Origin of the sequence: Pararhodonellum marinum, assembly GCF_015354735.1 — a bacterium.
Lineage (GTDB): Bacteria > Bacteroidota > Bacteroidia > Cytophagales > Cyclobacteriaceae > Pararhodonellum > Pararhodonellum marinum.
In genome coordinates this window covers 57,672-173,014 of sequence record NZ_JACEFJ010000004.1, presented here as the reverse complement: position 1 = coordinate 173,014, position 115,343 = coordinate 57,672, and the positions used below count along the sequence as shown (strand labels likewise).

Annotated in this window: 109 protein-coding genes and 1 tRNA gene (2 of these 110 cut by a window edge); 50 read left to right on the top strand and 60 right to left on the bottom strand. The window is 41.4% G+C overall.

Annotated features, from left to right (window positions below):
• Positions 1–74, top strand: partial view of a glucuronyl esterase domain-containing protein gene (locus H1A14_RS10085; RefSeq protein WP_194776131.1) — the 3' portion only. The gene continues 1,279 nt to the left of window position 1, outside the view; the window shows 74 of its 1,353 coding nt (coding positions 1,280–1,353); its start codon lies off the left edge, out of view; it ends in the stop codon at positions 72–74.
• Positions 75–131: 57 nt separating this feature from the next.
• Here the strand turns inward: H1A14_RS10085 and H1A14_RS10080 are convergent, their stop codons facing one another.
• Positions 132–1,094 carry a calcium/sodium antiporter gene (locus H1A14_RS10080; RefSeq protein WP_194776130.1) on the bottom strand — a complete coding sequence of 321 codons (963 nt, stop codon included), beginning with the start codon at positions 1,092–1,094 and terminating at the stop codon, positions 132–134.
• Positions 1,095–1,583: 489 nt separating this feature from the next.
• On the opposite strand from H1A14_RS10080, the gene H1A14_RS10075 reads away from it, so the two are divergent.
• The 4 genes from H1A14_RS10075 to H1A14_RS10060 all read left to right on the top strand — a co-directional run bounded on the left by H1A14_RS10075 (position 1,584) and on the right by H1A14_RS10060 (position 6,496).
• Positions 1,584–2,411 carry a glycosyltransferase family 2 protein gene (locus H1A14_RS10075; RefSeq protein ID WP_194776129.1) on the top strand — a complete coding sequence of 276 codons (828 nt, stop codon included), beginning with the start codon at positions 1,584–1,586 and terminating at the stop codon, positions 2,409–2,411.
• A 94-nt stretch (positions 2,412–2,505) separates the two neighbouring features.
• Positions 2,506–3,513: a glycosyltransferase family 2 protein gene (locus tag H1A14_RS10070; RefSeq protein ID WP_194776128.1), complete on the top strand. Its 1,008-nt coding sequence runs from the start codon at positions 2,506–2,508 to the stop codon at positions 3,511–3,513.
• 4 nt (positions 3,514–3,517) lie between these two features.
• Positions 3,518–5,335 carry an ABC transporter ATP-binding protein gene (locus H1A14_RS10065; RefSeq protein WP_194776127.1) on the top strand — a complete coding sequence of 606 codons (1,818 nt, stop codon included), beginning with the start codon at positions 3,518–3,520 and terminating at the stop codon, positions 5,333–5,335.
• Between the two features lie 60 nt (positions 5,336–5,395).
• Positions 5,396–6,496 carry a glycosyltransferase WbsX family protein gene (locus H1A14_RS10060; RefSeq protein WP_194776126.1) on the top strand — a complete coding sequence of 367 codons (1,101 nt, stop codon included), beginning with the start codon at positions 5,396–5,398 and terminating at the stop codon, positions 6,494–6,496.
• Positions 6,497–6,573: 77 nt separating this feature from the next.
• Here H1A14_RS10060 and H1A14_RS10055 read toward each other — a convergent pair whose 3' ends face one another.
• Both H1A14_RS10055 and H1A14_RS10050 read right to left on the bottom strand, forming a co-directional pair.
• Positions 6,574–7,458, bottom strand: coding sequence for a glycosyltransferase (locus H1A14_RS10055; protein ID WP_194776125.1), 885 nt, complete (start codon positions 7,456–7,458; stop codon positions 6,574–6,576).
• 72 nt (positions 7,459–7,530) lie between these two features.
• On the bottom strand, positions 7,531–8,334 hold the full coding sequence (locus H1A14_RS10050; RefSeq protein ID WP_194776124.1) for an FkbM family methyltransferase: 804 nt from the start codon (positions 8,332–8,334) through the stop codon (positions 7,531–7,533).
• Between the two features lie 176 nt (positions 8,335–8,510).
• Here H1A14_RS10050 and H1A14_RS10045 point away from each other — a divergent pair, with 176 nt between their 5' ends.
• From H1A14_RS10045 to H1A14_RS10030, 4 genes are all read left to right on the top strand, one after another.
• Positions 8,511–9,611 carry a glycosyltransferase WbsX family protein gene (locus tag H1A14_RS10045; protein WP_194776123.1) on the top strand — a complete coding sequence of 367 codons (1,101 nt, stop codon included), beginning with the start codon at positions 8,511–8,513 and terminating at the stop codon, positions 9,609–9,611.
• A 330-nt stretch (positions 9,612–9,941) separates the two neighbouring features.
• On the top strand, positions 9,942–10,607 hold the full coding sequence (locus H1A14_RS10040; protein WP_194776122.1) for a hypothetical protein: 666 nt from the start codon (positions 9,942–9,944) through the stop codon (positions 10,605–10,607).
• A 180-nt stretch (positions 10,608–10,787) separates the two neighbouring features.
• Positions 10,788–11,150 (top strand): hypothetical protein, encoded by a 363-nt coding sequence (locus H1A14_RS10035; protein WP_194776121.1) that lies wholly within the window; start codon positions 10,788–10,790, stop codon positions 11,148–11,150.
• 124 nt (positions 11,151–11,274) lie between these two features.
• Positions 11,275–11,781 (top strand): hypothetical protein, encoded by a 507-nt coding sequence (locus H1A14_RS10030; protein WP_194776120.1) that lies wholly within the window; start codon positions 11,275–11,277, stop codon positions 11,779–11,781.
• A gap of 411 nt (positions 11,782–12,192) precedes the next feature.
• Here H1A14_RS10030 and H1A14_RS10025 read toward each other — a convergent pair whose 3' ends face one another.
• Together H1A14_RS10025 and H1A14_RS10020 are read right to left on the bottom strand one after the other, a co-directional pair.
• Positions 12,193–12,657, bottom strand: a complete 465-nt coding sequence (locus H1A14_RS10025) for a cytochrome C (RefSeq protein ID WP_194776119.1) — start codon at positions 12,655–12,657, stop codon at positions 12,193–12,195.
• Positions 12,657–13,880, bottom strand: coding sequence for a sulfite oxidase (locus H1A14_RS10020; RefSeq protein WP_194776118.1), 1,224 nt, complete (start codon positions 13,878–13,880; stop codon positions 12,657–12,659). The genes H1A14_RS10025 and H1A14_RS10020 overlap by 1 nt, the downstream gene beginning before the upstream one ends.
• Before the next feature lie 297 nt (positions 13,881–14,177).
• Here H1A14_RS10020 and H1A14_RS10015 point away from each other — a divergent pair, with 297 nt between their 5' ends.
• On the top strand, positions 14,178–14,378 hold the full coding sequence (locus tag H1A14_RS10015) for a hypothetical protein (RefSeq protein ID WP_194776117.1): 201 nt from the start codon (positions 14,178–14,180) through the stop codon (positions 14,376–14,378).
• 2 nt (positions 14,379–14,380) lie between these two features.
• On the top strand, positions 14,381–14,671 hold the full coding sequence (locus tag H1A14_RS10010; RefSeq protein WP_194776116.1) for a hypothetical protein: 291 nt from the start codon (positions 14,381–14,383) through the stop codon (positions 14,669–14,671).
• On the opposite strand, the gene H1A14_RS10005 is transcribed toward H1A14_RS10010, so the two are convergent.
• Entirely contained in the window at positions 14,668–15,363 is a 696-nt protein-coding gene (locus H1A14_RS10005) for an ABC transporter ATP-binding protein (protein WP_194776115.1), read from the bottom strand. The genes H1A14_RS10010 and H1A14_RS10005 overlap by 4 nt on opposite strands.
• Positions 15,360–16,856: a DUF5687 family protein gene (locus H1A14_RS10000; protein WP_194776114.1), complete on the bottom strand. Its 1,497-nt coding sequence runs from the start codon at positions 16,854–16,856 to the stop codon at positions 15,360–15,362. Before H1A14_RS10000 ends, H1A14_RS10005 begins: the two co-directional genes overlap by 4 nt.
• 93 nt (positions 16,857–16,949) lie before the next feature.
• On the opposite strand from H1A14_RS10000, the gene H1A14_RS09995 reads away from it, so the two are divergent.
• Positions 16,950–17,675, top strand: a complete 726-nt coding sequence (locus H1A14_RS09995) for a nitroreductase family protein (protein ID WP_194776113.1) — start codon at positions 16,950–16,952, stop codon at positions 17,673–17,675.
• Positions 17,676–17,775: 100 nt separating this feature from the next.
• Here H1A14_RS09995 and H1A14_RS09990 read toward each other — a convergent pair whose 3' ends face one another.
• Positions 17,776–18,285 carry a SixA phosphatase family protein gene (locus H1A14_RS09990; RefSeq protein ID WP_194776112.1) on the bottom strand — a complete coding sequence of 170 codons (510 nt, stop codon included), beginning with the start codon at positions 18,283–18,285 and terminating at the stop codon, positions 17,776–17,778.
• Positions 18,286–18,369: 84 nt separating this feature from the next.
• A complete protein-coding gene (locus H1A14_RS09985; protein WP_194776111.1) occupies positions 18,370–19,104 on the bottom strand; it encodes an RluA family pseudouridine synthase in 735 nt (244 codons plus the stop codon).
• A gap of 307 nt (positions 19,105–19,411) precedes the next feature.
• Between H1A14_RS09985 and H1A14_RS09980 the strand changes: the two genes are divergently transcribed.
• Positions 19,412–20,317 carry a YihY/virulence factor BrkB family protein gene (locus H1A14_RS09980; RefSeq protein ID WP_194776110.1) on the top strand — a complete coding sequence of 302 codons (906 nt, stop codon included), beginning with the start codon at positions 19,412–19,414 and terminating at the stop codon, positions 20,315–20,317.
• Between the two features lie 27 nt (positions 20,318–20,344).
• Here the strand turns inward: H1A14_RS09980 and H1A14_RS09975 are convergent, their stop codons facing one another.
• Positions 20,345–21,925 carry a peptide chain release factor 3 gene (locus H1A14_RS09975; RefSeq protein ID WP_194776109.1) on the bottom strand — a complete coding sequence of 527 codons (1,581 nt, stop codon included), beginning with the start codon at positions 21,923–21,925 and terminating at the stop codon, positions 20,345–20,347.
• A 144-nt stretch (positions 21,926–22,069) separates the two neighbouring features.
• Positions 22,070–23,305: a sensor histidine kinase gene (locus H1A14_RS09970; protein WP_194776302.1), complete on the bottom strand. Its 1,236-nt coding sequence runs from the start codon at positions 23,303–23,305 to the stop codon at positions 22,070–22,072.
• Between the two features lie 158 nt (positions 23,306–23,463).
• Here H1A14_RS09970 and H1A14_RS09965 point away from each other — a divergent pair, with 158 nt between their 5' ends.
• Positions 23,464–23,934 carry a Dps family protein gene (locus H1A14_RS09965; RefSeq protein WP_194776108.1) on the top strand — a complete coding sequence of 157 codons (471 nt, stop codon included), beginning with the start codon at positions 23,464–23,466 and terminating at the stop codon, positions 23,932–23,934.
• A gap of 63 nt (positions 23,935–23,997) precedes the next feature.
• On the opposite strand, the gene H1A14_RS09960 is transcribed toward H1A14_RS09965, so the two are convergent.
• The 9 genes from H1A14_RS09960 to H1A14_RS09920 all read right to left on the bottom strand — a co-directional run bounded on the left by H1A14_RS09960 (position 23,998) and on the right by H1A14_RS09920 (position 32,198).
• Positions 23,998–25,305 carry an ABC transporter permease gene (locus tag H1A14_RS09960; RefSeq protein ID WP_194776107.1) on the bottom strand — a complete coding sequence of 436 codons (1,308 nt, stop codon included), beginning with the start codon at positions 25,303–25,305 and terminating at the stop codon, positions 23,998–24,000.
• A complete protein-coding gene (locus tag H1A14_RS09955; RefSeq protein WP_194776106.1) occupies positions 25,298–26,200 on the bottom strand; it encodes an ABC transporter ATP-binding protein in 903 nt (300 codons plus the stop codon). Before H1A14_RS09955 ends, H1A14_RS09960 begins: the two co-directional genes overlap by 8 nt.
• Positions 26,201–26,252: 52 nt before the next feature.
• On the bottom strand, positions 26,253–27,140 hold the full coding sequence (locus tag H1A14_RS09950) for a hypothetical protein (RefSeq protein WP_194776105.1): 888 nt from the start codon (positions 27,138–27,140) through the stop codon (positions 26,253–26,255).
• Positions 27,141–27,224: 84 nt separating this feature from the next.
• Positions 27,225–28,331, bottom strand: a complete 1,107-nt coding sequence (gene dnaJ / locus H1A14_RS09945; protein ID WP_194776104.1) for a molecular chaperone DnaJ — start codon at positions 28,329–28,331, stop codon at positions 27,225–27,227.
• A 4-nt stretch (positions 28,332–28,335) separates the two neighbouring features.
• The gene (locus H1A14_RS09940; RefSeq protein WP_228527714.1) at positions 28,336–28,899 is read right to left on the bottom strand and encodes a nucleotide exchange factor GrpE; all 564 of its coding nucleotides are present in this window, start codon (positions 28,897–28,899) and stop codon (positions 28,336–28,338) included.
• 61 nt (positions 28,900–28,960) lie between these two features.
• The gene (gene obgE, locus H1A14_RS09935; protein ID WP_194776103.1) at positions 28,961–29,953 is read right to left on the bottom strand and encodes a GTPase ObgE; all 993 of its coding nucleotides are present in this window, start codon (positions 29,951–29,953) and stop codon (positions 28,961–28,963) included.
• Positions 29,954–30,038: 85 nt separating this feature from the next.
• A complete protein-coding gene (locus tag H1A14_RS09930) occupies positions 30,039–30,614 on the bottom strand; it encodes an adenylate kinase (protein ID WP_194776102.1) in 576 nt (191 codons plus the stop codon).
• A gap of 61 nt (positions 30,615–30,675) precedes the next feature.
• Positions 30,676–31,203, bottom strand: coding sequence for a hypoxanthine phosphoribosyltransferase (gene hpt / locus H1A14_RS09925; protein WP_194776101.1), 528 nt, complete (start codon positions 31,201–31,203; stop codon positions 30,676–30,678).
• Between the two features lie 86 nt (positions 31,204–31,289).
• Positions 31,290–32,198 carry a M20/M25/M40 family metallo-hydrolase gene (locus H1A14_RS09920; RefSeq protein WP_194776100.1) on the bottom strand — a complete coding sequence of 303 codons (909 nt, stop codon included), beginning with the start codon at positions 32,196–32,198 and terminating at the stop codon, positions 31,290–31,292.
• Between the two features lie 186 nt (positions 32,199–32,384).
• On the opposite strand from H1A14_RS09920, the gene H1A14_RS09915 reads away from it, so the two are divergent.
• The 4 genes from H1A14_RS09915 to H1A14_RS09900 all read left to right on the top strand — a co-directional run bounded on the left by H1A14_RS09915 (position 32,385) and on the right by H1A14_RS09900 (position 35,781).
• Positions 32,385–33,668, top strand: coding sequence for an OmpA family protein (locus H1A14_RS09915; protein WP_194776099.1), 1,284 nt, complete (start codon positions 32,385–32,387; stop codon positions 33,666–33,668).
• A gap of 72 nt (positions 33,669–33,740) precedes the next feature.
• Positions 33,741–34,391, top strand: a complete 651-nt coding sequence (gene upp / locus H1A14_RS09910; RefSeq protein WP_194776098.1) for a uracil phosphoribosyltransferase — start codon at positions 33,741–33,743, stop codon at positions 34,389–34,391.
• Positions 34,392–34,396: 5 nt separating this feature from the next.
• Complete coding sequence (locus H1A14_RS09905; RefSeq protein WP_194776097.1) at positions 34,397–35,326, top strand: calcium/sodium antiporter; 930 nt, start codon at positions 34,397–34,399, stop codon at positions 35,324–35,326.
• Positions 35,326–35,781 (top strand): hypothetical protein, encoded by a 456-nt coding sequence (locus tag H1A14_RS09900; protein WP_194776096.1) that lies wholly within the window; start codon positions 35,326–35,328, stop codon positions 35,779–35,781. Before H1A14_RS09905 ends, H1A14_RS09900 begins: the two co-directional genes overlap by 1 nt.
• Here the strand turns inward: H1A14_RS09900 and sdaAA are convergent.
• Entirely contained in the window at positions 35,770–36,678 is a 909-nt protein-coding gene (gene sdaAA, locus H1A14_RS09895) for an L-serine ammonia-lyase, iron-sulfur-dependent, subunit alpha (RefSeq protein ID WP_194776095.1), read from the bottom strand. The two genes, H1A14_RS09900 and sdaAA, sit on opposite strands and share 12 nt — an antisense overlap.
• A 214-nt stretch (positions 36,679–36,892) precedes the next feature.
• Here sdaAA and lysM point away from each other — a divergent pair, with 214 nt between their 5' ends.
• Complete coding sequence (gene lysM, locus H1A14_RS09890) at positions 36,893–37,384, top strand: peptidoglycan-binding protein LysM (protein ID WP_194776094.1); 492 nt, start codon at positions 36,893–36,895, stop codon at positions 37,382–37,384.
• A gap of 55 nt (positions 37,385–37,439) precedes the next feature.
• On the opposite strand, the gene H1A14_RS09885 is transcribed toward lysM, so the two are convergent.
• The 4 genes from H1A14_RS09885 to H1A14_RS09870 form a co-directional block, all read right to left on the bottom strand.
• Positions 37,440–38,339: an FKBP-type peptidyl-prolyl cis-trans isomerase gene (locus H1A14_RS09885; RefSeq protein ID WP_194776093.1), complete on the bottom strand. Its 900-nt coding sequence runs from the start codon at positions 38,337–38,339 to the stop codon at positions 37,440–37,442.
• A gap of 80 nt (positions 38,340–38,419) precedes the next feature.
• On the bottom strand, positions 38,420–39,826 hold the full coding sequence (locus H1A14_RS09880) for an outer membrane beta-barrel protein (protein WP_194776092.1): 1,407 nt from the start codon (positions 39,824–39,826) through the stop codon (positions 38,420–38,422).
• Positions 39,807–40,355: an RNA polymerase sigma factor gene (locus H1A14_RS09875; RefSeq protein ID WP_194776091.1), complete on the bottom strand. Its 549-nt coding sequence runs from the start codon at positions 40,353–40,355 to the stop codon at positions 39,807–39,809. Before H1A14_RS09875 ends, H1A14_RS09880 begins: the two co-directional genes overlap by 20 nt.
• Before the next feature lie 98 nt (positions 40,356–40,453).
• A complete protein-coding gene (locus tag H1A14_RS09870; protein WP_194776090.1) occupies positions 40,454–40,858 on the bottom strand; it encodes an OsmC family protein in 405 nt (134 codons plus the stop codon).
• Between the two features lie 67 nt (positions 40,859–40,925).
• On the opposite strand from H1A14_RS09870, the gene H1A14_RS09865 reads away from it, so the two are divergent.
• The 4 genes from H1A14_RS09865 to H1A14_RS09850 all read left to right on the top strand — a co-directional run bounded on the left by H1A14_RS09865 (position 40,926) and on the right by H1A14_RS09850 (position 45,916).
• Entirely contained in the window at positions 40,926–41,657 is a 732-nt protein-coding gene (locus H1A14_RS09865; RefSeq protein ID WP_194776089.1) for a hypothetical protein, read from the top strand.
• Between the two features lie 62 nt (positions 41,658–41,719).
• Positions 41,720–42,598, top strand: a complete 879-nt coding sequence (gene lipA, locus H1A14_RS09860) for a lipoyl synthase (protein ID WP_194776088.1) — start codon at positions 41,720–41,722, stop codon at positions 42,596–42,598.
• A 321-nt stretch (positions 42,599–42,919) separates the two neighbouring features.
• Entirely contained in the window at positions 42,920–44,227 is a 1,308-nt protein-coding gene (locus tag H1A14_RS09855) for a DUF2254 domain-containing protein (RefSeq protein WP_194776087.1), read from the top strand.
• 252 nt (positions 44,228–44,479) lie between these two features.
• A complete protein-coding gene (locus tag H1A14_RS09850) occupies positions 44,480–45,916 on the top strand; it encodes a M20/M25/M40 family metallo-hydrolase (protein WP_228527713.1) in 1,437 nt (478 codons plus the stop codon).
• A gap of 110 nt (positions 45,917–46,026) precedes the next feature.
• Here the strand turns inward: H1A14_RS09850 and gcvP are convergent, their stop codons facing one another.
• Positions 46,027–48,924, bottom strand: a complete 2,898-nt coding sequence (gcvP, locus tag H1A14_RS09845) for an aminomethyl-transferring glycine dehydrogenase (protein WP_194776085.1) — start codon at positions 48,922–48,924, stop codon at positions 46,027–46,029.
• Between the two features lie 200 nt (positions 48,925–49,124).
• On the opposite strand from gcvP, the gene H1A14_RS09840 reads away from it, so the two are divergent.
• The gene (locus H1A14_RS09840) at positions 49,125–50,621 is read left to right on the top strand and encodes a M28 family peptidase (protein ID WP_194776084.1); all 1,497 of its coding nucleotides are present in this window, start codon (positions 49,125–49,127) and stop codon (positions 50,619–50,621) included.
• A 148-nt stretch (positions 50,622–50,769) separates the two neighbouring features.
• On the opposite strand, the gene H1A14_RS09835 is transcribed toward H1A14_RS09840, so the two are convergent.
• Positions 50,770–52,128, bottom strand: coding sequence for a DEAD/DEAH box helicase (locus H1A14_RS09835; RefSeq protein WP_194776083.1), 1,359 nt, complete (start codon positions 52,126–52,128; stop codon positions 50,770–50,772).
• Positions 52,129–52,181: 53 nt separating this feature from the next.
• Between H1A14_RS09835 and H1A14_RS09830 the strand changes: the two genes are divergently transcribed.
• The 6 genes from H1A14_RS09830 (at position 52,182) to H1A14_RS09805 (ending at position 59,034) form a co-directional block, all read left to right on the top strand.
• Positions 52,182–53,552 (top strand): dihydroorotase, encoded by a 1,371-nt coding sequence (locus H1A14_RS09830; protein WP_194776082.1) that lies wholly within the window; start codon positions 52,182–52,184, stop codon positions 53,550–53,552.
• A 51-nt stretch (positions 53,553–53,603) separates the two neighbouring features.
• Positions 53,604–53,679, top strand: a tRNA-His gene (locus H1A14_RS09825).
• Positions 53,680–54,028: 349 nt separating this feature from the next.
• A complete protein-coding gene (locus H1A14_RS09820; protein ID WP_194776081.1) occupies positions 54,029–55,945 on the top strand; it encodes an amylo-alpha-1,6-glucosidase in 1,917 nt (638 codons plus the stop codon).
• Positions 55,946–55,955: 10 nt separating this feature from the next.
• Positions 55,956–57,236 carry a glycosyltransferase family 4 protein gene (locus tag H1A14_RS09815; protein ID WP_194776080.1) on the top strand — a complete coding sequence of 427 codons (1,281 nt, stop codon included), beginning with the start codon at positions 55,956–55,958 and terminating at the stop codon, positions 57,234–57,236.
• Positions 57,237–57,238: 2 nt separating this feature from the next.
• Positions 57,239–58,450: a glycoside hydrolase family 57 protein gene (locus tag H1A14_RS09810; protein ID WP_194776079.1), complete on the top strand. Its 1,212-nt coding sequence runs from the start codon at positions 57,239–57,241 to the stop codon at positions 58,448–58,450.
• Between the two features lie 68 nt (positions 58,451–58,518).
• Complete coding sequence (locus H1A14_RS09805; protein WP_194776078.1) at positions 58,519–59,034, top strand: RidA family protein; 516 nt, start codon at positions 58,519–58,521, stop codon at positions 59,032–59,034.
• Positions 59,035–59,042: 8 nt separating this feature from the next.
• Here H1A14_RS09805 and H1A14_RS09800 read toward each other — a convergent pair whose 3' ends face one another.
• The 3 genes from H1A14_RS09800 to lpdA form a co-directional block, all read right to left on the bottom strand.
• Complete coding sequence (locus H1A14_RS09800; RefSeq protein ID WP_194776077.1) at positions 59,043–59,858, bottom strand: anti-sigma factor; 816 nt, start codon at positions 59,856–59,858, stop codon at positions 59,043–59,045.
• The gene (locus H1A14_RS09795; RefSeq protein WP_194776076.1) at positions 59,858–60,391 is read right to left on the bottom strand and encodes an RNA polymerase sigma factor; all 534 of its coding nucleotides are present in this window, start codon (positions 60,389–60,391) and stop codon (positions 59,858–59,860) included. The genes H1A14_RS09800 and H1A14_RS09795 overlap by 1 nt, the downstream gene beginning before the upstream one ends.
• A gap of 84 nt (positions 60,392–60,475) precedes the next feature.
• The gene (gene lpdA / locus H1A14_RS09790; RefSeq protein ID WP_194776075.1) at positions 60,476–61,873 is read right to left on the bottom strand and encodes a dihydrolipoyl dehydrogenase; all 1,398 of its coding nucleotides are present in this window, start codon (positions 61,871–61,873) and stop codon (positions 60,476–60,478) included.
• Positions 61,874–62,285: 412 nt separating this feature from the next.
• On the opposite strand from lpdA, the gene fabG reads away from it, so the two are divergent.
• From fabG to H1A14_RS09765, 5 genes are all read left to right on the top strand, one after another.
• A complete protein-coding gene (gene fabG / locus H1A14_RS09785) occupies positions 62,286–63,032 on the top strand; it encodes a 3-oxoacyl-[acyl-carrier-protein] reductase (protein ID WP_194776074.1) in 747 nt (248 codons plus the stop codon).
• A gap of 247 nt (positions 63,033–63,279) precedes the next feature.
• On the top strand, positions 63,280–64,128 hold the full coding sequence (locus H1A14_RS09780) for an SPFH domain-containing protein (protein WP_194776073.1): 849 nt from the start codon (positions 63,280–63,282) through the stop codon (positions 64,126–64,128).
• A gap of 126 nt (positions 64,129–64,254) precedes the next feature.
• Positions 64,255–64,740: a hypothetical protein gene (locus H1A14_RS09775; RefSeq protein WP_194776072.1), complete on the top strand. Its 486-nt coding sequence runs from the start codon at positions 64,255–64,257 to the stop codon at positions 64,738–64,740.
• A gap of 2 nt (positions 64,741–64,742) precedes the next feature.
• On the top strand, positions 64,743–64,907 hold the full coding sequence (locus H1A14_RS09770) for an Arc family DNA-binding protein (protein ID WP_194776071.1): 165 nt from the start codon (positions 64,743–64,745) through the stop codon (positions 64,905–64,907).
• 297 nt (positions 64,908–65,204) lie between these two features.
• Positions 65,205–65,570: a hypothetical protein gene (locus H1A14_RS09765; RefSeq protein ID WP_194776070.1), complete on the top strand. Its 366-nt coding sequence runs from the start codon at positions 65,205–65,207 to the stop codon at positions 65,568–65,570.
• Between the two features lie 9 nt (positions 65,571–65,579).
• On the opposite strand, the gene H1A14_RS09760 is transcribed toward H1A14_RS09765, so the two are convergent.
• The 3 genes from H1A14_RS09760 to H1A14_RS09750 are packed head-to-tail and all read right to left on the bottom strand — an operon-like array spanning position 65,580 to position 69,751.
• Entirely contained in the window at positions 65,580–67,064 is a 1,485-nt protein-coding gene (locus tag H1A14_RS09760; protein WP_194776069.1) for a TolC family protein, read from the bottom strand.
• Entirely contained in the window at positions 67,057–68,376 is a 1,320-nt protein-coding gene (locus H1A14_RS09755; RefSeq protein WP_194776068.1) for an ABC transporter permease, read from the bottom strand. Before H1A14_RS09755 ends, H1A14_RS09760 begins: the two co-directional genes overlap by 8 nt.
• Before the next feature lie 43 nt (positions 68,377–68,419).
• Complete coding sequence (locus tag H1A14_RS09750; protein ID WP_194776067.1) at positions 68,420–69,751, bottom strand: efflux RND transporter periplasmic adaptor subunit; 1,332 nt, start codon at positions 69,749–69,751, stop codon at positions 68,420–68,422.
• Positions 69,752–69,954: 203 nt separating this feature from the next.
• Here H1A14_RS09750 and H1A14_RS09745 point away from each other — a divergent pair, with 203 nt between their 5' ends.
• Positions 69,955–70,722: a class I SAM-dependent methyltransferase gene (locus H1A14_RS09745; RefSeq protein WP_194776066.1), complete on the top strand. Its 768-nt coding sequence runs from the start codon at positions 69,955–69,957 to the stop codon at positions 70,720–70,722.
• Between the two features lie 3 nt (positions 70,723–70,725).
• Here H1A14_RS09745 and H1A14_RS09740 read toward each other — a convergent pair whose 3' ends face one another.
• The 6 genes from H1A14_RS09740 to H1A14_RS09715 form a co-directional block, all read right to left on the bottom strand.
• Positions 70,726–71,688 carry a glycosyltransferase gene (locus H1A14_RS09740; protein WP_194776065.1) on the bottom strand — a complete coding sequence of 321 codons (963 nt, stop codon included), beginning with the start codon at positions 71,686–71,688 and terminating at the stop codon, positions 70,726–70,728.
• Positions 71,688–72,650 (bottom strand): glycosyltransferase family 2 protein, encoded by a 963-nt coding sequence (locus H1A14_RS09735; RefSeq protein ID WP_194776064.1) that lies wholly within the window; start codon positions 72,648–72,650, stop codon positions 71,688–71,690. Before H1A14_RS09735 ends, H1A14_RS09740 begins: the two co-directional genes overlap by 1 nt.
• 7 nt (positions 72,651–72,657) lie before the next feature.
• A complete protein-coding gene (locus H1A14_RS09730) occupies positions 72,658–73,182 on the bottom strand; it encodes a DUF4199 domain-containing protein (RefSeq protein WP_194776063.1) in 525 nt (174 codons plus the stop codon).
• A gap of 6 nt (positions 73,183–73,188) precedes the next feature.
• On the bottom strand, positions 73,189–73,701 hold the full coding sequence (locus H1A14_RS09725; protein WP_194776062.1) for a DUF4199 domain-containing protein: 513 nt from the start codon (positions 73,699–73,701) through the stop codon (positions 73,189–73,191).
• On the bottom strand, positions 73,694–74,935 hold the full coding sequence (locus H1A14_RS09720) for a dihydroorotase (protein WP_194776061.1): 1,242 nt from the start codon (positions 74,933–74,935) through the stop codon (positions 73,694–73,696). The genes H1A14_RS09725 and H1A14_RS09720 overlap by 8 nt, the downstream gene beginning before the upstream one ends.
• Before the next feature lie 140 nt (positions 74,936–75,075).
• Positions 75,076–75,918: a purine-nucleoside phosphorylase gene (locus H1A14_RS09715; protein WP_194776060.1), complete on the bottom strand. Its 843-nt coding sequence runs from the start codon at positions 75,916–75,918 to the stop codon at positions 75,076–75,078.
• Positions 75,919–76,105: 187 nt separating this feature from the next.
• Between H1A14_RS09715 and H1A14_RS09710 the strand changes: the two genes are divergently transcribed.
• The gene (locus H1A14_RS09710) at positions 76,106–77,305 is read left to right on the top strand and encodes a Gfo/Idh/MocA family protein (protein WP_194776059.1); all 1,200 of its coding nucleotides are present in this window, start codon (positions 76,106–76,108) and stop codon (positions 77,303–77,305) included.
• Positions 77,306–77,394: 89 nt separating this feature from the next.
• Here H1A14_RS09710 and H1A14_RS09705 read toward each other — a convergent pair whose 3' ends face one another.
• The 6 genes from H1A14_RS09705 to H1A14_RS09680 all read right to left on the bottom strand — a co-directional run bounded on the left by H1A14_RS09705 (position 77,395) and on the right by H1A14_RS09680 (position 84,725).
• On the bottom strand, positions 77,395–78,354 hold the full coding sequence (locus H1A14_RS09705; protein WP_228527712.1) for a fasciclin domain-containing protein: 960 nt from the start codon (positions 78,352–78,354) through the stop codon (positions 77,395–77,397).
• Between the two features lie 289 nt (positions 78,355–78,643).
• Positions 78,644–80,878, bottom strand: a complete 2,235-nt coding sequence (locus H1A14_RS09700; protein WP_194776058.1) for an NADP-dependent isocitrate dehydrogenase — start codon at positions 80,876–80,878, stop codon at positions 78,644–78,646.
• A gap of 234 nt (positions 80,879–81,112) precedes the next feature.
• The gene (gene panB / locus H1A14_RS09695) at positions 81,113–81,934 is read right to left on the bottom strand and encodes a 3-methyl-2-oxobutanoate hydroxymethyltransferase (RefSeq protein WP_194776057.1); all 822 of its coding nucleotides are present in this window, start codon (positions 81,932–81,934) and stop codon (positions 81,113–81,115) included.
• A 7-nt stretch (positions 81,935–81,941) separates the two neighbouring features.
• The gene (locus H1A14_RS09690; RefSeq protein ID WP_194776056.1) at positions 81,942–82,445 is read right to left on the bottom strand and encodes a phosphoribosyltransferase family protein; all 504 of its coding nucleotides are present in this window, start codon (positions 82,443–82,445) and stop codon (positions 81,942–81,944) included.
• 110 nt (positions 82,446–82,555) lie between these two features.
• On the bottom strand, positions 82,556–83,476 hold the full coding sequence (gene rsgA / locus H1A14_RS09685) for a ribosome small subunit-dependent GTPase A (protein ID WP_194776055.1): 921 nt from the start codon (positions 83,474–83,476) through the stop codon (positions 82,556–82,558).
• Entirely contained in the window at positions 83,466–84,725 is a 1,260-nt protein-coding gene (locus H1A14_RS09680; protein ID WP_194776054.1) for a 3-deoxy-D-manno-octulosonic acid transferase, read from the bottom strand. The genes rsgA and H1A14_RS09680 overlap by 11 nt, the downstream gene beginning before the upstream one ends.
• 273 nt (positions 84,726–84,998) lie before the next feature.
• Here H1A14_RS09680 and H1A14_RS09675 point away from each other — a divergent pair, with 273 nt between their 5' ends.
• Entirely contained in the window at positions 84,999–86,000 is a 1,002-nt protein-coding gene (locus tag H1A14_RS09675; protein WP_194776053.1) for an acyl-ACP desaturase, read from the top strand.
• Positions 86,001–86,152: 152 nt separating this feature from the next.
• Here the strand turns inward: H1A14_RS09675 and H1A14_RS09670 are convergent, their stop codons facing one another.
• The 8 genes from H1A14_RS09670 to H1A14_RS09635 form a co-directional block, all read right to left on the bottom strand.
• Positions 86,153–86,809: a hypothetical protein gene (locus tag H1A14_RS09670; RefSeq protein ID WP_194776052.1), complete on the bottom strand. Its 657-nt coding sequence runs from the start codon at positions 86,807–86,809 to the stop codon at positions 86,153–86,155.
• A 120-nt stretch (positions 86,810–86,929) separates the two neighbouring features.
• Positions 86,930–87,799 carry a dimethylarginine dimethylaminohydrolase family protein gene (locus tag H1A14_RS09665; protein ID WP_194776051.1) on the bottom strand — a complete coding sequence of 290 codons (870 nt, stop codon included), beginning with the start codon at positions 87,797–87,799 and terminating at the stop codon, positions 86,930–86,932.
• A 23-nt stretch (positions 87,800–87,822) separates the two neighbouring features.
• Positions 87,823–89,013, bottom strand: coding sequence for a bactofilin family protein (locus H1A14_RS09660; RefSeq protein ID WP_194776050.1), 1,191 nt, complete (start codon positions 89,011–89,013; stop codon positions 87,823–87,825).
• Positions 89,014–89,676: 663 nt separating this feature from the next.
• Complete coding sequence (murA, locus tag H1A14_RS09655; RefSeq protein ID WP_194776049.1) at positions 89,677–90,984, bottom strand: UDP-N-acetylglucosamine 1-carboxyvinyltransferase; 1,308 nt, start codon at positions 90,982–90,984, stop codon at positions 89,677–89,679.
• Positions 90,984–91,655 carry a DUF4290 domain-containing protein gene (locus tag H1A14_RS09650; protein WP_194776048.1) on the bottom strand — a complete coding sequence of 224 codons (672 nt, stop codon included), beginning with the start codon at positions 91,653–91,655 and terminating at the stop codon, positions 90,984–90,986. Before H1A14_RS09650 ends, murA begins: the two co-directional genes overlap by 1 nt.
• A gap of 75 nt (positions 91,656–91,730) precedes the next feature.
• Positions 91,731–93,986, bottom strand: coding sequence for an ATP-dependent helicase (locus tag H1A14_RS09645; protein WP_194776299.1), 2,256 nt, complete (start codon positions 93,984–93,986; stop codon positions 91,731–91,733).
• Between the two features lie 106 nt (positions 93,987–94,092).
• Positions 94,093–94,878, bottom strand: coding sequence for a hypothetical protein (locus H1A14_RS09640; RefSeq protein WP_194776047.1), 786 nt, complete (start codon positions 94,876–94,878; stop codon positions 94,093–94,095).
• A 569-nt stretch (positions 94,879–95,447) separates the two neighbouring features.
• Positions 95,448–96,284, bottom strand: a complete 837-nt coding sequence (locus H1A14_RS09635; RefSeq protein ID WP_194776046.1) for a lysophospholipid acyltransferase family protein — start codon at positions 96,282–96,284, stop codon at positions 95,448–95,450.
• A 133-nt stretch (positions 96,285–96,417) separates the two neighbouring features.
• Between H1A14_RS09635 and H1A14_RS09630 the strand changes: the two genes are divergently transcribed.
• The 4 genes from H1A14_RS09630 (at position 96,418) to nadD (ending at position 98,466) form a co-directional block, all read left to right on the top strand.
• Positions 96,418–97,011: a sigma-70 family RNA polymerase sigma factor gene (locus H1A14_RS09630; RefSeq protein WP_194776045.1), complete on the top strand. Its 594-nt coding sequence runs from the start codon at positions 96,418–96,420 to the stop codon at positions 97,009–97,011.
• A gap of 80 nt (positions 97,012–97,091) precedes the next feature.
• The gene (locus tag H1A14_RS09625; protein ID WP_228527711.1) at positions 97,092–97,313 is read left to right on the top strand and encodes an anti-sigma factor; all 222 of its coding nucleotides are present in this window, start codon (positions 97,092–97,094) and stop codon (positions 97,311–97,313) included.
• A 10-nt stretch (positions 97,314–97,323) separates the two neighbouring features.
• A complete protein-coding gene (gene gmk, locus H1A14_RS09620; RefSeq protein WP_194776043.1) occupies positions 97,324–97,896 on the top strand; it encodes a guanylate kinase in 573 nt (190 codons plus the stop codon).
• A 3-nt stretch (positions 97,897–97,899) separates the two neighbouring features.
• Positions 97,900–98,466, top strand: coding sequence for a nicotinate (nicotinamide) nucleotide adenylyltransferase (nadD, locus tag H1A14_RS09615; RefSeq protein ID WP_194776042.1), 567 nt, complete (start codon positions 97,900–97,902; stop codon positions 98,464–98,466).
• Positions 98,467–98,477: 11 nt separating this feature from the next.
• On the opposite strand, the gene H1A14_RS09610 is transcribed toward nadD, so the two are convergent.
• Genes H1A14_RS09610 through H1A14_RS09600 form a run of 3 tightly spaced genes read right to left on the bottom strand, consistent with a single transcriptional unit; the run spans position 98,478 to position 101,911 of the window.
• The gene (locus H1A14_RS09610) at positions 98,478–99,476 is read right to left on the bottom strand and encodes a 4-hydroxyproline epimerase (RefSeq protein ID WP_194776041.1); all 999 of its coding nucleotides are present in this window, start codon (positions 99,474–99,476) and stop codon (positions 98,478–98,480) included.
• A gap of 24 nt (positions 99,477–99,500) precedes the next feature.
• Positions 99,501–100,952, bottom strand: a complete 1,452-nt coding sequence (locus tag H1A14_RS09605; protein ID WP_228527710.1) for an aldehyde dehydrogenase (NADP(+)) — start codon at positions 100,950–100,952, stop codon at positions 99,501–99,503.
• 35 nt (positions 100,953–100,987) lie between these two features.
• Positions 100,988–101,911, bottom strand: a complete 924-nt coding sequence (locus tag H1A14_RS09600) for a dihydrodipicolinate synthase family protein (protein ID WP_194776297.1) — start codon at positions 101,909–101,911, stop codon at positions 100,988–100,990.
• A gap of 173 nt (positions 101,912–102,084) precedes the next feature.
• Between H1A14_RS09600 and H1A14_RS09595 the strand changes: the two genes are divergently transcribed.
• The 6 genes from H1A14_RS09595 to H1A14_RS09570 all read left to right on the top strand — a co-directional run bounded on the left by H1A14_RS09595 (position 102,085) and on the right by H1A14_RS09570 (position 108,987).
• The gene (locus tag H1A14_RS09595; protein ID WP_194776040.1) at positions 102,085–103,773 is read left to right on the top strand and encodes a DUF885 family protein; all 1,689 of its coding nucleotides are present in this window, start codon (positions 102,085–102,087) and stop codon (positions 103,771–103,773) included.
• Positions 103,774–103,928: 155 nt separating this feature from the next.
• Positions 103,929–104,369, top strand: coding sequence for a UPF0158 family protein (locus H1A14_RS09590; RefSeq protein ID WP_194776039.1), 441 nt, complete (start codon positions 103,929–103,931; stop codon positions 104,367–104,369).
• 53 nt (positions 104,370–104,422) lie between these two features.
• Positions 104,423–104,947, top strand: coding sequence for a GNAT family N-acetyltransferase (locus tag H1A14_RS09585; RefSeq protein ID WP_194776038.1), 525 nt, complete (start codon positions 104,423–104,425; stop codon positions 104,945–104,947).
• Positions 104,898–105,770, top strand: a complete 873-nt coding sequence (locus H1A14_RS09580; protein WP_194776037.1) for a glycerophosphodiester phosphodiesterase family protein — start codon at positions 104,898–104,900, stop codon at positions 105,768–105,770. Before H1A14_RS09585 ends, H1A14_RS09580 begins: the two co-directional genes overlap by 50 nt.
• A gap of 289 nt (positions 105,771–106,059) precedes the next feature.
• A complete protein-coding gene (locus H1A14_RS09575) occupies positions 106,060–107,640 on the top strand; it encodes a M1 family metallopeptidase (protein ID WP_194776036.1) in 1,581 nt (526 codons plus the stop codon).
• Positions 107,641–107,646: 6 nt separating this feature from the next.
• Positions 107,647–108,987, top strand: coding sequence for a GntP family permease (locus tag H1A14_RS09570; protein ID WP_194776035.1), 1,341 nt, complete (start codon positions 107,647–107,649; stop codon positions 108,985–108,987).
• Positions 108,988–109,509: 522 nt separating this feature from the next.
• Here H1A14_RS09570 and H1A14_RS09565 read toward each other — a convergent pair.
• Together H1A14_RS09565 and H1A14_RS09560 are read right to left on the bottom strand one after the other, a co-directional pair.
• The gene (locus tag H1A14_RS09565) at positions 109,510–110,457 is read right to left on the bottom strand and encodes a DUF4097 family beta strand repeat-containing protein (RefSeq protein WP_194776034.1); all 948 of its coding nucleotides are present in this window, start codon (positions 110,455–110,457) and stop codon (positions 109,510–109,512) included.
• Positions 110,458–110,796: 339 nt separating this feature from the next.
• A complete protein-coding gene (locus H1A14_RS09560; protein WP_194776033.1) occupies positions 110,797–110,940 on the bottom strand; it encodes a hypothetical protein in 144 nt (47 codons plus the stop codon).
• 35 nt (positions 110,941–110,975) lie between these two features.
• On the opposite strand from H1A14_RS09560, the gene H1A14_RS09555 reads away from it, so the two are divergent.
• Positions 110,976–112,037, top strand: coding sequence for a cyanophycinase (locus tag H1A14_RS09555; RefSeq protein WP_194776032.1), 1,062 nt, complete (start codon positions 110,976–110,978; stop codon positions 112,035–112,037).
• Positions 112,038–112,097: 60 nt separating this feature from the next.
• Here the strand turns inward: H1A14_RS09555 and H1A14_RS09550 are convergent, their stop codons facing one another.
• Positions 112,098–113,339 (bottom strand): dipeptidase, encoded by a 1,242-nt coding sequence (locus H1A14_RS09550; RefSeq protein ID WP_194776031.1) that lies wholly within the window; start codon positions 113,337–113,339, stop codon positions 112,098–112,100.
• A 268-nt stretch (positions 113,340–113,607) separates the two neighbouring features.
• On the opposite strand from H1A14_RS09550, the gene H1A14_RS09545 reads away from it, so the two are divergent.
• A complete protein-coding gene (locus tag H1A14_RS09545) occupies positions 113,608–114,477 on the top strand; it encodes an NHL repeat-containing protein (protein ID WP_194776030.1) in 870 nt (289 codons plus the stop codon).
• A gap of 228 nt (positions 114,478–114,705) precedes the next feature.
• Here H1A14_RS09545 and purH read toward each other — a convergent pair whose 3' ends face one another.
• Positions 114,706–115,343 carry the 3' portion of a bifunctional phosphoribosylaminoimidazolecarboxamide formyltransferase/IMP cyclohydrolase gene (gene purH, locus H1A14_RS09540; RefSeq protein ID WP_194776029.1) on the bottom strand. 889 nt of this gene lie beyond the right edge of the window, so only the last 638 of its 1,527 coding nucleotides appear in the window; its start codon lies off the right edge, out of view; the stop codon is at positions 114,706–114,708.

Here is a 115,343-nt window from a genome sequence, read left to right as displayed (position 1 = left end):
AGCATGCCGGAGGCCATACCACCGGTCCCAATTGGAGTACATGGATCGCATGGGCCAGTAAATATTGGGATTAAATCCCAATTTTACCTTAGAATTGAAGGTTAGGATCTAAAATCCAATTCAGATTTCAATCAGGAGTAAAAAAGCAAGTACACCAGGTATACCACATAAAGCGAAAAAAATATCCCTGCTTCCCAACGATCCAGTTTCCTTCCTTTTCCTGAAAAAAGGAATACAAAAAGGAACAAACCGGCCAGCACATTGACCCAGATATCCAAGAAATTTGAATCGGCAACCTGAACGGGAAGGATGGTGGAAGAGAGACCTAGGATAAAAAAGATGTTGAAGATGTTCGACCCAACTACGTTCCCAATGGCAATGTCCACTTTTTTTTGCCTTACTGCCACCAGCGAGGTGGCCAATTCCGGGAGAGAAGTGCCAATCGAAACGATGGTCAGTCCTATGACCCTTTCCGAAAGGCCAAATTGCCTGGCCAATCCCACGGCATTGTCTACAATCAGCTTTCCACCTAAAACCAAGCCAGCCAAACCAAGTAACATCCAAAACAAAGCCATCTTATTGGTGTAGGTTTTTCCACCTGCTATAACCTCTTCGTTCGAGGAATTTTTAGAAACCATGATGTTGTAAACCAGAAAAACTCCGAAAAACAGCAAAAGCACCAATCCATCTCCTTTGGAAATGATGTTGGCCGTTCCTTCATTGAGTAGCAGGTCAGCAGCCAAGACCCACACCAGAACAGCTGCGAGTAGACTCAAAGGGATTTCGATCCAAGTGGTGTTGCTTTTGACGGTAAGTGGATAAACCAAAGCACAGATGCCCAAAATACCCAAAACATTAAAAATATTGCTGCCCAATACATTGGCCAATACCATTTCGGAGGCACCACCTAAAGAAGCAAATACATTGACTGTCAATTCGGGAGCAGAGGTCCCAAAGGCGACCACCGTCAAGCCAATCACCAAGGGAGGAATTCCAAAATTTCCGGCCAAAGCGGAGGCTGCACCTACCAATTTATCAGCCCCTGCCACCAGCAGTACAAACCCTAAAAGCAACAGCAAAACGGACCAGACCATAGACATTTATAGCGCATCAAAAGTACATTGAATTAAGGATAATTTAGGGTTTGGTACTTAAAAATTTTTCAATCAAAAAAAAAATCCTTTGGTTACATCAAAACCTATTCAGAAAAAAGTAGGCTCAAATGCCACTTTAAAAGCATTATTATTAGAATAGTGGAGTGATTTTGATTTCCTCAAATCCTAATCAAGGACAAAATTTTTCAGTATGGTTTTAGTGTGTACAACTGACTGCTCTTTCAAAGTTTTATTAATCAACCATTTTTCAAATTTTTAGCCTGACTGGCTTTGCACGGTCAAGTATGGTTGTCTGAAAAAATATTTAACATGGGTTGTCGCGATCCGTGAGTTGCATGCGTCTAGTAATAAATCCCGACAACTAATATTTATATGCTATAAATATTTAAATAAATATATTTATATTTTTAATCTTTTTATGAATATATTTGTATATTGTTGGTCCAAAAAACTAAAACCAACTTCAGTATGTCACATTTAACGCTTTCCGAAAATCACATATCAACGCCTGATTATCATAGCGATATAGGGCAAAAATTAGTGAGTGTGGTAATTCCTTGTTACAATCAGGGTAAATTCTTACAAGAAACTGTTCCCTCAGTATTAAATTCCACCTACAAGCCACTAGAAATTATCATCGTAAATGATGGCAGCACCGATGATTCACTGGAAATCATCAAAGAGATTGCTAAAAAAAATACTGGTGTGTATTATATCAACCAATCCAACAAAGGACCATCAGAAGCAAGAAATGTAGGGATTGAATTTGCAAATGGTGAATATATACTTCCACTGGATGGGGATGACAAAATCCATCCGGAATATATAAGTCGAGCCGTAGAAGTCATATCTTCAGATGCAAATATCAAAGTAGTTTATTGTCAAGCTGAGAAGTTTGGAAGAAAATCCGGTAAATGGAATTTACAGAATTTCAGTCATCAAGCATTGGCAACCGAGAACATGATTTTCGTATCCGCATTATTTCACAAATCTGATTGGGAAGCTGTTGGAGGTTTTGATGTAGCCATGGAAGAAGGATGGGAAGATTGGGAATTTTGGATCTCTATGCTGAAAGACGGCGGAAAAGCTGTACAATTGCCGATCACAGGTTTTTACTATAGAATCCACTCGGCATCAAGAAGAAAATCCTTCTGTAGCGAAGCAAAAAAGCAAGCGATAACCTATTTGAACAAAAAACACGGGGATTTTTTCTGGAAGTACATTAATGGACCTTTGAGAGTAAAAAGAAGTGTCTCAAAATATTATAATAGGATGGCGCATCTATTTTTTCTGTAAACCCTCAATTTCCAAATTTCAACGTTGGGAGAATTCAAATATTTATCCTGAATGACTCCAGAGCTTATTAACCTTATTGAAGCCAACTATTCCAATGCCAAATATAAAAGAAAGGTCCCTTTCCATCATCATACCCAATTACAACGGGGAAAAGCTGCTACAGGAGTATTTGCCATACACCTTCAGGGCCGTTCAAGTTCAGAATATACCTTACGAAATCATTGTTGTAGATGATGCATCTACAGATAACTCTGCGGCTATATTGAAAAAGTGTTTCCCTTCGGTGAAAATTATTGAAAGCACCCTCAATGAAGGATTTTCAAAAGCCTGTAACAAAGGGATTGCCGCAGCCACCATGTCTTACTCATTTCTCTTGAATTCGGATATTCAGTTGACTGAGCGGTATTTTGACGCGCTCTGGAAGTATGTAGAAATGGAAAATAGCTTTGGTGTGATGGGCACTATCCTTCAACCTGATGGTTCGGTTGAGATTTCAGAAAAATCTATGTTTTTGAAAGGATTGACCCTAAAAATCAAGAATAAAAAATCCCATTCTAAAAAACCTTTGCTAACAACTTTTCTATCCGGTGCGAATGCACTTGTCCATACAGACAAAATTAAGCACCTGAACGGTTTTGATCCTATTTTCTCACCTTTTTACTCAGAGGATGTAGACTTATCTCTACGAGCTTGGCGAATGGGATGGGAGTGCTATTTGGAACCAAAATCCATCTGCTACCACTTGGGTTCAAGCTCAATAGGTAACCATTTCGAGCGTTCCTACATCAAAGAAATATATTTCAGGAATCGAATGATTCTAAATGCAATTCATACCACTGACCTTACAAGATATCAAAACAGCCTTCTTGTTTCAGACATATTGCCGAAGTTGCTAATCGGAAAAGCTTGGATATGGAAAAGTTACAAAGGTTTTAGAAAGCAAAACCAAGCGATTTTAAAATCAAGAGGGAATCTAAAAAAAATACTGAAAAAAAATCCCCAATCAAATAGTTTGGAGGAAATCATTCAAAAACTAAGCAAACAACAGGAAATCAACTTCAAAAATGAAGTTTCTCTAGGTACAAGCGCTTCGTTAACATAAACAAATGAAAACTTATTTTAGGCTACTTTCCTTCGCCAAACCGATTGAAAAATACGCCATACCCTATATCATACTCACGCTACTTGCGGTCATATTCAACACCTTGAATCTGGCACTTTTGGCTCCCCTTCTCTCTACTTTATTCGAAGAAAGTTCTGGAGAAGTATTTCCTAAACCCGAGAATTGGTATGACATCATGGCGCAGTTCAAGTACATGACGCAATCCATACAATCGACTTATGGTGCTTTTGATGCTTTAAAATGGATTTGTATTGTTCTAGTACTCTCTGTATTTTTTGGCAATGTTTTTCGCTATCTGAGTCAAAGGGTGATGGAAAATCTCCGAATACACACCCTGCTCAAACTCCGCAAAGCGGTCTTTGAAAATGTAATGGATCTACATGTTGAATATTTTAACGAACAGCGAAAAGGAAACATCATTTCCAAGATTGCCTCAGATGTTCACGTAGTACAGTTTTCCGTCACCAGTACCCTTCAGGTTCTGTTCAAAGAACCGCTTCAGCTGATGGCATATATATTCATTCTATTTGCCATATCCATTAAATTGACCATGTTTGCCCTTTTGGTCATTCCCATATCGGCTTTTGCCATTTCAAGAATCGTAAAAAAGTTGAAGGCACAGGCCACTGAAGCACAGGAGCGCTATGGGCAGATGATCAGTTTGCTGGATGAAGCCTTATCAGGAATCAAAATCATCAAGGCTTTCAACGCATCCAACAGAACCAAGGACAAGTTTCATCAGGAGAATGTGGCTTATTCGGATTTGGGGAGAAAGATGGCTTACAGGCAACAATTGGGATCGCCGGTATCCGAATTTTTAGGTGTTTTGATGGTCGCAATCATAGTACTTTACGGGGGGTCGCTGGTGATGACAAACCAATCGGAATTGTCAGCCGCGGAATTTATCACCTACATAGCCATTTTTTCTCAGGTCATGCGTCCTGCTAAAGCCATTACAGAGTCCTTTTCTACCATCCATGCAGGACTTGCTGCCGGTGAGCGGGTTTTAGAGCTCATTGATGAAAGACCATTGATTATCGATGAGGACAAGCCTTTTGTGATGAAAGGTCTTGAAAAAGGTCTTCAATTTGAACATATCAATTTCTCTTATGGCTTACCTGTTTTGAAAAACATCAATTTAAATATCCCTAAAGGGAAGACAGTGGCCTTGGTGGGGCCATCAGGGGCTGGAAAAACCACTCTGATGGATTTGATACCTAGATTTATAGAAGCCAAAGCGGGGAGAATAATGATTGATGGCATTGACATTCGTTCCATCAGTGCAGAATCCCTACGCAGACATATAGGCATTGTCAACCAAGAATCCATTTTGTTCAATGACAGCATACGCAACAACATTGCTTTCGGCAAACCTGAGGCTACCTTGGAAGAAATCATAGAAGCAGCTAAAATTGCCAATGCCAGCGAATTTATAGAAAAAACGGTGAATGGATATGATACGAATATCGGTGACCGGGGAACCAAGCTTTCCGGTGGACAAAAACAACGGGTGTGCATTGCACGGGCTGTGTTAAATAATCCACCCATTTTATTGCTGGATGAGGCAACTTCTGCACTGGACACCGAATCGGAGAAACTGGTACAGGATGCTTTGGAAAAACTGATGCATAACCGTACGACTTTGGTGATTGCACATAGATTGTCTACTATCCAGAAAGCTGATTTGATTGTGGTGCTTGACAATGGTAGGATTGTGGAACAAGGCAACCACCATGAATTGCTTTACAAAGAAGGCCTATACAGCAGGTTAATAGAAATGCAGCAATTTTCAAATGCTTGATGATTTGATGTATGCAATTTGGCTTATTCTAAAAACGCTTTAGGTTATAAAAGAAAAACAATGAGTAACCCCAATTCGGAAATGAAACCCATTGCACTCTATCTACCCCAATTCCATGAAATTCCTGAGAACAATGAATGGTGGGGAAAAGGATTTACGGAATGGACCAATGTGAAAAAATCAAAACCTGTTTTCCCCGGACATTATCAGCCTCATGTTCCCCTCGATGGGGACTACTACGATCTCACCAATCTTGAAACCATGCGAAGGCAAGCAGATCTGGCCAAATCCTACGGTATTTATGGATTTTGCTTTTACCATTATTGGTTTAGCGGCAAATTGCTTTTGGAAAAACCGGTGGAAGAATGGCTGGCCTCAAATATCGATTTCAATTATTGCCTCAGCTGGGCAAACGAAAACTGGACCAGGCGATGGGATGGTAAAGAACAGGAAGTATTGATGCAGCAAAATTACTCCAAGGAGGATGAGCTGGCCCATATCAGGTATTTAATGAAGTTTTTTAATGACCCTAGATACATCAAAGTCGGAAACAAACCTGTACTCCTGATGTATAGGACCGAACTCCATCCTTTCATCAAAGAGGCTACGGATATCTGGCGTCAAGAAGCAAAAAAAGCGGGTTTCGAAGACCTTTATTTGATCAGGATGGAAAACTTTGTCAGAAATCAAGCGCCTTCCCTAAGTGGTTTTGATGCCGGAATGGAGTTTGCCCCAGACGGGACTTGTCAAGGATTGAAAGTCCTGAAAAAAAACCTGCTCAGGTACCGTCTGAGTAAGGTTCTCCATTACACTAAGGTCCGACGAAGCGGCTATTTTACAAATTATGTATATGACTACTCGGATCTTAAATCCAATATGGAAGAACGGGTAACGCCAAATTATACTTATTTCAGATGTGCATGTCCATCTTGGGACAATTCTCCAAGAAGAAGTCAAGATGCGCAGATTTATGTCAATATAAGTCCCAAAGCCTTTGGAGAATGGATAAAGACCCTAAAAGCATACACCGAAAAACGCCTAAGTACAGACAAGCAATTTTTATTTATCAATGCATGGAATGAATGGGGGGAAGGATGCCACCTAGAACCGGATTCTAAATATGGGCATCAATTTTTAGAAGCATTAAGGGACAACATTTGAAGGGACAACATTTGATTTTGGGAAGTTCCTTAGAACAGTTCAGCGTGATGATATCAAAAATTTACATGAGCTTGACATCAGCTCTTTTCCTGTTTACTTAGGTAGGCCTTAGCCAAGGAAAAATACATTTTCAGATAGGTGGCATAATCCAACTGCTTCAGGGCACTTATCTTCAGCACACCGTACATCCTTCCTATGGGGACATGCTGGCTGAAGAACTTCAGAATAGTGCGAAAGGTATGTTTTTCACAGATGGCCATTTCTCTTTTTATCAGATTAAGAGGGTTGAGAGGCAATTGATCTGCCCATTTCTGATTGATATAAAATGTACTTTCTATCCATTCAGAATTCAATGTGCCTTCAGAAAAATGTTCTACTAGCACCTCAAAGGTGACATACACTTCGTATTTTTGATTGACTGCAATCGCAAAATCAATGTCGTACCCATGAAAGCCTTTTAAGCTTTCATCAAACGGAAATTCTTCAACCACCTTTTTTTTGGTGGCTAAAAATACCCCATCTACACAGGCCACTCTGGCAAGCTTTTCTTCTCCTATTCTTTGGAAAGCATGCAAACTTTCTTTCTTCTCATATTTGTAGTGTTGTATGAGATTAATTTTGATCAGTCTATACTCCAGACCATGAGAAATCCATCCAGTAGGAAACCTTGTTTTGTAAGCACATCCGGCAATCCCTACCAAACCGACATTTTTTTGACTTAGGTTGTCTACCAGTAATTTACCCCAATCCTGCGTGTTGAATTTGACATCTTCGTGGACAAACAATAGATTTTCGAAGGTTGCTTCTTTTGCCCCTTGGTTGTAAACACTGGTTATTCCCCTGGGATCAATGGAATTGTCAATGGCAATGATTTCATAAGGCACGCCAACGGTGAGCCTTATGTTTTCCTTTAAAGTCCTCAATCGTTCCACATCAATTGAGCAAATCACTATACTTAGCATAATAACATTTTTTTATCTTAGCTTTCGAAGTAGGTTTTAATTCTATTGATTCGAATTGATCAATACATGTGCTTAATCTTTTTTTGAACAAAAAACTGTAATAGCCATGTCATAGCGTTCACAAATCAAGTCTTTGTCTATGAATGGTTTCATTCTTGCACTTGACTCCTTAAGATGATAAGTAAAACCTTCCTCTACCACCATCTGCAATAGTTCATGCAACGTCTGAACTTTAAAAACATCATTATGGTATTCAAAAAATAAATGTTTCACTTTGGAAAGTTCATTCTTGCAATCCTTTAATACCTCATACTCAGCCCCTTCAATATCAATTTTCAAAAAATCAACCTTTTCATTCAATAATTTTTTCAATTCAATGGTCTTTACCTTGGTCACCTCAGCAGGTGAATTTTTATAGATGGTATGTATCCTTCCTCCCATTCCTCCATCTGAATGAAAAACAAGTTCGCTTTCCTCAATCCAAACCGCCTTTTTATATAAAGTCACATTCTTAAGGTCGAATGCCATTACATTTCCTTTCAAGACCTCAAAAATTTCAGCTTCCGGCTCAAAGGCCAGGATTTTATGATCCGGATAATTCAGTGCAAAATACAAGACACTTAAGCCCATGTTGGCTCCACAATCCAATATTAATCCACCAGAAGTAACCAGAGGATCAAATTTGTAAATCTCATCCTGAAAGATCTCCTTATAGGTATTGACAAAACTGGCAGCATGGTGAAATTGAAAAGGCTTGTCAAATATCCCCACCGCAACCCCAGATTCTTCAAAGGCCATTGACCTTATTCGATTCAATTCGTCCTCTTTTGCATTGGGAATTGGTTTTTGCTTGGCTTTAAAACTGAAAAAAGACATTGTGTTTTTTTAACGAAGGTTAGTTCTTACTTTTTAGACGACTATTAAGTGCTGATGCCCAATTGGTAAAGTGGTAATTTCATTATCTTTTTGGAAAAGTTTCCAAAACTCTTTTTATCATTGGAAAAGTATTAAATTTATATTTTTTATTTGACATTTTATATTTAAACCACTTAATGGACACAAATAATTCCCCTATCAAACCTATTGCACTCTATTTACCTCAATTCCATGCAATTCCTGAAAACGACTCATGGTGGGGAAAGGGCTTTACAGAGTGGACCAATGTTCGAAAGACAAAACCGGTTTTTGAAGGCCATTATCAGCCGCATGTTCCCGCTGATGGAGACTATTATGATTTGAATGATGTAGAGGTCATGAGAAAACAAGCCGATCTGGCAAAAGCCTATGGGATTTATGGATTCTGCTTTTATCACTACTGGTTCAATGGCAAATTGCTTTTGGAAAAACCTTTAGAACAATGGCTTACCTCCGACATCGATTTTAATTATTGCTTAAGTTGGGCAAATGAAAGCTGGACAAGGCGATGGGATGGAAAGGACAAAGAAATTCTCCAAGTGCAAAGTTATTCATTGGAGGATGATTTGGCGCACATCAAATATTTGATGAAGTTTTTTCGAGATCCACGGTACATAAAAATAGGTAATAAACCCGTTTTATTGGTATACAGATCAGAGATTCACCCATTCATCGAAGAGGCTACTATGATATGGAGAAAGGAGGCAAAGAAAGCCGGATTTGATGATTTGTACCTTATCAGAATGGAAAATTTTTCAAGGGACGACGACCCGGTCAAAAGCGGATTTGATGCCGGAATGGAGTTTGCGCCGGATGTCTCATGCCAAGGTTTGAAAATCCATAAAAGAAAAAAATTTCAATACCTCTTCAATAAATTATTGCACACTACCGGAATTCGAAAAAACGGCATTTATGAGAATGGCGTGTACGATTACATCACCATGAAAAACAATATGGAAAACAGGCAGATTCCAGCTTATCCCTATTTTCGATGCGCCTGTCCTTCATGGGATAATTCTCCCCGTAAAAGGAAACATGCGAGAATATTTGTAAACTCCAGTCCGGAACTTTTTGGAGCATGGGTGAAAAAACTAGCAGACTACACCAAAAATAACCTGCCTAAGGACAGGCAGTTTTTATTTATCAATGCCTGGAATGAATGGGCTGAAGGCTGTCACCTGGAGCCCGACCAAAAATATGGGGAGGATTTTCTCAAGAGTTTAAAAGACAATATTTAATTTTCATCATTTCGATCTGATTGCAGTTTTCAAACCAAGAAAAAAACACCTAAAAACCGGTGGTCTTTTTTACCTTCCATTTAGGCTATAAAATCTTTTCCCTTTTATTTACAAGCTCTTTGTACAGTCAACAATATATTATGATCTAGAAAAAACAGCATCTGCTAGATTACCAAGCCTTTAAGGATTCTCAAAATCAAAAGGGAGGTTTATGCAAAAATGAAATGGGATATCAGTCAATGTAAATTTTAGGTTAAGTTTTTCAAAACATAATACAACAAAAGTAAAAAGCACTATTTTTCCATCGTTTTTAACTAAATTTTCAATAACGTGAAAAGTCCAATCATTTATTTAATTGTTTTATTGTTTTTTCAAACGCAATCCTTTGCCCAGTCTGACGAGTGGCATATTGCAGGTTTTACCCCGGTGGAAAACATCAAAATCCTGGATGAACTTGCGGAGGGTAAGGACATGCTAAAGGGAGATCAGATTTTTGCAAAGGCCAGAGGATTTTTTTCATTTTCTCCCATAAACTCCATCAATAACAGGGCTCTGACAAAACTCCGGACTGAAGCTTCCATGAAAGGAGCAAGCCATATTTACATCAGCTACAGGTCCATTGAAAATTCCTGGTTTTCCAAAACCTCTATGTACACGGCGCGGATTTTTAAGGAAAGCCCAGTTACTTTTCAAGAAGTAAGTCAGGCAGTGAAAGGGAAGAAGATGGTTTTGAAAGTAGAGACAAAATACTCGAGAGATCAATGGAGGGCAACAACAAAAGAGGTCAACGAAACTTCAAATATCAATCTCAATGCTCCCTTAGAGGAAAAGGACGGCAAGGTCTTGATAAAACTGAGAACCAAAGACTTCAAATCCGGGAAATACTCTGAAGGGGAATTTTACGAGGTGATCGCTTTAGAAGGCAACAGGATGATTGTCACCAAAGAAATTGAAAAGGAGACCGGCTTCCTGATGTATGGAGTGGAAATACAATAAACTGTTAGAATAACCTGATCCTCGGGTCTGAATTGGTGAAAAACAGGCCAAACTAAGGAGACCTAAAGAGTCGGATCATTTTAGGAATTATTCCCAAAATTATTTATTTCCAATTCAATAAAAATGGTGTGGATTTTGACCTAAATTGTCGATCTGATTTTCTCAATCCGATCACTGTCCATGAACAAAAAAACCAACTTTCAGCAATCACTTTTGGCCATTGGGATGGCCTTTCTGATCTTGGGTATGTCATGGTCATTTCCTCAGGTAAAAGGGGAAGACAAGGCTACTGACAATAGTGCCACCATTGACAATCTCTTAGTTTTTAATGAAGGGGGCGGTCAATTTTTTATGGGCACATCCGGAAAGCTGCTTGTGGTCAATGATTCAGGTGGTTCAGAAAAAGCCTCTTTTTTGGAATTGCCGTATTTTGGGGAGTACTTGCTTTGCAAAGCGCTCAAAGTCAAATTGCATGTATTGGCCCACAAAAGGCCCATTTTTCAGGCCATCACTTTCCTATACCCCTTTCATTATTTCTGGTAGATAAGGTATTCTATTAAGCCAAGGATTCACTTGCGTCGAATCCTTCTGCTTTCTAGACTGTGTGAGATCAGATTTGTTCTCTACAGTCACCTATACCCTTATCTCAACATTTTAATCAGAAACCATGATTGACATTGAACCGGTCAGCCTAGGGATATCCCTGCTTGCCCTCTTGGCCTTTGTTGCGCCATTTTACTTTCATCATAGAAAACAATCCAAAAGAAAGACACAGCAACGTGAAATCATGGAGAGTTTGGCCAAAACCCACCAACTTAACTTGAACGAGGTGGATTATTGGAGAAACCTATACGGCATAGGCATTGATCTTTCGAAGAAAAAATTGCTTTATGCCAAATTCGATGCGAATCCATTGACCCACCTTGTAAATCTGGATCAATGCTGTGAACTTTCAGAAATAAAAAAAACACATCAAACCGGCCAGGGAAAGAACAAAAATGTGGTATTGGATTACCTGGCCTTGAAACTTGACGGAGAAAAAGAGGTGGTTTTGGAGTTTTATGACAGTGATATTTTCTCAGATAATGATGGAGAACATCCACTCATGCAAAAATGGCAGATTATCATTCAATCCTGCCTGACCAAATTGGAGAAAGTACCTGAACTCAACTAATTTACCTTCGAGATTTCACCCCTTTATAGTCCAAACTATAATGGGGTGATTTTTCTCCTTGTGATTCGGTTCAATTTAATTTTTGATAATTCAATAATCAGGATATCAGAGAACAGAGGAAAAGCTCAAAGGTGTAAGTAGAGAAAACCTAACAGATGTCGGAAATAGTAAGAGGTTGTAGTTGGGATGTAATTGGTAAAAGTTGTAAGTAGTAAATATTGTAGGCTTGAGGGTTGAAGCTTGAGGCTGAAAGATTCGTATCTCGTAACTCTCCTTCATCATTCATCTTTATAATTCAAAACCCGTGTCACGTAAATCGTAAATCGTAATTTGATTTATATCCCATATCAATGAATATCAAATATTAAAATATCTTAACCTAGGTAAAAAGTAAAATCTGTTTTCACAATATTACTCCAATTCATACCATTCATCCACCTTCAATTGCTTTCTTCTTCCCAGCTCCTCGGGAGCATAATATTTTGCTAAATAAGCTACGATCAATTCCTCATTGGTCCCCAGGTCCCATAAATCCTGGGTTTCCTGCATCCACCGGATCACCCTGATCCAACCTTCTGCGGTAAATCGGTTTTGGGTCACGAGTTTGGCAGAGTGGCAATTGGTGCAATTGGCAATGACTGCAGTCAGGCCCTCCCCTGCTATCAATCCTGTTTCCACATGGATTCCCTCCTCAATTGGACCTATGATTGGCCCACTTTCTTCTATAAGATGTTCTTCCCCAATACCCGCTACAAAAATATCTGGCTGGAAACGTAGTGTAAAAACAAAAGCCAATACAACGACCATCAATCCCAGCAAAAGCAAACTCAACAGCCCCAATGAGTCGAGCAACTTTTTTAAATCTCTTTTTTCCATCACCTTACTTTTACTGCAATTCGGTGACAGGCATTATTGAGGTAGCCTTTGGGATTCCAGCCCGGAACCACCATCGGTTGTGAAATGCCTTTTTCGTCGGTGGCTTTGGCCCAAATCTCATAATAGCCCTTTTTGGGGAAATCTATTTTTGCAGAAAAATGCTGCCAAGCAAACCGATTTCTTGGCTTATCAAGCACACATTTATTCCAAGTACTGCCAAAATCGAAGGAATAAGCAACTTGATCTACTTGTAATTCCCCTGCCCAAGCATGGCCCCTTATTTCCAGTGAGCGACCCAGATTAAGGATGGCTCCTGTTTTAGGATAGGTCAATACGGATCTTACAGGCATAGACTCTATGATACACATGTCTTCAGGAGAAACCTCGACACCCGCGGCCACTGGTTCACAGGGTACTCTATAGGATGGAGATTCCATTTTGGCACCGTCATGTATCCTGTCACGGATGGAAAGCCCAGTCAGCCACTTACCTGATACAGAAGCCGGATATCCGCCAGCCACCAAGCGTAAAGGATGCCCATGGATCAAAGGAATGTCTTTTCCGTTCATGCCAAAGGCGATTAAAGTCTCTTCCTGCATGGCTTTGGCAATGGGTATGCCTCTTGAAATGGCTTCCTTTTTAGGATCACCACTGAGATGTCCATCGTTGCCATGATAGCCTACATATACCGCATTTTTTTTAACCCCTACCTCCTGCAAAAGGTCCTTTAGCCGAATTCCAGTCCACTCGGCAGAGGATACCGCCCCGACACCCCATTGGTTACCTTCAGTAGGGGGATAGAATTCACCTCGTCCGTTGCCACCACACTCCAGGGTAATCTGATACGTATGGTGAACAAATCCATTCTTTATTTCAGCCAGAGAATAAGTCTTTTCCTGATTGACGGATTCCCCGCCGATTTTTAGCATCCAAGTCCTCAAGTCGCTGATTTCAGGAACGAGTCCATTGTTTCGGACAAACATTTTTTCAGCAGGGGTGATTTTGTCATCCAGTAGATGGGAGGGGGTTTCTATATTCCAGGGTTTGTCATTCAGCACAATCAACTCCTCCATTTTCCCGAATTCCTTCAGCGTTTCAGGATCAGAAAGAGCTAAAGGAAGATAACCTTTGGGCAATTTTGAAGCAAACACAATTTCAGCCCCCACCAACATGGACAAAGTGGCAAGTCCTGAATTTTTTAAAAAACGCCTTCTATCTTTCATTATTTTATGGTCACTGCAAGGTATCCTCAGCTCCACCACCAAGTTAATCCATTCCGCTAAAAATAAAAAAACAGGGCATCAATTATGCATTTTAACTTCAGACAATACTCCACCCTTTAATAAGTAAGTTCAAATCATAAACTCCCGAATATTGGCATTTAGCAAAATTTTCCCCGTATGTCAAGATCAATTAATTCTTTGTTCAAAATTGAGAACATTTCAATTGAATCGTTTTTATTTCAAACAATGAAACTACAAACCTGTTATCTCAATGAACTTTAACCAATTATTTATATCATGTCACAAGAAAATAAAAACATCCAGTCATGGCCGGATCTGGCCATAGGTCTCTATGAAAAACTAACAGGAAAAGGTGCAGTAATTTCCTATGATTTTGAGGATTTTTCAGTAGGAGTTCCCAAAGAAGTCGGTTCAAGCGAATATACTTTCTGGAAGCTGAACGGCAAGCTTAACATTTCAACCACTGAAAAAAAATAGCCATGTATCCCATTCAATTGATCAGCGACTTGAGTCTGGAATCGGATGAGATCAGAATCACCATCTTGAGTAATGAAAAAGAAATTGCCATAGCGATAACTGGTGAAGCTATTCCAAAAATCGATGTTCCATTCAGAAAGTTATATGGCATGTACAAAAACTTTCCATTGCATACGGATCAATTGATAACAGTGGTTTACAACCAAAAAGAGATTTATCGATCAGATAAATCTCTTCTTTCCAAAGCCAATTGGATCTTTGTGATCAGAACATTTTTTAAAAACCTATTTTAGGTCCCAAAATAGGTGTTTAGTTCCTCTACCATCAATTCCTTTTCTCTGAGATCTTTGATGATTTTCCCCTTCTCCAAAAGCACGATCCTTTCACAGATGTCAGTGACATGGTTAAGGTCGTGGGAGGAAATAAGGAAAGTGGTCTGACTAACTTCTTTTTCTTGTAAAATGAGCTTTTTAAGTCTAATCTGTGAACTTGGGTCCAAGTTCTCGAAAGGTTCGTCAAGCATTACAATTTCCGGATTCCCCAACATAGCCGCCGCAATGCCCACCTTTTTCAAGTTCCCTTTTGACAGATCTCGGATGTATTTCTTCTTCCCCATGATTTCATCGTTGAAAAGCTCCCTGAATTTTTCCAGATGAAGATCTATATCGGCCTCAGATAAGCCATAGATTTTCCTTAGGGTTTCAAAATATTCATCAGGTGTCAGGTAGGAAAGCAACATGTGTTCATCCAAGTATGCGCCTACTTTAGACTTCCATCCCTCATCCTTACTGACATCAGCCCCGTCTATGAAAACCACTCCAGAGGTGGACCGCACCAAATCCAAAATAATCCGAAAGAGTGTGGTCTTTCCTGCCCCATTGTTTCCTACCAATCCAAAACATTCTGTTTTTGGAATATGGAGGCCCTCCACATCGAGGACCACTACATCTTTGTATTGTTTCTTTAAAGCTTCTATTTTAATCATAATTCTTGTCTGAATGATGCTGATATCTGATACCGGTTTTTCAATACTTTTTGAATGGCAATTCTGGATAGGACAGGGAAAGCTAGGATACCAATTATCCCTGTAATTGCCAATGCCGCCAATCCTGCATAGTCACTTACAAAATAAGCAAAGGGAAGGTAAACTGCATAAGGGGCCACCATCATGGGAATAATCATCAAAAACTGGGCGATGCCCACTCCCTCATAGTTGAACATGGCCCCTTTGTTTAAATCCATAGGTTTAGGTTTCCATAAGGCCAGATATATTACCAAATGGATAATTACCCCGATGTTGAATAAAAATGTAGCTAGGTGAATCAAGAGAAATTGCCAGCCAAAATAAACATAGGGTACTGATAAAAGAAAACAAAGGCAGGATATTGCTATAAAGAGCAAGTATTTGCCCTTGACCAAAGCCTCAGCTCCAGCCTTTTTACTCAGGAAAAAATCAAAATTCGCCGAATTCCAGCTTAAGAAGAGTTGTCCATATTGCAACATAAATATTCCTGTGATAAAAGCACCTACAAAAATGAAGATGGCGGAAATCCCTCCATCTGAAGTCTGATAAACTGGATTGGAATAAAAGATCAAACCATATAGTAGGAAGAAGGCACTCAGCATCAAATAAGTCCGGCTTTTTTTGTGCCTTAAAATGAGTTTCCATTCCACAGTGGCCATTTCCCCAGCCAATCCGAACCTAGACAAAAAACCGAAAGACTGTTGGGCAAAGCCTCCTGATGCTACTTCCTCCTGCACCAAATCCTCTAAATAGGCATTTTGCCTGTAATATTTATAGGCAAGAAAATAGGTGATGCAAAATAGTCCAAACAATACCAATACCGGTAAAGAGGAGCTTAGGGCAAGATCAAAAACAGGTTTCATGATTTCGCCCAGGTTATACCACCCGAAATAGTTGGAGCCAGCACCCAACAAAAGAACAGCAAAAACTACAATCAAGCCAATGAAGCTGTCCTCAAATTTTTGCTTGAACCACAGCATAACCCAATGTAAAGTCCAACTTGTCAACAGGATGGACAAAAGCCAAGTCCAAGCGGAGGTGGTACCAAAGACTACCGCCACCTCCCTGAATGCAAAAGGCGCAAAAAGAAGCAAAGCCATAAGGCTCAGCGGAGATATAAATGATCTGATCAACAAGAAATGGATGAGGTGGGATTTTTTGATGGGAAGATGCAGCAAGCTTCCTAGATCGAGAACAGGAAGCTTCTGTATAAAATACCGATACATGAACTCAAACAAAAAGAAATAAATCAGTACACTATTAAGGTAATCTGTTGCTTGTGGCTTTTTCAGAAAATCAGTAATGATTTCTTTGAGCACTACTCCCAATACCAAGACATATCCCAATAACAGGAGCGCAATAAATACCAGAAATATCCCCACCAAAAGACTTCTTGCAAAAGAAGTCGACCGCATGGTCTTCAGAACTTCCAGTCGGATCAATTGAAAAATCATAATCTCGCTTAAATTAAATCTTCCTAAATTAGCAACATATCTTTATACAAAGCAATGATAGGTTATTAAAAATTACCTTTAAATTCCTTTCACATGCGCACTCATTACAACCAAAATTTCTTTGATCTCCTTCAGGAAAGAAGGTCTGTGAGGATTTTTGATCAGGAGCGTTTTTTTGATCATGAGACCGTAAGGGCATGTTTGGAGATGGCCACCCTGGCACCTAACAGCTCCAATTTGCAGCTCTGGGAATTTTATCGGATCAAGGAAGGAGACCTAAAGAATAAAATGGTACCCCTCTGTATGCGCCAAAAAGCAGCACTCACTGCCAGGGAACTTGTGGTAGTGGTAACAAGGAGAGACAAATGGAAGAAAAGATCAGAAGCAAACCATGCCTATATCAAAGAGTTGTATCAAGCGGCAGACGAAAAAAAACGCAGGCAAGCCTTAAACTATTATGGTAAACTTGTGCCTAAGCTATACACTAATTTTTTTGGTTGGTCTTGGATCAAGCAAGTGATCGCATGGTATTTAGGCTTGAAAAAACCCATGGTGAGAGAAGTCTCAGAAACGGATATCAGGATCAGTGTACACAAAAGTGCCGCTTTGGCAGCCATGACATTTATGTATGCCATGAAAGCTGAAGGTTATGATACTTGCCCCATGGAGGGTTTTGATTCCAAAAGGGTGAAAAATCTGCTCGATCTGCCAAAAGCCTCAGAAATCTCCATGATCATTGCCTGCGGTGAAGCTAAACCAGAAGGGATTTATGGCAAACGATTCAGAATTCCATCGGATGAGGTCATTTTTGACCTTTAAATCTAAAAATTCGGATAACATGATAACCTGACAACTTCTAGGGATTAAAGTTCGAACTGCTTAATTTCCTAAGACTAGGAAGAAAATAAAAGTAAGGCAATCAATAATCCCTATACTTCCTTTTGATCAATTCGCTCTTCCCGTCTTCTTTCAGTTCTACGATAAATATATTTTCGTAATCGATTTCTTCTATTGGTGGGATTTTTGGTTCTTGCCCAATAAAATAATTGGCCAGGTGATGGATAGAATTGGAATGCCCCACTACCAAGACATTCCCTTTGATTTCCCGTAATTCTTTGACCAAAGCATCTTGGTCTTGGGCGGAATAATAGCCCATAGCAATACCGGTTTTTTCGGCCAGGGGTGTGGCTGTCAGGCGTGTTCTAAGGGTATTCGTGATAAATATGTGTTCAATATCCCTGTTTTCAAGGATCTGTGCAAGCTTTTTGGAACGGACCGTTCCTGCCACACTCAATGGAGGATCCTCTTTTTCAAGCTGCTTTTCAGCATGCCTGACGATGTATATGGTTTTGGGTTCTTGCTTGGTGCCACAGGAAAAAATGGCCCCTGCAATGGTTGTCATTAAGAGAATAGCTAGTAATTTTTTCATCGTTCGAATTTAACTACTTCAAGATGCCCAACATAATCCTTGGGTGATGATGTAGATACAAATGGAATTGACCAGAATGAAGATTCAACCGCTAAAGGTATTGTCGAGGTGTTGGTCTTTGGCTTTGATGATTTCAAATTCCAAATATTGTTCCCAAAAAGGCTCTTCCGGGAGGGCGGCACGTAGATAAAGTTTTACCTTTTTGATGGGGTGTACAAAAACCAAATGAAAAGCATGGAGATTGATGCTGGCGTCCGGATTAGGCTTGGAAAATCCGTATTTCAGATCCCCACGGATAGGACAACCCATGCTGGCCAATTGTACCCTGATTTGGTGTGGTCTGCCTGACACCGGCCTCACTTCAAGCAACCAGTGGTCATTGAGCTTACCCAAGGTTTTGTAGTTCAATTCTGCTTTTTGGGACCCTGGCACTTCACGGTCATGGGCTGTTACCACATTTTTCTGCTCGTCCTTGACAAGGTAATGGTTGAGTTTACCCATTTCTTCTTTGGGCTTTCTTTTACAAATGGCCCAATATACTTTATGGATTTCCCGTTTTCTAAAAATCTCCATCATCCTTTCAAGCCCTTTGGAAGTCCTCGCAAAAACCACCAGACCACTTACTGGCCGATCCAACCGATGCACAGGATGTAAGAATACCGCCCCAGGTTTTTCATACTTTGCTGCGATGTATTCTTTGGCATAATCAATCAAGGTCTTATCCCCCGTGATATCTCCCTGTACCAAAATACCGGCGGCTTTATTCACCACCAAAAGGTGATTGTCTTCATAAACTACGGTAAAAGGTTTCTTTCTCATGTCTGGCAAAATTTCCTCTGCAAAGGTAGCAAAAGTATTGGGAAGGGGCTAAGGAGAAATATGCAACCCAAAAATAAGTAAAACTATGCATTTCATTGAATCCGATTTATTAAGCCTATTCGTGTAACTCCACTACCGAAAATAAAAATACATGATTCCCTTTTCATAACACCTTGCAGCAATAAGTCGGAATGTAGGGAACCATATAAATGAAACGTTCCTTAATAAGGAATAATCATCAAACCTAAACTGAGTAATTGATGAAATCAGCCCCCATCCGGGGTTTAACTCGAAAATCCTGAATACCATGATTTCACATTTTTTCAAAACCACCTGGGAAGTCATCAAAAAATCCCTCAGCAGCCTGAGAGAACAAGAACCAGTGGTGTATTGTGCAGCAATAGCTTTTTTTACAATTTTCTCTTTACCTGCCATCCTGTTGGTAGTTATTTTGGTAGGCCGGCTTTTCTTTGACGGAGAAACCGTAAAGGAAGAAATTGTGATAAAATTCAGGGAATATGTGGACGCTGAAGCTGGTGAACAAGTGGGCAAGGTAATCGATAACATCATTGAGCTGCCCACCGGCTTTATTTATATGTTTTTGCTCGCTCTGATCGTGATAAAAAGTGCAACCATGATTTTTTTTATCATGCAAAAAGCCCTGAATTCCATTTGGAAAGTGTCTGTCAAAAAAAAGGTTAATTTCTTTAAACTTTTGAAATACCGGTCTGCTACGTTGATTCTTGTCGTTGGTATGGGATTTATACTTGTACTAAGTCTGCTCCTGGATCTAACAATAGGCTATGTGCGAGGTCATCTGGATATTTTGCCTAACTTTCTGGAAGGCACCCTTATCACAGGAGTCAGTTTGCTTTTCAATGTTTTGGTTGTGTTTGTTTTTTTTACTTTTATACATAAGTACCTTCCTGATGTCCTCATCACTTGGAGGGATGCTATTGCAGGAGGTATGATCACTACCCTTTTGTTTGTTATTGGAAAAGAAGTGATTGCTATCATTCTCAACAATGCCAAGATCGAAGGTTATTATGCTGCGGCAGGGTCTTTGGTGATACTGCTACTTTGGATATTTTACAGTTCAATCATTTTCTTCATTGGAGGTGTTTTCACCAGATCTTACAGCAGGCACCGAGGACATGTAGCGGAACCAAAGCCGATTGCCTACCTGTATGAAAAGGAAGAAAGAGGAAACTAGATTTATGGTGGGGGGATTTTACCCCTGTCAAAATTCCGAAGTGAAATGAAATTCTATCTCTGGATAGTTGTCTTGAACCATCTGAAGCCAAGACTTGGTTTCTGCCATAAAGACTAATTTGCCGTCTTTGTCCCTTGCAATGTGCCTGTTCTTGGAACGAACGAATTCATCCAGTTGCTTTTTATCCTTGCTTTGGATCCAGCAGGCCTTATAGAGATTCATCGGTGCAAATTCAACTGTGGCATTGTACTCATTTTTCAGCCTGAACTGAATTACTTCAAACTGTAGCTGTCCCACGGTACCTACCACACGTCTTGACCCCATGTCAAAAGTGAACAATTGGGCCACCCCCTCCTCCATCAATTGCTTTAGCCCTTTTTCCATTTGTTTGGTTTTCATGGCATCTTTGTTGATCACTTCCCGAAAAATCTCAGGAGAAAAGCTGGGTATGCCTTTGAAGGTCATCTCTTCCCCATCGGTGATTGTGTCTCCTATTTTTAGATTCCCCGTATCATACAAACCCACAATGTCACCAGGAAAGGCCTCATCGATGATTTCTTTATCTTGAGCCATAAATGAGGTAACATTCGAAAACCGCAAAGGCTTTGGGCCTCTTACGTGGTTATAGGGTTTGTTTCTTTCAAATCTGCCTGAGCAAATCCTGAGGAAGGCAATCCTATTTCTGTGATTGGGATCCATGTTGGCATGAATTTTAAAAATAAATCCAGAAAAGTTTTTCTCCTCCGGAGTCACCTCCCGGGATTCCGTAAGCCTGCTTTTGGGCGCCGGTGCAATGCGGATAAAGGTGTCCAACATCTCATTGACTCCAAAATTATTGACCGCTGACCCAAAAAATACGGGAGCAACTTTTCCTTCCAGGTAATCTTTGGTATCAAAATCAGGGTATACTCCTTCAATCAGTTCAACATCTTCCCTCAATTGATCCGCATAGCTATTTCCCAATATGCTGTCCAACCGTTCATCGGTGAGGTCTTCAAATTCTTCTCGTTCATCACTGAGCTTTCTTTGGCTTGGGGTAAACAGATTCAGTTTTTTTTCATAAAGGTTGTAAACCCCCTTAAAGCTTTTGCCCATACCAATAGGCCATGAAAGTGGCCTTACCTGTATGTTGAGCTTTTCCTCCACCTCATCCAAAAGATCATACGGATCTCTTCCTTCCCTATCCAGTTTGTTGATGAAACAAATCACAGGTGTATTGCGCATCCGACAGACTTCCATCAGCTTTTCGGTCTGAATTTCTACCCCTTTCACACAATCAATGACCATAATGACCGAATCAACCGCAGTTAAGGTCCTGTAGGTATCCTCAGCAAAATCCTGGTGACCTGGAGTATCCAAGAGATTGATCTTGATATCTTTGTATTCAAACCCCATCACAGAAGTAGCCACAGAGATCCCCCGTTGTTTTTCTATTTCCATCCAGTCAGACTTGGTTGCTACATCAATTTTATTGGATTTCACGGCACCTGCTGTCTGGATGGCTCCTCCGAATAGCAGGAGTTTTTCTGTCAAGGTGGTTTTTCCTGCATCCGGGTGAGCAATAATGGCAAAAGTGCGCCTTTTTTGTATTTCTTGGGTGAAACTCATGGTGAATCCGCTAGTGTTTTGGAGGGGCAAAGGTAAGCCTAAATTCAGTAGTTTGGAAAAATTACTTTTACAAATGATCCATTTCCAAATCTAGATTTTGTTGGAGGCAAGGGCAATGCATGCGATGCAATCCACCTAAAAAAATTATCCCAAAAAGCCTTCTGACCTAGCCTCGTAAGCTTGCTCATTGACACCATTAAGGACAATTCTGAAAGTGGTGCCTTTTCCCACTTCTGAGGACTTGACAAAAATCTTTCCGCTATGGTAGCCTTCAATGATTCTTTTAGCCAAGGTGAGTCCAAGACCCCAGCCCCGCTGCCGTGTGGTAAATCCTGGATGGAACACTTTTTTATACATTTTCTTTTCCATTCCTCTACCCGTGTCTGTTATGTCTACAAAAACATACCTTTCGCTTTCTTTGACGATATCGATGGAGATGGAACCCTGACCTTTCATGGCATCTACCGCATTTTTACAGATATTTTCTATGACCCATTCAAATAAGGATCGATTGATTTTGGCTTCAATGTCTTCGGCATATTTATTCAACTGTATATCCACCTTGCTGGAAATCCGGGGTCTCAGATAAGTGATGGCTTCATCAATCACCTGATAGACATTTTCATCTTGTATAGAAGGCTTGCTTCCAATTGAACTGAATCGCTCTGTGACCATCCTCAACTTGACCACATCCTTATCCATTTCCGATATCACCTCTTGGTTTTCCTCCCATACGGGTGAGTTTTTGAGGTAATCTATCCAAGCCATCAATGAAGCAATGGGAGTACCCAGCTGATGGGCCGTTTCTTTGGTCAGCCCCGCCCAAACACGGTTTTGTTCTGCAATTTTGGATTGGTTAAAAACTGCATAGGCTAAAATGCCAAACACCAGAATGACCGAAAGTTGCACATAGGGATAATACTTCAATCGGGTCAAGAGCTCAGAATTTCTGTAAAAAATCAGGAGATCCTCAGTCATTTGGATGGGATCATATTCTGCTTGCATCAGTTTAATTTCACGCTCTAGGGTTTCCAGTTTTTCCTCCTCTGTGCTGTTTGGTTTGAACTTGATGTTTCTGGATTCTCCGGTCGGATTGCCCTCTATGTCCGCTATGATGGCCGGAATGTTGTTGTTTTGCATGATGATCTCCTGGTTGATGAAGTTCAGGTTGTCATCCATGTTGCTAGCCGCATACTCCAACGCGGATGCATAAAGGTCAATTTGCTTTCTTTCCCTTTCTTTCAGCTCTTCTACGAGTGTATTTGTATAATAAATAGACCCAATACTAATGATCAAAGAAAACAGGAATATCAACCATTTTACGCTCCCTCTGTTGGAATAAAGGTCAATAGCGGCTAAATCCTGAAATTTATTTTTTATCATGGGCACGCGCTGAGTCAGCAAATTTTTTGGTTTTGATTATAACTCCTGTTTCGGATAGATATTATCTATTCCAAATAGGAAATATTCATTAGAAAGGCTGGAGATAAAGTTGTAAATTGGAGTAATATTTTTAAAAAAACAAAACTTACCAATTTATGAAAACCAACGATATCGGCTTGAGAATAAAAGAAAGTCAGGCATTGAGTGAAAAGCTCAACCTCCTTTTAGCCAATTACGAAATATACTACCAAAACCTGAGAAATTTTCATTGGAACGTTTCGGGACCGAATTTCTTCGAACTCCATGCCAAATTTGAAGAGTTGTACAACGAAGCCAATCTGGCCATAGATGAGACTGCCGAACGTATCCTTACCTTGGGTGAGCGTCCCTATTCATCCTTTCAGGAATACATTGATAATGCCGAGATCAAAGAGGCCAAAAAAGTGGATGACCACAAACAGATGGTGGAAATTATCAGAGAAAACCTAACCACCCTGCTAAACCTCGAGAGGATGGTTCTAGAAGCGGCTTCAGAAAAGGGAGATGAAGGTACCGTCACTTTGATGAGCGATTACATCACATCCAAAGAAAAAGTGATTTGGATGCTTTCGGCATATCTAAAATAATTAATAATAAACATCCTATAGGCGCACACAGCCGTTCCTTATTGAGGAGTGGCTGTTTTTGTTTTAATCTGCCTTTATCCATCTCCATAAAGTTCTGTAATTGACTTTGGTACCATGGACTAAAATACCAATTCGGTAAATTTTTCCGGCCAACCAAGTGGTAAAAAGAAATCCTAGGATCAACAGACCCATAGACAGGGCCAAATCAAAAAACGGCACCCCATAACTTGCTCTGCCCATCATGGCAATGGGAGAGGTAAACGGAATGATGGACAACCAAAAAGAGACTTGACTGTTGGGGTCTTCTAATACAAAGACAAAAAGCCCCATATAAGCAATGATAAGGGGTATGGTAACCGGAAACATAAATTGTTGTGCATCTGATGGACTATCTACCGCGGCACCGATAGCTGCAAAAAACGCCCCATAAAGAAGGTACCCACCTATAAAATAAAACACAAAAGTCAATGCCAATTTTATGAAATTAATACCATAGATCACCTCTAAAATCTGTGCCATTTCAGCAGAATCTCCCATAGCCGAAATCGCAGCCGGATTGGCCATTTCCATGGCCTGTTGCTGAGGCATCTGCATGCCAAAATACCCCACCACCACAGAGGTCACCGCAAAAATCAAAACAATCCAAATCAAAAACTGTGTCAAACCCACAGCACCAATGCCGATGATTTTTCCCAACATCAACTGAAAAGGCCTAATGGAAGAGACCAAGATTTCTATGATCCGGCTGGATTTTTCCTCTATTACTCCCTGCATGATCTGATTGCCATATATCAGGATAAAGACATAAATCAAGATCCCTGTCATGAATCCAATCACGAAATTGACCGTGGCATTGGATATTTTTTCCTCCCCAGCATTGTCAAGGGTGATGGATTGAATGCTGACATTGGTCCTAAGGGAATTGATCAATTTGGGATCTATACCAGATTGAAAAAGCCTAAGTTCTTCAATTTTCCGTTTCAGGGAAGATTCAAGGGTGTTGACCAAAGCGAAGCTGGGGGTCTTATTGGTATAATAAACTATCCCTGAAGGATTTGTTAAATCGATTTTTGGAATGTACAAGAAGCCATAACGATCACCGTTCTGTACCAAGGTTTTGGCCTCTTCCCTGCTTAGATTTGAAAAAGTGAAAACATACTGATCCGCACTTTCCAGAAAAAATTCGTTACTTTCATCAACTACTTCTATGATTCTCAGAGCATCCTCCCCTGTATCTTTCATGGCGATCCATAGAAAAACGGCCATGATAGTGGGGAAAATCAATGGCGTGAGTAAGGTAACCAGTAAGAAGGATTTCTTCTTAACTCTGGACAGATACTCCCTTCTGATGACCAGTAGAATTTTATTCATGGGTATCTTCTTTCACTTTTTCCATAAAAATCTCCTCAATGGAGGGGATGATCTCCTCGAATCCCAAAATTTCCCCATATTCCATGGCTTGGCCTAGAATCTGATTGGGAGATTGGCCATTTAAAGGAATGAGAAAACTGGCATAATCCTCAGTTTCTACCCCATATTGCCAATTAGCTGGCAGGGGTTTCCCGTTTTTCTTGATTTTGGCCAGAAACTCATGGGGTTTTGAAGCTAGCTTTACTTCCTTTACAGGTCCATCAAGCACTTTGAAGGAGCGATGGATCATGGCAATGTGATCGCAGAGTAGCTCTACGGACTCCATTCGGTGGGTAGAAAGGATCACAGTCGTGCCCAAAGATTTCAGTTCGAGTATCTCATTTTTTATCAGTTCGGCATTGACAGGATCAAAACCACTGAAGGGTTCATCCAAAATCAGGATTTCAGGACTATGTATCACAGTGGAAATAAACTGGATCTTCTGTGCCATACCTTTGGAAAGGTCTTCTATCTTTTTCTCCTTCCAAGAATGTATGTCCAAACGTCTCAACCATTCTTCTACCTTTTGTCTGGCTTCCCCTGTCGGCATGCCTTTCAGTTGGGCAAAATATAGCAGCTGTTCGCCCACTTTCATTTTCTTGTACAAACCCCTTTCTTCCGGAAGGTATCCAATTCTGCTTATGTGCTTAGGTTGTAATCGCTCTCCCTGAATCAAAATATCACCTGAATCTCCCTCGATGATTTGGTTGATGATTCTAATCAGGGTGGTTTTACCTGCGCCATTAGGGCCCAATAGTCCAAAAATAGATCCTTGAGGTATTTCCAGATTTATATCTGTAAGGGCGGGAGTTTTCCCGTATTTTTTACTCAATTGGATCACTTCCAGGGTTTTCAACACAGTACAGGTTTGAGGAATTAATATTAGTAAAAAAATGCGAGTCTAAAAATCATTTTAATGTAACAGAACCTACAGAAACATCGATTCTCATGGTCATCAAATTTTCCGCATCTTCCTTAAATGCCTTACTGACATAGGTTTTGTTCCCGATGTTTTTGAGGTACTTAGGAACCGAAGTCCTGCACATAGGGGTGGATTTGATGATGACTTTGTAGGGTTGGTTCTCTGAAGGCAATACCACATTGACAGATCCGGCTCCCACAATGGCAGAGATGTCACAGGCTTTGGCCATCCCCTCTTCAAATCCAAGGTTGACTTTGCCGTAATTTATTTCAAACATCATGGTCTCTGCATTAGCATAATTGATATTATTGGCTTCCAAAGTGCCCATATTGATTTTTACCATCATGGTATCCATTAAGGTGGCATTGATTTCCTTTTTGGTATAATAGAGGTTAACATCCGCGCTGGCAGTGTTAATTTTACACCGCGAAACCAACAGATCTGAAAAATCCAGATTTGCCATCCCGATTCCAAAATTTAAATTCAGATTATAAAGGTATGTACTTCCCAATCCAATTTCCCAGATATGGTCAAAATCTCCTTCATTACTGCCAAACAATCTATAAGAAAGACTTTTCCCTAGATTTTCCGATTCCACATTGCTATGAGAAAGAGAGGTGAAAAGTACCGCATCATCTCTGTGATGTGAAAAGGAGGGCAGGATGTTGACTTTAGATAAATGGGCATGAACCATTAACGGAAATCCTGTAGGATCTCTTTTTATTTTGGAGACTCCCTTATAGGAGGAAAAATCAAAATTTACGGCATTTAAACCAATCCCTTGCTCCACCTTGAACTCCTTGACAATCTGTGCCTCGGAAGTTACAAACAAGGTAAGGCTTCCCACGATCAACAAGCATAGTACTCTCCACATACGCATAAATTACGACTCAAGAGTTAAAAGGTTTGGTTTGGACAAAAAAAAGCCAGAAACTTTTCTGGCTTAATATGCTTATTTTTAAAAGAACTCTTTCATTTTGTCAAAGAAACTTTTTTCTCCGCTTCCGGGGTCGGGATTAAAATTGGCAGAATCCCGGAGTTTTTCCAATGTTATTCTTTCCTCTTTGCTGAGTTGCTTTGGTGTCCACACATTTACATGGATGAGTTGATCTCCTCTGTTGTAGCCATTGATGTCTTTGATTCCTTTGCCTTTCAAACGGAGAATTTTACCACTTTGTGTACCTGGTTCCAGTTTGATTTTCACCTTACTTTCTATGGTAGGTACTTCAATCTGAGCTCCTAGGGCGGCATCTACAAAATTGACATACAAGTCATAGACCACATTGTTTCCATCACGCTGAAGGATGTCGTCCTGCACCTCCTCAATGACTATTAAAAGATCGCCAGGAATACCACCTGGTGTCTCATTGCCTTTGCCAGACATGCTGAGTTGCATGCCATCAGCCACCCCTCCCGGGATATTGATGGATAAAATCTCTTCTCTTACGATCAGGCCTTGAGGATCAGCATCGGCTGGCTTTTTATCAACCATTTGACCGCTACCACCACAGGCAGGGCAGGTGCTGGCGGAAACCATCTGTCCAAGCATGGTATTGACCACTTTTCTCACCTGACCAGCCCCATTGCAGGTGGTACAGGTTTTGAAAGAAACTCCTGGTGCGACTACGTGGCGTTTTACTTTGATCTTTTTTTCAACCCCATTGGCTACTTCCTGAAGGTTCATTTTCAACTTAACCCTCAGATTAGTTCCCTTTTTGGTCCTTCGACCTCCTCGGGAACCGCCTCCAAAGAATCCATCAAAACCTCCTCCGAATATATCTCCGAACTGGGAAAAAATGTCCTCCATGTTCATTCCACCACCGCTGAAGCCACCGTTGCCCCCTAAGCCTTGATGGCCGAATTGGTCATAACGTTGCCTTTTTTCAGGATTGCTCAGAACCTCGTAGGCTTCCGCAGCTTCTTTGAATTTATCTTCAGCTTCGGGGTTTCCTGGATTTTTGTCAGGGTGATATTTAATGGCCATCTTTCGATAGGCCTTTTTTATTTCTTCTTGTTGGGCACTTTTACTGACCCCCAATACCTCGTAATAATCTCTCTTTGCCATAATTTTATGCTCCTATTACCACTTTGGCATACCGGACTACCTTATCGCCCAATGTATATCCTTTTTCTACCACATCCACCACTTTGCCTTTCAGGTCTTCTGTTGGGGCCGGGATCTGCGTTATGGCTTCTTGGGTTTCTGCATCAAAGGGTTTCCCATGCAGGTCGTTCATCGGTTTCAATCCTTTCGACTCCATAATTTTGACCAGCTTCTGGTAAATTAGTCTGTTACCTTCTTGATCATTGGCTTCATGGCCTTTGCTTTCTTCAGCTTTGAAAGCCCGCTCAAAATCGTCAACCACAGTAATCAAGTCTTTCAACACATCTTCAGAAGCAGTTTTAATAAGTTCCAGACGCTCTTTTGCTGTTCTCCTTCTGTAATTATCAAATTCAGAATAGAGCCGTAGGTACTTTTCTTTCAACTCCTGATTCTCTTTCACCAGCTTCTGATCATCTGTCTCTTGATCTTGTTCCATACTGGCTTGCTCCACATGCTCTGTTGCGGTAGTTTGGTCTTTCAGAATTTCTTCCTTTTCTAAATTGTCTTTTTCCGCCATTTGATCTTTCATCTTTTAACCTTTTCCTAATCATCAATTCTTTTGCCATAAAGCACTTGCTGACAAAGTGGCACTATTCTATCAGGGCCTGCCAGATCATGTCCTTCAACTTATCGAGTTTATATTGGCTGACAGAGGAAATAAATATGTGTGGGATTTCTTTAGGGACTTCCTTTGCCATTTCCCTTATCAATTCTTCATCCAACATGTCTGACTTCGAAATGGCCAGTAAGCGGTGCTTATCCAATAACTCAGGATTGTATTTCTTGAGTTCATTCAGCAATATGTTGTACTGATCAGCAATGCTTTCAGCATCAGCAGGTATCAAAAACAATAGGATCGAATTCCGCTCGATGTGTCTCAGGAACCGGATACCTAAACCCTTGCCTTCCGAAGCCCCTTCTATGATTCCGGGAATATCAGCCATTACAAATGATTTATCATCCCGATAGGCAACCACCCCCAGATTTGGTACCAATGTGGTAAAGGGGTAATCTCCAATTTCCGGTTTTGCTGCTGACAAGGTGGATAAAAGGGTAGATTTGCCTGCATTGGGAAACCCTACCAATCCGACATCCGCCAAAAGCTTAAGCTCAAGTATAATCCATTCCTCTATGCCTGGTTCTCCAGGCTGAGCAAAATGTGGAGCCTGGTTGGTGGCTGTTTTGAAATGGTCATTTCCCAAGCCACCTCGACCTCCAGAAGTCAGAATTACCTCCTGGCCTTCTTCTGTAATTTCAAATCTCACTTCTCCTGTTTCAGCATCTTTTGCAACAGTACCCAGTGGAACTTCCAAGACAATATCGGTACCGTCAGCCCCTTTTCTTCTTCCACCTTCTCCATTGGCTCCAGCTTTTGCAATCACATGCTTTTTGTATTTCAAATGAAGCAATGTCCAGAGCTGTTTGTTCCCTACTAGGATAACATGTCCTCCCCGGCCCCCATCACCTCCGTCAGGCCCGCCTTTAGGTACATGTTTTTCCCTTCGGAAATGAACCGAACCTGCACCTCCTGCACCTGACCGGGAACAGAACTTAACATAATCTATGAAATTGGAATCAGCCACTATTAGCTTTTGGTTTTGGTGTAAATAAAATTGGCTAAGCATCGCATACTTAGCCAATTGAACACGCAAAGGTAAGAAATATTTTTTATATGCTTTCGTCTACCACCTTGGTGATTTTTTGGAAGATTTCGTCTATTCCTCCTACACCATGCACTTTGGTGAGTTTGTTTTGTGCTTGGTAATATCCCGCCACAGGTAGTGTTTCTTCCAAATAAACCCGGATCCTGGTGTTGATCTTTTGTTCATTCTGATCGTCTACTCTCCCTGAAGTTTTTCCTCTTTCTTTAATCCTCTCTTTCAAAACCTCTTCCGGCACATCCAAAGCAATCATGCAGGAAATCTTCATGTTGTTTTCTTCTAACAAGGCATCTAGGGCTTCCGCCTGAGCCACTGTCCGAGGAAAACCATCAAATATAAATCCATTGGCATCTTTGGTGCTTTTGATTTTATCATCGACCATTCCGATGACAACTTCATCTGGAACCAGGTTGCCTTCATCCATGTATTTTTTGGCTAGATTTCCTAATTCTGTTCCTTCACCCAAGTGTTTTCTGAACAGGTCACCCGTAGATATATGAATCAAGTTGTATTTTAGGATAAGTTTCTCGCTTTGCGTTCCTTTTCCAGCGCCTGGAGGTCCAAATAAAACGATGTTATGCATCTTTCTTTTTGAATTTAGTTGAGTTTATTGCCTATTTAAAATAAATGTTATGCTTTTTAAGCTATTTCAATTGATAGATCTCTTTGAGATTTCTCCCTAAGCCATCATAATCCAAGCCATACCCTACCACAAATTTATTGGGAATTTCAAAACCCAAATATTTGATTTCCACGGGAATTCTCAATGCTTCAGGTTTCAGCAAAAGACTTGCAATGGCTATAGACTTGGGTTTTTTTTCTTTCACCACTTTCAACATGTGCTGCATGGTAAGCCCGGTGTCAATGATATCCTCTATCAGGATAATGTCCTCACCGATAATTGGGTATTCCAATCCAATCAAGTCCTTGACTGTTCCACTGGAAGCTGTAGATTGATAAGATGAAAATTTAACGAAGGAAATTATGGTATTCAAATCAATTTCCTTTACAAGGTCAGAACAAAACATGAATGACCCGTTCAGGATTCCGATCAAAATTGGGCGTCTCCCCTTATAATCCTCAGAAATTTGCTTCCCGAGCTGCTTGATCCTCTTATCGAGGGCTTTGGCAGAAAGGTAAGGGACGAATTGTTTGTCTTTTATGATGATCATTCAAAGGAAATAAAAAAGCCCTAATCAAAGGGCCGTACAAATATAAGAAATTAAGTTATCAATACAGCAATACCTGCTCATTTGCCTTACAAATGAGCCATCAAATACCGGTACATGGACATCATACTTTCCAAATCCTCCCAATACACCTTTTCGTCAGGACTGTGCACATGGTCTTCCGGTGCCCCTATAAAACACCAATCCATTGGGTAAGGTGACATTTGAATCTCCCGGCCGTCACTACCTCCGTGTCCTTCTACTTCCAATTGATAGGGTATTCCACTTGATTTTGCCAATTTCAGTATTTTTTCTAGAAAAGCTTTTCTTGGAATATAGCGGTCTCGCATGGAAATGGCAACTCCTTTTTGGTGCTCTACTCCTTCTGTTATCCAAGTAATGTCAGAAATCAGCGCCTGCTTGATTTTCCATTGTTCATAGATAAATTTACAAAGAAACGGGACGCTTCCTCCACCATGTTCTTCATAGGTAGAAAAAACAATTACCCCATCCTTTAGAACTTCACATAGTTTCAAAGCATTGTAAATACCAAGCCTGTTGTCAAGATAGGCCGCTTGAATGTAATCATTTTCAATTCGGATTTTTTGCCTGAAAGACAAATTGGTGCCTCTTTGGATAGCACGGGGGAAATTGTGAAAAATCTGGTCATTTTCAACCTTCAATTCACATGAAATTGGGCCTAACTCATCTTGACCAACCAGGAAAAAGCCACTTTCAGTTTCAGGACCACCAATGGGAAGCAGTTGATTTGCATACCTTGCCGTAAATCCCACGGTGTCCATATGAGCAAATACTGCCGTTCTAGGTTGCCCAAATTTCAACACAATGGCATCTTGAAAATTTTCACCAAAATAAAGCTCAGGCAAAACATTCCATTCACTTTTTCGTTTTTGAACAAAATCAAGTATAAATTTTGACATTCTATGTTCATCTCCGGAAACACTTTGAATTTCTAGCAAGCATTTAAGTAGTTTCATCTGTTTAGGAATGGCATGATTTGTGAGTACGAAATTAAATTAGTAGATTTTGTGAAATCGCAAAACATTTTAAATTATGTTTATATTTCTAAATAAAAAACATACATTTGCATAACGCAAGTAGTATTCAAAACTAGGAATCTATCAATTAATCAACTTAAATCTTTGGCAAAAAATTTTTTACACATGAAAAAATTATTACTATCAACGTTATTAGTTGGTGCATTGGCATTTCTATCCAATGCCCAGGACGACTTCAACAAGTGGTCCATCGATGTAAATGGAGGCTTTAATAAGCCCATGGCTCCCATGACGCCCGGGTTTTTCTCTCCTAGTCTCAGACTTGGTCATGCTGACTTAGGTGTCAGATACATGCTCAACGAAAAATTTGGTTTAAAACTGGATTATGGTTTTGGAACTTTTAGAAGTTCTAATGATGCTGCTCAAGCAGCTCAATTTGAAACCAGTTACAATCGCCTGAACATTCAGGGTGTTGCCAATTTGGGCAGGATCATGAGTTGGGAAACCTTCACCAGGACCTTCAATGTATTGGGTCATTTTGGTGCGGGTTGGGGCAGTATCACTCCGCAAAGAAATCAGTTTCAGGAAAGAGACGACAATTACAATTTCATCACTGGTTTAACGCTACAAGTTAAACTTGGAAACAGAGTTGCCCTTGTAGGTGACGTCAGTACAATTATCAACGGTCGTCAAGATGTTGCCTTCGATGGTGCATCTGAGATTACTCCTGCAACAGATAACGGCTACTACGGTGCCAACGGTGTTTGGTGGACTGGTACACTAGGTTTGAATTTCTACCTAGGAAGTAAAGTTACTCATGCCGACTGGTATTTAAGAGAGTCTAAGTATGCTACCAAGGATGAACTTGCTCAGCAGATCGGTGAGATCAAGGACATGTTGAAAGATTCTGACGGTGATGGTATCCCTGATTATTTGGATCAAGAGCCCAACACACCTGCAGGCGCTAGAGTAGATGCTAGAGGTAGAACGTTGGATTCTGATGGAGATGGAATTCCTGATCACCTTGACAAATGTCCTTTCTTGCCTGGTCCAGCTGCCAACGATGGCTGTCCTTACGAAGAAGAAGTTAAAGAGATCGACTACTTCAAACAAGCTATCAATGACGGATATGTAAATGTTTACTACGCATTTGATTCTGCCAAACCACTTGGATACTCTGCCTCTGCTGCAAACTATGTGGCCAATTTCTTAAAAAGAAATCCAGGAGTCAATGTAGAAGTAAAAGGTTATGCTGACGAAATCGGACCTGAAGACTACAACATGAAGTTATCTGAGAGAAGAGCTAAAGCAGTATATGATCTTTTGATCGCTTCAGGAATAGATGCTTCCAGAATCTCTTATAAAGGGTATGGAGAAGATACCAGTGTAGATAAAAAATCTGCTGACGCAAGACAACTTGCCAGAAGAGCCAGTTTCGAAGTACAATAATTCAAACAAAATAATATTTAAAAGCCCGGTCTCCCCAGATCGGGCTTTTTTTAGTCCAAAAACTTTGATCCCATGTTCATCCTCAACCAACATGATTCTATAGCCAACGAATTTCTTGCAGATATCCGTGACATATCTGTCCAAAGTGACAGGCTAAGGTTTAGAAAAAACCTAGAAAGGTTGGGACAGATCCTTGCCTATGAAGCCTCCAAATCCATGGATTTTCAGCCTGTTAGCATTGAAACTCCATTAGAAGGAATGAACATTGGCAAGCTTCAGCACCAACCTGTTATCATTTCGGTTTTAAGAGCTGCCATGCCTTTTTTTAGTGGCGTATTGGACTTTTTTGACAAAGCAGATGCCGGTTTCATTGGCGCGTTTCGAAAGACCCATCAGGATGACAACCCTGAAGTTGAAATTGCACTAAATTACCTGGCCGCTCCTTCCATTGAGGGTAGAGAGTTGATCTTGGTGGATCCGATGTTGGCTACAGGAAAATCCTTTATGAAAAGCATTGATCAATTGATTACTCATGGAAGGCCCAAAAAGATCCACATCATGGCAATCATTGCAGCGCCTGAAGGCATTAAATTCATCAAAGACAACCTAGATTTACCTCATGAATTTTGGATCGGGGCGCTTGATACAGGCCTCAACCAAAAAGCCTATATAGTACCTGGTTTGGGGGATGCCGGAGACTTGGCCTTTGGTCCTAAACTTTAATCAATATGGTATATTTTTATCTGTTTTTAGGTTTGGCATTACTGCTTGTATCAGCCAAATTCCTAGTGGATGGGGCTTCGAGCATTGCAGCTAAACTGGGCTTGAGCGCAGGTTTGATTGGTTTAACTGTAGTTGCTTTTGGTACTTCCGCCCCAGAGCTTTTGGTCAGCGTAACTGCTGCACTTAAGGGAACAAGTGATATTGCCATTGGAAATGTCATTGGTTCCAACATTTCGAATATCACTTTGGTATTAGGTATCAGTGCTTTACTCTTCCCGATAGTATTTCCCAAAACCGTCATAAAACTGGATTACACCTTTACTTTACTAACTACTTTGCTGTTTTATGGCCTTGCCTACAATGGAATCATCTCTTTGATTGAAGGAATTGTTTTAGTCATTTTATTCGTCTTGGTTAATCTATATTTCTTCAAAAAAATAAAAAATACCGATCCTGAATTGTCCCCTGAGGATGCAGAAAAACTAAAAAAAGCACCCTTGGCCAAAGCAATAATTCTTGTTCTCATCGGTATAGTAGGCTTGTATTTTGGTTCGGATTTAGCTGTTGAAAGTGCTGTGGAAATTGCCCAAATTTATGGTATTAGCGAAAGGGTTATCGGTGTGACTATTATAGCCATAGGTACTAGCCTTCCTGAGTTGGCCACATCTGTATTGGCAGCATTAAAGAAAGAAACAGATTTAGCCTTGGGAAATATTCTCGGAAGCAATTTGATGAATGTACTATCGATTATCGGAATCACGGCCATAGTAAAGCCGATTGAGGTATCTGACCTGTTTCTTCAAACAGATTTTTTATGGATGATTGGATTCACCATCATCTTATTTCCAATCATGCTGACAGGGTTGAAGATCAGCAGATTGGAAGGGGGATTACTTTTGGTTGGATATGGATTGTACCTATATTTTCTACTGTAATGGAATACCTGATCAAATTTCTAGGAATTTACTTTGCCTGTTTGTTTAAATTCATTGCCGGACCGGTACTTGGATCGGCATTAGGCTATAGTATTTGGGAAATTGTCTTGGTCACCGTGAGCGGAATGATGAGCAGCGTTTTGATATTTACTTATCTAGGAGATTGGATAAGGAGCGAATGGAACATCCGGGTCACTAAAAAAAGAAAGACTTTTAGTCCAAAAACCAGGAGAATCATCAGGATATGGCAAAAATTTGGAGCAGGTGGCGTGGCCGTGCTTACACCACTCTTACTCACTCCTATTGGAGGGACGATCGTATTGACCAGTTTTGGGGTAAAAAAAACCAAAATATTCAGCTACATGTTTGCGAGTGGGTTATTTTGGTCAATGGTATTGGGACTAAGCATCACTGAGATTTTAAAAATACCGTTTTTCAATTACTTACTGCGGTAGTTCTTCATCAGGTAGGATTTCTATGTCTTGAATCAAGACCTTTTTAGATATCTGTTGACCCGTGAGTGTAGCCGCAAGACCTCCCATTGCTGTTTCCTTGTATTTACTTTCCATACTGGAGCCAATTTCTCCCATGGCTTCTATGCATTCATCCACAGGTATCACCGCGCTGACATCAGCCAAAGCAATTTGGGCTGATGAATTGGCAATGGCAGCTGCACTGGCGTTTCTTACCACACACGGAATTTCCACCAACCCCGCAACTGGGTCACAGATAAGCCCAAGCATGCATTGAATGGTTATGGCCACTGCATTGAAAATCTGATCAGTGCTTCCTTCCAGGCAATAAACGATTGCTCCGGCAGCCATGGCAGCCGCAGAACCAGTTTCAGCTTGACAACCTCCCACAGCCCCTGCCAAACTGGCCTTTTGTTCTATGATCAAGGCAATCCCCGCTCCGATTAGCAAGCCCTCCAAAATTTTCTGATCGGGTAAATCATGGATTTCCTGAAGGGTGTACAAAGTGCCTGGAAGGATGCCTGATGCTCCGGCTGTAGGTGCCGCTACTACCCTTCCCATGCAAGAATTGACTTCTTTTGCTGCCAAAGCCCTGGATATCAACTTTTGAAATTCGGGTGAAAGCACAGCCAAAGGGTGTTGAAATACCTTTTTCGCTCCATTGTTGATCATGCCTGATTTAGAAACCATATCTTCTCTCAGACCGGTATCCACAGCTTCTTTCATGACTTGGTAAGCTTTGCCAAGTCCCTCCCAAATTTCTGGTTCTTGTCTTCCTTTTTGATTTAGTTCATATTCCAAAACCGAGGCTATCAATGTCATCTCGTGTTTTTTACAGTAAGCTTTCCATCCTTCAAAGGATTCAAATAAAAAACTCATATTACATTTGGGTTTGTGTATCAATAAAGTTCTAAATAGAAATCGACAATAAAAACTTTTGGTGAAAATACATTCTGGATCAAAAAAAATGATAGGTATAGATAGTTGTTTTCTAAACATTAAAATTTGGTTAATTTTAAGTCTTAACTAGTATTTTTATGCATTTTTATGTATTTTAATTACATTATTTAATGTAAATTTTAAAATCAATACTATGGGTCTATTTAGTTTTCTAAAGGGCAAAGGCAAAAAACCTACCCCAGCACAGCTTGAAGCGGAAAAAGCTTTAGCTGCTGCTAAAAATGAAGCAGATATTATCGCAGCCAATGGAAGAATTGCCGCTGAAATCTCGAGGGATGTTATGGCCTTGGGTCTTAAAGTGGATAATTTTAACTTGAAAGTAAAAGATGGTACAGCTACCATTTCCGGTACTGTTCCTGATCAATCCACTAAGGAAAAAGTTGTTTTAGCAGTAGGAAATAATGTAGGAATTGCCACCGTTGATGATCATTTATATGTGGCTGTGCAGGAACCCGAAGCTGAATTTTACACTGTTGAGAGCGGCGATACCTTAGGCAAAATTGCCAAAAAATATTATGGAGATGCCATGAAGTATCCAGTGATCTTCGAAGCCAATAAACCCATGCTGGCCGACCCTGACAAAATCTATGTGGGGCAAACTTTAAGAATTCCGCCTCAAGCTTGACATTAAATTTAAAAAAAAACACCTCCAAGTAGAATCAATCTTGGAGGTGTTTTTTTTATTTCACTTCAGTTATATGGGCTTTCATCAATATTGGCTCCATCGGTCTAGCCATGCTGTTTATATATCCCTTGGCATACAGGTCTTCCCGGATCGAAAAAGGAATAACTTGGGTGGTATTTCCAAAACTAAGATGAGAGGGAGAGATCAACTCTACCTTGGCACCTTTTTTTAGACCCTTGAACCCCTTGTTCATGAACTCAAGATTCCCAGTGGCCCCAATGACAATTCTAGCTGGACTAGAACCGGTTTTTATCTCTGCAAATGGTTTTGCCTCATTAAAATGATAAATGGAAAAAGTGAAATCTACCAAAGACTCATTTTTGGAGACCTCAGAAGCCGCATTTCCTTCTTCAACTATTTTGAGATAAATACCATCTGATAGCTTTTCAAACCCCTCGAGTTCATTTTCAGATATGTAGGCTTGAATCATGTCATCCTCTTTGATTTTGCACTCTTCCTCGGATAAAACCTCTGCTACTTTAAGTTTAATGATAAGATTGCTGTAAGGTAAAATCAGTTGTTGATATCCATAGTTAAAGTAGCCCAGATGAGAAGGTGCATATACGGTAATACTTTCACCTTCCTTAGCCAGTCCAACCGCAAAGTTGATAACCCTAGGTACCATTCCAGGCTCCCCGTGAAGAAAAAAAACGGGATCCTTGGACTCATCCATATGACTGTCAATTAATTTCCCATCGAGGGTTTTGATTTCATAATAGATCCCTACCCTGGAATTGTTGATGATAGGGTCGGCGTCTGGAAAAGTTTCATCTTTGGTATAATAATACCCTGCTTCCGTTATTTGAGGAGAAAGGTTATTGCTTTCCAAGTATTCCTTCAAACGCTGGTTTTCTCTTTCTACGATTTGGTTGTTCTCATTATCCATACTATTCATACAGGAAAATGAACATACTGCTAACACTAGGGCAAATATTGCCCCCTTATTCATTGGATTCATAGTAAATTTATTGTGGTTTATTTTTTGAGTTGGAAATTCATCCGTAGGTTAAGCCCTCCAATAGAAAACTGTTGTTCTGCAAAAGTCATGTTGCCCATGGGTAATTTATAAAAAGGTTCGATTGAAAGGAATGTCCCGTTTTTTAAACTGTATTCGTAGCCAATAGATAAATTAAGCATCCTGCCCAGATCAACGCTGCTCTCGTTCCCTACTGGACTGAATTCAGCAGAGAACTGTTGAACTTGGGTAAATCCAGAAGAGGCTTCCTGGGAAGAAAGGGCAAACGCATTGGTGTTGAAGGTACCCGTGGTAGATTGGTTCAGGTAAATCATACTGGAAAGACCTGTCATCACAAACAAGCCTGAGTTTGCTTTATCTACTACTTTGTATTTAAGGTTCACAGGAATATCAAGGTTGGCAAAAGACAATTCATAGTCCGCTCTAATCAGGTTATTGGTAAGAGAGTTAGCTCTATAAACAGAAGAACCCATGGCAGAAACATTGGCATCAGCAATAGGTACCATTTGATCTTGAGGAAGATTGACGGAAAGGTTTCTTCCGGTAGTAGTAAACTCATTGGCTACCAGATTCTGTCTCGCATAGGCAAGTCCCACATCCAGTTTCAATCTTCTACTGAAGGAAAATTCAGACATAATTCCAGCACCGAAATTCATTCCCGACACGGCAGTGGAGGCTGCCTGTGGTGAAACCATTACTCCCAACCTCATGGGATTACTGTTGTTTTTATCTAAAGATTGATTTTCAGACAAAACATCCTCACTTTTCCACTTATTGATCCAATCTTGGGCATCGGTTTCATCCTGAGCCAAAATACTGGCCCCAAGGTTCAAAATAGGGACTTCCAATACTACGTCTGGATACGGAAGTTCTAATCCCAAACCTTGGATTTCCATGGTTTGCTCTAAATTGGAAGCAGGCACATTCGTGTCAATTTTAGAAGAACCGATTTGGTTGTGAATAGATTTACTTTCTCCAGCGAATAGGTCTCCCCGTTTAGAAGGCCCATCAGGCAATGTAGCGATCCATGGGAAATCGGTTTCGGAAATCTGTTCACCTCTTTCAAGAGTCGACAATGCTTCAGACAATTTATCTCCCTTGGCGCTGCTGGCATCGTCAGAAGGTCTCAAGACTTCAAATTTGCTACTGTCTAAAGAAAGGGTATCCGCCAAGGAATAGACTTTCTCCTCCAATTGGTCCGAAACCGGCCACAACACAAATAATAGTAATAAACTGGCCGCAATGCCAGAAACCCAAACAGGCCAGTATACCCAGATTGGTTTCCTTTTGGGTTTAAAATAAGCCTTGGAAAATTTATCCCACTCTCGAGGGTTATAAGGCTCCTGATGTTGTTCAAAGGAGGCCTTTATCTTTTCTACCAGCTTTTTATCGAATTGCTCCTTCATTTTTTTCTTGATTCATCGCTGTTATTCTTTGCCTTAACTTTTGCTTAGCCCTGGCCAGATAGGTCCTTGAGGTACTGGAAGGAATTCCCAGTTCCATGCCTATTTCGTTGTGGTTATACCCTTCAATTTCGTACATGTTGAACACCATCCTCAGTATCTCAGGCAATTCCCTCAGAATTCTCATGATCTCTTCTTTGGTAAGTTCATCTATGACATTGGCATCACAAAGCTCTTTTTCGGCTTTATCAATATCCATGACAGCATAGTACCGGACATTTTTCCGATAATAATCAATGGAGGTATTGACCAAAATACGCCTAAACCAACCTTTAAAGGACTGCTCATCTATCACTTGATTAAGTTTTTCAAAAACTTTCATAAAGCTGTCATTGACGATTTCGCAGGCCTCCTCGCGGGAATTGGAGTACCTCAATGCAATGCTCATGGCATAGCCATAGAAGTGCTTGTAAAGCCTTTCAAGGGACTTTGGGTCCCCTTTTTTTGCTTCCTTAATGAGGTGATGCTCCAATCTTTGCAGATTTATTTGATCGATCTATTATTATGACGTGAGTCAAGTACAAAATGCTACATTTCAGAAAAAAAAAGTTGAGCGATGATGGCTTAGGCTTAAAAATGAAAATGAACGGTTTGCTGAATACCCGGATCAAGGCTTAAGGCTACCGGGCAAGTTAAGGCTGCCTTTTTCAACTTTTGAAGCAGATTTAGATCTTCAAAAGGCTGATCCCAGTAAAATTCAACCACAATTTCTTTGATTTTTCTTGGGTTTTCCTGCATGATTTTCACGATTTCCCATTTCAACCCAGTTAAATCCTTTCCCTCACGGTTCGCCAAAATTCCCATGATGGTAGCCATACAGCTTCCAAGTGATGCTGCTACTAAATCCGTCGGGGAAAAAGCCTGCCCCTTTCCATTGTTGTCTACAGGGGCATCAGAAATCAAAGTTGTTCCAGAAGCCAAGTGCTCGGCAACTGTCCTTAGGTTTCCTGAATAAGAACTTTTTATAGTGGGCATAATCGTTTAAATTTATTCTAAGTTTGATAACTTAGTGCCAAAATTAGCGTTTAATTCCTAGCTGAGCATGAAAAAAGGAACAAAATATATCTGCCTATTATTGCTTTTAGGACTTTCCCACCTTGGATTTGGACAGAGAAGTGATGCGGGGGATTATGATTATGATAGGGAGGTACTTTTTGGAGTCAATAAAAACACCAATGGGGGACTGATCGGTGCATTTAATTTTAAGATAGGATCTAGATTAGATGATACCAACTTTCAGTTTTTTGGTCTTGAATTGGCCAATGTCAAAAATCCCAAAGAGGTGCGGTACAACACCGTCTTGGGGAATAGCTATATTTTTGGCAAATCCAATTACCTCTATTCCATAAGGCCTCACTACGGCAGGGAGGTTATCCTGTTTAAAAAGGCGCCACAACAAGGAGTTCAAATTTCATTACTTTCTGCCATAGGTCCGACCCTGGGAATCATTGCGCCTTATTACATCGAATATGCCATAAGCCGGGTAGAAACAGTCAGAGAACAGTATGATCCAGAAAGACACCAAAGTAGGTTCAATGTTCTGGGACCTGGGAGAATTTTTGAGGGACTTTCCAGATCTGAGATTGCTTTTGGAGGCCATGCCAAAGCAGCAATCAATTTTGAATTTGGTATTTTCAAATCCAACGTGACAGGTTTGGAACTAGGTTACCTGTTGGAGGGTTTTACTAAAGAAATTCCATTGATGCCTACCGTAGAAAACAGACAGGTGTTCCAATCTGTTTATTTCACTTTCTTCTACGGTTTCAGGAAGTAAGGTCCTTGTTGGGTTTTGATAGTGGAATCAATTAATTTTGAGAGCTGAAAGGAACTGATAGCATGATAGAATTACCGGTAATATCCGAGGAAAGTACCAAAAGAAAAAAACCCAATTGGTTAAGGGTTAAACTTCCCGTAGGAAAAGAATATGCCAAGGTCCGCAAACTTGTGGATGAACATAAACTGCACACCATCTGTGAGAGTGGCAATTGTCCCAATATGGGCGAGTGTTGGGGAGCTGGCACTGCCACATTCATGATATTAGGCAATGTTTGCACTAGATCTTGTTCTTTCTGTGCAGTTGCAACAGGCCGACCTCCTGAGTACGATACCGATGAACCAAGGAGAGTGGCCGAAGCCATCCAATTGATGGGAGTGAAACATGCTGTGATCACTTCAGTAAATAGGGATGAACTCAAGGACCGCGGTGCGGAAATCTGGTATCAAACCGTGGTTCAAACAAAATTACTTTCTCCACAGACTACCATAGAAACTTTAATTCCTGATACCAAAGGGAACTGGGATGCACTCTATCGAATGATCAGTGCAGGACAAGAAGTGGTTTCACACAACATGGAGACAGTTGAAAGCCTCTACAGGCGAGTCAGGCCCCAAGCCAAATACTCTCGGTCTCTAGAGCAGATTAAATTGACGAAAGCATTTGGCAAAAGAACAAAAACAGGCATTATGCTAGGTCTTGGGGAAACAAAAGATCAGGTGCTTAAAGCCATGGATGATTTGGTAGAACACGGATGTGATATCCTTACGCTAGGTCAGTATTTGCAGCCAACCAAAATGCACATCGAAGTGGCTGAATTCATACATCCCGAAATTTTTGACATGTACAGAGAAGAGGGATTGAATAAAGGGCTAAAATATGTAGAATCAGGCCCGTTGGTAAGGTCATCTTATCATGCTGAGCGGCATGTAAACGTATAAGTTTTACAAAAAGAAATAAAAATCAAAAAGGAAAGCTCTTAGGACCTTTCCTTTTTTTGTTTCTTTGGACCTCAACAATAAAGAAGGTTCAAATTGGTAGCTTAGATTCCATTTCCAACTAATATTAAGTCTGAGTGAGGGAGGTTTTTAGTAATCCAGCTAAATTTTGTTGAAGAATTTTACACCTCCTTGACTGAATCTTGAAAGTATAAAAACCACAATTCAAATATCAGGTTTCTTTGCCCCTTAATTTTTGGAATTGGTTTATAAATTAGGTAACATTAAGTAGAGGAGTTGGTTTCCAGAACCCAACCAAGCCATATGAAAAAAATCTTGTTTTTTTGGGAGGAGTTGAAGGCCACTTTTTGGTTTTTCCCGGTTCTTATTATTTTGATCGGAATAATGATGGCTTCAGGTTTTATTTATTTAGATACAGAATTTGAAAAACCTGACAAATGGAACCAAGTTATACTCGTCAAAAGTGCAGACTCCGCACGAACCATACTCTCCACCATTGCCGCAGCCATGATTACTGTAGCTGGTACAGTATTTTCCATCACCTTAGTAGCCTTGACGATCGCATCTAATCAGTTTGGTTCGAGACTGGTCAAAAGATTCATGTATGATAGGATCAATCAGGTTGTATTAGGCACCTATGTGGCTACTTTTCTATACGCATTGCTTGTGTTGAGTGTGATCAGAGATAATGACAACATTTTGTTTATCCCTGCCTTCTCGGTCTTATTCTCTCTTGTTATTTCCGTTGGAAACATCCTACTTTTGATCATTTTTATTCACCATGTTTCGGTAAGCATTCAGGTGGATAGAATTATCGCCGACCTTTTTAAGACGATTTCCTCCAATATCAAAAGTCTTTTTCCGGAGGATATGGGAGAGGACAGAGGGGATGCAAAAGTTTGGAGCCAAGAGGAAATCGTTCGTGAAATGACCCTTACACATAGTGAGGAGATATTATCTCCGGATAGCGGCTATCTTCAGTATGTTGACAGCGAAGGTCTTATCAAGGAATTGTTAGAAAAAAATCAATTTCTCAGCCTCTACTTCCGGCCTGGAAAATATTTGGTTAAGGAGCAAAAAATCGGAGAAATACATAGCAAAGGAAAGTTGGATAAGAAAGATCTCGAGTTCATTCGTAAAAGTCTGGTCATTGGCAAGACCAGAACCCACCAACAGGATGCGGAGTTTTCCATTGACCAAATGGTAGAAGTTGCTACCCGGGCACTTTCTCCAGGGATTAATGATCCTTACACTGCTATGACCTGCGTGGACAACCTTACCTCTTCTCTTTGCTACCTATCCAAGGTTAAGTTCCCCTCTTCTTATCGAAGGGACAAGAATGGTCAAATCCGGGTCATCACTGACTGCCTTACTTTTGAAGGGATGGTAAATGCCTCTTTCAATCAAATCCGCCAATTCTCTGCCCAAGTCCCTTCGGTTTTGATCAGGATGATGGATGGATTTATCACCTTAGATGGATTCGCCAAAAATGAAGAACAAAAAAAAATCATCCGAAAGCATGCCAAGATGGTTGCGGACTTGGCAAAGAATTCATTTAATGAAAACAATGACATTGAAGATCTACTTAAAAGATATAAAAAGCTGATTTGAACTCTGTTTTTGCTGAGTTTAACCAAGATAAAAAAATCTTTATTTCCTTTAAGACCCAAGCTTTAAAAAAATGCCTGAAAACAAGAGAAAAAGTCTACATCCTTTTCACTTAACACAACCAATCAAACATTGAAGACACAATTTAATATATATTCTCTTGGCTTTTCCCCAATTAAATCAACACTTTTCCTTGTTCTTTGGCTAGGTCAATGCTGCCTCATGGTACAGGCTCAAGTAGAAACAAAAAAAAACTTGGAGGAACTCACTGATACTTATTTTCTCAGTGGGATAGAAATTTTAAATGACCTGGTTTCTATACCCAATGATGCTCAGGATCAGGATCAATTGTGGCCAAATTTAAAATGGTGTGAGGAAGCTTTCAAGGACCGTGGATGGCAAACGCAAAAACTTGCTACCAAAGGATTCCCCATTCTTCTGGCCGAGCGTCCTGTTGCAGATGCCATTAAAACGGTATTGTTCTATTTTCACATAGATGGACAACCTGTAGATCATAGGTTATGGAATCAGGAAAATCCTTATGAGGCAGTCCTAAAAATGAATAAAGGAGACGGTTGGCTGGAAATCCCCATGGATACCCTACAACTTGCCTATAATCCGGAATGGAGAATATTTGGCCGCTCGGTGTCTGATGACAAGGGACCTCTGGCTATGTTTCTTACCGCATGGGATGCCCTTCGAGCTTCAGAACAATGGCCAAACTATAACCTAAAAATCATTTTGGATTTTGAAGAGGAAATTGGATCTCCAAATTTACCTGAGGCTGTCTTTGATCACCGGAAGCTTCTCGCTGCCGACATGATGTTGATTATGGATGGGCCTCGCCACGTCAGCAATCAGCCCACCCTTACATTTGGTGCCAGAGGAATAGCTGAAATTACGCTAACTACTTATGGGCCTGCAGTTCCTCAGCACAGTGGCCACTACGGAAATTATGCACCCAATCCAGCTTTGAGGTTGGCTCAACTTCTCGGCTCCATGAAAGACGAAACCGGAAGAGTCATCATTCCAGGATTTTATGATGGCATAAGCTTGACTAAAAAGGAACAGGAAATCTTAAAATCTGTACCAGATGATGAATCAGAAATCAATAGGAAGCTGGGCATAGCTGAACCTGACCGTGTCGGCATATCCTACCAGGAGTCCATCCAGTACCCGTCTTTAAATATCCGTGGGATGGCATCGGGATGGGTAGGAAAAGAAGCCAGGACCATAGTACCTGCTGAAGCCATAGCCGAAATTGATGTTAGGTTGGTTCCAGAAAGTGATCCAGAACGCTTGTTCCAACTGATCAGAGAGCATATTTCCTCCCAAGGATACTTTTTGTTGGATAGTGCACCAACTAGGAAAGAAAGACTTACTCATCCGAAGTTAATACAGTGGCAGGGAAACATAGCCTATCAAGCATTCAGGACTTCTTTTGATTCAGAACCTGGTCTCTGGCTGAACAAAGCCTACCATCGGGCCTTTGGTATGGATCCCATAAAAATCCGGATCGGTGGAGGATCAATACCGATTTCACCTTTTGTAGATGCTCTGGGTTTGCCTGCTGTAAGTGTGGTTACGGTCAATCCGGATAACAACCAACACAGTCCCAACGAAAATCTGCGTCTCGGTAATTTCAAAGAGGGCATCAAAACCATTTTGGCCATTCTCACAGAAACTCTTTGATCCAAATTTTACAAATGGACTGTAAACCAATTGCGCTTTCTGGGCAGCCCATAAAAAAGCCCGGATACTTAACATATTCGGGCCTTATCTGATAATTAATATAGAGAAAATTAAGCCATTGCAGCCTCATTTTTTTCATAATCCTCTACAGGAATACAGCTACAAACCAGGTTCCTGTCTCCATAGGCGGAATCAATTCTTCTTACGCTTGGCCAGAATTTATTGCCTTTTACAAAAGGTAAAGGATAGACTGCTTTTTCTCTGCTGTAGTCAAAAGCCCAGTCATCCGCCAGAGCAAGGCTAGCAGTGTGGGGGGCATTTTTCAGGACATTGGAATCCCTGTTCGCTTTTCCGTTCTCAATTTCCCTAATTTCTTCCCTGATACCGATCATGGCCTCACAAAATCTATCAAGTTCAGCCAAGGTTTCGGATTCAGTGGGTTCCACCATCAGCGTACCTGCTACCGGAAAGGAAACCGTCGGAGCATGATAGCCATAATCCATCAAACGCTTGGCAATATCCTCTACTTCTATGCCTACTTCTTTGAATGCACGGCAATCAAGGATCATTTCGTGTGCGGCTCTCCCACTTGTCCCAACATATAAAATAGGATAATGGGCTTCCAGCTTGGCCTTGATATAATTGGCATTCAAGATAGCGAGCTTGGTGGCATTGGTTAAACCTTCACCACCCATCAAGGCAATGTAAGCATAGGAAATAGGAAGAATGCTCGCACTTCCAAAAGGAGCCGCAGAAATAGAAGTTATGGCATGGGTTCCGCCCGTTTTGACCATAGGATTTCCCGGAAGGAAAGGTACCAAATGGGAAGCCACACATATGGGTCCCATTCCTGGACCTCCTCCACCATGCGGAATGCAGAATGTTTTATGAAGATTGAGGTGACAGACATCCGCTCCGATATTTCCAGGGGAAGTTAGCCCTACCTGTGCATTCATATTTGCCCCGTCCATGTAAACCTGTCCACCAAAATCATGGATGGTTTGACAGATTTCCTGTATTGAAGCCTCAAATACGCCGTGAGTCGATGGATAAGTGACCATCAAAGCCGCTAAATCGTCTTTATGTTGGGCTGCTTTCTGCTTTAAGTCTTCAAGGTCAATGTTTCCTTTTTCATCACATTTGACAATCACTACATTCATTCCTGCCATTACTGCGGAGGCAGGATTTGTACCGTGGGCAGATGAAGGGATCAAGGCCACATTTCTATGGCTGTCCCCTCTGCTTAGGTGGTAGGCCCTGATGACCATTAAGCCAGCATATTCACCCTGTGCGCCGGAATTGGGCTGCAGAGAGGTGTCGGCAAATCCTGTGATTTCGCTCAGCCAATTTCTTAGATTCTGAAAAAGCTCATAATAACCGGCCGCTTGGTCTTGGGGAATAAAAGGGTGCAATTGCCCAAATTCAGGCCATGTTACCGGTATCATCTCAGTAGTAGCATTCAATTTCATGGTGCATGAACCCAATGAAATCATGGAATGGACCAAGGAAAGGTCTTTGTTTTCCAATCTTTTGATGTATCGAAGCATCTCATGCTCCGAATGATAAACGTTGAAAACAGGATGTTCCAAAAAGGAGGTGGTCCTTCCCAGTCCTTTCGAAGGACCGAAATACAAATCTCCAACGAAATCATCCACCACGACAGATTGATTCAGCGTGGCTTTTGCAAAAATCCTTACTACAGACTTAACATCTTCAATGGTTTTGGGCTCATCAAAAGAAAGCAGAACAGCGCCATCATCATACCGGAAATTCATTTCCTCAGAAACGGCGAAAGCTTGGATTTTCGATTGTTGTACCGGGTCAACTGCAATTTTTATGGTATCAAAATAATCGGTATTCATTTGCTTGAATCCAAGCAGTTCAAGTGACTTTGCTGTTAATTGTGCCAAGCCGTGAATTCTAGAAGCAATTTCCTTCAATCCCTTGGGTCCGTGGTAAACTGCATACATGCCTGCCATGACCGCAAGCAAAACCTGTGCGGTACAAATATTGGAGGTAGCCTTCTCCCTCTTGATGTGTTGCTCTCTGGTCTGAAGGGCCATTCTGTAGGCTTTGTTCCCGTCTTTGTCTACCGAAACACCGATGATTCGTCCGGGAACTTGTCTTTTGTAGGCTTCTTTGGTAGCAAAATAGGCCGCATGTGGGCCTCCGAAACCCATCGGAACCCCTAACCTCTGGGTGGTGCCTACTACCACATCTGCCCCCATTTCTCCAGGAGGTGTCAATAAGGTAAGACTCAGCAAATCGGCAGCAAATGCGGTCAGAATTTGGTTATCTTTGGCTGTATCAACCAAGGATTTGTAATTTCTTACTTCACCATCCGAATTGGGATATTGAATCAAAATCCCATATAACTCTGGGTCGGTCAAGTCAATTTCAGAGATTTTTCCCACCACCAAATCAATCCCTACCGGAATGGACCTGGTTTTCAATAGGTCAATTGTCTGTGGAAAAGCCTTTTCATCCACAAAAAATTTATTGGCTTTCCTTTTTTCTTTGGGTTTGGAAGCATGGAGCATGGTCATGGCCTCTGCAGCAGCAGTACTTTCATCCAATAAGGATGCATTGGCCATTTCCATTCCAGTCAATTCCATCACTACTGTTTGAAAATTAATTAAAGCTTCAAGTCTCCCCTGGGCTATCTCTGCCTGATAGGGCGTATAAGCAGTGTACCACCCTGGATTTTCAAGAATATTCCTCAAAATAACCCCCGGTACAATGGTGTCGTAGTATCCCAATCCAATAAAGGACTTGAAGATTTTGTTTTTTCTGGCCAACTGCCTGAATTCTTTCAAAAAAGTAGCTTCACTTTTGGCTTCTGGCAACTGCAAAGGTTTCGTATTCTGAATGGCTTTGGGAACCGTCTGATTGATCAAATCATCCAAGGAAGCAACGCCTATGGTTTGCAGCATCACATCGACTTCAGCAACAGAAGGGCCGTTGTGTCTGTTTTCGAAAGTGACTGAGGGATTCAAATTAATTTTCATGTCTTCTTATGCTTGAACAAATTTGGGAAAATATTCTGCTTTTTTTTTGGTAGTGCAAAGGTATAAATTATTGAGAGATAATGATTTTTCTCCTTGTAGATTTATGGTCTTGAAACCCGTAAAATGATAAACGGTTTTAATCAATTGGGAATAATTTCTAGTTTTGAAAAAATTAGTAACTCAACTACCAAGATTACACGATGAATAAGAAAATGATATTGGCCGGGAGTTTGGCCTTTTTGATGGTTTGGAAGGTCCAAGCACAAGATGCCACAGCCATGAAATACGCTGCTTCCATTACGGCAGAAGATTTGGAAACCCACCTCACCTACTTGGCTTCCGATGAGTTGGAAGGAAGGGATACTGGTGAAAAGGGACAAAAATTAGCAGCCGAATACCTTTCGGAGTTTTACAAAACCCTCGGTTTGGAAGGCCCTGTGGAAGGAAGTTTTTACCAAAAATTCAACCTGGTAAGTGTAAAATTTGAAAAGGTAGAATTACAAATTGGTAAAAATAAATTGGTCCAAAATGAGGATTTTGTTTTTATTGGAGATGGGGATTTCAAAAAAACCCAAAAAACAGATTTGGTCTTTTTAGGAATGGCTAGTCCTGAAAATCTGAAAAAGGTAGATGTAAAAGGAAAGCTTGTGGGCTTATGGGCCATTGGTACTCAGGCGCAGGGCGTGGTGAAAGAAATGATGGATGCTGGAGCTGCAGGAATAATTATTGTAACCATGGAGGGCCAGGCCAATTTTGACCGAATGGCCAACAGGTACAAGACTATGTCCGGTTTTGGAAGACTGGGTTTTGAAAAACCAACCAAGCAAGAGCCGGTATTTATGGTCAGTTCAGATAAAATGGCGGAACTTTTCAATGCATCTGTGGAAGACTTAAAAGAAGCAGCCAAAAGCAATCCTGAAAGCATCAAATCACAAACTGCCCGATACAGTATGCAAAAAAACACCAAACAAGTGCCTACGGAAAATGTCATGGCTTATCTTGAAGGAACTGACAAAAAAGAGGAAGTATTGGTGATTTCTTCCCACTATGATCATGTAGGTATCAACAGCAAGGGGGAAATCAACAACGGCGCTGACGATGACGGTTCAGGAACAGTTTCCGTTATGGAAATTGCAGAAGCTTTTGCCATGGCGGCAAAAGAAGGCAATAGACCAAGGAGAAGCATCCTATTTCTGAATGTCACCGGTGAGGAAAAGGGGCTACTGGGCTCTGAATATTATGCTGAAAACCCCGTTTTCCCACTAGAAAACACTGTCAACAACATCAACATTGACATGGTTGGCCGAATTGACTATGAATATCAGGATGCCGAAAACCAAAATTATGTTTATGTGATTGGCTCCGAGATGTTGTCCTCTCACTTAAAAGTGATCAATGAATACAACAACATCACGTATACCAACCTTATATTGGACTACCGATATGATGCCGAAGATGACCCAAACCGATTTTATTACCGGTCTGATCACTACAATTTCGCCAAACACAACATCCCTGTTATTTTCTTTTTCAATGGGGTCCATGATGACTACCACCAACCCACGGATACCGTGGATAAAATAGAATTTGACCTAATGGAAAAAAGGGCAAGGCTCATTTTCCATACTTCCTGGGATCTTGCAAACAGGGAAGAAAGAACCCCTGTGGATGGTACCAACACAAGAACCAGTAGATAATCCAACTTCCGATTATCTCCTACATCAAAAATCCCTTCAGCAACCAAAAAAGGCTGAAGGGATTTTTGTTGAAAAGTACCTGTCTTCCAGGAATTCACTTCAAATCAGTCAACCTGACCGAATGATTTGCCTGTAAATTTTAATTGGGCTATTTCCTGTTTTTTTGACCTTTCGTTTTCATTTGATTTCTATTTCTCTTGGCTTTGGAATTTTTGTTGCCTCGCTTTTCTTTCGGTGGCTGGGGCTTGGTTCGATTCTTATGTTTTTTTTCTTGAAAAGCTCCTTTGAAGTTGGGGTCATTTTTCTTCTTTTGGATGTCAATTTCCCTGTCATAGCCCTGTTGTTCCGCTCTTGGGGTTTCCGGCACATCAACGGTTTCTGGAATCTGGCTTTCAGGGATACTCATTCGGATGATTTCTGATATCCTTCCCATGTGGTATTCTTCTGCTGGATTTACGAAGGTGATGGCCACTCCTTCATTTTCGGCCCTACCGGTTCTTCCGATTCTATGTACATAATCTTCATAAATCAAAGGCACATCGAAATTGATCACATGGCTTACCATACTGATATCCAATCCTCTAGCGGCTACATCGGTAGCTACAAGCATCCTGACATTTCCTGCCTTGAAATCTTCCATGGCATTGATCCGGGTATTTTGACCCTTATTGGCGTGAATCACCCTAATTTCACCCAGCTTATTCCTTTCCAGGAAATTAAAGACCGATTCAGCGTTTTTTCTTGATTTGGTAAATACGATGACCCTGTTGACTTCCGGATTGCCCATAAGATGTTGCAACAGGTTGATTTTGGTTTTCAGGTTTGGCGTTGCATACCAGGTTTGATTGACGGTTTCCGCCGGTGTGGCTTGCAGGGCTATTTCAATTCTTTCTGGGAACTCCAAAAATTCCTGTGAAATAATTTCCACCCGATCCGAAAATGTGGCCGAAAATAGTAGGTTTTGCCGTTTGCTCGGAATCACCTCCAAAATACTTCGAATCTGTGGCATAAATCCCATATCCATCATTTTATCCGCTTCGTCCATGACCAGCGTTTTGATGCTTTTCACGTAAATTTCGCCGCGGCTGTAAAGGTCCAGAAACCTGCCTGGAGTAGCGATGATGATGTCCACCCCTTGCTTGATCTTTTCTATTTGCGTTTTAGGACCCAATCCACCATACAAGCTGACAAATCTGATATCGGTATACTTGGCAAAAATCTCCACGGCACTTTCTATCTGCATCACCAACTCCCGGGTGGGTGCAAGTATCAAAGCACGGGTATGCATCTCTTGGGCATATTTGATCTTCATCAAGAGCGGAAGCACATAAGCAGCGGTTTTTCCTGTACCTGTCTGAGCGATACCCAAAATATCATGGCCTGAGAGAGACAATGGAATGGTTTTTTCTTGTATAGGTGTAGGCCGCGTGAAACCCGCTTCTTTGACAGCATCTAAAAGCTGCTTATTAAGCTTAAAGTTTTCAAAAGATAACGGGCTATCAGACATGATTTGTTAATTTTACAGATGAAGTGAAAAAGAACCCCTTAAAGAAAAGAAGTATGAAGAGTATCTTAATCAAGAATGCAAATATAGTGAATGAAGGTAAGATATCCCGAGGAGATGTGCTGATCAGGGATGGCTTGTTTTATATAACAGGAGGAAACCTTGAGGAACATGAGGCAGATATTGAAATAGACGCGACAGGTAAATACCTTTTCCCAGGGTTGATTGATGATCAGGTTCATTTTAGGGAACCCGGTTTAACTCACAAAGCGGACATTTACACAGAAGCCAAAGCTGCCGTAGCCGGTGGTATTACGTCATTTATGGAAATGCCTAACACCCATCCACAGACCACCACTTTGGAACTTCTGGAAGAGAAATTCAGCATCGCAAAGGAAAAATCCCTCGCCAATTTTTCATTTTATTTGGGGGCCACCAATGACAACATTGATGAAATAAAAAAAATCAATCCAGATCAGGTTTGTGGCTTAAAGGTATTTCAGGGTTCTTCTACCGGAAATATGCTGGTGGACAATCCACAGTCCTTGGAAAGAATTTTCGAAGAAAGTCCTGTTCTGATTGCCACACACAGCGAAAATGACCAAATCATCAGCCGAAATCTCGAAAAGTATAAGGAAAAATATGGAGATGAAATCCCTGCGAAATACCATCCAAAAATCAGGACAGAGGAAGCATGTTACGATGCATCCAAAAAAGTAGTGGACCTGGCCAGAAAGTATGGGTCCAAATTACATGTCCTGCACATCAGTACAGCCAAAGAGGTCATGCTTTTTGATGACAAGCTCCCCTTGGAGGAAAAGCGAATCACGGCAGAGGCATGTGTACACCACTTATGGTTTTCTGATGAGGATTATGATAGGAAAGGCAATTTTATCAAATGGAATCCAGCCATTAAAACCGCTGCGGACCGTGAAGGAATTTTGGAAGGCCTTCTGGATGGGCACATCGATATCATAGCCACTGATCATGCCCCACACACCTTTGAAGAAAAAGAACAGCTTTATGTCAAAGCCCCATCAGGCGGGCCTTTGGTGCAGCATAGCCTAGTTGCTTTGCTTGAATTGTATCATCAGCAAAAAATTAGTTTGGAACAAATTGCTGAAAAAACCAGCCATAATGTATCAAAAATATTTGAGATTGATAAAAGAGGATACATTAGACCTGGATGGCATGCAGATGCAGTATTGGTGGATTTAAATGACGCTTGGACTGTAACCAAAGATAATATTCTTTCTAAATGTGGATGGTCCCCTTTTGAAGATGTCACTTTTCAATCTAAAGTAACACATACCATCGTATCCGGTCATCTTGCGTACGAAAATGGCACATTTCATGAAGAGAAAAAGGGAGAACGACTTAATTTCTCCAGAAATAATTCAGGGAATCTATTGTTTGAAGAGGATTAGCATATTACCTTTGCAGTCCAAAGAAGCAAAATAGCTTTAATGATGATATATGGTGATTGTAGCTCAGTTGGTTAGAGCGCTGGTTTGTGGCACCAGAGGTCGCCGGTTCGAACCCGGTCTTTCACCCAAAACCCCTCCTAGTGAGGGGTTTTTGTTTGATTGGACCCAGGTTTATATAAATGGCATATTTTTTGTTAACAATGGAAAAATACTAAAATGTTAAGATAATGTTTACATTATTTAAATCCACTCCCATTGCTCCTAAAGTGAGACCGGTCAATCTTAAATTTGTCCAATTGTATAAGGTGAAGTTCGAAGAATCAATAAAAAATTTTGAAGAACTTCAGAAAGAGAAAATCTACTCTGTTTCAAAATAAAAACCTTAAGGCCATGTAAATGGCCTTTATTTTTTGTATTATTATTTTTCTTTCAACATCTATAAGTTAATTTTATAGGATACTGAAACTTTTCCCCAAATGAGCTATATACACTTTGACAAAACCGAATTAATCAATTTAAATTATTCTCTAGAAAAGGAAATCATACGCTCAAACCACTCAGGATGTTACACCAGTACTACCATCATTGGATGTAATACCCGAAAATACCATGGCTTGTTAGTGGCACCGCAACCTCAGCTTGACTCCCAGCTGCATGTCCTGCTGTCGACCCTGCATGAAACCGTCATTCAGCATGGGTCCAGTTTTAACCTTGGAATCAATAAATATCCTGGCAATTACAGCCCAAGAGGACATAAATACCTCAAGGATTTTGATTCTGAGCCCATTCCTAAACTTACTTATAGAGTGGGGGGTGTCCTTTTGCAAAAAGAAATTATCCTGGATTCGAACCGGGATCGCGTCATGGTAAGGTATACCCTTTTGGAGGCCCATTCCCCTACCAAATTGAGGCTGAGCCCATTTTTGGCTTTCAGAGGATATCACAACCTCTCCAAAGCAAATGACGATATCAACAAAAACTATAAAAAGATCAAACAAGGGATACAGGTAAAGTTGTATGAACCCTATCAACCCCTTTCCCTTCAGATTTCAAAACCTAATCAATTTGTCCCGACTCCAGAATGGTACCACAACATAGAGTATATCCGGGAAAGAGAACGGGGTTATGACTACCAAGAGGACTTATTTGTACCTGGCTATTTTGAGTTCGATATAGAAAAAGGCGAGTCTGTTATTTTTTCGGCCGGATTGGAAATTGCAGATCCAGATACCCGTCAGGTAGCTTTTGAAAAAGAGATAAACAGAAGAACACCGAGAAATAATTTTGAGAATTGCCTAAAAAATTCCGCAGGTCAATTTATTTTCAAACGAAAAGGCGAGACCCGGGTGATTGCAGGCTATCCGTGGTTTGGTTGGTGGGGCAGAGATACTTTCATCGCTACTCCAGGTCTGACCCTCACTCAAGGGGATAAGGATACCTTTCTGGAAATTATGGATTCCATGACCAAGGACCTTCAAGGCCCGCTTTTCCCAAATGTAGGTAGCGGGGTAGTGACCAATATGAACTCTTTAGACGCCCCACTGTGGTTTTTCTGGTCTCTACAACAATACATTGAGTTTACAGGAGATACCAAAACCATCAAAAAGAGGTATCTTGATAAGCTTAAAGGCATCATAGATGGGCTGATTGCCGGTACTGATTTCAACATAAAGGTTCGAGAGAACGGTTTGCTTTATGGAGGTCAGGAAGGGCTCGCGTTAACTTGGATGGATGCGGTCACTACAGACGGGCCAGTTACACCAAGAATTGGTGCACCTGTTGAAATCAATGCCTTGTGGTACAATGCACTCTGCTTCTACCACGAACTAAGCGGAGAGAATTACGCATTGGAATTGGCAGAAAAAGTAAAACATAGCTTTGTTGCGGAATTTTGGGATGAGGAAAGGGGCTATTTGGCTGATGTGGTGGATGGTGAGGATAAAGATTGGTCGATTCGGCCAAACATGGTTTTTGCTACCTCCCTTGCTTACAGCCCACTGGAAGAAGAACAAAAAGATCAGATTTTAGAAGTGGTCAAATCAAAACTGCTTACTACAAGGGGTTTAAGGACCCTATCTCCGGAAGATCCCCGATACAAAGGGTATTATTTTGGGGATCAATACAGCAGAGACAATGCCTATCACCAAGGTACAGTTTGGGCTTGGTTGCTAGGACATTTCGTCGAAGGTTATATAAAGCTGCATGGTAAGTCTTCAAAATCATTCATTCAGAAAATGATCCAGCAATTTGACGGCGTTATGAGTATTTATGGGATTGGAACAGTAGCTGAAATTTATGATGGTGACCCCCCTCATAGACCCAAAGGAGCGATTTCCCAAGCCTGGAGCGTGGGGGAATTATTGAGAATGATGTACCTGGTAAATAAAATTTAAAGTTGTGGATATGAAAGTTTTAATGTTTGGTTGGGAGTTTCCTCCCCATATATCCGGTGGCTTAGGTACAGCCTGTTATGGTCTGGTCAAGGGTTTGGCCCATCACAATCAGGACATCATTTTTGTGGTACCAAAATTATGGGGTGATGAAGAGCCTTTGGCAGATTTTGTCAATGCGAGTGATGTGGAAATAGATTACAGGGAAAGAAGATTCAAAACCATCTGGAAAAACCTCACCTACCTAGAGGTGAGCAGTTTTTTAGTGCCCTATCTGGGGCCTGATGAATTTCGGAAATTTTCTGAGCGTGTGGCCCACGACCGAACTGATGTGGACGAAAGCATTTTTTCCAACAAGTTTGAATTTAGTGGCAAGTATGGCAAAGACCTGATGATGGAAGTTTCCAGGTATGCGCTGGTAGCAGCACAAATTGCCAAAAACAAAAAACACAGCCTAATCCATGCCCATGACTGGCTTTCTTTCCCAGCAGGCATTGCCGCCAAAGAAATCAGTGGAGCTCCATTGATCGCTCACGTGCATGCGACTGAATATGACCGATCCGGTGAAAGTGTCAACAAAGTGGTCTATGACATTGAAAGGGCAGGTGTTCATGCAGCAGACCATGTTTTGGCTGTAAGTCACCTTACTAAGAACACTTTGGTCAAAAGATATGGTGTGCATCCTGACAAAATTTCTGTCCTACACAATGCCGTACTGGATACCAGTATCATCGAAAGTAATTTTGTCAAAAAAGTACCCGAGAAAATTGTGACATTTTTAGGTAGGATCACCTTTCAAAAGGGACCGGAATATTTCGTCGAAGCTGCATACAAAGTTATCCAAAAAGACCCGAATGTGCGATTTGTCATGGCTGGTAGTGGTGACCTGCTCAACCGGATGGTAGACCGTGTGGCTGAGCTCGGGATAGCGACGAAATTTCACTTCACGGGATTTCTGAAAGGAAAAGATGTGGATGAAATGTATGCTATTTCAGATGTGTATGTGATGCCCTCCGTCTCAGAACCATTTGGAATATCTCCTTTAGAAGCGGTAAGACACAATACACCTGTTATAATTTCCAAACAGTCCGGTGTTGCAGAAGTTTTGCAGAATGCGATCAAGGTGGATTTTTGGGATATAGATGCCATGGCTGATGCCATCTTTGGATTGCTCCATTACGATGGAATTTCGAGGATGTTCAAAGAATTGGGCAGCCAGGAATTGAAACGGTTGAAGTGGGAACATGTGGCTGCCAAACTTATTAAAGTATATGAAAAAACCATAAAGACGTAAACATGAGAACCATCTGTTTTTACTTTCAGGTACATCAACCCTTCAGGTTAAAGCCTTATCGATTTTTCGATATGGGTGAAGACCATTATTACTGGGATGATTATGGCAACAAAAACATCATGAGGAAGATCGCTAAAAAATGCTACCTGCCCATGAATGCCCTGCTTTTAGACCTGATCCATCAATACAATGGAAAGTTCAAAGTCAGCTTTTCCATATCAGGAGTTTGTCTTGAACAATTTGAAGCCTACGCACCTGAGGTTCTCGATAGTTTTCGCCAATTAGTCGCTACTGGTCATGTAGAATTGCTCAGTGAAACCTATGCCCATGCTTTGGTATCTTTGAAAAGTAAAGAGGAATTTCAGGCTTCTGTCAAAAAGCACCAGCAAAAAATAAAAGATCTTTTCAATGGGTATACCCCAAAGGTTTTCCGAAATACTGAACTGATCTATTCCGATGGTATTGGTAGTATGGTTTCAGAGTTCGGCTACAATACCATATTGACAGAGGGAGCCAAGCATGTTTTGGGATGGAAGAGCCCTAACTTTGTTTACACAAATGCCCACAATGAAAATTTGAAGGTTCTCCTTAAGAATTTTCAGTTGAGCGATGACATTGCTTTCCGTTTTGGCAATAAATCCTGGCCCGATTATCCACTAACCACAGATAAATTCACCAAATGGATCAATGCGTTGCCTAAAGAAGAGCAGGTACTGAACCTCTTTATGGATTATGAAACTTTCGGGGAACACCAATGGGCGGATACCGGTATTTTTGAATTCATGAGGGCTTTACCACATGCTGTCTTTAACAACACCAATTACACTTTCTCCACCCCTTCAGAGGTGGCTGAGAATGGAAAGGTAGTCGGTAAGATTCACGTACCCATCCCTATTTCATGGGCAGATGAGGAGAGGGATCTTACTGCTTGGCTGGGTAATGACTTACAGGATGAGGCATTTGCCAAATTGTATGAATTGAAAGAACTTGTCGCCAAAGTTGATGATCCTGAAATTCAGAGAGACTGGAATTACCTGCAAACCTCTGACCATTTCTATTACATGTGTACCAAGTTCTTTTCCGATGGAGATATCCATGCTTACTTTAGTCCCTATGAAACGCCTTACGAAGCCTTTATCAATTACATGAATGTGCTCAGCGATTTTATTTTGAGGTTAAAGGAATATGAACAAGACAAAAAATCGAAAAAATAAGTCAATGGAATCCGAATTTAAAGAGGCTAAGTAAGCCTCTTTTTTGTTTCTGACAAATTAAAAAAAAAATGAAAAGCAAAAAATCGATCTTGGAAATCTCTGCCTTTCTGGCTGTGGGGTTGCTAATTTCCTGTGGGCCACAGAATAGCAATTCCGAAAATGAACAATCACCTATTGTCAGGTATGACAGGCCAGAAGCCAGCATTTTAAAGGGTGTACATCTACCCGAGGGTAAGGAGTATTATTTTACTTCAGGCCTGGTAGCGCCGGTCAAAGACCCTGATGCTGCAGAAGGTACCTATGAAAAATTCGGTGACACCTATGAGCAAAGTGTAGGGACCCTGGAAAGGATCAAAGAAACCTTGAGTGAGGCGGGATTTGAGCTTGCTGATGTATTTTTCTTAAGGATTTACCTTGCTCCCAACAAGGAGGGTCACATTGATTGGGAGGCTTGGTTCAAAGCCTATGGGGAATATTTCAACCTAGAATCCAATCCAAACAAGGTGGCCAGATCCACCATAGCTGTTTATGCTTTGGCGAATCCAGATTTGCTTATCGAGATTGAAGCGGTTGCGGCCAAGTGATCACACCATTACGCCACTTCTCCAATCACAACTAGATTTTCCAAAGTAGGGCTTTCACTCCCGCCTTTAGGTTCAATGGTGATGGCAAAAGCTCCGGCATCCGAAACCGCCTTCATTTGTTGTAGGCTAAGTTTTTCGCCTGCAGACACCAGCCCTATCCCCAAAGGACCATCCTCACCTATGGCCCAGAGTTGGTAATCCTTATCCTCATCAATAGAAGATAGGTTGTTCACTGAAATCCAAACCTCCTGCTTGTTTTTATCCCAGAAAACATCCACTCTGGCATCCTGCTGTATCTCAAACCCTTCTCCGGTCATCGGAATTCTATCAAAATCCCCAGCCAAAAGGGTTTCCAACTGGGCATCTGCCTCTTGGAACCTGACTTTATATTGGTCTACTTCCTCAGCCATTACCGCCTGATCTTGAATTAATGCGGTCAACCGACTATCCACCTGATAGTAGCGGGAAGCAAAATAAATGGCCAATACTGAAGCTATAAGGGCCACTATTGACGCGGCAGCAGCGTAGGTTTTCCATGGTTGCAAGGGCACTACAGGTGTCGTAGTGTTTTTTTTCTTATCAATTTTTTCCTCAAAAACTTCATTGTCCAAAGTTTCGAAAATCTTGGCTTTGACAGCAGAGGAAGGCTTGGGTCCGGATTGGTTGTCAAAAGCGAACATGGCTGTCTCAATTTCCTCCAATTCTTTTTTGACCTGAGGGTGCTTTTTGGCCATTTCCAGCACTTCTTCACGTTCCCGCTCACTAAGCTCTCCCAGAACAAAAAGTTCCAGTTTACCTGACGATATGTATGCTTGAATATCCACTAAATTTTCTCTAAGTTCTTTTTTAAAACATTTATTCCGGCCCGAATCCTGGATTTGACGGTACCCAGGGGAATATCGAATTCCTCAGCTATTTCCGAATGTGTGAAGCCCTTAAAATAAATACACTCTATCACAAAACGTTGCTCTTCAGAAAGTCGGTCCAACAATTCGCTCACGCCAATTCCGTCCACTATTTCAGAAGTCCCTGACTCGCTGGCCATTCCATATACGTAATCATCTATCGAATTGGTCTTACCTGCATTTGAAAATTCCTTAGACCTTGTTTTGTCAATGGCTGCATTCCTGCAGATGTTGGCCATCCAGGTGTATAACCTTCCCTTGGATGCATCATACCGCTCCATGTTTTTGGTGATCTTGACGAAAGCATCATGGAAAACCTCTTCCGCGATATCCTTGTCCTGAATGATCCTTGAAATCACAGCAAAAAGGGCACGGGAATATTTTTCATACAAATATTCAATGGTCTTTCGGTCCCGGGACCGCAGTCCCGCTATCAATTGTTCTTCTTCCAAAAGTCAAAATGTTAAATACTTTACAAAAAGAAAGCACAAGGATTTACTCCTTGTGCTTATAATATTAGGATAAAGTCATCAGAATTACAAATGAATCACTTCACCATAAGCTGCTGCGGCCGCTTCCATGATGGCCTCTGACATGGTAGGGTGAGGATGTACAGTTTTTATAAGTTCATGACCAGTCGTTTCCAGCTTTCTGATGGCCACAATTTCAGCGATCATCTCGGTAACATTGCTGCCAATCATGTGGCCTCCAAGCAATTCTCCATACTTGGCATCAAATATTAATTTGACAAATCCATCCTTTGCCCCTGCTGCAGATGCTTTTCCAGAGGCTGAGAAGGGGAATTTACCCACTTTCACATCGTAGCCGGCCTCTTTGGCCTGTGCTTCCGTAAAGCCGACCGAGGAAATTTCAGGAATGCAATAGGTGCATCCCGGAATGTTGTTGTAATCAAGCGGCTCAGGGTCAAGTCCTTTTATTTTTTCCACGCAGATGATCCCTTCGGCTGAAGCCACATGAGCCAATGCTGGTCCAGTGGTGACATCTCCAATGGCAAAATATCCAGGCATATTGGTTTTATAAAACTCATCTACCTTGATTTTACCTTTTTCCACCAAGATGCCCACATCCTCCAAACCGATGTTTTCCACATTGGAGGTAACACCTACAGCTGACAGGACGATGTCGCATTCCAGGGTTTCTTCACCTTTGGGGGTTTTTACACTGACCTTGCAGCCTTTTCCCTTGGTATCTACAGCTGTCACTTCTGACTTGGTCATGATTTTGATACCCGCTTTTTTATATATTTTTTCCAAAGCTTTAGAAACTTCTTCATCTTCATTGGGAACGATGCGGTCTAAAAATTCCACAATGGTCACATCCACCCCAATGGCATTGTACACATAGGCAAATTCCACTCCGATGGCTCCGGAACCTACCACCACCATTTTCTCCGGCTTTTTTTCCAGGACCATGGCTTTTCGGTAACCTACAATCTTTTCATTGTCAATTTTCAAGGCAGGTAGCTCTCTTGCCCTGCCCCCCGTAGCAATGATGATGTTATCAGCACTGTAGGTGGTTTTCTTTCCATCCTTGTCTTCAACTTCCACTTTTTTACCGGACTTGACCTTACCCCATCCCAGCAATTGGTCAATCTTGTTTTTCTTAAATAAAAACTGAATGCCTTTGGACATGCCATCAGCAACATCTCTGCTCCTTTTGATCATTTTGGAAAAATCTACTTCCGCATCCTTCACTTGGATACCGTAGTCAGCAGCATGATTGATGTATTCAAAAACCTGGGCGCTTTTAATAAGTGCTTTAGTGGGAATACATCCCCAATTCAAACAGATTCCCCCAAGCTCGGCCGCTTCTACTACGGCGGTTTTTAAGCCCAGTTGAGAAGCACGGATGGCGGCTACATAACCTCCCGGTCCACTTCCTACTACAATCAAATCGTATTTTGTTGAAGACATATCTTTTAGTTTTAATTTCTGGTTAAGCTATGCAAAAATAAGGTTTTTGGCCTTAGAAAAAAATTGGATTTTAGGAAGTAGAGCAGTGTCGAGAATCCACAAATAGAAGTTAAAGGTGAAGTTGAAGACCAGGTTTCAACCCTATTTTTTCTCAAATGTCCTATTTGTAAAATCACTAAATGAGGACCTTTTCAGATTCCGCCATCGATCATGCATGCTTATTCAATCCAAGCAAGAAATAATTTTATCAAATCCTAAGTTAGCATTCCAAAGGAAGCGCTAAAAAATGGGATGAAAAGTCCTCATTAATCAATTGTCATTCTTTAATTATACCCAGAGAAGGTTAGGCTAATCCTGATTTATTTAAAATTTCCTTAATTTTAAGCTCAATTATAACCAACCTAAAAAAAATATGGGATTACTGACAGGAAAAACAGCATTGATCACCGGAGCTTCAAAAGGCATCGGTAGGGCCATTGCCATCAGGTTTGCACAAGAAGGTGCCAATATCGCCTTTACTTATCTTTCCAGTGTCGAAAAAGGGCAAGCCTTGGAAGAGGAACTCAACAGCTACGGAATCCAAGCCAAAGGATTTCGATCTGATGCTTCGGATTTTAACGCAGCCGAGGTTCTGATAAATGGAGTGGTAACCGAATTTGGTAGTTTGGATATTCTGGTCAACAATGCCGGCATCACCCGCGACAACCTATTGATGCGGATGAGTGAAGAAGCCTGGGATGAGGTGATCAACATCAACCTAAAGTCCTGTTTCAATACCGTAAAGGCCGCTACTCGAACAATGATGAAAGCCAAAGCAGGCTCCATCATCAACATTACTTCCGTAGTGGGCATCAAAGGCAATGCTGGACAGGCCAATTATGCGGCCTCCAAAGCAGGAATCATCGGCTTTACCAAATCGGTTGCCTTGGAATTAGGTAGCAGAAACATCCGAAGCAATGCCGTAGCGCCAGGTTTTATAGAAACGGAGATGACTGAGGTGCTGGATGAAAAAACCGTACAGGGCTGGAGAGATGCCATTCCCATGAAGCGCGGCGGTCAGCCGGAAGAAGTCGCCAATGCCTGCGTATTCTTGGGTTCAGACATGAGTTCCTATGTCTCAGGTCAGGTGCTTCAGGTAGATGGGGCTATGTTGACTTAAAAAAGATTGAATCGAAAGAGATCATTTCATTCAGATTAAAACCCAACATCTAGTTTTCACCCCAAATATCAATTTCATTGAAGTCTATCCTGTAAAAGTCAAAAGATTTTTACAGGATTTTTTTGTTCAATTTTAGTTTACTATTTTTTTGCAAACGAGATTCAACCCTAAAATAATTTTTGAAAAACCAACTTTTTAAAAAATTTTCCGTAATTTACATTGATATCATTTTAATATCATTATAACTATGGAAAAACTCACAAAACCCCTCTCCGGCTATCTGATGGTAATGATAGCTGCGGTACTTCTTGTTGCATCGATTTTGTTCCTGACCCGGGGACTGGTAATCCCGGGAATGATTTTGGGATTTGCCTTTATTTTATGCATTCCCGGTTTCTTTACCCTACAGCCCAACAAGGCCATGGTATTGGTTTTATTTGGCGCCTACAAAGGTACTGTGAAAGAAACAGGCTTCTCCTGGGTCAATCCATTTATGGTGAAGCAAAAAATCTCTCTCCGTGTCAGGAATTTTGAAAACAAACCCTTGAAAGTAAATGACAAAATCGGAAATCCCGTGATGGTGGGAACCATTGTGGTCTGGCAGGTGGAAGACACCTTCAAAGCGACTTTTGATGTGGAGGATTATGAGAATTTTGTCCATCTTCAAACTGATGCCGCAGTCAGAAAAATGGCCGGCAAATACCCCTATGATGATTTTGAGGCAGAAAATGCAGAGATAACGTTAAGGTCGGGAGTAGAAGATGTCAATCATTCTCTGGAAGAGGAAATCAGTGACAGGCTGATGCATGCCGGAATCAAAGTTATTGAGGCAAGGATCTCACATTTGGCATATTCCTCAGAAATTGCTTCAGCCATGCTCCAAAGGCAACAGGCAACAGCCATCGTAGCGGCAAGAAGGAAAATCGTGGATGGTGCAGTAGGCATGGTAGAAATGGCACTGGAAGATCTCAAGATCAAAGGAATCATTGATTTCGAGGAAGAGAAAAAAGCGGCCATGGTCAGTAACCTGATGGTTGTCCTTTGTTCTGATAGAAGTGTCAGTCCCGTTCTAAATGTAGGAACCCTGAATCACTAGAAAATGCCGGTCAAGGAAAAGCAGGATTTTCGAAGTAGCTTTTTGTTGTATGGCATCCTTATGATTGAACTGCCAAAAAACTTAGCGATAGATGGAATGTGAGCTCACCTCAAAAAATTACAGAAAATGGAAAATTTCATCTTTAAAGAATCACAAAAATTCCGACAAAAATGGATATGGGTTTTAATGACCTTGCTTACTTTAGTCACGATTTACCTGATTTTGACCACAGGTTCATCTATTTCTGCCGATAATTTTGGTAAAGTGTTTTCTATGTTGCTTTTAGGGCTGATGTGGTGGTTGCTTTTGGCCATAAATATGGAAGTGTACATGGATCAAAATGAACTCAAATATCGATATCCTCCTTTTATCAACCGATGGCGAAGATTTCCATTTGATCAAATTGATCAATTGGAGATTATAGAATACAATTCATTTTGGGAATTTGGTGGTTGGGGCATCCGATACAATCTAAATTACTGGTTGTATAATACTGGCGGGAAATATGGAATTAAGGTCAAATCCGGAAAGAAAAATTTCATCTTGGGCACTTTTAAGCCTGATGAAGCTCGGATAGTGATTGACCATTTTAATCAACAAAAATCTTTTTGATCATGTCCAGGAAAAAAGCATTTGCACTTAGAATAGATGAGGAAATGATGAAAGCGGTGGAGAAGTGGGCTGCAGATGAATTCAGAAGTACAAATGGGCAATTGGAGTGGATCATTTATGAATCTCTCAAAAAATCAGGCAGGTTACCCCGATCTCCCAAAACTTAATCTCTGATTTTGTTTCCTGGTCAAATAAATAAACATCAAAATTTCTAAGCAGATCATGTATAAGGAAAAATCACATTTAATATTACTTTTGTTTAAAATAGACTTAATTTATTAAAAATAAATTTTAAATTAAGCGGAATTTGTTTAAATTAAGCTGTATATTGCTTTTACTTAAAAATTGAAAATCAATTTTAAGGCGACCTCTTGTTTGCAATCGAAAAATCTACCCTTTAATTAAACACAGGGCTTATTGATTCAAACACAATTAATTTTAAGATTAAACTAAAATACATTCCAATGAAATTGATCATAAAAACTGCAGCTATTTTCACACTTGTTTTCCTATGTAACTTAGGGTTTTCTCAAGCCCAAAATAGCAATTATGTGAAAGAGGTGGATGAAAAAACTGAAAAGAAAATTCTGAAAGCAGAGAGTAAATTGGAAAAAATTGATGAGAAAATTGAAAAAGCAGAAACAAAGCTCAATAAAGACCAAAATAAATTTGAAACACAAAATGCAAAAGGAGATCTTTCTCCAAACGATGTGATCAAATGGAACAAAAAACTGGACAAACAGAACAGTAAAATTGAAAAATTAGAAAAACAGGCACAAAAATTAGAAGAATTTTTGGCTCCTTACTCTAGGATTGAAGATGGGAATTAAGATTATCCCCTATTCTTCCACTTCTGCAATATAGAGCAATTGCTGACTTTCAAAATCATATAAAGTAAGTTGTCTTAACTCATAATAAGCTGTCCAATAATCCCTTAAAGAAGCTATATACCTTTCTTTGTTTGAGTCTTTTTCTGTCTGGGCGATGTTCAGGTTGGTGATATCTACTTTTCCACTTAAGTAGCGTTGTCTGGAAATCTCATAGCGCTTATCTGCTACTTCATCGGCTTTTTTCGAAATCTCAATCCGATCCTTTAGCTGTTGAAAATTCTTCACCTGTACAAATACCTCCTGTTCGAAATTGATTATTTCCTGTTCGATGGTGTAATCCACCAGTTTTTGGTTGGCAGTAGCTATTCCCATCCTGGCCTTGTTGCGACCCCAATCCAATATCGGGACACCCAAACGAAGATTGACCAACGCTTGCTGATTAGGGTCAGAAAAAATATCCCAAAAAGTAAATGCAGCATTGTTATATCCATAACTCGCCTCTAGGTTCATGTTGAACCTAGAACCCCTTGCTCTAGCCACCTCGGCTTCAGCTTCTATTTTTTGCCTTGCAAAGGCTACAGCATCAGCACGGTTCTGGAATGCCAAATCAATGGCTTGGTCCACGTCTACGATAAACTGCGGAATATCATCTGGAAGTATAAGATTAAAATCAACAGTTTCGTTTAAACCTATAAAGGATCTGATTTCCAATGCCGAGGATTCCTGATCCAATCTTGCCGAAGCAAGGTTTTGTTCGGCTTCCAAAACACGCAATTCTACCTGGAGCAATTGATCTTCAGTAGTAGTCCCAATGTTATACCTCCCATTTTCTATTCTAAAAATCTCTTCGGTATTGTTTTTATTTTTAAAAGCAATTTCATAGCGGACTTGTGCCAACAGGTAATTGAAAAATAAATTGGTTGCAATCCGGCTGATGTTTTCCATTTCTTCGACATAGGTCTTTTTGCTTTCCTCATACCGAAGGGGTTCGATCTTTTTGTTCCATTTGAGGTCATTGAATGCAAAAATGGGCTGCACAAGTCTTACATTGACTGGAATACCACTATATCTTGTTTGAAAATCTCCTGGCAAGGAACGGAAATTATCAAATCGGTTGGTAGCGGTATTTACAGAAATAATGCCTCCTGTTGCCGCAATGTTTTGTTCCAACCCCAAACCTAATTCCACCAAGTTTTGCTCAACCTCTCTAAACTCAATGGTACCGTCAGGTTGTACCACCTGGGTAACGGATTGGTTGTATCCGGGAATCAGACCCTGGAACCTAAGTTGAGGATTATAATCGGATTGAAAAAAGCGATATTGCCAATACCTGTTTTCCCTTTGGGTTTCAGCCCGCAAGGCCGCCGGGGAATTGGATTTAGCTCGGCTGATGATGTCCTCAAGGGTGTAATTGATTTTTTCTTGGGCAATAACAGGTTGCAAATGGCCAATAAGCATGGCCAAAATCATCATTTTGTAAATTCTTCTACTCATATCTTAGGGAATCTATGGGATCTTGATTGGCAGCTCTACGGGCAGGAGCTATTCCAAAAACCAAACCTACGGCGGCAGCTACGCCAAATGAAACAAATATGGATGAAAAGGTAATTATGGTGGGAAAGTCTCCCAAACTCGATACGACATTGGCTAAGACAATTCCCAAAATAACCCCTATAAGTCCTCCTGAAACACTAATCATAATGGCTTCAAATAAAAACTGATTCACAATATCGGATTTTTTTGCTCCTAACGAAAGCCTTAGTCCTATTTCTTTTATTCTTTCCATTACCGATGCCAACATGATGTTCATGATTCCGATTCCTCCTACCAAAAGCGAGATACCTGCAATCGCACCGAGAACGATATTAAAAATGTTTTGGGTCTTTTGTTGTTGTTTCAATAACATTTCAGGAATCGTAATTTCAAAATCAACCACGCCGTAATGTTTCCTTTCTAGCAATTTGGCTATCACCTCAGCTGTTGGATTTAAAAGGCCGCTTTCTTCTACCTGAACCACCAGTTTGTCAATTTGGTGGTAATTGCCTCGGCTTTCATTGCCATTTTCGCTGTCTCTAAGGTCTGCGGTGGTGACCAAATTCCTGTTTTTATACCTTACCAGCATACTTTGGATAGGTATATACACATCCATATTGAAATCCCGGATTCCCAGTTTGGAAATACTCTGTTCCGAAACCTTGCGGTCCTCCATGATTCCGATTATTTCAAGCCACTGATTGCCACTTTTTATTTTCTTTCCTATAGGATTTTCTTTCGAAAAAAATCTGGTCTGAATACTTCTCCCAATGATGCAAACCGGATCCCCCTTTATCAGATTATTTTCTGTAAACATCTTTCCTTCGTTTAATTTGAAGTCCAAAACGTCAAAATACTGTGGGGTTACACCTACTAGTTTAGCAGACCTTCGAATACCGCCTTTTACAATATGGGTATCAAAAACAACTTCTGGACTTATTTTTTTAATCCCTGGAATGGTGTTTTGAATGGCCTCCACATCCATGAGGCTCATGCCGGGAGAAAATCGGCCCCGCTCTTTTTCGAGATCACTGTTTTCATCCACTTGTTCATCTACTTGTTCTACTATCGGAGCAATGACAATGTTATTGACACCTACCAGCCTGATCTGCTCAAGAATTTCCTGTTGGGCTCCATTCCCTATTGCAAGCATGGCTATGACTGCTGCAACACCAAAAATTATCCCTAAAGCAGTCAAAAGAGATCTCATTTTATTACCCAAAATGGCCTCGAAAGCAATGTAAAAATTAGCTTTTAATCTTTCATCAATCATAAAGAATTGCTGTTTTTCTGGCAATGGGGATTTGAAGGAGATTTTATTGATCTTCTTGCATCGGATGGGATAAAGAAGTAAAATCAACATTTCCTGCTAAGGTCTCTTCCAGTTGATCATTCCTTTTTCCATTTAATTCATCCAGTAATTTGACGGCTACATTCTGTCCCCATGAGGGGGTGGATAAATATACTTTATCGCCCTCTTTCAGACCTATTTCTATAATGACATCATTGGCATTGGCCATGCCTAACTTCACTTCTTGTTTGGTCCCGTTTTTTAAGTAGACATAATTGATACTGTCATTTTCTACATTAACAGCCTCTAACGGAACATAAAGGGCTTCTTCAAACTCATCAACAATGATACTGTTTCCAGTCGTCATAGACGGTCTCAACAAAGGATCACTTTCATTGACCTTCACAATCACTTCAAATACTTTTGCATCAGAGTTGGGCCTCTGCTGACCCACATTGGCTACTTTGGTTACGACTCCTGTAAGTTTCTTTTCTGGAAATGCATCTAAATTCAATTCTACCAATTGACCGGGTTTCACTTTCCTTATATCCACTTCATTGATAAATGTAACGCTTTGCATAGCAGTTAGGTCTGGTAATGTGGCTACCACGGGACTCCACGAACTGATTTGGGAGCCTTCTCTTACTTTCCCACCTCTACCCTGGGTATAGATGACCATGCCATCCTGAGGAGCCAATACCACAAACTTTTCTAAAACGTCCTCCATCTGGGTGACCTCAAGTCTTACTTCTCTGAGTTTGGCCGTTACCTCTGTCATTCTGGCCTTTTCCTGCATGGTTTTGATTCTGTATCTTTCTTTTGCTTGTTCAAATTCTCTGATGGCCCTTTCAACATTGTATTCATTTTGTTTGATAATTGCTGGTGGTTCATATTCAGATTGTTCCAAGACCAATCTTTTTTCTCCTACCATATACTCCAAATTGAGTAAATTATCACGCTCAGCCCTCAATACCAAAGAGGTATCCAATTGAATCTGTTCATACTGAGCCTGTATTTGTTCAAAATCCAACCTTTTGTCTTCGAGTCTTCCAAAAAGCTCGGTTTTATCCAGGGAGGCGATAAATTCACCTTTCTTCACCACTGTCCCTTCATCCACCATATTTTCAATGGTGAAGTTGCCTACTCTGAACCGCCTTGCTTCTGTAGGACCTAAAACTTGCACAGATCTAAGGGCCTCCAGTTCTCCTGAGGTAGTAATTTCAACTTTAAACTTACCTAGCTTAGTCTCTGACAAAATTTCATTTCCTTCTCCCGTAGATGATGGAGAAAAGATGAGATATAATACAAAAACTATTACTGCACTGCCTAGGGTCCAATAAATTAATTTTAATTTCATTTTTTTATCATTGACTTGCTTAGGAATCAAGGAAATTCCCATATTCAAAATTAACTATTTGAGGATGGATTAAAGACCCAATGAAATTTTTATAGCACCATTGGAGTAAATCCTTAGAGAAATAGTCCTATTTGGGTTGGTGATTATGGCAGTTCCCTATCAATGATTAAATTGCCGTGCTTTAACTTTATTGCTTGTCAACCATGAAATCCCTGATCAGTATAATTATTCGGTATATCCCTAGGAAATTCTTACAGGTGTTCAGCCATTTTTTCTTAAGGATCCTGGCCTTCTTTTATCGGGGTGCTAATGTAACCTGTCCAGTATGTGGTCACAGTTTTAAAAAATTCCTTCCCTATGGTCGTAAAGCAAGGGAAAATGCACTCTGCCCCCATTGTTTGGCATTGGAAAGACATAGGTTGATGTGGCTTTTCCTTCAGAAAGAGACCCCATTTTTCAAGGATGAATTGAAGGTTCTTCACGTAGCGCCTGAACACTGTTTTATTGATAGATTTGAAAGAATGAAGAATCTGGAATACATCACAGGGGATCTTGAATCTCCCTTGGCCAAGGTAAAAATGGACATTCATGAGATCCCTTTTGAGGCAAACAGTTTCGATGTGGTTTTCTGCAATCATGTGATGGAGCATGTGGCCGATGATCTCAAAGCCTGCAGTGAAATCAACAGGGTATTGAAAACTGATGGGTGGGGAATTATCCAATCTCCTGTATACGACCTGCCACAAACCTTGGAAGATCCTAACATCACATCACCACGTGAAAGGGAAAAACATTTTGGACAAAGGGACCATGTGCGGAAATACGGAAGGGACTATGCAGAGCGGCTGAGTCGGTCTGGGCTCACCGTCAAGGAAAACCATTTTGTGAAAAGCCTATCAAAAGACCTAATCGAAAAACACGCCCTCCCAGAAAATGAAGTAATATTTTTTTGTGAAAAAGGCGGGCATTGAAATTCACAAAGGACCCTGCTTTCTCCAACTCCCCACCAATATCCCCCATCCGTAAGCGGTAAGTTGGCCAAAAGAAGTAAAAAGGCTGAGAAAACCTACTATAACAGACTGAGAAATGACAGTTGCGTGTAAAAAAATCAACAAAAACCAAATACCATAAACCCCCATAGCCAGTTTAAACAAGGGTAAATAAAGGATAGAAATTATTGGAAAAATAAATAGACCCATTAAGAAAATAACCGGAAATAGATGAACTGGCTGTAGAGCCTCGGGATGGTATCTGCTGACATTGATCCTGTTTTTCCCGAAAGAATAACATTGCCTAAGAAATGAGTCGAAATCATTTCTCCGGGCATGGTACACAAATGCCTCCTTTACCAGTTCCAGCCTATACCCTGCCTTCTTGATCCTGAAACTTAATTCTATATCCTCTCCTTGATTGGGATCGATAAATCCTCTGGTCTCCTCAAAAACCGCTTTGGACATTCCCATATTGAATCCCCTTGCCTGAAATTTTGCTGGATCCTTCATCTTACCCCTGATACCGCCGGTAGTAAATACTGAGGTCATGCTGTAATTGATTGCTTTTTGCAGTGAGGAAAAATCTTTTGCGGCTGCATCGGGTCCCCCATGGGCATCAAGTTGCCTTTCCAAAATGGATTTGTTGAGGATTTCAAAGTAATTTTTTGGAATGATGCAGTCCGAGTCAAAAAGAACAAAATAGTCCCCTTTGGCCATCTTCATTCCATAATTTCTGGCTAGACCCTGCCCTTGATTTTCCTCATAGAAATACCTGATAGACAATTTGGAGGAATATTCAGCAATCTCTTTTTCACAGGTAAGATCTGAGCCATCCTCTACTACAATAACCTCAAAAAACTTATAGGTTTGATCCAAAAGACTTTCCAAAAGTCTTCCTATTTCCTCAGGTCTGTTGTAGACAGGGATGATGATGGAAAAAAACATCAGAAATCCATATTTAATACTTCATCAATGTTGTATTCTTTTTTGGTGGAATTGTTGGATATCATCATTTCAGCGAGAAAACCAGTCAGAAAAAGCTGAATTCCAGCCACCAAGGCCACCAAGGCCAAAAAGAAAAGGGGCTGATTTGTGATATCCCGGACTATGATGCCTTTCTGTAAGCCATAAATCTTTTCTGCAATCAACCATATGGTGATCAAAAATCCAGAGATGAAAGAAAGGCTGCCCAAGGTGCCAAAAAAATGCATGGGCTTTTTTCTGTACCGGTTTACGAATGAAACAGAAATCAAATCCAAAAACCCGTTCACAAACCTTTCCAACCCAAATTTTGTGGTGCCGTATTTCCGGGGTCGATGGTCTACAACCTTCTCACCAATCTGATTGAATCCATTCCATTTCGCTATCAATGGAATATATCGATGCATCTCTCCATAGAGATGGATGTTCTTGACCACCTTGTTTTGGTACGCTTTCAGGCCACAATTAAAGTCATGCAGCTTGATTCCTGAAATCATGCGCGTAACCCCATTGAAAAACCGGGAGGGAACCGTCTTGGTGATCGGATCATGCCGTTTTTTTTTCCATCCGGATACTACCTGATAACCTTCTTCCACAATCATCCTGTAAAGATGCGGTATTTCTTCAGGACTGTCCTGCAGGTCAGCATCCATGGTGATCACCACATCCCCTTTGGCCCTGGCAAAGCCCACGTCGAGCGCAGCTGATTTACCATAATTCCGGGTAAAACCAACTGCTTTGACATGCGAGTCGGAATTACCCAGATTCTTGATGACTTCCCATGATTGATCAGAACTTCCGTCATTGATGAAAATAAGCTCATAAGAGTAACCTTCAGCTTTCATTACCCGAGTAATCCAACTATGGAGTTCGGGTAGGCTTTCTTCTTCATTGAAAACGGGTACAATTACGGAAATCTGAATCATTTATCTTTTAATAGTCGAAATCTTCTGTCTTTTTATTGATTGCCGCTGCCACTGCACCCAAGATCAGTCCGGCAAACAAAGCACTAAATAGCGTGGAAAAGGAGATGAATTCGGCGGTTTGGAACATTTTCACAAACTCAGGTACCTGATCTGGGTCAGGAGCTCCGCCTAACCTTTCCTGCATTTCCTCACTGGCTTCCAACATTTTGTCCAAGTAGGTCGTGTCTACAAATTTGATGTATAGATAAAAACCAACGGAGCGGATAAGTCCGCCTAAAAGGGCAACCAATATGGCAATGCCATAACCTTTTCCAAAGCTCATGACCCCATTGTCATTTACATATTCTTTGGTCGCAAAATAAAACATTAAAAAAGCAATGGTAATGTTAATGATAGAGGACAAAATTGTTCCGGATGTCGAGCCAGATCCCAGGTTAAGCACTGCCCCCAAAATGACTACAATAAGTCCAATCAGCCCATAAATCAATCCCCATTTTTTGACTACATCTCCTGTTGTTGTTTGATTTTCCATAAAATGTTAGGTTTTAGTTCTCTTTAAAATTATAGAAATAATGATAGTAAAAAACAGTCCGGGAAATATTTTTCTTAAAAAATCATCGATTGCTGCATTATAGGCACTCATGGATTGGATGCTTTGCAGGGTTTTTTCAACTGCGTCCGCATCCAGTTGCTCAATAAGTCGGGTTTTGTTGGTCAGCACCATATTGTATTTCAAATCCCGATAGGTTTCCAAAATCTCAGGAAGTATAGAGAGGGCAACCCAAACGTTTATAGCGGACATCATTGCGATAAGCATATAAATACAAAATCCAACTGTCATGCCTGGGCCGAAAAACAATTCTCCTCCATTGAGTTTGTCTCTGTAATTTTTGATTCCAAGAAATACGAAAATGGGGATGATGAGGTATCCGAAAGTCAAGGTAATGTTAACAGGTTCTTGACCCATCCAGTGCATCAACCAAAATGCTATGATACAAAAAGCTCCTCCTGTAAGCCCAAATGGAAAGGAAGCATTCAGGTATTTACCCATCTATCTGCTCAAATTTACCTTGATTGATCACATATTTTACTTTTCCAGTCAGTGTCTTTCCAAACCATGGGGAATTAGACGAAAGCGAGCGATTGGATTTCAAGTGATAAGTCCAGGCCTCTTTCGGATCAAAAACGGTGAAACTTTTGGCATTGGAAACTGATAAAACCTTTGAAGGACCTTCTGTCAGTTTTTGGATCAACAAAGGCCATCCTAGCTCTTCGGATAATTTAACCAAGCCAGGTAAAAAAGTTTGCAGACCGGCCATGCCAAAGGCTGCCAGATCAAATTCCATGTGTTTTTGATCAAAATCCACAGGCTGATGGTTGGAGACAATCGCATCTATGGTACCATCTTTCAATCCCTCTATTAGGGCTGCTCTTTCAGATGAGGTGCGGAAGGGGGGATTTACTTTTAAATTGGCATCAAAGGCTTTCAAATCTTCATCCAAAAAAAGCAATTGGTAAAGCGAAACATCGGCAGTTACTCTAAGCCCCTCTTTTTTGGCAAGTCTAATATAATCCACTGCTTTGGCTGTGCTGATGGTTTGAAAATGGATGCGACCCCCTGTATATTTCAAAATTTCTATGTTCTTCTGAATGGCCACTTCTTCGGCAAGAGAAGGGATGCCCTTCATGCCAAGTTGCGTGGAAACGGGTCCCTCATGCATTTGCCCAAAAAGAGCCAAAAGTGGATCATAGGCCTGATCAAAAAGCAATCCATTGAATTTCTGCAGGTATTGCAAGATCTTCATGAGTCTGTCTGAGTTGGACAAAGGGACCAAACCATCTCCAAATAATTTTACACCGTTGTGATGAAGATCAAGAATTTCCGTAAGATCTTCTCCCAAGGTGTCTTTTGTGACAGCCGCTTGTAGATGAATAGTGGTAAAAAAATCCTTGGTTTTATTTTTGATAAATTCAGCCTCGTTTTTACTTTGAACTACCGGTTGCGTATTGGGTAGCAGTACGGCCTGGGAAAAACCGCTTACTTTTAAACTTTCCCCTAAACTCTCCAGCGTTTCCTTTGACTCCAAGCCAGGTTCTCCCGCCAGGCACCTGAGATCTATCCAACCCTGAGAAGCCAAAAAGTCACCCGCTTCTATGGTAAGGTCTGCTTCCTTGTTTTCTGAATCCATTACAGGCTTGATGTCACTTCCATTAAAAAAATAATCGGCTGCATCCTGAATACCATGCGGGTCTATTACACGGAGGGACTTGAATAAGACGGTCATAGGGTAAAGGTTTTTGCAAAACTGCAACAATAATCTTTAATATGGAAAATTCCACAGAAAATTAGCTACAATTCCCGTCATTATGTACTTCCTAATATCAAATCATAAAAAAGCTCGTTTTAAGAACCTTTAAGATCGATTCAATCCTTAAGACTTTTGATCAATGATTTGAAAATAAGGGTCATGCCAGGTTCAGCTTTCATCGCTGCGGCAATCACTTCCTGTACCGATATTGGTTTGATATTTCCTGGAGAACAAAGATCTGTGATGGCTGAAATCGCAAAAATTTTCATTCCCATTTGTCTGCCAACAATCACTTCAGGAATGGTACTCATGCCTACGGCATCGGCACCTATTTTTCTAAGGTAAGCATATTCGGCAGGGGTTTCCAAATTAGGCCCCTGAACGCCTGCATAAACTCCTTGATAAATAGAAATACCATTTTTTCCTGCTATTTCAATGGCCTTTTCGACCATCTCCAAGGCATAGGGTGCGCTCATGTCAGGAAATCTTACACCTAATTCATCCAGGTTTTTGCCTCTCAGGGGATTTTCAGGAAAAAGATCAATGTGATCGTTCAAAATCATCAAATCGGCTATTTCAAACCTTGGGTGCAATCCGCCTGCAGCATTGGATATGAACAAATGCGTTACGCCCAAAAGCTTCATGACCCTGATAGGGAAAGTAACCTCCTTCATGTCATAGCCTTCGTAATAGTGAAATCGACCCTGCATGGCAACCACCTTTTTCCCAGCCAACTTGCCAAAAATCAATTTTCCGCTATGGCTTTCAACAGTCGAGACGGGAAAAAAAGGAATGTCTTTGTAATCAATTGTCACTTCTATCTCAATGTCATCAATAAGTTTACCCAATCCAGTACCTAAGACGATACCAACAGATACTTTGTGTTGATAATGGTTATGGATATATTGGTGGGCATTATGGATTTTTTGAATTAAATCTATTTTAGGTTCTTCTCTCATGAAGTATACTTTTTATTCTCTCAACAATATAAATCATTCTACTGTAAATCCTGACACCAATCCCATCCAAACTAAAGGAAATCAATATCCTTTAATCTGGTAAAAATACTGCCAAAAGCTTTCAAGATGTCATTTTTGACATTTGTTTCTTATATTGGAAAATAAAATTTCTAAAACCCAAAATAAATTGAATAGAAGAGATTTCGTCAGATACGCAGCAATAGGTGCAGGTTCGTTTGCAATTCCCGGAGGATTGTATTCTACGGTTAGCCGTACCCTAACTGATCCATTTCGATTGGGAATTATAGGATTTGGAGACCGTGGAAGTGGTATTTATAAAGTATTGCGTGATTTTAAAGACGAATTCCGGGTAACAGCCATCTGTGATAACCTGCCTTTCAGGTTGGACAGAGCAAGGAAACAAACGACCTCTGACCAGATTACCTATTTTGCAGATTACAGAAAATTGTTGGACAGCAACCAAGTGGATGCAGTCATCATTGCTACACCGCTTAACGAGCACTTTGAACAAGCCAAAAATTCTTTATTGGCTGGTAAGCACATTTACTTGGAAAAAACCATGGCTTTTTCCATTCAGGAAGCCCAGGAACTGGTAAAACTCGCAGAAAATCATTCCAAATTAGTGCTACAAGTGGGTCATCAATACCGTTATTCTCCACTTTACTACAAAGTGAAAGAAATGATTTCAGAAGGTTATTTAGGCAATGTAACCCAGATCGATGCCCGCTGGGATAGAAACTGGAACTGGCGTAGGCCCTTACCTGAACCGCAGCTTGAACGGCAGGTAAATTGGCGCATGTATAAGGAATATTCCGGGGGTCTTGTGGCAGAATTACTCTCTCATCAAATGGATTTCATCCATTGGGCATTTGAAGCCACTCCAGATAGCCTTTACGGAACAGGAGGTATAGATCATTTTAAAGACGGGAGGGAAACTTACGACAATGTGCAGGTTACCGCAAGATATGAGTCGTTGGGAATGATAGGCAACTTCGGAGCTACTTGTGCCAACCAATATGAGGATTATTCCTTTATCATCAAAGGTTCCAAGGGTACAGTTTCACTGCTGATGAATGATGGTATTTTTTACCCTGAACCCGAATCAAAAAAGGCCTTAGAGGAAGTGGATGGAGTATCCGGAGCCACACCATTAAACTGGAATGACAACAAAACAGGAATCAACCTATCCCAGGAAAAATACAAGGATGGGACTTTTTATGCGTTTGAGGATTTCCATAGATCCCTCATACAAAAAAGTTTGCCTGCCTCAAATGTGTACACAGGAGCAAAGACTGCCATAGCAGTAGCCTTATCCAATCAAGCAATTTACCAGGGTTCGGTGGAAAATTGGCCGAAAACCGCTTAAAACCTCCCAAAAAAATCAAAAAAAAAAAGGAGGCCAAAAGCCTCCTTTCTTCATTTAATTAAACCAGTATAAATCGAGAACAATTAAAATTACTCAGTACTCACTGGAGGAGTTAAAACCCTGTCAATGGCATGTAACACTCCATTTGTGGCGTGCACGTTTAAGACAGATGGAATTAAACCGGATTCGTTGATCTGTAGGTCCGCCAAATTTACATTTACATCAGCACCGCTCAAAGTAGTCACAGCTCCCTCCCTCAAATCCTGAGAAAAAGCCCTGGCATTGACTACATGATAACTTAAGATTTCAGTAAGATCTTCAACCTCAATTTCTTCAACACCACTCACACCAAGATCTGTGTACAAGGCTTGGAAAGCTGCATCGGTAGGCGCAAACACAGTGTAGTTATCAGAACCATCACCTGAAAACAACCCGACTAAATCAGCTCTTGTCAATGCGGCTACCAATTCAGTAAATTCTGGTGTATCCGCCTCATTAGCTGCTAAAGCTATTTCTGTAATATTCTGAGTGGGTTGTTCGATCACATAGTCCAGCTCATGAATAAATCCATTCGTTCCTTCAATGTCAGCATTGACCACCTGAGCTCTTCCATTGATCCAAATACCTCCGTCAGGATCAACACTTACATAAAATGTTTCATCGTTCAATGTGGTTACTGGACCTGCTTCTACAGCAGAAGAAGGAACTGCAGCCCCAACAACGTGATACTGCAAGATACCTGCTAATCCAGGATTGTTCAACAGGTCATCAGGACTAAGTTCATTATCGCTCAAAAATTCAGTAAACGCTGCATCATTAGGCGCAAAAACAGTGAATGGTCCATCTCCAGAAAGTGGAGTAATCAAATCTGCTTCCTCTAAAGCTGTTACCAACACAGTGAAATCCTCACTTTCTTCTGCAATCTCTACAATGTTTTGATCTTCAGTAACCGGTGGTGGTGTTACTGGATCAGGATCATCACTCGAACAGGCAAGCGTGAAACCAGCTAAAGCCATAAAAGCCAAAGCTTTACCGCTAAGATTTGTCATTTTTTTCATCTTAAACATAATTTTATTGTGGTTTTAATAATAGTTATGTGATTAAAACGATTCAAGTTTAATTTGGTTCCAAAAAAAAATACAAAACATTTTTTTGATTATAAGGAAGGCATTTGTGTATACAAAGGGAACAAGCTTTAAGTTTGGCCGATTTCTCTTTGGAGAAAAATCAAAAAATTAAATTTCATTTTTATAGGCAACTAGTCTTAATTGGGCATTTAAAAAAAGCCTCTGAATCCGTAGACATCAAAGGCTTCTTTTTAAAATTTCAGAATACAACTTAACTCATTATGGAGGAAAGGATATCATTAAGCGTTCTGCTTGGCCGCATGGCCTTTTCGGTTTTTGCTGCATCCGGTTTATAATAACCCCCGAGTTCTACAGGCTGACCCTGTACTTCGGTCAATTCCTTGATAATTTGCACTTCTTCATCTACCATCGACTTTGCTACAGGAATAAACTTTTCTTTTAGCTCCCTGTCATCATTTTGCTCGGCCAAAGCCTGGGCCCAGTACATGGACAAGTAAAAGTGACTCCCTCTGTTGTCCAACTCCTTGGCTTTTCTGGAAGGGGATTTGCCATTGTCCAAAAATTTTCCCGTAGCCTGATCCAAGGTTTCGGCCAAGACCAATGCCCGCTTGTTGTCAAAAGAATTGCCCAAGTGCTCTAAAGAAACGGCAAGGGCGAGGAATTCTCCCAGGGAGTCCCACCTGAGGTGATTCTCTTCCACAAACTGCTCTACATGCTTGGGAGCTGAACCACCTGCCCCTGTCTCAAACAATCCTCCTCCATTCATCAAGGGCACAATGGAAAGCATTTTAGCACTGGTACCAAGTTCCAATATTGGAAAAAGATCGGTGAGGTAATCTCTAAGGACATTGCCGGTCACCGAAATCGTATCTTTGCCCGCCTTGATCCGATCCAAAGTAAAACGGGTTGCGTCCACTGGACTCATGATCCGAATCTCTAAGTCTTTTGTGTTTAAGCGCTGTAAGGCGACTTCTACCTTTTTGATCAATTCCCTGTCATGGGCACGGTTTTTATCCAACCAAAACACGGCAGGAGTATTTGAGGCAGATGCGCGGTTGACAGCCAATTTAACCCAATCCTGAATAGGAGCATCTTTTACTTGGCACATCCTCCAGATGTCGCCTTTGCTGACTTTGTGTTCAAAAATCACCTTATCAGATTCATTCAACACTTTCACTATCCCATCTTCTGGAATTTCGAAAGTCTTGTCATGCGAACCGTATTCTTCCGCCTTTTGGGCCATAAGTCCCACATTGGGAACAGACCCCATGGTGGCGGGATCAAAAGCCCCGTGCTTTTTACAGAAATCAATGGTTTCTTGATAAACCCCGGCATAGGATCTATCTGGTATAATGGCTTTGGTGTCCTGTAGCTGGTTGTTTTTGTTCCACATCTTCCCGGAACTCCGGATCATGGCCGGCATGGAGGCATCCACTATTACGTCACTAGGCACATGAAGATTAGTAATCCCTTTGTCAGAATTGACCATCGCAAGATCTGCTCCTTCTTCAAAGCACTGCGCTATGTCTGACTCAATTTCTTGCCTTTGTTCAGGTGGCAACTGGTTTAAAGCTGAAAGTAAGTCTCCAAAACCATTCCTGACATTGACTCCAATTCGCTGAAATGTACTGGCATGCTTTTCAAATACAGGCGCAAAAAACACTTCCACAGCATGCCCAAATATGATGGGATCAGAAACCTTCATCATGGTCGCTTTGAGATGGATGGAAAACAAAACCCCCTCAGCCTTTGCCTTTTTCTTTTCTTCTTCCAAAAACTGTCTCAGTGCTTTTACATGCAAGACAGCAGCGTCTATGATCTCACCTTCCTGTATCTCTAAATTATCTTTCAAAAGCGTCGCTTCGCCTGCATGATTGGTATGCTGAATACGTATGTTACCGGCTTTTTCCATGGTTTGAGATTGCTCACTTCCATAAAAATCGCCTTGGCTCATACTGGACACATGGGATTGAGAATCCGGACTCCAAGCGCCCATACTATGGGGATTTTTTTTGGCAAACTGCTTGACTGCAAGTGGTGCCCTTCGATCCGAATTCCCCTCTCTCAATACCGGATTGACTGCACTCCCTTTGACTTTGTCATATCTGCTCCTGATGGATTTTTCTTTTTCTGTTTTGGGCTCATCAGGATAGTCTGGTAGGGCAAATCCCAAACCTTGTAGTTCTTTGATGGCAGCTTTTAATTGGGGAACAGATGCACTGATGTTTGGGAGTTTGACAATATTGGCCTCTGGTGTTTTGGCAATTTCTCCCAATTCAGTCAGGTAATCTGGAATTTGTTGCTCAGGCTGAAGAAAGTCTGGAAATTGGGCAATGATTCTTCCTGATAAAGAAATGTCCCGAGTTTCCACACTTACCCCTGCAGAATCTGTGAAGGCTTTGATTATGGGAAGAAGAGAATAGGTGGCCAAGGCCGGGGCCTCATCGGTTAATGTATAAAGAATTTTTGGAGTTTTGTTAGTCATGCTTGTTTACTTTTGATTCAGGTAAAAATCCATTGATGGGAAATTGGCCCCCAAATGAGGCCTTCTTAAAACCGATGGCTAAAATAAGCAAAATATTGGGTTTTTTCCCTAGTTAAAGATCGTGAAAGCCAGATTTGACCCTAGACATAGTAGGTGAAATTAGATGGACAAGGATTTGTACAGAGTTAGGATATGAACTGATGGCGAGCACTTGATTCATCCAGTCATTTACTATCAATAACTCTCTTGATCATTGGGAAAATCCTTTGACTTGACGTCTTTGATATAGTTTTGAACTGCTTTGTTCATGTCTGCTCTCAAATCGGCGTATTGACGCAAAAAACGGGGCTGAAATTCTTGGGTGATCCCCAACATGTCATGGACTACCAATACCTGACCATCCACATGTGGGCCGGCCCCGATCCCGATGATGGGGATGCTGATACTTTCCGCTACTTTTTTGGCAAGGGAAGCAGGAATTTTTTCAAGAACAATTGCAAAACAGCCACAATCTTCCAAAATCTTTGCGTCATCCAATAATTTTTGAGCTTCGGTTTCTTCCTTGGCTCTGACCGTATAAGTGCCAAACTTATAAATAGATTGGGGCGTAAGGCCCAAATGGCCCATCACAGGAACTCCGGCACTTAAAATCCTGCTCACAGACTCCTTTATTTCAGATCCTCCCTCTACCTTAACAGCATGACCACCCGATTCCTTCATGATACGGATGGCGGAACGAAGGGCCTCAGAACTATTGCCTTGATAGGACCCAAATGGAATATCAACCACTACAAAAGCCCTTTTCACTCCCCTGACCACTGAGGTAGCATGGTAAATCATTTGATCTAGGGTAATAGGAAGGGTAGTTTCATGTCCAGCCATCACATTGGATGCAGAATCACCTACAAGAATGATGTCAATACCGGCAGTATCCACGATTCCTGCCATGGTAAAATCATAGGCTGTTAACATAGAGATTTTTTCTCCCCTGTTTTTCATCTCCTGCAGGATGTGAGTTGTGATTCTTTTGACGTTGGAGGATTGATGTATGGACATAGTGGATTTAATGAAGGTGCACGGTGTAATTTTCCCCCTCTAAGTCCACGGCTATGCGTTCGCTGAGGGTGGTAGCTAGGGCAAATCCTGTATAATCCGCAGTAACAGGAAAGAGCTTGTGGCTCCGATTGACCAGTACCGCGATCTCAATTTTACGAATTGGGATTTCAAGAAATGGTTTTAAGGCATAGGCCAGGGTTTTCCCGGTATTCAATACATCATCCACCAAAATAAGGCAGTGGTCCTCTAAATCAAAGACCTTAGACAAGACTACCTCCCCCTGTACCACAGCAAACTTATCCAGTTTAACTTCCATGATCTCCACTTTAAGGGGAGAAATTTCCTCCAATTTTTTAGCAAGCAACAAAGCCAGCCTGTAGCCCATTCCAGAGATTCCAGCAACCACTACCCCTGCTTCTCCCACATTTCGTTCGTAGATCTCATAGGCCATCCGGGTGATTTTCTGTTGCACCTGCTTGTGGTTCAGTACCAGTGTTTTAGTTTCATTCATTTTGTCTAATGTCCGCCCCTGTTTAAAAAATGAAAATTAAATCAAATGTGGATGGTTTCAAAGAAAGGTAGAGGAAACTTGGAGAAACCACCCAACTCCTACAACTTAAGCTAGCGATGACTGTCTTCTTCATGGTAAATTTTCAAATAACTGTCATAGCGGTAGGGATGGATATACCCTTCCTCAAGTCGCTCCAACACCAAGCACCCCGGTTCATTGATGTGGGTACAGTTATGGTACTTACATTTACCTAGATAGTCCCTCAGTTCCACAAAGTAATGGGAAAGCTCCTGACCTTCTATCTCCAAAATACCAAATTCCTTGATTCCAGGTGTATCGATTAAGTAGCCTCCTTCAGGCATGGGAAACATCTCGGCAAATGTGGTGGTATGAACTCCTTTGGTAGTGAATTTTGATACTTCCCTGGTGACTTGATTAGCTCCAGTAGCAAGTTCGTTGAGCAGGGTGGATTTTCCAACGCCAGAATGACCTGCCAACAGGGTGGATTTTCCTTTGAGTATAGGCAAAAGTTTTTCTTTGAGGTCATCATTTTCCAGTGCAGAGATTTCATAAACAGGATATCCCAATGGTTTGTAGATCTCTTGAATAACTTCCAGAAATTCCATATCCCTTTCTTTGATCAGATCCATTTTATTGATGATCAAAAAGGCCGGGATCCTGAAACTTTCTGTGGAAACCAAGAATCGGTCGATAAAACCCAAAGAAGTCCGTGGATTCCTTAAGGTAATGATCAAGAAGGCCTGGTCAATATTGGAAGCCAAAATATGTGAAAAATGCTGTTTTCTGGTGGATTTTCGGATGATGTAATTTTCTCTTGGCAAGATATCCTGGATCACCCATGTAGCCTGATCTGCCTCTTTGGCAATTTTCACCCAGTCACCCACAGCCACAGGGTTGGTGAGTTTGAGTTCCTCTTGTTTGAATTTACCCCGAAGTCTTGCCTGAATGGTTTCCTCCCCTAACTGAACATGGTACCAACTACCTGTTGATTTAATCACTCTACCTTTCATCCTTTTTTTCCAGTTGAATTACTTTGTCAATGATTTTGGTTGCACTTCCCAGATTGGCCTCCACGTATTCCTCAGATGCTTTACAGGCTTTCACATACCTATCTCCCTCCTGAAGCTGGGTAAGAACGGTGTTCAGTTGTACGGCATTTTCTACCGAAAAACCACATCCCGCAAGCTCAGCAATACCTGCCTCAGGAAATTTACTCTCCTTCCGGAGTTTACCAAAAACCACCGGTATTCCAAAAGCAATGGGTTCAAGGATGTTGTGCAGCCCCTTGCCAAAAGCGCCTCCCACATATGCGATGTAGGCAAATTGGTAAAGGGAGGACAGCATGCCAATGTTGTCAATAAAAAGCAATTTTGCTTCAATATCCGGGTTCTTCAGCCATTCAGAATATCTTTGGCTTTTATGCTTTATAGCTGCTTTCCATGATTCTATCACCTGATGATTGATGTCATGAGGTGCTATGATATATTGGAAACCCTGCATACTATTAATGTAAGGAAGCAAAATATCCATATCTTCTTGCCAGGCAGAACCAATGACCATCACTTTATGGCCATTTGTAAAAGGAGAAAGTTCCGGAAAAGATTTAGGATTCATCCGCGTCATATGAACCCTGTCGAAACGGGTATCACCAGAAAGAGAAACCTTATCAATCCCAATTTTTTCAAGCAAGCTAACTGATGCCGAATTTTGAGTAAAAATATGATCAAAGTGACCCAGAGCTTGGCGAAATAGCCCTCCATAGGATTTGAAATAAATTTGATCTGACCGGAAAGAAGCTGAAAAGAGGTAAAGTGGAATGTGCTTTTTCCGGACTTCCGCCAGATAATTGGGCCAAACTTCATACTTCACAAAAAAGACCCTTTTGGGATTGGTCGCCTCCAAAAACCTTTTGGCATTGGAAGCGGTATCAAAAGGAAGGTAGGTAATCAAGTCCACCGGTTCCTGAGTCTTTTTTATTGTATTTTCATAGCCCGAAGGACTGAAGAACGTAAGTAAAATAGCCTGGTCTGGAAATGATTTTCGATAAGATAGGATGACGGGTTTGGCTTGCTCATACTCCCCCAAAGAAGCGGCATGGAACCATGTCAATTCCTCCCTTCTCTTTGACTTAAATCTCTCTATTGAACTTAATGTGTGCCGTTGTCCTTTTACTAGTAGGCGGGTTTTGGTATGGCAGAAGGATAGGGACTTAGCCAAGCCCGCAAAAAGAAGTACAAAAAGATCATAAAGACGCTTCATTGTGCGTAAAAATAGAAAGAAGTCAGGTGAAAGCACCTTGATAACTGCATTTTATTCTCAGGGTTGGTTGGCTCAGAGGCATTTTGTCCACTGAAACCATAAAAGCCCTCCTTCAAAAAATCTACTTACGAATTTGAAATGAAATAGCTACCTTTACAGATAATATTGTTTAACTTAGATAGTGACAAAGAAAGTTACGACGATACCAAATTTGCAGCATGCTAGCTGTCAATTGGAAAATTTTAGTTCCAAGAATTGCATAAATATAGTAAAATGAAAAATTCAGCTCATATCAATTACGAATTGGAGAAAAACATGGAAGTGATCTCCCAGCTTGACGGTATGGTTGGCCATGCGGTGGACAATGTCCTTGTAGATCCTGATGACTGTTGGCAGCCTTCCGATTTTCTTCCAGAAATGGATAAACCTGATGCTTTCGAACAGGTAAAATTGTTACAGGAGCGTGCGGCTGGCATTCCAGATACCATCATCACTTCTTTAATTGGTAATATGATTACTGAGGAGGCTTTACCCAGTTATCAGACCTATTTTAACCTATTAGAAGGCATTAATCCAGAAGGCAATTTATTGAGCCCCTCTGGATGGGTCCGGTGGTCAAAAGCTTGGACGGCAGAAGAAAACCGCCACGGAGATTTGCTGAACAAGTATTTGTATCTTTCTGGTCGGGCTGATATGAAAAAGGTGGAACAGACCATTCACCGGTTGATTTACAATGGTTTTGATCCACGGTCTGAAAAAGACCCTTATCAGGCCATCATTTATACCTCTTTTCAAGAGCGTGCCACCAAAATCTCTCACGTAAATACCGGTAAACTTACCGACAAAGCAGGAGACGAGGTGCTGTCCCGGATCTGTAAGACCATTGCGGGAGATGAGGCCAGACATGAAAAAGCATACAAAAGTTTTATGTCAGGCATTTTTGAAATCGACCCCAGTGGGGCCATTGTCGCTTTCGAAAAAATGATGCGGAAGCAAATTGTAATGCCTGCCGTGTTGATGGGCGAAGGAAGCAGTAACCCTTCCCTTTTCAATCAATTCTCTGCCATCACCCAAAAAATAGGCATTTATACTGGTTGGGATTATGCCAGAATCATAGAGCATCTGGTAAAACTTTGGAAAATAGAAACTTTAACCGGGCTGAATGATGTGGCCTCCAAGGCGCAGGATTATCTTTCAGGTCTGGCAGACCGCTACATGCGCGTGGCTGACAGGATGAAGGCCCCGGACGAAGTGAGCTTGGCTTGGCTCAAATAGGTGACCATAAAATATGTGACAAAATCCCCTAAAGCACCTTGATGCTTTAGGGGATTTTTATATCGGTCATATTTCAAACAGACTGGTGTTCCCTTTTCTATATTGAAAAATTCAAAGATCGAAGGGTCAGCGGTTTTTCAACGAAAGATCTATCATTTGTTTACCTCGATGTTGCTAAACCAAATAATTCTTTGTCCGGCCTCATTTCGATGGGAGGTGGCCAGGGTGATGCCGTTGAATTCCTTTTCTTCTTCCCATGTAATCGCCCTTCCCTCAGGACCGTTGCCTCTACGGAATACCCATTCTTTGATCTTGTGATTCTCGTCAAGATATAGATCATAAGCATCCCCAGGGGTATAGCCATCCTCTTCATTGTATACAATGGTCAACTTGGTAGAAGCATTCCCTGATATCGGGGCGCTTACTCCTTCCTCCACTTCGTGGGAATAGCCTTTGTCCCATGCCAATTGGAAAGGATACATCAGCCAGTACTTGTCATTGATGAATCCTCTGTCTGCCGGAGGCTTTTGGTCGGATGGAAGATCCAGGCTATAGGTATAGGAGGTGTCCGCATTGGCAAAATAAACGGTGTTTTCCTTCAGATTCCATTTCCAATCCCTTGTGCTGACAGTTGCACTGTCTACCTGAACATTCCAGGTATAAGCGATGGACTTTACTTTTTCCATTTGATCAAAGCCATAAGCTTTGGCCACTTTCATGGGCAATATCTGATCGGTTTCGGTTTTTGGGCCGTTGCAGCTTGCCAGAAGAATAATTGTCAAGCAGGCTGAAATCCATCTATTTTTCATTTGTCAGGTCAAATTAAGTTTTTGGGTTATTATTCTAAAAGCAATATACCTATAAAAACCAATGAATACCATTAAAAACTGATAGGATTGTAAAGCCTGTTTAGGCCTGCCAAAGGGCTGTCATTTCCTATACAGGGGCATGCTGCAACAGCGAAAAGAACCTCCTGTAGAGGGCGCGCCGTCAAAGGGCAATGTGATGACCTTAATACCAGCATTTCTAATCTGTTCATTGACAACAGTGCAATCCTGATGCGCTCTACTGATCAATTTTTCAGGAGTGAGAGACAATACGTTGGTAGCCAAGGCAGCTTGCTGGAGCTTATCCACGCAGATCCAAATGTAGAGCTCTCGTATTTCTTGAGGGACTTCCTCGAAACCTGCCTCATAAATCAGCGCATGTTGTTTGCCGATGGGGTTAAACATACAGTCCAGGTGCAATACATCTTCTCCTTCATCGAGGCTCTTTGCCAGAATAGGAACCACTTTGAATTCTTCCCCAAAATTATTGCTGAGAAATTCTATTCCTTCCCAATTGGTTCTCTGGGAAATGGAAACAAAAAGATGGCCCTTGTCCACCATAATGTCTCCTCCTTCAATCAAGCAAGTCGGGGAATCAGGGATGATAATTGGGGAATTTAGTTCTTTCAGGTAGGAAAGCACACCTGCTATTTCATATCGTCTACTTCTTTTCACCATGTTGCAGATCAGAAACTGTTCTCCAATGACTACCCCTATGTCTCTGGGAGTAAGTTGATCATAGACAAAGCCACCGATGAATTCCGGGACCAAAACCTCAATTCCCTCAGCCTCTAATACAGCTTGAAAACTTTTGAATTCGTGCATCAGGTCTTCGGTTTTTGGGAGGCCTTTCTTTTGTACCTCATTGATGATTTCGATATAAAAAGGCTCTTGGGCATAGTTGGCAGCCCTACCGATGATTACCTTTTCCAAAGGGTCGGTTTCGTTGAATTGTCTGATTTTAACTGTCATGGTAAAGGATCAAAATGTAAAAGTCAAAGGGTTTCTGCCGCTGAAGATTTTGATTTCCAAAAACCACGCAAAATCGACCCAAACGCAAACAAAACGATTACTGCCAGGGTAAACCAACCCAATATTGGAATAAATGTCAAAACCTTCAATCCAATAAAGATGGCGAAAGCAATCAGGATAACCTGCCAAAAAGGCCAGATCGTTTGGTTTTTATACTGAATATAATGCGCAATCATTAAAGCCGATATAGTGGCCGCAAATAGCATGATTAAGGTGTATAAAAACAAAAGGATCAACCCTATGGGTAAGCCTATCAAACTTAAAAACGCCATTAAGATCAAAACGGGTATTCCCAACACAAAAAGAAATCCTAAACCGAGTGTTTTTCCTAAATCATCCAAGCCAACCCTTGCGGCTTTCAGAAAAATGGGCTTCATCAACAGCAGAAGAATCACCATCATTAAAAGCACTGTACCCAAATACCAAAATAACCCTATCAAAGTGGCAAAGCCAAATATTTTCAAGCCTTTTCTTTCAGGTTTTAGGTTCTCATCAAAAACTGCCTCTCCCCCTTTTAAAGAAGAACCAAAATCCAGGTTTTTATCTTGGGACCAATACCTCACCTGATCCTCAAAAACAGCATTTTCTCCGATCTGAATACTTTCTGCGGTCAATAAGGCGATACCTTCTACTACACCGTTGATGGTAACCTGTCCACAATTTGCCTCTAGCTTTTGGTGTAGTGTTCCATTCAGGACAAAATCGCCCGAAGCCAGCATCACTTCACCCATTACAGACCCGTCAATTTGAATGGTACCTCCACTTACAATTAAATTGCCATGAATGATTGCATTTTTTCCTACCGTCAACTGACCTCCAGCCATGACCACATCTCCCCATACTTCTGAAGCCAAGGCCACTTCTCCTCCTGCACAGCGCAAGTCATCCCCTATTATGCCATTGAATATTAAAGATCCGCCGGCAGCCAATACATCCTCCTGAATGCTGTCATTTACAGTCAAATTGCCTCCTGCCGCTAACAAATCACCGGAAACCGGTGCATTTATGGTTATGTTTCCACCTGCCACATAAAGATTTCCAGGATGGGGTTTGTCGATGTTTACATTTTCCCCTGAACTAAAATCCTTGATTTGAAAAGCACAAAGGGAAAAAAACAACAAGACACAAAAGGACAAATGGATTGGTTTTTTCATGGCGCTGGAGTTTATCCATAAAAATGGCTTAGGTAAGTTACCCAATAATCAATAGTTTATCAATGGGATGATTCAATATTTACAACTAAAAAAAAATGGATTTAAAAAAAATTAAAATTTCAAGAATGTAAATACATCAATCAGTTGTACCAATCGGCAGTTCAAATGTCAATTCACCCATTCACATTTGCTCTTTTGTCTTTCGGAAAACGATTAAAGTATTTTGTGAAATCTTTTTGCCAAATCCTTGACTACGGTTCAATTCACTTTGGCGATATGGTACCATTGAAGATTTTAAAAATTTAGTAAAATCTATGAGTAAAAGAACAATAATTTTAAATCGTCAAATTCAATAACTCAACTGTTCTTTTTGGTTTTTGTACTGTTTTTTATGTATTTCAAAAATAGCTTTTAGCTTTTTGAAATATGGAATACAATTTGAAAAAATAATTGAATTGTATTCAATTTATGATGAATTGTAGCATTTCTTTCATTTCACTTCCAAGCTTATCGGTAAACGCTGAGAATTTAAAGTTTTAATTTCAAAATGTGCATGATAAAAAAATGGCAAATGGGAAGCAAAAAACCCAACTGAGTTAACATCTACATCTTAAACTACCAATAAGTTAGATTGAAAGGAATCAAACTGAATGAAGCTACAATTTAATCCATCCTGACTATGTCAGCTCCCAAGGCATTCAGCCTTTGATCTATGTATTGATAGCCTCGGTCTATTTGTTCGATATTATCGATCACTGATGTCCCTTCGGCGGATAAGGCAGCAATCAACAGCGCCACACCTGCTCTGATGTCAGGAGAGGTCATTCTGATGCCCCTTAGGGAATATTTTCTGTCCAGCCCGATGACAGTGGCTCGGTGTGGGTCGCACAAAATAATCTGAGCCCCCATATCGATCAACTTATCCACAAAAAACAAACGGCTTTCAAACATTTTTTGGTGTACCAATACGGTACCTTTGGCTTGCGTGGCAGTCACCAACACGATACTCAGCAAATCAGGTGTAAATCCTGGCCAAATGGCATCTGCAATGGTGAGAATAGACCCATCGATATAGGTATCAATCTCAAAATGCTTCTGGGCCGGAATGTGGATGTCATCTCCACGGAACTCCATCTGAATCCCCATCCTTTTGAAAACATCCGGAATGATCCCAAGGCGGTGAATCTGTGCATCCTTGATGGTGATTTCTGACTGTGTCATGGCAGCGAGGCCTATAAAAGACCCAATCTCTATCATGTCAGGCAGAAGGGTATGTTCCGTTCCCTTTAGAGATGATACCCCCTCAATGTGCAGGAGGTTGGATCCTACTCCGGTGATTTTTGCACCCATGCGGTTAAGCATGTCACACAATTGTTGCAAATAAGGTTCGCAGGCAGCATTGTATATGCTGGTCTTGCCTTCTGCCAACACGGCGGCCATGACAATATTGGCTGTGCCTGTCACCGAAGCCTCATCCAGCAGCATGTAGCAACCTTTGAGGTTTTTTCCGTCTATGTTGTAAATCTCCCTTTTTGCATCGTAGTGGAATTTGGCCCCAAGTCTTTGGAATCCTACAAAGTGTGTATCCAATCTTCTTCGACCAATTTTATCACCTCCGGGCTTGGATAGTTTACCGGTTCCAAAGCGGGCCAACAGTGGCCCTAAAATCATCACAGAACCCCTGAGTGCGGAGGCTTTCTTTAAAAAATCATCGGTTTCAAGGTATTTGAGGTCAATTTGATCCGCTTTAAAACGGTAGCTTTCAGGTCCGGTCTTGTCTACCTTTACGCCCATTTCAGAAAGCAATTCGATCAGCTTGTTGACATCTCTGATATTGGGAATTTTATGGATCGTGATTTCTTCTTTGGTCAACAATACCGCACACAAAATCTGTAGGGCTTCATTTTTGGCCCCTTGAGGGATGATTTCACCTTTAAGCTTCAATCCACCCTTTACTCTGAATGATGACATTAATTTCTGCGTTTTTTGTGGTTTCCTCCTCCGTTTCTTTTCTTAAAGCCATTGCCATAGCGCGGTCTTGGCGCATTGCTTTCCATTTCGGTATTAGATGGCAGTTTAAAATCTCTACGGGTATTGGTTTCAAAAAGTCCGTTCTCTTTTACTTTATCCAGATCAATGTGCAACTTGCCTTTGGACAGGGTCTTGATGTCATCCAGGATGATGCCATCATCAAAGTTTTCCCTGTTCCAAGTGGAATGGAAGCTTCGCATCAACTGACCAATGTAAATAATGGCTGCCTCCTGTTCTTCGTCGTCCTCAATTTCTATGGCTTTTTCAATGAGTTTTTCAATGTTTCTGCCATAGTGTTTGAATTTAACTTCGCCTACCGGATAACCCACTTTCTGTGGTTTTTTACCCAACAGTTCCTTCTCAGGCATGGGGAAGGGGGCATCCACATCCAGCTCGAAATCCGACATGATGTAAAGGTCGTCCCAGAGTTTTTGGTCACTTTCTGATTTCAGTTGGGGATTAAGTTGTTTCATCAACTCTACGAGGGTATAGGCTGAAGCTGTACGCTTGTCCTTGTCAGAAACGGTCTTGATATGATCAACTAGTTTCTGGATGTTTGATCCGTATTCTTTCAAAATTAATGAGTTTTTATGCTTTCTTAAATTTTCCATGCTTTCCCCGGCTTTCAATAAGACCTGCTTAAGGTACAAAAAATCAAAATAATAGGGGAATATTCAGCAAATTATCTATCCTATGATATGAAGCTTCGCAAAGCTAAGTAATAATGTCTTTTCTCCAAAATTATCGAATTGAATTACCGCCTTTTTATTGGCCCCTTCTATTTCTATCTTTTCCACCAGCCCATAACCAAATTTCTGGTGCTCCACTTTCATGCCTGCCTGAAGGTGGTTGGTATTGGAAGGTTTGAAATCCGGACTTGGGGTATGCACTTTAGCCGTGACACCGGGTCTTACCGCAGGTTTTTTGAGTCCTATAAATCCATTTCTGCCTTCTCTGAGTTCCTGAGCAAAAGAACTGCTCGGCAAGCTGCTGCCCATTCTTTTGTTGACTTTGATACAAGCGGGGTCCACCTCCTCTAGAAAGCGGCTGGGTTCACAGTTCAGCAAACGGCCATACCGGTAACGGGTAAGGGCATAGCTCAGGTAAAGCTTATCCATGGCACGGGTACAGGCCACATAAAAAAGCCTCCTTTCTTCTTCCAGGTCTTCCCTGCTTTGCATCATCATCTGGGAAGGAAAAAGGTCCTCCTCCATGCCCACCACAAAAACATACCTGAATTCCAACCCTTTGGAAGAGTGGATGGTCATCAAGGTGACTGCATCTGTAGTATCCTTGTCTCTGTCATTATCGGTCAACAGTGCGATTTCCTGTAGGAAAGACCCCAGGCTTTTGTCCTCATTTTCAGGATTGTCCACATATTCCTTGATGGCATTGAGCAATTCCTGCACGTTTTCGTAGCGGTTGAGTCCCTCTATGGTTTTGTCCTGATAGAGTTCGCGCAACAAGCCGGATTGTTTGGCAATGAATGTGGAGGCATCATAGGCATCCTTCCGCTCCACCTCCATCCTGAAACTCCGGATCATGGTATTGAAATCCTCCACTGTACTGACCGCTCTCCCGGTCAAAAAGCTTGAAGCATTGTTCAGCACTTCCTGGATTTCGATGTCATGCTCATAGGCCGCAACCAGGATCTTCTCCACTGTGGTGTCACCGATTCCCCGTTTGGGAAAATTGATGATCCTTTTAAAAGCCTCTTCGTCGTTCGGATTGACCACGAGGCGCATGTAGGCCATCAGGTCTTTGATTTCCTTCCTTTGGTAAAAAGATAGCCCTCCGACGATTTTGTAGGTGACATTCATTTTACGAAGGGCTTCCTCGATGGACCTGGACTGGGAATTGGTTCTGTACAATACCGCAAAATCACTGTTGAGCAGCTTCTTGTTGTTTTTCTCTTCGAAGATGGTTGTGGCGACAATCCTTCCTTCCTCATTGTCAGAACTGGCCTTGATCAATTCAATGGCATCTCCATCGTCATTTTGAGTCCAGACATCTTTTTTGAGCTGGGCTTTGTTTTTGGCAATGATGCTGTTGGCTGCCTGTACGATGTTTTTGGTGGAGCGGTAGTTCTGCTCCAACTTGACCACATGCAGGTCCGGGTAATCCTTTTCAAAGTTCAAGATGTTCTGGATATCCGCCCCTCTGAAGGCATAGATACTTTGGGCATCATCCCCCACCACGCAGATGTTCTGATGCACCGCAGCCAGTTTTTTGGTAATCAGGTATTGGGAAAGATTTGTGTCCTGAAACTCATCCACCATCACATATTTGAACCTTTGCTGGTATTTGTTCAGCACGTCCAAATGATCTCTAAACAAGACGTTGGTGTTGAACAACAGGTCATCAAAATCCATGGCGGAAGCCTTGAAAAGCCTTTTTTGGTAAGTACTGTATATTTCCCCCATTTTGGGTTTCATGGCCGTTTCATCATCTGCTTTGATGTGGGGATCCTGCAGGTAGGTTTCCCAAGAGATCAGCCTGTTTTTAGCGCCAGAAATTCTGGCCAATACCGTTCCCTGTTTGTACACCTTATCGTCGAGCTTCATCTCTTTCACTATAGTTCTAATCAGAGATTTGCTGTCGTCACTATCATAAATGGTGAAATTGGATGGATAACCCAGTTTGTCGGCTTCCACCCGGAGGATCTTGGCAAAAGTGGAGTGGAAAGTCCCCATCCAGGTATTTCTTGCTTCCAGTCCCACGATCCTTTCTATCCTGTGCTTCATTTCCTGGGCAGCCTTGTTGGTAAAGGTGAGCGAAAGAATGTTAAATGGATCTATGCCTTTTTGGTAAATCAGGTGTGCTACCCGATAGGTCAATACCCTGGTCTTGCCGGAACCTGCTCCTGCGATGATCATCAGGGGACCTTCTGTATGTTCTACTGCTTCTCTTTGGGGGGGGTTGAGTCCTTTGAGGTAATCCATTCTTTTATAACTCTCCTGTAAACTGATAAGGTTCAAAGTTAAGGGATTTGTTCCAAATAGGGAGAAAGAACATTTATTTTGAAAGGAAAAAACCTTAAGGTTGGTTTTAGTCTCCGTTGCCATTTTCATCCTGAAAATAGGTAAAAATGCGGGTATGTAAAAGTTGGAAACCGAGTTGCGGATAAAACTCCTCTTCTTTGACCAACTGGTCTTTTTCATTGTAATAGTACCGAAAGACATCGTCTCTCTCTAGACTGCCTATTTTATTGGTTTCTTTGGCTTCTAGGCGATTTAAAGCATCGTAGCGGAAAATGTGTTCGTACATCGGTGTAGTTCCTGCCCAAAAGATATGTTTGATTTTCCTCCCCTGCTCATCATATATGAACTCATCGGCTTCAGTGTCTTGATTTTTTCCGTACCTAATGAATTGGAGCTGCCCCAATTCATTGTAATGATGGGTCAACCTGGGTTCATTTTGGGAATTTAGGATTTGAAAAAGTCTACCTTGATCATCGTAAGTAAAATATTTTGTTGAATTAAGAGTAAACTCTCCAGATTTATGAAAAAAGTCCAATTCTCTTCTGATTTTGTTGTCTTCGTATTCGATTAATTTTGCCCCTAATGTGTCAAGGCCAAATCTTCCAATTACTAGGGTAGGCCTTCGGTCGCTATCATAATACCAATCTTGTATTACATAATTCCCTTCAATATCCCCAGGTAATACCTCGACTAATTTCAATTCTCCTGATGGAGTGAATAGATCACCTTCAAGAAGTGCCCTGACCTCATTTTCCATAACGGAATCGTCCACAATAGGAGCTTCTACTTGGTCCAGATCACAAGCGTAAAGGCATGAAATACAGATGATCAGCAAATATTTTCTTCTTTTCATTTGAATTTAGTTTTGCTTCACTAAATTAGCAGGTGAAATTATAAATACAAATTTTAAAAAGAGAGATTTCACTTTTTGTATTGCTTGTTGCCTACTTTGAGCTATCAGCTTCGAGCTGTTTATCTGATTTCCTGTTCTCTATTCTTCTGTTTTCCCACACACCGCTCTGATTTTTAAAAAATGATAGATGATGAATTGGGGTTTACGAGGTACGGGACAACGCCTTTCACCTTTCGGCTTTGAGCTTTGGGCCTTATTACTTAGATCTTCAGGTTTTTCATTTGATACTGATATCCTATTCTTCTGATTTCCAATATGGAAGCCAAAATCCAAGTCCCGGTAGCCTAGACAACATACCAAAGGTACACATTCCGACAACAGCCCTCTGCAGGTGGGTAAGACAACCTACTTGAGGTAGGTATGCTGGATAACAGGTCCCCAAAGGTGGGCCTTGAGAACCCGACAACTCGAATTGGATGCCTTGCTACGAAGACAGATTAAGGTGGAGCGGTAAGAGGGACATGGGCATTGAAGAAAAGAAAAAAGGGAAATGGAAAAACGCACGAGGTTCACTCCTTCCACCGGTTGTGGCTCCATAGGTACAGGTCGGGTTCCTGACGGATATTATCTTCTGTCCTTAGGATAAATTCATCTGTAATGCTGTGGTCCGGGGTATCGGCATAGGGGGGCTCGGCAATGAGGCTGTAGGTGAAACTGTAATGGCCCCTTTTTTCCTTTTTGCAGTAGCCATAGACCACCGGATTTGCAAACCGCTTAGCAAGTTTTTCTGCACCTTCGAAGAAAGCGGTCTCCCTATTCATAAACAGGGTCTTGTAGCGGACTTCGGCATGCACCGGCCTTTGGTCTGCGGCGAGCACAATCAGCCTGGGCTCATCCCGCCGGCGTAGAAAATCCCTTTGAAAAGCATTGCGCTCAATCAGGCTGGCATTGAACCTACCCCTGATGGTCTTCATCAGCTTGTCCGAAAAAGCATTGTTCAGTTTCAGGTAGACCACTTCGGCTTGGTTCCCCATAAACCAAGAAGCCCCCAACAGATGGGCCTCCCAGTTGAAAAAATGTCCCTGAACCCCTATCACGACCTTTCCATCATCGATCAGGTCCGTCACGAGTGACAGATTCTTGATTTTGACCCTGCGCTGCAGTTCTGCCTCTGACATGGTCAATAGCTTAAGGATCTCGGCAAATGAATCCGTGAAATTCCGGTAAAACCGGTTTTTGATCTCCTTTCTTTCTTTGTGGGTTTTCTCCGGAAAGGCATAAAGCAGGTTTTTGTCGATCACCTTTGCCCTGTAGCGGATAAGATAGCGGGCAATAAGGTAAAAAAAATCAGACAAAAGGTACAGGAAGCCCAAAGGAAGGAAAGAAATCAGGCGGAGGACAAACATTCAGGGACGGGACAGGTTTGGTTTAATCAAATGAAGCAGGCAGGCCGCTTAAGCAAGCCCAAAATAAATGAAAATGGGTGAATTCTTGCTAAAAATTAGTTATAAATTCACCCATTGATTATTTTTGAAACTTATGTCAGAAGTACAGCGAAAAAAATATTCCGATAAAGAGAAAAACGACATTTTTGACAATGAGTTTATGCCCCATATAGACTCCATGTACAATTTTGCGTACCGTTTGACTTTTGATGAAGATGATGCGAAGGATTTGGTGCAGGACACTTATCTCAAAGCATTTCGTTTTATCAATTCCTTTGAACAGGGCACTAATGCCAAGGCATGGTTGTTTAGGATATTGAAAAACAGTTTCATCAATGAATACAGAAAGAAAAGCAAGCAGCCGCCAAAGGTAGATTATCAGGAAGTTGAAACTTATTACAACTCTGAAAACGTTGACTATACGATAACCTCAGACCTCCGAGTAGATTCCGTCAAAGACATGCTCGGGGATGAGATTTCAAATGCACTCAATAGTTTGGCAGTGGATTTCAGAACCGTCATTATCCTTTGTGATTTGGAAGGTTTCACCTACGAAGAAATGGCTAAAATTCTGGATATCCCTATCGGGACGGTCAGGTCTAGATTACACAGAGCCAGGAACTTATTGAAAGAAAAGCTGCGTTCTTATGCACAGAACATGGGCTATGATACAGATGAAGAAATTTAAAAGCTAGATAGGACAATAATAAAAAGATGGAGGAGAATAACTTAGAAACATCCGGAGAAAGGAAATTAAATTGTGGTGAAATGGGAAAATGCTTCCAGCTTTTGGAGAGCATACTGGATGGAGAAGCCATGGATGAGGGAAAGGCAGTCCTTGATGAAAAGTTGGCCAAGTGCCAGCCTTGCTTTGAAAGATACCATCTTGAACAGGCCATCAAGGAAGTGTTGAAGACCAAGTGTACAAAAAAAGCCGTCCCCACCGAACTCATCATGAACATCCGGTCGAAAATAGAAGAATTCAAATAATTCCCCTTTCATGTCCTCAGGCAAAGCCATCATATTTTCTGCCCCTTCGGGTTCCGGAAAAACCACAATCGTACGTCACCTCATATCCCAAAATCCCAGTTTGGGATTTTCTATTTCTGCCTGTACAAGAGATAAAAGAGGCCGAACTGAAGTCAATGGGAAAGACTATTATTTTTTAAGTCCTGAAGAATTCAAGCAGAAAATAGATGATGATGCTTTCATTGAGTGGGAGGAAGTGTATGAAGGGAATTTTTACGGAACCTTAAAAGAAGAAATTGAGAGGGTCTGGAATGCCGGAAAACATGTGATTTTTGATGTAGACGTAAAAGGAGGACTCAAACTCAAAGAATATTTTGGAGAAAAAGGGCTGGCCATTTTTGTGGAAGTACCTTCTTTGGATATTTTGAAAGAAAGACTCAAGGATCGAGGTACCGAATCTGAGGAAAGTCTTTCCCGGAGACTTTACAAAGCCCAGTTTGAAATGGGCTTCAAAGATAAATTTGATGCCATCATTGTCAACGATGACATCAACAAATCCAAAGCGGAAGCTGAAAAACTGGTCAAAGAATTTTTAGGAGGTTAGATTGTGAACATAGGTTTGTTTTTTGGCTCTTTCAATCCAATCCACACCGGTCATTTGATCATTGCCAATATCATGCTTGACCGGACGCCGCTGGATGAGATCTGGTTTGTGGTATCTCCTCAAAATCCCCACAAAAAAAGAAATACCCTATTACATGAATTCGACCGGCTCAGAATGGTTGAATTGGCCATTGGCAACCACTATCAGTTCAGGGCATCCGATGTGGAATTCAACATGCCAAAGCCCAGTTATACCGTGGATACCCTGACCTACCTGACAGATAAGCATCCAAACCATCAATTCAGCCTGATCTTGGGTGAGGACAATCTCAAGCACTTTCACAAATGGAAGAACTATGAGGCCATACTTGATCATTACAGCATTTACGTGTATCCGAGACCGGGTGACCGGGTCAATTTTGACCACCCAAAAGTAACCTTTGTGGAAGCGCCATTGATAGATATTTCTGCCACTTACATCAGGGATGCCATTCAAAATGGCCATTCGGTGAAGTATCTCATTCCCGCAGATGTGGAATCTTATATCCAGGCAAAAAAACTGTTTATCTAATCCAAAAGAATTCAGATCACCTGAAATCCGTGAACGTAAGGATCCTCATCATCTAAGATAATTGTGTTGTAGCCGGTGACCATGGCCCAACCCTGTATACTTGGAATGATCCCAAAGTAAGTTCCGACCTTCGCCTCCGAAACAATTTTCCCGATAAATTGAGAACCTATAAAGCTTTCATGGATAAATTCCTGCCCTTTCTCAAGCTGACCTTTGGCATACCACTGGGCCATCCTTGCGGAAGTACCTGTCCCACAAGGTGACCGGTCAATGGCTTTTTCTCCATAAAACACGGCATTCCTGGCTGTAGCCGTGGCAGAAATTGGTTTCCCTGTCCATAAAATATGAGAAATTCCGCTGATTTGTGGATGATGGGGATGGGAAAATGAATGGGATGCATTGAGATTTTTGCGGATAGCTCGGCTCATGGCCACGAGCTGTTCGGCTTTGAAGTGCTCAAGACCCGGGAAATTTTCCTGAGCATCTACGATGGCATAAAAATTCCCTCCATAAGCCACATCTACCTTTAACCGCCCCAACTCCTCACTGAACACTTCAATATCCTTTTCGGCGAGGAAACTGGCTACATTGGTCAAGGTCACAGCAGTTACTTTTTTTCCCTTCAATTCATAACTAACTTCAATGAGTCCCGCCGGAACCTCTAGCCTGAGAAACCCGGGTTTTTTCGGAATAATCAGTCCTTCTTCCACAGCTATGGTCACGGTACCTATAGTACCGTGACCACACATGGGTAAGCATCCGCTCGTTTCTATAAACAAAACACCGGCATCATTTTCAGGGTCATGGGGCGGAAATAACATAGCCCCGGACATCATGTCGTGTCCCCTCGGTTCAAACATCAGCCCTTTGCGGATCCAATCAAACTGATCCATGAAATGCCTTCGTTTTTCCAACATGGTATTTCCTGAAAGGAAAGGAACCCCACCCGTAACCAACCTAACCGGATTGCCACAGGTATGGGCATCTATGCAGCTAAAGGTTTTTCTCATGCAAAGTCCCTTAGAAAAACTTGCCTATTGGGTGTATTTTCCATCCACCAAACGCCAGATTCCAAGTGGATTATCATCTCTGAGGGCATCCGGAAGTAAGGATTCAGGCATATCCTGAAACGCAATGGGGCGAGCAAATCGTTTGATGGCATAAGCCCCGACTGAGGTCCCGCGACTATCTGTAGTAGATGGATAAGGTCCGCCATGTTGCATGGCATAACCCACTTCCACACCAGTAGGAACCCCTTTGAAAAGCAATCTGCCACATTTTTCTTCCAATAGATTGATTAGGAACAACTGATCCTTCAGCTCATCATCCTCCGCCCATATCGTACAAGTCAACTGTCCCTGCAGCTTATGGGCTACTTCCAAAAGCTCATCATTATTATGGTAAACCACCATGAGCGCAAAAGCCCCGAAAACTTCTTTCTGGAAATGGTCATCTTTGAGCCAGTCTTTGATTTTGATTTTGGCTAAGGCCGCGCTGCCGTTGATCAGGTGTTTTGGTTTTGCCACCTTGACCCAATCCAGCTCATTTCTGGTTTGCAGGTATTGCAATGAGTCATAATAGCTCTGGGCAATGCCTTCGTGCAGCATGGGGGCGGCTGCGATGTCCTCAAGTTCTGCTTTGACCGCATCCGAGAATTCTTTTTCTTGATCTTTGTGAACGAAAATCAAACCTGGATTGGTACAAAATTGGCCCACTCCCATGGTGAGAGAACCCACAAAAGACTTCGCTAAAGCTTCAAGGTTTTTACCCAACTTCTGAGGAAAAGTAAAAACCGGATTGACACTTCCCATCTCGGCGTACACAGGAATGGGATGCTCTCTTTTATTGGCCAGATCAAAAAGGGATTTCCCACCTTGATGTGATCCGGTAAAGGCTACTGCGCGAAGCAACGGATGATTGACAAGGTTTTGGCCCATTTCTATACCTCCTTCCACATGTTGGAAAATCCCTTCGGGAAGAGCGGATACTTCAATGGCTTTTTTGATGGCACCAGCCACCAATTTGGAGGTTTCCGGATGGGCAGGATGGGCTTTATAAATAACCGGGCAACCTGCTGCCAGGGCAGAAAGGGTATCTCCACCGGCGGTGGAGAAAGCAAGTGGGAAATTGCTGGCTCCAAAGACAGCTACAGGTCCAAGTGGGGTGATCATCCTTCTGACATCAGGCTTGGGGGCCGGCTGTCTGGAAGGATCAGGAAGGTCTATGGTCGCTTCTACCCAGCTTCCTTCCTCAACCAAATTTGCAAATAGGCCGATTTGTCCAAGCGTCCTGCCCAATTCCCCTGTGATCCGTCCCTCAGGCAGATTAGACTCCTTGCTGGCTACTGGAATCAACTCCGTTCTAATGGCGTCAATCTGTTTGGCAATTTGCCTGATAAATGCAGATTTTTCTTTGGGTTGGACATTTTTGAAAAAAAGAAAGGCTTCCTGGGCTCTTTCCAGGATGTGATCTAAGTCAATAGGCATGGTGGATTTTTTTTAGGTTAAAGGCTTTTACTTCACTACTTCGACAACAAAATTTGTTGTTCGATTTGTTCAATACTGGGTCTTTTTTCGATTCCTTCTTGTAGGAGGGATGTGATTCTTTCTCTTTCTTCCCCGATCAAATTCAGTCTGGGAGGGCGGACAAATTCAGTACCTATTCCTGTCATTTGTTCAGCAAGCTTGATGTACTGAACCAGTTTAGGATGGATATCCAATTCCAATAAAGGTAGAAACCATCTGTATAGGTTCAAAGCTTCTTTTATATGACCGGCTTTAATAAGATTAAACAAGGTAACAGTTTCCTTTGGAAAAGCACAAACCAGGCCTGCTACCCAGCCATCGGCTCCCATCAACAAACTCTCCATGGCTAAGGTATCCACCCCGCAAAGAATCTTGAACCTATCCCCAAATCGGTTGATCATGCGGGTCACATTGGAGATGTCCCGCGTGGATTCCTTGACTGCTTGGATGTTTTCCATCTCCACCAACTGCTCAAATACATCCAAGCTGACCAAGGTTTTGTAATCTATTGGGTTGTTGTAAATCATGATCGGGAGTCCGGTTTCCTTGGCAATGCTCTTAAAATAAGTCAGGGTTTCACGCTCATCGGGGGAATAGCGCATGGGTGGAAGTAACATTAACCCATCCACAAGCAGCTTTTCGGCTTCCTGCGCCCAAAATATGGCCTCAGACGTAGCTCCTTCAGCAATATTCAAAATCACTGGAACTTTACCTTTGACATGCTGGATGGTCTCTTTGACGAGAAGGGTTTTTTCCTTTTGGCTGAGCACACTTGATTCTCCCAAGGTACCCCCGAGGATGATTCCGTGTACACCCGCTTCAAGTTGAACATCTAGGTTCATCAAGAAGCTCTCCAGATCCAAATTGCCATCCGGATAAAATTTGGTGGTTACTGCGGGAAACACGCCTGTCCAATTCATAATTTTGATCTGTTTTTTTGCTGGATGTCTATCACTTGCCAATGCAATTCTGCCATTGGAGGGATAAGATACATATTGCATTTATTTTTTTTAATGTCAATTTTAAAATTCTATATTGATTGACTGGAATGCTGCTATTCTTCAGGCAAAAAGCTCCATTTTAAAAATTGACCATGATGAAATTTCTTTTAATTATCTTTTGCTTTCTCAGTTTCTCGTTCACAGTTTTTGCATCTGAGCTCTATGAGTCCATCATGCAGTACCAAGCTGATTTGGGTGCTTTAAATCGCAAATACAATAATCCACTTTCCATAGAATATTTTGAAAGAATGGAAAAGTTGCACCGGGATTGGTTGGGTTTCTTGCAGAATATGGAGTATGAAACCTTGTCGGAAGACGCAAAGATAGATTATGTTCTCTTTCAAAATCATCTTAATAAGCAGTTGTACTTCCGCAATCAGGAACAGCAGGATTATCGGAGTGTGCAGCAGGTGACGGACTTTGCGCTTCCATTGAAAACTTTCTATCAAGAGCGAAGGCGCGCAGTACGACCGGATTCTCCCAAACTTGCAGCCGCATTTGACAATTGTCAACAAGCACTGACCAAAGCTTGGGAGGACCAAAAAATGAAAGTCCCCTTTGAAAGCTGGCAAAAGGCCGATCTGGCCGCACAGGCCATCACCCAAATAAGGATGCAGACAGAAGAAGCCTTTGGTTTTTATGATGGCTATGATCCAGCTTTTACTTGGTGGATGAAAAAACCTTGGGAAAAACTACGGCAAAGTCTTATGGATTATGAAACTTTTTTGAAGGATCATTATGACAATACATTGGTCAAAGATGATGGAAGTGGCATCATCGGAAAACCTATTGGAAAAACAGCCATTGAAAAAGAATTGCAATTTGAGTTCATCCCCTACACCCCGGAGGAACTGATTCTAGAAGCGGAGAAACAATTTGCCTGGTGTGAGGCGGAAATGTTAAAGGCCTCCAACGAGTTGGGATTTGGGTCAGACTGGAAAGCTGCTTTAGAAATGGTGAAAAACACTTATGTCCCAGCTGGACAATGGCCTGAAGATGTAGTGGCTTTAGCGGAAGAGGCCATTGATTTTGTGGAGAGCAGGGATTTGATCACCGTACCTGAACTTGCCAAAGAAACTTGGCGAACCTCCATGCTTTCTGCAGGTGCGCAGCAAGTAAGCCCGTTTTTCCTGGGAGGGGAGGTGATACAGATCGCTTATCCTACACTTGAAATGGCCCATGAAGACAAAATGATGAGCATGCGGGGAAATAATCCGCACTTTTCCAGGGCCACCGTGCAGCATGAACTGATCCCCGGTCATCATTTACAGCAGTTTATGAACCAAAGACACAAACCCTACCGGAGGTTGTTCAATACAGCGTTTTGGACGGAAGGCTGGGCACTGTATTGGGAGTTTAATCTGTGGGATAAAGATTTTCCAAGATCAGCAGAAGATAGGGTAGGCATGCTCTTTTGGCGCATGCATCGCTGTGCCCGCATCATTTTTTCACTCAATTACCACATGGGCAACATGAGTCCTCAGGAATGCATCGATTTTTTGGTAGAAAAAGTAGGGCATGAGAGGGCCAATGCCGAGGCTGAGGTAAGGCGCTCTTTTACAGGCCGATATGGCCCGCTTTATCAGATAGCCTATATGGTTGGGGGATTGCAATTTGACGCCCTCAAAGCCGAAATGGTGGACCGCGGAGGAATGATTGAAAAAGATTTTCATGATTTTATTCTTACGCAAAATTCCATCCCGGTTGAGTTGATAAGGAGTAGAATCAAAGGGGAAAATTTAGATAAAAATCACCAAAGTAAGTGGAAGTTTCTGGATTGACTCTTCCACATGATCAATAGATGGACAGGACAACTGATCCTGAACGATTTACATGAAATTCAAAAATTGTTGTATAAATTTGATCTGCAAGTAAATTTATTTTTGATATATGATATCCGTTCCTTATTTTTCTCAAAATTTTACGGTTTCCCAACATGTTTACCCTATCTGAAAAAGAAGTAGAAAAAATAGCTGCTCAGCTATTGAAGGGAATGATTTGTTTTTATCAGTTGGACAAGAAAAAAATCTACCAATTACCTGATGATGAAGATTATTTCAACTACGATTTGACTCCTGACGAAGAGGATATTTTGGATGAAATTGACGAAAATCCTGACAATTATGCTGAGTTCACCAAAATGGAAGCGGCTGAAGAGCACCAAATGATGGAATCTTTTACTGACAGGATCGTCAGAGACAAGAAATTTCAGGATGAACTAATCGACGCCTTAAGCAAACCCAAGGCCGCAACCTCCTTTAAATTCCTGATTGACAGCTCCTCCTACAAAGACAAATGGTTGGAATACAGGATGGACAAATACAAAGACTGGGTGCTTGAACAAGTGGATACCTTCAATTACACAGAAGAAGGTTAAAGTAACACAGAACTATTTTTTGCTCATAATCCGAAAAAATCTTACATTCAGGAATGACCCTGAGAGATATAAATATCCGTCATCAACTCCAAGCAGGAGACTTGGGATATGTCATACACTTGCATGGAAAGATTTACCATGAGGAGTATGGTTTTAAACTCGGTTTCGAAAAGTACGTCATTGAATCCCTCTTGGAGTTTATGGAACGTTATGACCCTAGTCGTGATAAGGTTTGGGTCTGCGAACATCAAAACAGAATGATTGGCTTTTTGCTGGGGATGCACCGAAGTGATTACACCGCACAGCTTCGGTATTTTTTGATCGATAAACCTTACAGGGGCATAGGTTTAGGAAAACAGTTGATGCATGAATTTATGGATTTTTTGATCGAAAGACACTACAAACAAGCCTACCTCTTGACTACAGATAATCTAGCCGCCTCTGCCCACCTTTACCAAAAATTCGGTTTCCAGATGACCGAAGAAAAACCTTTGATGGAGTTTGGGCCGGCTTTAAAACTCCAGAAATATGAATTGGATCTTGCAGACCCATATCATCCTGCTGACCGCCTTGCCTAGGTCATATCGGAAAAATTCACTCTTGCTGACCTTATTTTCGCTCACTTCGATTGGGGTTTTTGGGCAAAGTCTACCTGAAAAAATTCTTCAGGACAAGCTGATTGTCTGTTCTCATAGAGGGGTCCCCACACCTGATTTCCCTGAAAACAGCATCGCTGCCATGAAGATCTCCAAAGAAAAAGGCCTGTTGATGCACGAAATAGACTTGATGGAAAGTGCGGATGGTGAATTGTATCTCCTCCATGACCTTACGCTTGACAGGACCACTACCCATAGCGGACTTATTTCCGATTTACAAAGTTCAGACTTAGATTCGGTAATGCTCTTGGATAACAATGAACCCCTCCCCAGATTTGACAAGGTTTTGGATTGGGCCAAAGCAAACGAGGTGTACCTTATGCTTGATGTCAAGCAGGCCCCTTTGAAGAAAGTTGTGGGTGAAGTGAAAAAGGCCGAAATGCTGCAACAAGTGATGGTACTTACCTTTACTGAGACGAGGGCTAGGGAAGCCTTTGAGTTGGAAAGTGATTTTTTGGTATCTGTCTTGATTGAAAAGGCCGAAGACATCGACAATTACCTTTGCGCCATGGAAGACCCCAATTACTTATTGGCCTACCTCAATAAAGACGCTCCGCTTGACCTATATGAAAAGGTCCAAAAAACCGGTTTGCCCATAATCACGGACGTTATGGGTACGATAGATCAGGAAGCACTGGAAAAAGGGATCGAAGTTTACCTGGATTTTATCCAAAACCGCAGTCCGAGAATTCTGGTTTCGGATTATCCACTTTCTTTGATTTCAGCATTGGAGAAGATTCAATAAATTGATATTTGGAGAAAATAGCACAACATATCCATCCCGCAGCTTTCCTCAACACGTCGAATAAAATAAATGGAATGATCGTATCAATATTTATTTTTGAATATCCTTTTTCTGCTCTTTACTTCAATAGCATCGCCTCCTGAAATAAAAAAACTAAATATTGATGGGAATTTTGGTTTAGGAAATGCCCTAACTTTAACTGGTTCGATATTTCGAATGCACGGCACTTCTTTAGACAAATTTTATTAATCCCCGAATTTGTTTAAATTTTGTCTTTAAATCCTCTGGTATGAAGCTACCTCTTACATTTTTATTCATTTGTTTTTACTTCATCGCCTCAGCCCAAACCCAAGAGGCTTGGACTTGGGGGGGGCCAATTGACCCTCTCCAAACCAAATTCAGAGTCCTCCATTACCAGTTGGACCTTGAAATCATCCCTGAATCCCATGAAATCAGCGGAGTGGTGAAGGTTACCTTTGAGGCGCCAGAAAAGTTGGATACACTGAGGTTGAATCTAATTAGTGACTATCAAGTAGAAAGGGTCATCATGGATGGAGAAAAAGTAAATTTTTTGCATATGGGCGAGATTTTGGACATATATCCGATGGATTGTACTTGCGAAGAGGTCATCATTTACTATAGCGGTTCTACGCCGATAGCACCTAATCCGCCTTGGGTGGGCGGTTTTACTTGGGAAATGGATGAGTTTGACAACCATTGGATGGGCTTAAGTTCACAAAACGAAGGTGCAAAAATCTTTATGCCTTGCCTCGATCACCCATCCAGCGAGCCAATCAATGGGGTTGATCTTTATCTGACCGCTCCCAAACCTTATTTCGTAGCCTCCAATGGCAGACTGGTTCGAACGGAGGAAAAAGGGGACAATATCACCTACCATTGGTCCACCCAATATCCCATCAACAATTACAACATCAATTTTACTTTAGGAATTTTTCATGAAGAGAAGACCACTTTTACATCGGTGGATGGGACTGAAATTCCCATGATGGTCTATGTGCTGCAGGAAAACCGGGACAAAGCCAAAGCCCTTTTATCGGTTTTGGAAAACAGTACCCGCACGCATGAAAAATACTTTGGTCCTTTTCCCTTTGCCAAAGATAAAATAGCCGTGGTGGAAACACCTTATCTGGGTATGGAACACCAAACCATCAATGCCTATGGCAATAATTTCCAGTTTGTACCAATGGGATCGGTCCAATATGACTGGCTTCTCCATCACGAACTGGGCCATGAATGGTTTGGAAACAAAGTATCAGTCAAAGATTGGGCGGATTTTTGGATCCATGAGGGTTTGACTGCTTACGGAGATTTCCTTTTTTATCTGGAACATGGGGGTGAATCAGCCTACGTAGATAAAGTGCATGCCACCATGCGTCAGATTATAAATGAAAAACCGGTGGTATCCCCTGTCAACTCAACTTCTGACGAGGCCTACCATCCGGAAATCTATACCAAAGGGGCGGTCATCATGCATTCTTTGAGGTTTTATCTAGGGGATGAGGTGTTCTTCCCGATGGTCAAAGCCTTTGCCAATGATGATCGGTTTACTTACGAAAACTTTGTGACAACCCGTGATTTTATAGGTTTTGTACAAACTTTCAGCAACCAGGATCTTGAGGGATTTTTTGATTTGTATCTCTACACGACCAAGCTACCGAAGGTTAAAATCTCGAAAAAAGGAAAAAAAGGGTACAACATTAGCCTAAGAAATGTGGATTTCATGCTTCCTATGGAAGTGGAAACCTCCGAAGGGATCAAAAGGGTGACCCTATCCAAAGCACCTACCTTTGTGGACAGCAAGTCACCCGTAGTAGTTGATCCCAACATGTGGTACCTCTTGGATCGTTAGGCCGTTTTGAATCTGCTGTTATTACATATCATTGGAGCCATAATCTGGATCATCCTTGGCACTTCCAAACTCAAACTGCATCCCCTGATCTGCCTGGTAACCGCCTCAATTTGGGTAGGGATGGCGGCAGGTTTTGATTTTTTGGGAGCACTCGAAGCCTTTGCGGTTGGTTTCGGGGCTTTGATCGGGCAGATAGGACTGATCATTATTTTAGGTAGTGTATTCGGGGTTTTACTGGAAAAAAGCCGCGCCGCTGTAAGCATCGCAGAAGCCTTATGGCAGGGAATAGGCAAAAAAATTCCAGCATTGAGCACCACATTTATGGGTGTGGTGGTGGGGATTCCGGTTTTTTGCGATTCGGGATTTATCCTTTTGAATCCCATTGGTAAAAACCTGGCCAAGACCTCAGGTTATTCTCCTTTGACTTTCGCCCTATCGTTGGCTGGTGGATTGTATCTGGCCCATATCCTGATACCTCCCACGCCGGGACCTTTGGCTGTTACAGGGATTTTTGGTATGGAAAAGCAGTTGGGTTTGGTCTTGGTGGTGGGGATTTTGGTCTCCATTCCTGTTATGCTGGTAGCAGCTTGGTGGGCGATGCGCTTCAAACACATTTTTCCGGAAAGTAAGGTAGTAAGGGAGCCAATACCGGAGCCTGAAACCTTGGCTTTAGCCAAACCCAGTGCCTTTGCATCTGCTACAGTCATTGCTTTGCCTTTGTTACTGATTACTTTAGGCAACCTAACCGATTTTTTGACTTCAGAAATATTGATTCAGCTTTTTCTTATTTTAGGCAATCCCATTGTGGCTATTGCTACTGGACTGACCTTAGGTTTCATGGTATTAAAAGACCCCAGTTCTAAAAACCCCCTGATGGGACTTTCTTTCCGTCAAGGGATTGAGATTGCCGGCCCAATCCTGATATTGACCGGAGCAGGTGCTGGTTTTGGGGCCATCCTCAAGCAATCCGGGTTAGAACAGCTATTTGAAAACTTGGACCTTCATTCTGCCTCTTATGCTACCTGGATTCTTTTGGCGTATGGTTTGACGGCATTTTTAAAAACTGCCCAGGGTTCCAGCACCTCAGCGATGATCATTTCGGCTTCCATTGTCCTATCAATTTTGCCTGTGGCCTTTCAGGATCAAGCATTCGGAACCGTCCTGATCATTTCCTCAATTGGAGCCGGAGCCATGACCATATCCCATGCCAATGACAGTTACTTTTGGATCGTCAAAGAGTTTACCGGCTTGACGGTCAAGGAGGCCTTAAAAAGCTATTCGCTTTTGACCGGGTTGATGGGGATCACGGCTTTGGTTACCGTCCTGGTGTTGAGTCTGATGGCTTAGGATCTTATTCGATTTTGGTCCAATGCCTTTAGAAATCGGAACTATTTTTCCCCATCAAAAAATATTCAACCTCAAGGCAGTTTTTGGCTACTTTAGAAGTCTACAAAAACACTAAAATCAGTAAAAGAAATTTTTTAAAGAAGGAATTCTACCTGTTTTTACTAGCTTCTCGTACATTTTTAATTTCAAGAATTTGTTACACTTATTAGATTTAAATCTCCCAATTGGTAGTTATTTTCTAAATGCCATTAAATATCAATTTAATCCGATTAAGTATCAATTCTCCATTTTCATGATGAGCTAGATTTGACATTAAGACCAACAACTTACTTGGAAATAGTATGTTTATAGATGCAGGTGCTAAACATAAAACACAACTATAAATTAGTTTCTTGTTTTCCTTTTTTAATGTTTTAAGAAATTTCGGAAATATTCATCAACTTTGCGAATTGTTAAACATTCCGTTGGGGAATATCTATTTAACGCCTAAATTGTTAATTATTCCTGGGTGTCCAATCAGACCTAATTTACGATTTCAATATTTCCTGAATTCACTTCTCCATTAATGGTGTGAGCAGATCCATTGATGATGACCAAATCGCCGGTAGACTGACTCTCTCCTACCCTTATCCTGCCACTACCTGCGGAAATGTTATAATTGAAATCACCCAGATTACTGAATGTTTGGATGTTTACATTTCCTGAAGAAACTTTGATGTTTGTGGTGGGGTCCAATCCTGTGTTAATGGCTGAAATTTTACCTGAAGAAACATGTGCGTTTCCTAGGGCAAGGATATTTTGCATTTCGATTTTACCTGAAGAAATGACGGCATTTACCAAGCCATTGATATCTTTTAATTTAAACTCCCCGCTTGATCCGCTAGCATCTAAATTTCCTTCCACCTTCTGAATGTCAATTTTACCTGAAGAAGTTATACTTAGGATTTTCCCAGTCAAATCCTGTCCTGACAATGTACCAGAGGAGGTAGTTAAATACATAGTTTCGGCACTGACCCTACTGACTTTCAAATTGCCTGATCCTACAAAAAAGTTTGGCTCTATAGCAACAATATCCGATGCGGTAATATTTCCTGACCCGGTCTCCAAATCAACAAGCATAGTTTTTGGACCACTTAATCTTATGTGGCCTTCACTTCGGAAATTTCCCAAAAATCCACTTTTAGAGCTCACCTTCACGATTAATTTTGATCCTTCTACCTTATAGTCAATTGAAGTTCTTTTGTTAGAGTTCGCTTTCAAAAACGCATTCAAACTGACATTTTGTTTTCCGGTTTCTCCGGTATATGCTACGTCGAGAAACCCACCATCGACTTCGATTTCCGTGATGTTGTCGAAGTCCTCCTGAATATCTGCTACGACAGAAAGGTCATTATCCAAACATGAGGTAAGGCCGAACATGATTGCCAACCCAAGGGCAGTGCTAAAGAAAATAGTTTTTAAAGTTTTCATAATGTGATTATTAAATAGTTTTGTTGGTTTTCGGAATAGACTTGACTAACTAAATGCCAAAATATTTTTAGAAACAATCGTAGATAAAAAATTTTTTTTGATGTCCCGAAAATATTTGTCAAAAATCAATTTAAGTGGCATATCCACCATTAAAAACCTAGCATTCAAATGGTAAGCATCACTTAGAAAAAATATTACCTTGTCCAATTTCGTACATTTGATGGTTACCAACGATCAAAGTTGCTAGACCAAATCATACTTTGCAAAGGTTAGGCCTGCCCAATCATCCTGTAATCAGGTTATCAAGTTGTCCATATCTAGATTTTCAAATTTCTCCTATTAGCTTTTTTCTGATTTCCTGTTCTCCGATATCCTGTTTTTCTGTTTTCCACCACTTTCACCTTTGAGCTTCAAGCTTTTCATCTGATTTTCTGATATCCTGTTTTCCTTACTTTCATCTATGCGCTTTGAGCTTTTCTCCATTTTTAGCCTTAGCTTTGCCCTTTGAGAAGTAAAAAATGAAAAGATTTATGAAACTGATGCAAATCCCACTTTTCCCCCTTGTTTTTTTAATAGGCCTAGGACTTACTTCCTGCCAAAGCCAGGAGGTTACCCCTCCCCCAACCCCACCTGTTACTGATCAAAACCCACACTCTTTGGGAAGAGTAGGCAATCCTGAAGATGTAGATACAGAAACCGAATCGGGCTTGGTGTTGATGGGTGGCAGCACGGATGTGGACCAAGCCATGCGTTGGATGATAGAAAAGTCCGGGGGCGGTGATTTTGTCATCATCCGGTCTTCTGGTGCTGATGGGTACAATGATTACCTGTATGAACTCGGTCAGCTGAATTCGGTGGAAACCTTATTGATCAATAGCGCGGCGGGTGCCAATGATGACCGTGTTTTTGAAACGCTCAAAAATGCTGAGGCACTTTTTATAGCCGGAGGAGACCAATCCCAGTACCTTCGATTTTGGGAGGGAACCAAAGTGGAAGAGGCCATCCAATACCTTATTCATGAAAAACGAATCCCCATAGGGGGTACGAGTGCAGGCTGTGCCATCATGGGGGAATTTGTGTACACTGGAGAGAACAACAGTATCATCAGTGCAGAGGCTTTGGCCAATCCCTTTGACCCAAATCTCACTGTAAGAAGGTCAAGTCTAATCAACCATCCCTTACTCCAAAACACCATCACCGACCAACACTTTTCCCAAAGAAACCGGGAAGGAAGACTGGTGGCCTTTATGGCCAGATTGAAAGAAGAAAGCAACGGACAGGCTTTAAAGGGAATTGCAGTAGATGAGCGGACTGCCGCTGTCATTGATGGAGACGGAAAAGTTCAGATTATGGGTCAGAACCAAGTCTATTTTGTCAAAGAAAATGATCCTGATCAAGCGCCGGAGCAATTGAGCAACAGCACGCCGCTCACTTGGGATTTAAACCAAAGTGCCCTGAAATCCTTGGAGACCAGTAGCTCCAGTAACCTAGAAGCATTTGATCTCAAGGAGTGGAATACTAATTTTTCTGACTTTTGGTTTGTGGAAAACGGCACCTTAAAAACGAGAGCGAAGGAATAGTATTTCAATGGTCATTTGGGAAATGGTTCAACTTCCAAATCCCAAATGACCTTTTTCCTTTTAGGAAGAAGCAAAACGCTCCACTTCTCTCCATACCCTGAAAATATTCTGATAACATATTTTTTCAATATCCGATTGACTGTATCCCCTTTTGAGCAGTTCGGCTATCAGATTGGGATACATGGAAACATCCTTAAGACCTGTGGGCAGTGAGTCTCCCACTCCGTCAAAATCAGAGCCCAAGCCCACATAATCTATCCCGGCAAGTGCCACCACATGATCGATATGATCCGCTACCTTTTGCACATTGGGAAACGGATTGTTGGCTGCAGTGTACGTTTCTATGTATGCTTTTGCCTCAGGGTCATTCCGGCTAAGCTCATTTTCAGCCAGCCAATTGACCAAATGTTCTCTCACCTCGTTTGCACCCTGTTGGTAGGCTGAATCAATGAAACTTCCCCCAAAATTGATCATGATGACCCCTTGGTTTTCTGCCAATGCCGTGATCATCTCATCACCCATGTTCCGCTCAAAACCCGGGGTAAAATGCCTGGCAGAAGAATGGGAGGCAATGACAGGAACTTGTGTGATCTCCAAAACATCATAAAAGGTATTGTCTGATACATGGGAAATATCCACCATGATCCCCACCTCGTTCATGGTTTTGACAACTTGTTTCCCATATTCACTGAGACCCCCATGGGTAGCCGTAGTATCATAAGAGGAATCTCCGATAAGATTATCTGTTCCATGGGTCAAGGTGACATATCGAATGCCTCTTTGATGGAAATAGGTTACATTATTCAGGTCATCCTCCAGGGCAGCGCCGTTTTCCATCCCCATTGGCAAGGATATTTTACCATCTTTGAAATTATTTTCAATATCATCGGGAGAATAAGCCATGGCAAATTTGTCCGGCCAGGTATTGGCCAGCCTTTCGGTCATTAGAATCAAGGAATCAGCGAGGGCTTTAGCCCCTCCTCTTTCCTGATATCCGGAGGGAATATAAATGGACATAAATGGAGCATCTAAGCCCCCTTCTTTCGAACGCACATAATCAAAATTACCCCCATCGGTCCGCTCCGACACATCCAAAATCTCTCTTTGTAAAGTGAATCCTCCCACTTTCATGCGATAGGGAAGGTCTACGTGTCCATCCACCATGATGGTTTCCCTTGCCATCTTGGTAGCTGCTTCCAACCTTTCGGCATCGGTCATTTTAGAATAGTCGGGTTCTTTTTCAACCGCATTGCAGGCCAGGAACAGGCATGAAACAGTCAGGGTGTAAATGATTTTCTTCATTATTAGAGGTGGTTTATTTACTAAAATAAGTAAATCAGGACAATCCTTGATTCAAAGAATGATAAGCGGTCCCTTTTGGTTTTAATTTTGGGTGATTGTAGCCGGTAGGCAAACAAACTTTTTTAAATTCATTGGTAAGAAGTTTGAATTTATTGATTTCTCTTTTAAATCTCTGGTGGAAAAGTGATTTGTTGGTCAAAAGTTCTAAAACTTCCACTTTTTCCTTAAAATTGGTAAATTTGAAGTACTTTTAAAAAAAATCACAACCATGAAAAATCCACTCTCCCTATTTTCGCTCATTGCATGTTATGCCATGCTTTTCTGGCAATGCGGTGCCAAAGACAGCGCGGAAGCTGTCCGCGTGGTTCCGGTAGAACCCAGTCTCGAAATGGTCTGGGAAACACCGGCTGAATTGAACACCTGTGAATCAGTACTTTATGACCCTCAGTCTGGAAGAATTTATGTCTCCAATATCAATGGAGATCCTTCTGTCAAAGACGGGAATGGATTTATTTCCATCATCAACCTAGAGGGTAAAATCGTTACCAAAGAATGGGTCAAAGGCCTGAATGCACCTAAAGGAATGGGTATTGTGGGAAAATTGCTCTATGTGACTGACATAGATGAATTGGTGGAAATCGATACCGAAACTGCCCGAATCACCAATCGGTACCGAGTCAATGGTGCCCAATTTCTGAATGATGTGGATACCCATGAAGGCAGGGTATATTTTTCTGATATGAGGGCGGGCAATATCCACTTGTTACAGAATGGTTCCGTATCCCTCTTTGCCGAAGGTCAGGAAAATATCAATGGACTAAGGGTAAGAGATGATGGTACGGTTTATGGCTTGGATGGTTCGGGTTTAAAAAAATACAGCTCCGATGGCAACTTTGAGGTTGTAAATGCCATTGTGACAGGAGGGGATGGTTTGATTATCTTAGATGATGATGCTTTCTTGGCCAGCCGATGGCAGGGTGAGATCTGGCTGATTGAAGGGGAAAAGGAAACCAAATTACTGGATACCAAGGATCAGGAATCCAATACAGCAGACATTGAATTTATTCCTTCTCAGGATTTGGTACTCGTACCTACTTTCTTTAAAAATAAAGTGGTGGCTTACAAATTGGATTATTGATCGGTAATAGCTGTTTAATGTCATATGATTTGACAGAAATCATACCAGCTGATTGCCTTTAAATGAACAGGACAAAAAAAGCGGCTTGGGAAATTTCCCAAGCCGCTTTTTATTTAAATTCATTAAGGCATTTAACAGGATGCGATTTCAATGCAATATTTGTATCCATACATAATATGTATCACTATCAAATATCAATTGGTGTCATGATCAAACCTCCAAATCTTTTCAATGCTTAAAATGCCTCACTCCAGTCATCACCATACTCATGCCATGTGCGTCACAGAAATCAATACTGTCTTGGTCTTTGATGCTTCCGCCCGGCTGAACCACCGCAGTGATACCTGCTTTGTGGGCAATTTCCACGCAGTCCGGAAAAGGAAAAAAGGCATCTGATGCCATCACAGCACCTTTTAATTCAAAGCCAAAGGATTTGGCTTTTTCAATGGCCTGTAGCAGGGCATCCACTCTTGATGTCTGTCCTACTCCGGACGCAAACAACTGATTGTTGTTGCTGAGCACGATCGTATTGGATTTGGTGTGTTTGCAGACTTTGGCAGCAAAAACCAAAGCATCCTTTTCTGCCTCAGTAGGTGTCACTTTGGTCACAACTTTAAAGTCTGCTTTGGATTCGGTTTTTAGGTCTTTGTCCTGCTCGATGATGCCATTGAGTAAGGTCTTGATTTGCTTGGTCCCTTCAAGTTGGATCTTTTGCTTCAATAAAATCCTGTTTTTCTTCCCTTTGAGTACAGCTAGGGCATTGTCATCAAATTCTGGAGCAATCAGGACTTCAAAAAAGAGGCTATTCATCTCTTCTGCGGCAGCAAGATCTACAGTTTGGTTGGTGATCAACACCCCACCAAAAG

Bases quoted from the DNA above. Each gene is read 5' to 3' on its own strand.
- H1A14_RS10080 (WP_194776130.1), bottom strand. From the start codon at position 1,094: ATGGTCTGGTCCGTTTTGCTGTTGCTTTTAGGGTTTGTACTGCTGGTG.
- H1A14_RS10075 (WP_194776129.1), top strand. From the start codon at position 1,584: ATGTCACATTTAACGCTTTCCGAAAATCACATATCAACGCCTGATTAT.
- H1A14_RS10070 (WP_194776128.1), top strand. From the start codon at position 2,506: ATGCCAAATATAAAAGAAAGGTCCCTTTCCATCATCATACCCAATTAC.
- H1A14_RS10065 (WP_194776127.1), top strand. From the start codon at position 3,518: ATGAAAACTTATTTTAGGCTACTTTCCTTCGCCAAACCGATTGAAAAA.
- H1A14_RS10060 (WP_194776126.1), top strand. From the start codon at position 5,396: ATGAGTAACCCCAATTCGGAAATGAAACCCATTGCACTCTATCTACCC.
- H1A14_RS10055 (WP_194776125.1), bottom strand. From the start codon at position 7,458: ATGCTAAGTATAGTGATTTGCTCAATTGATGTGGAACGATTGAGGACT.
- H1A14_RS10050 (WP_194776124.1), bottom strand. From the start codon at position 8,334: ATGTCTTTTTTCAGTTTTAAAGCCAAGCAAAAACCAATTCCCAATGCA.
- H1A14_RS10045 (WP_194776123.1), top strand. From the start codon at position 8,511: ATGGACACAAATAATTCCCCTATCAAACCTATTGCACTCTATTTACCT.
- H1A14_RS10035 (WP_194776121.1), top strand. From the start codon at position 10,788: ATGAACAAAAAAACCAACTTTCAGCAATCACTTTTGGCCATTGGGATG.
- H1A14_RS10030 (WP_194776120.1), top strand. From the start codon at position 11,275: ATGATTGACATTGAACCGGTCAGCCTAGGGATATCCCTGCTTGCCCTC.
- H1A14_RS10025 (WP_194776119.1), bottom strand. From the start codon at position 12,657: ATGGAAAAAAGAGATTTAAAAAAGTTGCTCGACTCATTGGGGCTGTTG.
- H1A14_RS10020 (WP_194776118.1), bottom strand. From the start codon at position 13,880: ATGAAAGATAGAAGGCGTTTTTTAAAAAATTCAGGACTTGCCACTTTG.
- H1A14_RS10015 (WP_194776117.1), top strand. From the start codon at position 14,178: ATGTCACAAGAAAATAAAAACATCCAGTCATGGCCGGATCTGGCCATA.
- H1A14_RS10010 (WP_194776116.1), top strand. From the start codon at position 14,381: ATGTATCCCATTCAATTGATCAGCGACTTGAGTCTGGAATCGGATGAG.
- H1A14_RS10005 (WP_194776115.1), bottom strand. From the start codon at position 15,363: ATGATTAAAATAGAAGCTTTAAAGAAACAATACAAAGATGTAGTGGTC.
- H1A14_RS10000 (WP_194776114.1), bottom strand. From the start codon at position 16,856: ATGATTTTTCAATTGATCCGACTGGAAGTTCTGAAGACCATGCGGTCG.
- H1A14_RS09995 (WP_194776113.1), top strand. From the start codon at position 16,950: ATGCGCACTCATTACAACCAAAATTTCTTTGATCTCCTTCAGGAAAGA.
- H1A14_RS09990 (WP_194776112.1), bottom strand. From the start codon at position 18,285: ATGAAAAAATTACTAGCTATTCTCTTAATGACAACCATTGCAGGGGCC.
- H1A14_RS09985 (WP_194776111.1), bottom strand. From the start codon at position 19,104: ATGAGAAAGAAACCTTTTACCGTAGTTTATGAAGACAATCACCTTTTG.
- H1A14_RS09980 (WP_194776110.1), top strand. From the start codon at position 19,412: ATGATTTCACATTTTTTCAAAACCACCTGGGAAGTCATCAAAAAATCC.
- H1A14_RS09975 (WP_194776109.1), bottom strand. From the start codon at position 21,925: ATGAGTTTCACCCAAGAAATACAAAAAAGGCGCACTTTTGCCATTATT.
- H1A14_RS09965 (WP_194776108.1), top strand. From the start codon at position 23,464: ATGAAAACCAACGATATCGGCTTGAGAATAAAAGAAAGTCAGGCATTG.
- H1A14_RS09960 (WP_194776107.1), bottom strand. From the start codon at position 25,305: ATGAATAAAATTCTACTGGTCATCAGAAGGGAGTATCTGTCCAGAGTT.
- H1A14_RS09950 (WP_194776105.1), bottom strand. From the start codon at position 27,140: ATGTGGAGAGTACTATGCTTGTTGATCGTGGGAAGCCTTACCTTGTTT.
- dnaJ (WP_194776104.1), bottom strand. From the start codon at position 28,331: ATGGCAAAGAGAGATTATTACGAGGTATTGGGGGTCAGTAAAAGTGCC.
- H1A14_RS09940 (WP_228527714.1), bottom strand. From the start codon at position 28,899: ATGAAAGATCAAATGGCGGAAAAAGACAATTTAGAAAAGGAAGAAATT.
- H1A14_RS09930 (WP_194776102.1), bottom strand. From the start codon at position 30,614: ATGCATAACATCGTTTTATTTGGACCTCCAGGCGCTGGAAAAGGAACG.
- hpt (WP_194776101.1), bottom strand. From the start codon at position 31,203: ATGATCATCATAAAAGACAAACAATTCGTCCCTTACCTTTCTGCCAAA.
- H1A14_RS09920 (WP_194776100.1), bottom strand. From the start codon at position 32,198: ATGAAACTACTTAAATGCTTGCTAGAAATTCAAAGTGTTTCCGGAGAT.
- H1A14_RS09915 (WP_194776099.1), top strand. From the start codon at position 32,385: ATGAAAAAATTATTACTATCAACGTTATTAGTTGGTGCATTGGCATTT.
- upp (WP_194776098.1), top strand. From the start codon at position 33,741: ATGTTCATCCTCAACCAACATGATTCTATAGCCAACGAATTTCTTGCA.
- H1A14_RS09905 (WP_194776097.1), top strand. From the start codon at position 34,397: ATGGTATATTTTTATCTGTTTTTAGGTTTGGCATTACTGCTTGTATCA.
- H1A14_RS09900 (WP_194776096.1), top strand. From the start codon at position 35,326: ATGGAATACCTGATCAAATTTCTAGGAATTTACTTTGCCTGTTTGTTT.
- sdaAA (WP_194776095.1), bottom strand. From the start codon at position 36,678: ATGAGTTTTTTATTTGAATCCTTTGAAGGATGGAAAGCTTACTGTAAA.
- lysM (WP_194776094.1), top strand. From the start codon at position 36,893: ATGGGTCTATTTAGTTTTCTAAAGGGCAAAGGCAAAAAACCTACCCCA.
- H1A14_RS09885 (WP_194776093.1), bottom strand. From the start codon at position 38,339: ATGAATAGTATGGATAATGAGAACAACCAAATCGTAGAAAGAGAAAAC.
- H1A14_RS09880 (WP_194776092.1), bottom strand. From the start codon at position 39,826: ATGAAGGAGCAATTCGATAAAAAGCTGGTAGAAAAGATAAAGGCCTCC.
- H1A14_RS09870 (WP_194776090.1), bottom strand. From the start codon at position 40,858: ATGCCCACTATAAAAAGTTCTTATTCAGGAAACCTAAGGACAGTTGCC.
- H1A14_RS09865 (WP_194776089.1), top strand. From the start codon at position 40,926: ATGAAAAAAGGAACAAAATATATCTGCCTATTATTGCTTTTAGGACTT.
- lipA (WP_194776088.1), top strand. From the start codon at position 41,720: ATGATAGAATTACCGGTAATATCCGAGGAAAGTACCAAAAGAAAAAAA.
- H1A14_RS09855 (WP_194776087.1), top strand. From the start codon at position 42,920: ATGAAAAAAATCTTGTTTTTTTGGGAGGAGTTGAAGGCCACTTTTTGG.
- gcvP (WP_194776085.1), bottom strand. From the start codon at position 48,924: ATGAAAATTAATTTGAATCCCTCAGTCACTTTCGAAAACAGACACAAC.
- H1A14_RS09840 (WP_194776084.1), top strand. From the start codon at position 49,125: ATGAATAAGAAAATGATATTGGCCGGGAGTTTGGCCTTTTTGATGGTT.
- H1A14_RS09835 (WP_194776083.1), bottom strand. From the start codon at position 52,128: ATGTCTGATAGCCCGTTATCTTTTGAAAACTTTAAGCTTAATAAGCAG.
- H1A14_RS09830 (WP_194776082.1), top strand. From the start codon at position 52,182: ATGAAGAGTATCTTAATCAAGAATGCAAATATAGTGAATGAAGGTAAG.
- H1A14_RS09820 (WP_194776081.1), top strand. From the start codon at position 54,029: ATGAGCTATATACACTTTGACAAAACCGAATTAATCAATTTAAATTAT.
- H1A14_RS09815 (WP_194776080.1), top strand. From the start codon at position 55,956: ATGAAAGTTTTAATGTTTGGTTGGGAGTTTCCTCCCCATATATCCGGT.
- H1A14_RS09810 (WP_194776079.1), top strand. From the start codon at position 57,239: ATGAGAACCATCTGTTTTTACTTTCAGGTACATCAACCCTTCAGGTTA.
- H1A14_RS09805 (WP_194776078.1), top strand. From the start codon at position 58,519: ATGAAAAGCAAAAAATCGATCTTGGAAATCTCTGCCTTTCTGGCTGTG.
- lpdA (WP_194776075.1), bottom strand. From the start codon at position 61,873: ATGTCTTCAACAAAATACGATTTGATTGTAGTAGGAAGTGGACCGGGA.
- fabG (WP_194776074.1), top strand. From the start codon at position 62,286: ATGGGATTACTGACAGGAAAAACAGCATTGATCACCGGAGCTTCAAAA.
- H1A14_RS09780 (WP_194776073.1), top strand. From the start codon at position 63,280: ATGGAAAAACTCACAAAACCCCTCTCCGGCTATCTGATGGTAATGATA.
- H1A14_RS09775 (WP_194776072.1), top strand. From the start codon at position 64,255: ATGGAAAATTTCATCTTTAAAGAATCACAAAAATTCCGACAAAAATGG.
- H1A14_RS09770 (WP_194776071.1), top strand. From the start codon at position 64,743: ATGTCCAGGAAAAAAGCATTTGCACTTAGAATAGATGAGGAAATGATG.
- H1A14_RS09765 (WP_194776070.1), top strand. From the start codon at position 65,205: ATGAAATTGATCATAAAAACTGCAGCTATTTTCACACTTGTTTTCCTA.
- H1A14_RS09760 (WP_194776069.1), bottom strand. From the start codon at position 67,064: ATGAGTAGAAGAATTTACAAAATGATGATTTTGGCCATGCTTATTGGC.
- H1A14_RS09755 (WP_194776068.1), bottom strand. From the start codon at position 68,376: ATGATTGATGAAAGATTAAAAGCTAATTTTTACATTGCTTTCGAGGCC.
- H1A14_RS09750 (WP_194776067.1), bottom strand. From the start codon at position 69,751: ATGAAATTAAAATTAATTTATTGGACCCTAGGCAGTGCAGTAATAGTT.
- H1A14_RS09745 (WP_194776066.1), top strand. From the start codon at position 69,955: ATGAAATCCCTGATCAGTATAATTATTCGGTATATCCCTAGGAAATTC.
- H1A14_RS09740 (WP_194776065.1), bottom strand. From the start codon at position 71,688: ATGTTTTTTTCCATCATCATCCCTGTCTACAACAGACCTGAGGAAATA.
- H1A14_RS09735 (WP_194776064.1), bottom strand. From the start codon at position 72,650: ATGATTCAGATTTCCGTAATTGTACCCGTTTTCAATGAAGAAGAAAGC.
- H1A14_RS09730 (WP_194776063.1), bottom strand. From the start codon at position 73,182: ATGGAAAATCAAACAACAACAGGAGATGTAGTCAAAAAATGGGGATTG.
- H1A14_RS09725 (WP_194776062.1), bottom strand. From the start codon at position 73,701: ATGGGTAAATACCTGAATGCTTCCTTTCCATTTGGGCTTACAGGAGGA.
- H1A14_RS09720 (WP_194776061.1), bottom strand. From the start codon at position 74,935: ATGACCGTCTTATTCAAGTCCCTCCGTGTAATAGACCCGCATGGTATT.
- H1A14_RS09715 (WP_194776060.1), bottom strand. From the start codon at position 75,918: ATGAGAGAAGAACCTAAAATAGATTTAATTCAAAAAATCCATAATGCC.
- H1A14_RS09705 (WP_228527712.1), bottom strand. From the start codon at position 78,354: ATGACAAATCTTAGCGGTAAAGCTTTGGCTTTTATGGCTTTAGCTGGT.
- H1A14_RS09700 (WP_194776058.1), bottom strand. From the start codon at position 80,878: ATGACTAACAAAACTCCAAAAATTCTTTATACATTAACCGATGAGGCC.
- panB (WP_194776057.1), bottom strand. From the start codon at position 81,934: ATGTCCATACATCAATCCTCCAACGTCAAAAGAATCACAACTCACATC.
- H1A14_RS09690 (WP_194776056.1), bottom strand. From the start codon at position 82,445: ATGAATGAAACTAAAACACTGGTACTGAACCACAAGCAGGTGCAACAG.
- rsgA (WP_194776055.1), bottom strand. From the start codon at position 83,476: ATGAAAGGTAGAGTGATTAAATCAACAGGTAGTTGGTACCATGTTCAG.
- H1A14_RS09680 (WP_194776054.1), bottom strand. From the start codon at position 84,725: ATGAAGCGTCTTTATGATCTTTTTGTACTTCTTTTTGCGGGCTTGGCT.
- H1A14_RS09675 (WP_194776053.1), top strand. From the start codon at position 84,999: ATGAAAAATTCAGCTCATATCAATTACGAATTGGAGAAAAACATGGAA.
- H1A14_RS09670 (WP_194776052.1), bottom strand. From the start codon at position 86,809: ATGAAAAATAGATGGATTTCAGCCTGCTTGACAATTATTCTTCTGGCA.
- H1A14_RS09665 (WP_194776051.1), bottom strand. From the start codon at position 87,799: ATGACAGTTAAAATCAGACAATTCAACGAAACCGACCCTTTGGAAAAG.
- H1A14_RS09660 (WP_194776050.1), bottom strand. From the start codon at position 89,013: ATGAAAAAACCAATCCATTTGTCCTTTTGTGTCTTGTTGTTTTTTTCC.
- murA (WP_194776049.1), bottom strand. From the start codon at position 90,984: ATGTCATCATTCAGAGTAAAGGGTGGATTGAAGCTTAAAGGTGAAATC.
- H1A14_RS09650 (WP_194776048.1), bottom strand. From the start codon at position 91,655: ATGGAAAATTTAAGAAAGCATAAAAACTCATTAATTTTGAAAGAATAC.
- H1A14_RS09645 (WP_194776299.1), bottom strand. From the start codon at position 93,986: ATGGATTACCTCAAAGGACTCAACCCCCCCCAAAGAGAAGCAGTAGAA.
- H1A14_RS09640 (WP_194776047.1), bottom strand. From the start codon at position 94,878: ATGAAAAGAAGAAAATATTTGCTGATCATCTGTATTTCATGCCTTTAC.
- H1A14_RS09635 (WP_194776046.1), bottom strand. From the start codon at position 96,284: ATGTTTGTCCTCCGCCTGATTTCTTTCCTTCCTTTGGGCTTCCTGTAC.
- H1A14_RS09630 (WP_194776045.1), top strand. From the start codon at position 96,418: ATGTCAGAAGTACAGCGAAAAAAATATTCCGATAAAGAGAAAAACGAC.
- H1A14_RS09625 (WP_228527711.1), top strand. From the start codon at position 97,092: ATGGGAAAATGCTTCCAGCTTTTGGAGAGCATACTGGATGGAGAAGCC.
- gmk (WP_194776043.1), top strand. From the start codon at position 97,324: ATGTCCTCAGGCAAAGCCATCATATTTTCTGCCCCTTCGGGTTCCGGA.
- H1A14_RS09610 (WP_194776041.1), bottom strand. From the start codon at position 99,476: ATGAGAAAAACCTTTAGCTGCATAGATGCCCATACCTGTGGCAATCCG.
- H1A14_RS09605 (WP_228527710.1), bottom strand. From the start codon at position 100,952: ATGCCTATTGACTTAGATCACATCCTGGAAAGAGCCCAGGAAGCCTTT.
- H1A14_RS09600 (WP_194776297.1), bottom strand. From the start codon at position 101,911: ATGAATTGGACAGGCGTGTTTCCCGCAGTAACCACCAAATTTTATCCG.
- H1A14_RS09595 (WP_194776040.1), top strand. From the start codon at position 102,085: ATGATGAAATTTCTTTTAATTATCTTTTGCTTTCTCAGTTTCTCGTTC.
- H1A14_RS09590 (WP_194776039.1), top strand. From the start codon at position 103,929: ATGTTTACCCTATCTGAAAAAGAAGTAGAAAAAATAGCTGCTCAGCTA.
- H1A14_RS09585 (WP_194776038.1), top strand. From the start codon at position 104,423: ATGACCCTGAGAGATATAAATATCCGTCATCAACTCCAAGCAGGAGAC.
- H1A14_RS09580 (WP_194776037.1), top strand. From the start codon at position 104,898: ATGAATTGGATCTTGCAGACCCATATCATCCTGCTGACCGCCTTGCCT.
- H1A14_RS09575 (WP_194776036.1), top strand. From the start codon at position 106,060: ATGAAGCTACCTCTTACATTTTTATTCATTTGTTTTTACTTCATCGCC.
- H1A14_RS09565 (WP_194776034.1), bottom strand. From the start codon at position 110,457: ATGAAAACTTTAAAAACTATTTTCTTTAGCACTGCCCTTGGGTTGGCA.
- H1A14_RS09560 (WP_194776033.1), bottom strand. From the start codon at position 110,940: ATGGAGAAAAGCTCAAAGCGCATAGATGAAAGTAAGGAAAACAGGATA.
- H1A14_RS09555 (WP_194776032.1), top strand. From the start codon at position 110,976: ATGAAAAGATTTATGAAACTGATGCAAATCCCACTTTTCCCCCTTGTT.
- H1A14_RS09550 (WP_194776031.1), bottom strand. From the start codon at position 113,339: ATGAAGAAAATCATTTACACCCTGACTGTTTCATGCCTGTTCCTGGCC.
- H1A14_RS09545 (WP_194776030.1), top strand. From the start codon at position 113,608: ATGAAAAATCCACTCTCCCTATTTTCGCTCATTGCATGTTATGCCATG.